Annotated in this window: 89 protein-coding genes and 1 tRNA gene (1 of these 90 running past the window's edge); 48 read left to right on the plus strand and 42 right to left on the minus strand. The window is 50.0% G+C overall.

The window, feature by feature from the left end; translation table 11 throughout:
- Positions 1-204 precede the first annotated feature (204 nt).
- The 4 genes from AB1757_03895 to trmFO form a co-directional block, all read right to left on the minus strand.
- Positions 205-280: transfer RNA gene (locus tag AB1757_03895), tRNA-Thr, on the minus strand.
- A gap of 205 nt (positions 281-485) precedes the next feature.
- A complete protein-coding gene (locus AB1757_03900) occupies positions 486-1,718 on the minus strand; it encodes a dipeptidase (GenBank protein ID MEW6126183.1) in 1,233 nt (410 codons plus the stop codon).
- Between the two features lie 187 nt (positions 1,719-1,905).
- Entirely contained in the window at positions 1,906-2,961 is a 1,056-nt protein-coding gene (locus tag AB1757_03905) for a VWA domain-containing protein (GenBank protein ID MEW6126184.1), read from the minus strand.
- Between the two features lie 65 nt (positions 2,962-3,026).
- Positions 3,027-4,370: a methylenetetrahydrofolate--tRNA-(uracil(54)-C(5))-methyltransferase (FADH(2)-oxidizing) TrmFO gene (trmFO, locus tag AB1757_03910; protein MEW6126185.1), complete on the minus strand. Its 1,344-nt coding sequence runs from the start codon at positions 4,368-4,370 to the stop codon at positions 3,027-3,029.
- A gap of 115 nt (positions 4,371-4,485) precedes the next feature.
- Here trmFO and AB1757_03915 point away from each other — a divergent pair, with 115 nt between their 5' ends.
- The 14 genes from AB1757_03915 to AB1757_03980 all read left to right on the plus strand — a co-directional run bounded on the left by AB1757_03915 (position 4,486) and on the right by AB1757_03980 (position 16,820).
- Entirely contained in the window at positions 4,486-5,247 is a 762-nt protein-coding gene (locus tag AB1757_03915) for a restriction endonuclease (protein MEW6126186.1), read from the plus strand.
- Between the two features lie 2 nt (positions 5,248-5,249).
- Complete coding sequence (locus AB1757_03920; protein MEW6126187.1) at positions 5,250-6,071, plus strand: site-specific DNA-methyltransferase; 822 nt, start codon at positions 5,250-5,252, stop codon at positions 6,069-6,071.
- The gene (locus AB1757_03925; GenBank protein MEW6126188.1) at positions 6,068-6,826 is read left to right on the plus strand and encodes an N-acetylmuramoyl-L-alanine amidase; all 759 of its coding nucleotides are present in this window, start codon (positions 6,068-6,070) and stop codon (positions 6,824-6,826) included. Before AB1757_03920 ends, AB1757_03925 begins: the two co-directional genes overlap by 4 nt.
- Positions 6,827-6,894: 68 nt before the next feature.
- Positions 6,895-8,061 carry a YARHG domain-containing protein gene (locus tag AB1757_03930; protein MEW6126189.1) on the plus strand — a complete coding sequence of 389 codons (1,167 nt, stop codon included), beginning with the start codon at positions 6,895-6,897 and terminating at the stop codon, positions 8,059-8,061.
- A 188-nt stretch (positions 8,062-8,249) separates the two neighbouring features.
- Positions 8,250-9,587: a S41 family peptidase gene (locus AB1757_03935; protein MEW6126190.1), complete on the plus strand. Its 1,338-nt coding sequence runs from the start codon at positions 8,250-8,252 to the stop codon at positions 9,585-9,587.
- An 85-nt stretch (positions 9,588-9,672) separates the two neighbouring features.
- Positions 9,673-10,401: a hypothetical protein gene (locus AB1757_03940; GenBank protein ID MEW6126191.1), complete on the plus strand. Its 729-nt coding sequence runs from the start codon at positions 9,673-9,675 to the stop codon at positions 10,399-10,401.
- 288 nt (positions 10,402-10,689) lie between these two features.
- Complete coding sequence (dndC, locus tag AB1757_03945; GenBank protein MEW6126192.1) at positions 10,690-12,060, plus strand: DNA phosphorothioation system sulfurtransferase DndC; 1,371 nt, start codon at positions 10,690-10,692, stop codon at positions 12,058-12,060.
- Positions 12,061-12,370: 310 nt separating this feature from the next.
- Complete coding sequence (locus tag AB1757_03950; GenBank protein ID MEW6126193.1) at positions 12,371-12,997, plus strand: HNH endonuclease; 627 nt, start codon at positions 12,371-12,373, stop codon at positions 12,995-12,997.
- A 73-nt stretch (positions 12,998-13,070) separates the two neighbouring features.
- Positions 13,071-13,361 carry a UPF0175 family protein gene (locus AB1757_03955; GenBank protein ID MEW6126194.1) on the plus strand — a complete coding sequence of 97 codons (291 nt, stop codon included), beginning with the start codon at positions 13,071-13,073 and terminating at the stop codon, positions 13,359-13,361.
- 54 nt (positions 13,362-13,415) lie between these two features.
- Positions 13,416-13,646, plus strand: a complete 231-nt coding sequence (locus AB1757_03960) for a hypothetical protein (protein ID MEW6126195.1) — start codon at positions 13,416-13,418, stop codon at positions 13,644-13,646.
- An 11-nt stretch (positions 13,647-13,657) separates the two neighbouring features.
- Complete coding sequence (locus tag AB1757_03965; GenBank protein MEW6126196.1) at positions 13,658-14,104, plus strand: PIN domain-containing protein; 447 nt, start codon at positions 13,658-13,660, stop codon at positions 14,102-14,104.
- 72 nt (positions 14,105-14,176) lie between these two features.
- Positions 14,177-15,742, plus strand: coding sequence for a DndE family protein (locus AB1757_03970; protein MEW6126197.1), 1,566 nt, complete (start codon positions 14,177-14,179; stop codon positions 15,740-15,742).
- Between the two features lie 82 nt (positions 15,743-15,824).
- Positions 15,825-16,166 carry an STAS domain-containing protein gene (locus AB1757_03975; protein MEW6126198.1) on the plus strand — a complete coding sequence of 114 codons (342 nt, stop codon included), beginning with the start codon at positions 15,825-15,827 and terminating at the stop codon, positions 16,164-16,166.
- 81 nt (positions 16,167-16,247) lie between these two features.
- Positions 16,248-16,820 (plus strand): metal-dependent hydrolase, encoded by a 573-nt coding sequence (locus tag AB1757_03980; protein MEW6126199.1) that lies wholly within the window; start codon positions 16,248-16,250, stop codon positions 16,818-16,820.
- A 4-nt stretch (positions 16,821-16,824) separates the two neighbouring features.
- Here AB1757_03980 and AB1757_03985 read toward each other — a convergent pair whose 3' ends face one another.
- The 7 genes from AB1757_03985 to AB1757_04015 all read right to left on the minus strand — a co-directional run bounded on the left by AB1757_03985 (position 16,825) and on the right by AB1757_04015 (position 27,081).
- On the minus strand, positions 16,825-17,919 hold the full coding sequence (locus tag AB1757_03985; protein MEW6126200.1) for a tetratricopeptide repeat protein: 1,095 nt from the start codon (positions 17,917-17,919) through the stop codon (positions 16,825-16,827).
- A 76-nt stretch (positions 17,920-17,995) separates the two neighbouring features.
- Positions 17,996-18,844, minus strand: a complete 849-nt coding sequence (locus AB1757_03990) for a prolyl oligopeptidase family serine peptidase (protein MEW6126201.1) — start codon at positions 18,842-18,844, stop codon at positions 17,996-17,998.
- A gap of 377 nt (positions 18,845-19,221) precedes the next feature.
- Positions 19,222-19,656: an Hpt domain-containing protein gene (locus AB1757_03995; protein ID MEW6126202.1), complete on the minus strand. Its 435-nt coding sequence runs from the start codon at positions 19,654-19,656 to the stop codon at positions 19,222-19,224.
- A 263-nt stretch (positions 19,657-19,919) separates the two neighbouring features.
- Positions 19,920-22,829 carry a serine hydrolase gene (locus tag AB1757_04000; protein ID MEW6126203.1) on the minus strand — a complete coding sequence of 970 codons (2,910 nt, stop codon included), beginning with the start codon at positions 22,827-22,829 and terminating at the stop codon, positions 19,920-19,922.
- 111 nt (positions 22,830-22,940) lie between these two features.
- Positions 22,941-23,369 (minus strand): hypothetical protein, encoded by a 429-nt coding sequence (locus tag AB1757_04005; GenBank protein ID MEW6126204.1) that lies wholly within the window; start codon positions 23,367-23,369, stop codon positions 22,941-22,943.
- Positions 23,370-23,397: 28 nt separating this feature from the next.
- Complete coding sequence (locus AB1757_04010) at positions 23,398-26,028, minus strand: TonB-dependent receptor (protein MEW6126205.1); 2,631 nt, start codon at positions 26,026-26,028, stop codon at positions 23,398-23,400.
- A 129-nt stretch (positions 26,029-26,157) separates the two neighbouring features.
- A complete protein-coding gene (locus AB1757_04015; GenBank protein ID MEW6126206.1) occupies positions 26,158-27,081 on the minus strand; it encodes a hypothetical protein in 924 nt (307 codons plus the stop codon).
- 605 nt (positions 27,082-27,686) lie between these two features.
- Here AB1757_04015 and AB1757_04020 point away from each other — a divergent pair.
- On the plus strand, positions 27,687-28,316 hold the full coding sequence (locus AB1757_04020) for a L,D-transpeptidase (GenBank protein MEW6126207.1): 630 nt from the start codon (positions 27,687-27,689) through the stop codon (positions 28,314-28,316).
- Positions 28,317-28,654: 338 nt separating this feature from the next.
- Here AB1757_04020 and AB1757_04025 read toward each other — a convergent pair whose 3' ends face one another.
- The 3 genes from AB1757_04025 to AB1757_04035 all read right to left on the minus strand — a co-directional run bounded on the left by AB1757_04025 (position 28,655) and on the right by AB1757_04035 (position 30,560).
- On the minus strand, positions 28,655-29,392 hold the full coding sequence (locus tag AB1757_04025) for a neutral zinc metallopeptidase (protein ID MEW6126208.1): 738 nt from the start codon (positions 29,390-29,392) through the stop codon (positions 28,655-28,657).
- A gap of 89 nt (positions 29,393-29,481) precedes the next feature.
- Entirely contained in the window at positions 29,482-29,835 is a 354-nt protein-coding gene (locus AB1757_04030) for a hypothetical protein (GenBank protein ID MEW6126209.1), read from the minus strand.
- Positions 29,836-29,993: 158 nt separating this feature from the next.
- Complete coding sequence (locus AB1757_04035) at positions 29,994-30,560, minus strand: hypothetical protein (GenBank protein MEW6126210.1); 567 nt, start codon at positions 30,558-30,560, stop codon at positions 29,994-29,996.
- Positions 30,561-30,993: 433 nt separating this feature from the next.
- Here AB1757_04035 and AB1757_04040 point away from each other — a divergent pair, with 433 nt between their 5' ends.
- Together AB1757_04040 and AB1757_04045 are read left to right on the plus strand one after the other, a co-directional pair.
- On the plus strand, positions 30,994-32,094 hold the full coding sequence (locus AB1757_04040; protein MEW6126211.1) for a hypothetical protein: 1,101 nt from the start codon (positions 30,994-30,996) through the stop codon (positions 32,092-32,094).
- 129 nt (positions 32,095-32,223) lie between these two features.
- Positions 32,224-33,234 (plus strand): zf-HC2 domain-containing protein, encoded by a 1,011-nt coding sequence (locus AB1757_04045; protein ID MEW6126212.1) that lies wholly within the window; start codon positions 32,224-32,226, stop codon positions 33,232-33,234.
- 119 nt (positions 33,235-33,353) lie between these two features.
- Here AB1757_04045 and AB1757_04050 read toward each other — a convergent pair whose 3' ends face one another.
- The 7 genes from AB1757_04050 to AB1757_04080 all read right to left on the minus strand — a co-directional run bounded on the left by AB1757_04050 (position 33,354) and on the right by AB1757_04080 (position 42,958).
- Positions 33,354-33,752: a response regulator gene (locus AB1757_04050; protein ID MEW6126213.1), complete on the minus strand. Its 399-nt coding sequence runs from the start codon at positions 33,750-33,752 to the stop codon at positions 33,354-33,356.
- Positions 33,745-36,108, minus strand: a complete 2,364-nt coding sequence (locus AB1757_04055) for a response regulator (GenBank protein MEW6126214.1) — start codon at positions 36,106-36,108, stop codon at positions 33,745-33,747. Before AB1757_04055 ends, AB1757_04050 begins: the two co-directional genes overlap by 8 nt.
- A 23-nt stretch (positions 36,109-36,131) precedes the next feature.
- A complete protein-coding gene (locus AB1757_04060; protein MEW6126215.1) occupies positions 36,132-36,731 on the minus strand; it encodes a YfiR family protein in 600 nt (199 codons plus the stop codon).
- 68 nt (positions 36,732-36,799) lie between these two features.
- The gene (locus AB1757_04065) at positions 36,800-38,770 is read right to left on the minus strand and encodes a TonB-dependent receptor (protein ID MEW6126216.1); all 1,971 of its coding nucleotides are present in this window, start codon (positions 38,768-38,770) and stop codon (positions 36,800-36,802) included.
- Between the two features lie 411 nt (positions 38,771-39,181).
- Positions 39,182-40,993 carry an amino acid transporter gene (locus tag AB1757_04070; GenBank protein MEW6126217.1) on the minus strand — a complete coding sequence of 604 codons (1,812 nt, stop codon included), beginning with the start codon at positions 40,991-40,993 and terminating at the stop codon, positions 39,182-39,184.
- Positions 40,994-41,220: 227 nt separating this feature from the next.
- A complete protein-coding gene (locus AB1757_04075; protein ID MEW6126218.1) occupies positions 41,221-41,742 on the minus strand; it encodes a class IV adenylate cyclase in 522 nt (173 codons plus the stop codon).
- Between the two features lie 112 nt (positions 41,743-41,854).
- Positions 41,855-42,958, minus strand: coding sequence for an LLM class flavin-dependent oxidoreductase (locus AB1757_04080; GenBank protein ID MEW6126219.1), 1,104 nt, complete (start codon positions 42,956-42,958; stop codon positions 41,855-41,857).
- 344 nt (positions 42,959-43,302) lie between these two features.
- Here AB1757_04080 and cobA point away from each other — a divergent pair, with 344 nt between their 5' ends.
- From cobA to AB1757_04110, 6 genes are all read left to right on the plus strand, one after another.
- Positions 43,303-44,106: a uroporphyrinogen-III C-methyltransferase gene (gene cobA, locus AB1757_04085; GenBank protein ID MEW6126220.1), complete on the plus strand. Its 804-nt coding sequence runs from the start codon at positions 43,303-43,305 to the stop codon at positions 44,104-44,106.
- Positions 44,107-44,118: 12 nt separating this feature from the next.
- On the plus strand, positions 44,119-44,847 hold the full coding sequence (locus AB1757_04090; GenBank protein MEW6126221.1) for a phosphoadenylyl-sulfate reductase: 729 nt from the start codon (positions 44,119-44,121) through the stop codon (positions 44,845-44,847).
- 40 nt (positions 44,848-44,887) lie between these two features.
- On the plus strand, positions 44,888-45,487 hold the full coding sequence (gene cysC / locus AB1757_04095) for an adenylyl-sulfate kinase (GenBank protein MEW6126222.1): 600 nt from the start codon (positions 44,888-44,890) through the stop codon (positions 45,485-45,487).
- Positions 45,488-45,606: 119 nt separating this feature from the next.
- Positions 45,607-47,220 carry a nitrite/sulfite reductase gene (locus tag AB1757_04100; protein ID MEW6126223.1) on the plus strand — a complete coding sequence of 538 codons (1,614 nt, stop codon included), beginning with the start codon at positions 45,607-45,609 and terminating at the stop codon, positions 47,218-47,220.
- A gap of 601 nt (positions 47,221-47,821) precedes the next feature.
- Positions 47,822-49,291: a M48 family metallopeptidase gene (locus tag AB1757_04105; protein MEW6126224.1), complete on the plus strand. Its 1,470-nt coding sequence runs from the start codon at positions 47,822-47,824 to the stop codon at positions 49,289-49,291.
- A 26-nt stretch (positions 49,292-49,317) separates the two neighbouring features.
- Positions 49,318-50,475 (plus strand): hypothetical protein, encoded by a 1,158-nt coding sequence (locus AB1757_04110; GenBank protein MEW6126225.1) that lies wholly within the window; start codon positions 49,318-49,320, stop codon positions 50,473-50,475.
- Between the two features lie 279 nt (positions 50,476-50,754).
- Here AB1757_04110 and mutY read toward each other — a convergent pair whose 3' ends face one another.
- Positions 50,755-51,855, minus strand: a complete 1,101-nt coding sequence (gene mutY, locus AB1757_04115) for an A/G-specific adenine glycosylase (protein MEW6126226.1) — start codon at positions 51,853-51,855, stop codon at positions 50,755-50,757.
- A 156-nt stretch (positions 51,856-52,011) separates the two neighbouring features.
- Here mutY and mutM point away from each other — a divergent pair, with 156 nt between their 5' ends.
- The 11 genes from mutM to AB1757_04170 all read left to right on the plus strand — a co-directional run bounded on the left by mutM (position 52,012) and on the right by AB1757_04170 (position 68,268).
- Entirely contained in the window at positions 52,012-52,836 is an 825-nt protein-coding gene (gene mutM / locus AB1757_04120; GenBank protein MEW6126227.1) for a bifunctional DNA-formamidopyrimidine glycosylase/DNA-(apurinic or apyrimidinic site) lyase, read from the plus strand.
- Between the two features lie 280 nt (positions 52,837-53,116).
- Positions 53,117-54,670, plus strand: coding sequence for a 2-isopropylmalate synthase (locus AB1757_04125; GenBank protein MEW6126228.1), 1,554 nt, complete (start codon positions 53,117-53,119; stop codon positions 54,668-54,670).
- 330 nt (positions 54,671-55,000) lie between these two features.
- Positions 55,001-56,689, plus strand: coding sequence for a biosynthetic-type acetolactate synthase large subunit (gene ilvB / locus AB1757_04130; protein ID MEW6126229.1), 1,689 nt, complete (start codon positions 55,001-55,003; stop codon positions 56,687-56,689).
- A 142-nt stretch (positions 56,690-56,831) separates the two neighbouring features.
- Positions 56,832-57,356: an acetolactate synthase small subunit gene (ilvN, locus tag AB1757_04135; GenBank protein ID MEW6126230.1), complete on the plus strand. Its 525-nt coding sequence runs from the start codon at positions 56,832-56,834 to the stop codon at positions 57,354-57,356.
- Between the two features lie 158 nt (positions 57,357-57,514).
- On the plus strand, positions 57,515-58,531 hold the full coding sequence (gene ilvC, locus AB1757_04140) for a ketol-acid reductoisomerase (protein MEW6126231.1): 1,017 nt from the start codon (positions 57,515-57,517) through the stop codon (positions 58,529-58,531).
- Positions 58,532-58,655: 124 nt separating this feature from the next.
- Positions 58,656-59,030 (plus strand): cupin domain-containing protein, encoded by a 375-nt coding sequence (locus AB1757_04145; protein MEW6126232.1) that lies wholly within the window; start codon positions 58,656-58,658, stop codon positions 59,028-59,030.
- Between the two features lie 171 nt (positions 59,031-59,201).
- Positions 59,202-60,869, plus strand: coding sequence for a dihydroxy-acid dehydratase (ilvD, locus tag AB1757_04150; GenBank protein MEW6126233.1), 1,668 nt, complete (start codon positions 59,202-59,204; stop codon positions 60,867-60,869).
- A 91-nt stretch (positions 60,870-60,960) separates the two neighbouring features.
- On the plus strand, positions 60,961-62,022 hold the full coding sequence (gene leuB, locus AB1757_04155) for a 3-isopropylmalate dehydrogenase (GenBank protein ID MEW6126234.1): 1,062 nt from the start codon (positions 60,961-60,963) through the stop codon (positions 62,020-62,022).
- 123 nt (positions 62,023-62,145) lie between these two features.
- A complete protein-coding gene (gene gltB / locus AB1757_04160) occupies positions 62,146-66,768 on the plus strand; it encodes a glutamate synthase large subunit (GenBank protein MEW6126235.1) in 4,623 nt (1,540 codons plus the stop codon).
- A 180-nt stretch (positions 66,769-66,948) separates the two neighbouring features.
- The gene (locus AB1757_04165; protein MEW6126236.1) at positions 66,949-67,902 is read left to right on the plus strand and encodes a LysR family transcriptional regulator; all 954 of its coding nucleotides are present in this window, start codon (positions 66,949-66,951) and stop codon (positions 67,900-67,902) included.
- A 99-nt stretch (positions 67,903-68,001) separates the two neighbouring features.
- Positions 68,002-68,268: a hypothetical protein gene (locus tag AB1757_04170; GenBank protein MEW6126237.1), complete on the plus strand. Its 267-nt coding sequence runs from the start codon at positions 68,002-68,004 to the stop codon at positions 68,266-68,268.
- 163 nt (positions 68,269-68,431) lie between these two features.
- Here the strand turns inward: AB1757_04170 and AB1757_04175 are convergent, their stop codons facing one another.
- Genes AB1757_04175 through AB1757_04185 form a run of 3 tightly spaced genes read right to left on the minus strand, consistent with a single transcriptional unit; the run spans position 68,432 to position 71,058 of the window.
- On the minus strand, positions 68,432-70,018 hold the full coding sequence (locus tag AB1757_04175; GenBank protein MEW6126238.1) for a benzoate-CoA ligase family protein: 1,587 nt from the start codon (positions 70,016-70,018) through the stop codon (positions 68,432-68,434).
- Between the two features lie 49 nt (positions 70,019-70,067).
- Complete coding sequence (locus AB1757_04180; GenBank protein MEW6126239.1) at positions 70,068-70,451, minus strand: four helix bundle protein; 384 nt, start codon at positions 70,449-70,451, stop codon at positions 70,068-70,070.
- A gap of 28 nt (positions 70,452-70,479) precedes the next feature.
- Complete coding sequence (locus AB1757_04185; GenBank protein MEW6126240.1) at positions 70,480-71,058, minus strand: hypothetical protein; 579 nt, start codon at positions 71,056-71,058, stop codon at positions 70,480-70,482.
- A 76-nt stretch (positions 71,059-71,134) separates the two neighbouring features.
- Here AB1757_04185 and AB1757_04190 point away from each other — a divergent pair, with 76 nt between their 5' ends.
- The gene (locus AB1757_04190) at positions 71,135-72,208 is read left to right on the plus strand and encodes a P1 family peptidase (GenBank protein ID MEW6126241.1); all 1,074 of its coding nucleotides are present in this window, start codon (positions 71,135-71,137) and stop codon (positions 72,206-72,208) included.
- Here the strand turns inward: AB1757_04190 and dusB are convergent.
- Positions 72,198-73,289 (minus strand): tRNA dihydrouridine synthase DusB, encoded by a 1,092-nt coding sequence (gene dusB, locus AB1757_04195; protein ID MEW6126242.1) that lies wholly within the window; start codon positions 73,287-73,289, stop codon positions 72,198-72,200. The genes AB1757_04190 and dusB overlap by 11 nt on opposite strands.
- A 364-nt stretch (positions 73,290-73,653) precedes the next feature.
- Here dusB and AB1757_04200 point away from each other — a divergent pair, with 364 nt between their 5' ends.
- From AB1757_04200 to AB1757_04210, 3 genes are all read left to right on the plus strand, one after another.
- Entirely contained in the window at positions 73,654-76,131 is a 2,478-nt protein-coding gene (locus tag AB1757_04200) for a DUF1592 domain-containing protein (GenBank protein ID MEW6126243.1), read from the plus strand.
- A 6-nt stretch (positions 76,132-76,137) separates the two neighbouring features.
- Positions 76,138-77,493 carry a DUF1552 domain-containing protein gene (locus tag AB1757_04205; GenBank protein MEW6126244.1) on the plus strand — a complete coding sequence of 452 codons (1,356 nt, stop codon included), beginning with the start codon at positions 76,138-76,140 and terminating at the stop codon, positions 77,491-77,493.
- Between the two features lie 308 nt (positions 77,494-77,801).
- On the plus strand, positions 77,802-79,571 hold the full coding sequence (locus tag AB1757_04210; protein ID MEW6126245.1) for an SMP-30/gluconolactonase/LRE family protein: 1,770 nt from the start codon (positions 77,802-77,804) through the stop codon (positions 79,569-79,571).
- 30 nt (positions 79,572-79,601) lie between these two features.
- On the opposite strand, the gene AB1757_04215 is transcribed toward AB1757_04210, so the two are convergent.
- Positions 79,602-82,022, minus strand: coding sequence for a methyl-accepting chemotaxis protein (locus tag AB1757_04215; GenBank protein MEW6126246.1), 2,421 nt, complete (start codon positions 82,020-82,022; stop codon positions 79,602-79,604).
- Positions 82,023-82,749: 727 nt separating this feature from the next.
- Here AB1757_04215 and AB1757_04220 point away from each other — a divergent pair.
- The 3 genes from AB1757_04220 (at position 82,750) to AB1757_04230 (ending at position 90,928) form a co-directional block, all read left to right on the plus strand.
- Positions 82,750-88,488, plus strand: coding sequence for an LAGLIDADG family homing endonuclease (locus AB1757_04220; protein ID MEW6126247.1), 5,739 nt, complete (start codon positions 82,750-82,752; stop codon positions 88,486-88,488).
- A gap of 58 nt (positions 88,489-88,546) precedes the next feature.
- Positions 88,547-89,251, plus strand: a complete 705-nt coding sequence (locus AB1757_04225; protein ID MEW6126248.1) for a hypothetical protein — start codon at positions 88,547-88,549, stop codon at positions 89,249-89,251.
- A gap of 171 nt (positions 89,252-89,422) precedes the next feature.
- Positions 89,423-90,928, plus strand: coding sequence for a hypothetical protein (locus AB1757_04230; protein MEW6126249.1), 1,506 nt, complete (start codon positions 89,423-89,425; stop codon positions 90,926-90,928).
- 46 nt (positions 90,929-90,974) lie between these two features.
- Here AB1757_04230 and miaA read toward each other — a convergent pair whose 3' ends face one another.
- Positions 90,975-91,913, minus strand: a complete 939-nt coding sequence (gene miaA / locus AB1757_04235; protein MEW6126250.1) for a tRNA (adenosine(37)-N6)-dimethylallyltransferase MiaA — start codon at positions 91,911-91,913, stop codon at positions 90,975-90,977.
- A gap of 222 nt (positions 91,914-92,135) precedes the next feature.
- Between miaA and AB1757_04240 the strand changes: the two genes are divergently transcribed.
- The 5 genes from AB1757_04240 (at position 92,136) to AB1757_04260 (ending at position 98,020) form a co-directional block, all read left to right on the plus strand.
- On the plus strand, positions 92,136-93,755 hold the full coding sequence (locus AB1757_04240; GenBank protein MEW6126251.1) for an efflux RND transporter periplasmic adaptor subunit: 1,620 nt from the start codon (positions 92,136-92,138) through the stop codon (positions 93,753-93,755).
- Between the two features lie 220 nt (positions 93,756-93,975).
- Positions 93,976-94,731 (plus strand): ABC transporter ATP-binding protein, encoded by a 756-nt coding sequence (locus tag AB1757_04245; GenBank protein ID MEW6126252.1) that lies wholly within the window; start codon positions 93,976-93,978, stop codon positions 94,729-94,731.
- A complete protein-coding gene (locus AB1757_04250; protein MEW6126253.1) occupies positions 94,728-95,951 on the plus strand; it encodes an ABC transporter permease in 1,224 nt (407 codons plus the stop codon). Before AB1757_04245 ends, AB1757_04250 begins: the two co-directional genes overlap by 4 nt.
- A 273-nt stretch (positions 95,952-96,224) precedes the next feature.
- Positions 96,225-96,632, plus strand: a complete 408-nt coding sequence (locus tag AB1757_04255) for an FG-GAP repeat protein (GenBank protein MEW6126254.1) — start codon at positions 96,225-96,227, stop codon at positions 96,630-96,632.
- A 296-nt stretch (positions 96,633-96,928) separates the two neighbouring features.
- Positions 96,929-98,020 (plus strand): prepilin-type N-terminal cleavage/methylation domain-containing protein, encoded by a 1,092-nt coding sequence (locus tag AB1757_04260; protein ID MEW6126255.1) that lies wholly within the window; start codon positions 96,929-96,931, stop codon positions 98,018-98,020.
- A 202-nt stretch (positions 98,021-98,222) separates the two neighbouring features.
- Here the strand turns inward: AB1757_04260 and AB1757_04265 are convergent, their stop codons facing one another.
- Positions 98,223-99,791 carry a hypothetical protein gene (locus AB1757_04265; GenBank protein MEW6126256.1) on the minus strand — a complete coding sequence of 523 codons (1,569 nt, stop codon included), beginning with the start codon at positions 99,789-99,791 and terminating at the stop codon, positions 98,223-98,225.
- A 134-nt stretch (positions 99,792-99,925) separates the two neighbouring features.
- Here AB1757_04265 and AB1757_04270 point away from each other — a divergent pair, with 134 nt between their 5' ends.
- Positions 99,926-100,486, plus strand: coding sequence for a GNAT family N-acetyltransferase (locus tag AB1757_04270; protein ID MEW6126257.1), 561 nt, complete (start codon positions 99,926-99,928; stop codon positions 100,484-100,486).
- On the opposite strand, the gene AB1757_04275 is transcribed toward AB1757_04270, so the two are convergent.
- From AB1757_04275 to AB1757_04310, 8 genes are all read right to left on the minus strand, one after another.
- Positions 100,473-100,685, minus strand: a complete 213-nt coding sequence (locus AB1757_04275; GenBank protein ID MEW6126258.1) for a hypothetical protein — start codon at positions 100,683-100,685, stop codon at positions 100,473-100,475. The genes AB1757_04270 and AB1757_04275 overlap by 14 nt on opposite strands.
- Positions 100,686-100,698: 13 nt before the next feature.
- Positions 100,699-102,564 (minus strand): lysine--tRNA ligase, encoded by a 1,866-nt coding sequence (lysS, locus tag AB1757_04280; protein ID MEW6126259.1) that lies wholly within the window; start codon positions 102,562-102,564, stop codon positions 100,699-100,701.
- A gap of 428 nt (positions 102,565-102,992) precedes the next feature.
- Positions 102,993-103,985 (minus strand): TIGR03842 family LLM class F420-dependent oxidoreductase, encoded by a 993-nt coding sequence (locus tag AB1757_04285; GenBank protein ID MEW6126260.1) that lies wholly within the window; start codon positions 103,983-103,985, stop codon positions 102,993-102,995.
- Positions 103,986-104,027: 42 nt separating this feature from the next.
- Positions 104,028-104,414: a four helix bundle protein gene (locus AB1757_04290; protein MEW6126261.1), complete on the minus strand. Its 387-nt coding sequence runs from the start codon at positions 104,412-104,414 to the stop codon at positions 104,028-104,030.
- A gap of 51 nt (positions 104,415-104,465) precedes the next feature.
- Positions 104,466-105,335 (minus strand): nitrilase-related carbon-nitrogen hydrolase, encoded by an 870-nt coding sequence (locus AB1757_04295; GenBank protein MEW6126262.1) that lies wholly within the window; start codon positions 105,333-105,335, stop codon positions 104,466-104,468.
- 63 nt (positions 105,336-105,398) lie between these two features.
- Complete coding sequence (locus AB1757_04300; GenBank protein ID MEW6126263.1) at positions 105,399-106,205, minus strand: methyltransferase domain-containing protein; 807 nt, start codon at positions 106,203-106,205, stop codon at positions 105,399-105,401.
- Positions 106,206-106,214: 9 nt separating this feature from the next.
- Complete coding sequence (locus AB1757_04305; protein MEW6126264.1) at positions 106,215-107,222, minus strand: TonB family protein; 1,008 nt, start codon at positions 107,220-107,222, stop codon at positions 106,215-106,217.
- 38 nt (positions 107,223-107,260) lie between these two features.
- Positions 107,261-108,757 (minus strand): NCS1 family nucleobase:cation symporter-1, encoded by a 1,497-nt coding sequence (locus tag AB1757_04310; protein ID MEW6126265.1) that lies wholly within the window; start codon positions 108,755-108,757, stop codon positions 107,261-107,263.
- Positions 108,758-108,945: 188 nt separating this feature from the next.
- Here AB1757_04310 and AB1757_04315 point away from each other — a divergent pair, with 188 nt between their 5' ends.
- Positions 108,946-109,662: a histidine phosphatase family protein gene (locus AB1757_04315; GenBank protein ID MEW6126266.1), complete on the plus strand. Its 717-nt coding sequence runs from the start codon at positions 108,946-108,948 to the stop codon at positions 109,660-109,662.
- A gap of 22 nt (positions 109,663-109,684) precedes the next feature.
- Here the strand turns inward: AB1757_04315 and AB1757_04320 are convergent, their stop codons facing one another.
- The 5 genes from AB1757_04320 to AB1757_04340 all read right to left on the minus strand — a co-directional run.
- Positions 109,685-109,828, minus strand: coding sequence for a hypothetical protein (locus AB1757_04320; GenBank protein MEW6126267.1), 144 nt, complete (start codon positions 109,826-109,828; stop codon positions 109,685-109,687).
- 256 nt (positions 109,829-110,084) lie between these two features.
- A complete protein-coding gene (locus AB1757_04325) occupies positions 110,085-111,101 on the minus strand; it encodes an NADP-dependent oxidoreductase (GenBank protein MEW6126268.1) in 1,017 nt (338 codons plus the stop codon).
- A 47-nt stretch (positions 111,102-111,148) separates the two neighbouring features.
- Complete coding sequence (locus tag AB1757_04330; protein ID MEW6126269.1) at positions 111,149-112,033, minus strand: SIMPL domain-containing protein; 885 nt, start codon at positions 112,031-112,033, stop codon at positions 111,149-111,151.
- A gap of 156 nt (positions 112,034-112,189) precedes the next feature.
- Positions 112,190-114,643, minus strand: a complete 2,454-nt coding sequence (locus AB1757_04335) for a VIT and VWA domain-containing protein (protein ID MEW6126270.1) — start codon at positions 114,641-114,643, stop codon at positions 112,190-112,192.
- Between the two features lie 591 nt (positions 114,644-115,234).
- Positions 115,235-115,343, minus strand: partial view of a carboxypeptidase regulatory-like domain-containing protein gene (locus AB1757_04340; protein ID MEW6126271.1) — the 3' end only. 3,140 nt of this gene lie beyond the right edge of the window; the window shows 109 of its 3,249 coding nt (coding positions 3,141-3,249); its start codon lies off the right edge, out of view; its stop codon occupies positions 115,235-115,237.

Genomic DNA, 115,343 nt, shown 5'->3' on the forward strand with positions numbered 1-115,343 from the left:
GTCCTTGAGGAGTTGGTCAATCAGGTCAATATTAATAGAAGAAGATTCTTTAGTCATAGTCCCTCCAATCGTAGAATAAAAACTCTACGGGTCTATGACCGTTTACACAAAATTTTTTACACCCTCTCTTTTGTTGTACCTGTAGATGAATCTGTAGATAATAGGATTTAAGGAGTTGGGACTACCGCTAAGTCGTTGAAAATATGGAGCCAGCGAGGGGACTTGAACCCCTGACCTCCGGTTTACGAAACCGATGCTCTACCAACTGAGCTACGCTGGCTTTTCAACTGTCAATGAAGACTTTTCAAAGTACAAGACCCTACGCCTGACTGTCAAGCATTTCGATTTCACTCGTTATGAAATTTTCAATTGCTTTTCAGCAGTGAATTGCTTATCGCCCAAAGGTAAAATTTATCTTCGGATTCGGCGGATAAAGCGCATGGGGCGGATACTTTTGAAAAATCCATGCGCTTCAAGCGAATGATTTATTTCTTGTGCGCTTCGGCTTGCAGGCTTTGTGCAATGCGCTCGACTTCGCCCATTACGCGCAATAAATTTTCGCCCAGCACTTTTTTAATATCGGCATCGGAAAACCCGCGCTTCATCAGTTCCATGGTGATATTCGGCAATTTCGATACATCTTCCATTCCTGTTGGCGAGCCATCCAGCGGAATGCCATCGAAATCCGCGCCGATGCCGACATGGTCGATGCCTGCCACTTTAATCGCGTGAACGAATTGATCCATCAACATGGCAAACGGAGTTGCGCCGATTTCATCAATCTTGTTGGCGTCGCGCCAGGCCTTCAACTCTTCGGCAACGCGCTTGGCGTCGTTTGGGTATTGTTGTTTCAACTCTTCTTCGCGCGCCCGCGATTTCATCGTCCATTCGGCTTTGCGACCATCTACGAACCCATTATAAAAATTGATCATAATCACGCCGCCGTTTTTCGCTAAAGCCTTGAGCATATCGTCGGTCATATTGCGGGTGTGATTAGCCAGCGCACGACACGATGAGTGCGAAGCGATGACCGGCGCTTTCGTGGTTTCAATCACATCGTAAAATGTCTTATCGGCAACGTGTGAAATATCGACCATCATTCCCAGACGATTCATTTCCCGAACCACTTCGCGACCGAACGTATTCAATCCGTCGTGATGTTTGACATTCGGATTATTTAAATCAGCTTCGGAATCCGCCCAGTTGTTGGTGTTGGTATGCGTGAGTGTCATATAGCGCACACCGAGTTTATGAAACATTCTAAGCGTCCCCAGGCTGTCTTCGATGGCGTGTCCGCCTTCGATGCCCATGAGTGCGGCAATCTTATTTTTCCTGGCAATGCGGCGAATGTCGCTTGCCGTGGTTGCCGGTTCCAAAACCTCCGGGTGGCGGTGAATCTGATGGTAAACCACATCAATCATATCAAGCGCGCGACGGGCTGCGCCGCCGCCCTCCGAGGGTTTTTTGTTGACGAATATTTTATCAACATAGATGGCGAAAAACTGTGCGTCGAGTCCGCCTTTTTTCATTCTCAGCAAATCGGTGTGGGTTTTAATTTTGCCGTTGGGGTCGGCACCGTTCATTCCCAAATCGAATCCGTCATCCATAATCGGCGTGGTGACATCGTTGTGGGTATCGATAACCATAGAATCGCGGTGCAAGCGTTCAGCGCGAGCGCGAAGCGCCGCGTCATCAGTTGTATTCGTTTGTTTTGACATAATTCTCTTTGTCGGGCTTTGTGCAATGATGATTGAGGGCAACGCGATTAAAGCAATAGAACAAAACGTCAGTAAAAGTTTAACCTTTGCAGTCATCGGGTGAAATCCTTTTCTGGAAACGATGAAGCCGTTCAGGACGAAGGAGGAATAGAAAAGTTTCCGTGGTTCATCGTTCCTATTTCATACTTCATCGTTCTTTTGATGTGTAATAGCCGCGTCGGGCGCGGACTTGCAAACCCGCGCGTTTGACTTCGACGCGAATCTCGCGAAAGACTTTAGCGCGGCTGTCGTTTTTTGAATAATAGGTCAGCACATATTGGGCGCGAACTTCGGCGGCAATGCGTTTGTAAATTTCCTCCAGATCGCGCACCTCTTTTTTCGGGTCATCATATATCGGCGGAAAAAATGCTTTGCCGCCGGTATCTTCGCACATGGCTTTTAATACGAATTCGCCACCCAAATCCTGTACATTCAGCGAAGGCGCAATTCCAGTCGAATGCACCGAATAAATCACAATGTCCGACATCTGCACATCTTTTAACGCCTGCGCAAGCGTTATGCCCGATGCCGTGTCCGTACCGTCCGAGAGCACGACCATCACGCGACGACCTTCCACCGAACGCAAATATTTTGCGCCTTCGCTCAGTGCATTATAAAGCGCCGTTGCGCCTTGCGGTTTCAGGTTCGCCAAGGAGTGCACCAGTTGTTCCAGGTCGCCGGTAAGCGCCAGTTCCAACCGCACATCGCTTGAGACGCTGATAATCGCTGCCGTATCGCCGGCGCGCATCACGTTGCGGAAAAATTGCGCTGCCGCCCGCTGTTCAAAATCAAAGCGCGAACGAATCGAAGTCGACGTATCGAACAGAAAAACCAGTCGCAAAGGCAACTGCCCTTCGCGATAGACGCCTTCGATGTCCTGCGGTTTATTGTCTTCGTAAACCACGAAATCCTGGCGGGTCAAATCATTGATTTGATTACCGGCATTGTCGGTAACGGAAGTTATCGCGGTGACTAAATCGGCGGATAGTTTAATCGGCGCGTCATCATCTTTCGCGGGTTCATCCGAGTTGACGCGACGCGGGCGGGTTTCGGTTTGCGCGGGCGGAGCCGATGGTTTTTGCGTTGTTGGTTTTGTAGGCTGAGTTTGCCTGCCCGATTGCGAGAACGCCAAAGTCTGCATCAATGACACCAGACAAAACGCCACCAACCAGGCGAATGGAAATCGTTTAAATATTTGCTTCACCGTTTTGCGCTACCTTACTGTCCTAAGCTGGTCGTTGGAGTTTACGTTCCCACTTCAAGCTTTGTTCATTGTGAACCGTTGGATAAATAGCCGCTACGCCACTCATCGAAATCCTTTAATCCGAGTTCAACCTGCACCTGATGACGCTCGCGTTTGCCTTTGGCTTTCTTGCGAAGTTCTGTATCGAGCGGCGGCAGCAGTCCAAACATGATATTCATCGGCTGAAAATTTTTCGCTTCGGCATTCGCGACATAATTCGTGAGGCTGCCCATTGCCGTGCGCCGCGGCGGCTTTTCAATCGCTTTCCCTTGTGCGATGCGCGCTGCATTGACGCCTGCCATAAACCCTGTCGCCATCGCTTCGATATAACCTTCGACGCCGGAAATTTGTCCCGCAAAGAGAATGCGCGGCTGCGCTTTCATTTGCAAGGTTTCATTTAACAGCGCAGGCGAACAGATAAAGGTATTGCGATGCACCTGCCCGAAGCGTATGAATTCGGCATGTTCAAGACCGGGAATCAATTGCAGCACAGCCTTTTGCGCGCCAAATTTCAGATGATTTTGAAAGCCGACGATGTTGTAACTGTCGGCAAGCAGGTTTTCCTGACGGAGTTGCACCACCGCGTAAGGAATTTTTCCGGTGCGCGGATTGACGAGACCTACGGGTTTCATCGGCCCGAAACGCAAAGTATCGATGCCGCGCCGGGCAATCTCTTCAATTGGCAAGCACGCCTCGAAAAACAAGGTCTCTTCAAACTCATGCAAGGCGACGGATTCAGCGGCAAGCAAAGCTTCGTAAAACCTTTGATACGCGGCTTCATCAAACGGGCAATTGAGATAATCGGCACCGCCTTTATCGTAACGCGCCGCCCGCCAGACGATTGTGTAGTTGATGGTTTCGGCATCAACGATGGGTGAAATCGCGTCATAGAAATAGAGATGGGTTGAACCTGTGAGCTGGCTGATTGCCGCAGAAAGCGCCGGCGAGGTGAGCGGCCCGGTGGCAATGATGACCACGCCTTCGGCAGGAATTGCGGTAATCTCTTGGCGAATGATTTCAATATTCGGATGGGCGCTGATGCGGCGCGTCACTTCTTCGGAAAATTTTTCGCGGTCAACCGCAAGGGCTGCGCCTGCCGGAACCGCTGTTTGATGAGCAACCGAAAGCAGCAACGAACCGCCGCGCCTTAACTCCTCTTTTAACATGAAAGGCGCAGTTCCCGGCTCATCCGATTTGAGTGAATTCGAGCAGACGATTTCACCGAGGTTGGCGCTCTGGTGCGCAGGTGTCGGACGCATCGGGCGCATCTCATAGAGGCGAACCTTCGCGCCGCGCTCTGCGGCTTGCCAGGCGGCTTCGCTGCCCGCAAGCCCGCCGCCAATCACTGTAACCTGATTTACACTTGTCATAGAAAATTTCATCTTAACATCAGCGATTGAAAGCTATCAAAGAGTCACATTGCTTGTTTGCGCTTCAAGCAATCGGATAAACTGGCAAGCTAATTCTTTCAGAAGACAATCAGCTATGGATGTAATTTTTAAAATTCCTCAAGAAAGCTCCGCCTATCCTGATTCATCAGCCTATGTCATCGAACAAATTTCTACTATCATCAAAGCAGCCATAGACGCAGGTAGAAACCGAATTTTCATTCATACCAATCTCAAACGTGGATTACCGCTTGAAAATATAAATAAGGTAGCAGGGCCTTTTGTTGAAGCTTGGGCGCTAGAGCAGTTTGAAACGATAGCCGAACTCTCCGGTAATGAATTTGAGTTAATCAATGTTCAGGCGGGAAAACGTTTAGACCCTTTCGACATCGTTTTGCAATTCAAACGCCAGGACAACTCCGTTGAATATCTTTCTGCCAATGTAGATGTAAAAGCGACTGCCGAAGACATCGTAACTTCGGGCAAAAGCCCAAATATCACTTCTTTTGCGCGCATTCGTTCCGAGTACCTTGATGACCCGGATTACATTTTTATCATTCTTTCTCTAAAGCACCGCGTCTATTCGGAGAAAGATATTGTGACGGCAATGACCAATGGAATTATGGAAGTAGTGTCGTTTGCCGCTTATGATTTGAAATACATTTCCACATCAGACATCAGTTACAATCCGGCTCTGGGTACTGGTCAGATACAAATACGAGATATACACTATGTCACAGTTGAACGGCGAACGACTTGGGAATTCTTGCAAATTCTGGATGGTAAATTTATTCGTTCAAGGGGAAAGGATGCTTGGTTAAAAATGGCGAAGAAGTATCAATGGGTTAAGGAGAGTTAAGGATGGAGATTCCACAACTGATTTGCGGAGATGCAATTGAAGAGATGGAGAAAATGCCCGATGACTCCGCTGACCTTATTATTGCAGACCCCCCTTATAATCTCGGCAAAAATTATGGCAACAATCTGGATTTGAAGGCTTGGCACGAATATGAAGCGTTTACACTGAAATGGCTTAATGAAGCAAAGCGTCTGTTGAAACCTTCTGGCTCAATTTATGTCTTTATGGGTGTGCGATTCATCTCCAGATTATTTCTAATGATGGAAGAATCTTTAGGGCTGGTCTTCAACGGTTGGATAACCTGGCATTACACACAAGGGATGGGTCGTAAAAACGGCTTTTCGCCAAGACACGAAGACATTTTGTATTTTACAAAATCGCAAAAATTTACTTTTAACCTCGACGATATCCGAGTTCCGCAAAAATATTATCGAGAAAGAAATAACATGGCAGGCGCAAACCCCGGCGATGTCTGGCAGTTTTCTCACGTCCATTACTGTAGCGAAGAGAGAGAAAACCACCCTACGCAAAAACCTGAGGCGTTGTTGGAGCGAATAATTCGAGCCAGCTCAAATCCAAACGATGTTGTTATCGACCCTTTCGTTGGTAGCGGCACAACCTGTAGAGTTGCACAGGTACTAAAGCGTAAATCCATAGGCATTGACATCAACCCCGAATACATCGCCCTGAGCCAAAGACGAGTGAATTCGATATTCACCAATTTTGATTCCATCGACCCAAGAGTACAACGAACCCCGAAAGATTTGCCGAAAGATGATGCTTCACAGGCTGCCTTGCTTTTTGAAATAGGAAATTCCCAATGAAAATCATTGTTCTGACATCTGTTTTATGTCTACTTCTCCAAAGCTGTTTCGCGCAAAGTTCACAATTCAAATCCAACACTGACCAATCCAATCAAGCAGACAAATTCAAAGGTGTAAATAAAGCGCCGGGTTTTTCCAAGCGCGTGGTCTGCATTGACCCCGGACATCCTTCGGAAACCAGCGCCGGAAGTGTCGTGCAAAACGGCACCACCGAAGTTCACATCGTCTGGGTCGTCGCTTTGAAATTAAAAAAACTGCTCGAAGCCGAAGGCATCAAAGTTGTCATGACCAAGCAGAAAGAGAATCAACAGGTCACCAATAAAGCGCGCGCCGAAACTGCCAATCGCGCCAAAGCCGATTTGATGATTCGCCTGCATTGCGATGCTTCGCAGGATAACGGTTATGCCATTTACAGTCCCGACCGGCAAGGCACTGTGCAAGGGGTCACAGGCCCCGCGCAAACGGTGATTGACCGCAGCCGCATCGCCGCCGATTTCGTTCATCAAGGCATGGCAGGCGTTCTTGAGGGGGTGTTGAAAGATGGCGGGGCGCGCGGCGATTCGCAAACTTTTGTCGGTTCCAAGCAGGGCGCGCTCACCGGTTCGATCTTTTCCCAAGTCCCGGCAGTGCTGGTTGAAATGGTGGTGCTCAGCAATCCATCGGATGCCGAATTCATCAAGACCGAAGATGGACAACTGAAAATGGCGCAGGCTATTGCCGCAGGGATTAAACTATACCTGCAACAAAATCCGTAAAGCATCGCGCTCGCTCAAGTCGCATCTAAGCGCGAGCCTTGAATGTTGAAATGCGAAAGGAAAAGCTTATGCCAAACAGATTGAAGCGAATTTTAAGAGCCGGGTTATTCGCCACCTGCATCATCACTTTGCTTAGCGGTTTCACCTGGCAAAAGTTTGCTAATCTCGACCGCTGGGAAAAATTCGATTTTGCCAAACAAATCATTAAACCCGAACAGATTCAACCGCTCACCTTGAAAGAACTCTCACTGCTTCGCGGAATTGTCTTTGGTAAACACGGACGCATCTTCCGCGAACCCGATATTTCCGACTACCTTTATTCGCGCCAGTGGTACGAACCGACCGATGAATTCAAAAACAGCCTGCTCAATGACACCGAGCGCAAAAATATTGATTTGATACGCGAAACGGAATCGAAAAAACATATGAAGGTTGAACCCGGCGATTTGCGTTTCTATCGCGACCGCATCATCACACGTGAAATGCTCGGCAAACATTCGCTTGCCGAACTGCATGTCATGCGCGCCGAAATCGAAGCGATTCATGGCAAACGCTTCGATGATGAACCGACCTTGCAAACCTATTTTGAGGAACGTTACTGGTACACCTCCGCAGAAAAATACGACCCGAAAACGCTTTCGGAAATCGAACGCCGGAATATGGCATTGATTGCTGCGGCAACCAAAGAGCAACGCAATTTAAAACTCTCGCCCGGCGACATGGCATATTTTCAAAATCAAGCGTTGACCGAAGATTTACTGAAAGGTTTGAGCTTGTATGAACTGAGAATTCTCAGAAATGAAATTTATGCGCGACGTGGCAGACAGTTTCGTACCTTCTGGATTGCCGATTATTTCTATTCACAGGATTGGTACAAGCCGATGGATGATTTCGGCGAGCCGGAACTGTCGGCAATCGAAAAACAGAACATCGCCACCATCGTCGCTTATGAAAATCGCATTCACCAGGAGTTGGGCAACAAAGTCATCACCAGAGATTTGCTTGAAGGCATGTTTTTGGAAGATGCCAGTAAATTGCGCAATGAAATTTATGCGCGACGCGGCAAGGTATTCAAAGACAAATGGCTGAATAAATATTACGCGAGCTTTTCGTGGTATAAAGCCAACCCGCGTTTTTCTGAAGCGATGCTCACGCCAACCGAAAAGACCAATATCGCCACCATTCGCGCATATGAAAAACAGGCGACCAGTTTGATGGATATGGTCGAGGGCTGATAAGGCAACCGCAAAGTCCCGCGTGTCGGGACCTCAACCAAATCAGTCAACAGAAAATGGATGCCGGAGCGAGCAGTTACCGCTTACCCCGGCAGCTTAAATTTTTTTCGGAAACATCAGATTTTTTCTCGTCGTTCGTCTCTCTGTCCGCCTTTTCAACTGCTACAATAGCCAAAGAGGTTTTGGGAATGAAAAAAATTTTATTAATCGCCCTGTTGATTTTGTCTCTAACAGGTTCTATTAAGGCGCAGACCCCGACTGCGCAACCGGCAACCGCCATTGCCCACACTACCGACAGCAAAAGCACAGCGGAAATTCGCAAAGAGACTTTCGAGGTCGTCTGGCGCACGGTCAAAGATAAACATTTCGACCCGACGCTGGGCGGCGTTGACTGGTTCAAAGTGCGCGATAAATACGAGCCGCGCCTGGCAAGCATCAATGATAACAATGCGCTTTATGTCCTGTTGCAAGAGATGCTCGGCGAATTGCATCAATCGCATTTCAACATCATTCCACCCGAAGCCATCGTGCCCGATGATGTCAAAGAACCGCCCAACGGCGGCATCGGCATCGATGTGCGAATGCTCGACGGTAAAGCCGTCATCACCCGCGTTGAACCTGAGTCGAAAGCCGAACAAGCCGGTATTCGCTCAGGTTTTGTGATTAAAAAAATCGAAAACACCACGGTCGAAGAGTTGTTTGAACGCGCCAAAAAACGCAAAGAGCCAATCGCCTGGACAAATTTGCGAACCATGCGCGCGGTGCTTGCGCGTCTGAACGGCAAGCCCGGTGAAAGCGTCCGTTTCACTTATCAGAACGACCGCAACAAGGAGCGCGAAATCGCTCTTGAGCGCGAACGCCTGAAAGGCGAAATGTCGAAACCGCTCGGCAATTTCCCGCCACAATACACAGAGATTGAAACCAAACGCCTGGCTGGCAACATCGGCTACATTCGCTTCAATACCTTCGCCTTGAATTTGACCGACCGCATTAAAGCGGCGGTGCGTTCGATGACCGATACCGAAGGCGTAATTTTTGATTTGCGCGGCAATCCGGGCGGCGTCGGCGGCATGGCTTCAACGATTGCCAGCGTGTTATCGAATCAATCGGGTTCGCTTGGCACCATGCGCATGCGAACCAGTGAAGTGCGGTTTGTGATCTTTCCGCAACGCGAAGTGAATCTGAAACCCGTGGTGATTTTAATTGACGGGGCGAGCGCTTCGACTTCGGAAATTTTTGCCGGCGGCATGCAGGAACTTGGACGGGCGGTAATTGTCGGCGAACGCAGCCTGGGCGCGGCATTGCCTTCTACTTTTCAAAAATTGCCGACCGGCGCGTTGTTGCAATTTGCCATTGCCGATTTCAAAACCCCGAAAGGCGTATTGCTCGAAGGTCGTGGCGTGATTCCCAACGTCGAAGTGAAATTAACCCGCGCCAGTTTATTGCAGGGACGCGATATGCAACTTGAAAAAGCTATCGAACAAATACAGAAACGGGCAAAGAGTGTCTCGGCACTCAGCCGTTAGCTTCAGTTTTTGGATAGTCAACTTGAGCGATGCCGCATCCTGCGCTCGTTCAATAATTATTCGGTTCAATTCATAGAGGAGAATTATGAAAAAAGTATTAGTGAGCCTTTTTTTAGTTTTAGCGGCAATCGCTCCGGCGTTTGGTCAGGATAAAGCGCCAACGATTGACCAGATTCTTGACAAATATGTGCAAGCCATCGGCGGCAAAGCGGCGGTGGAAAAACTGAACAGTCGTGTCGGCAAAGGCAATTTCGAGGTTCCGGCATTTGGCGCAAACGGTTCCCTGGATGCTTATGCGAAAGCGCCGAACAAAACGCTTATGATCATCAACATTGATGGTTTTGGGGTTGTCCAACAGGGCTTCACGGGAACCGCCGGTTGGTCATCCGACCCGCAAAGCGGTATGCGCGATTTAAGCGGTTCGGAGTTAGCCGCCGCCAAACTCGATGCCGAGTTTCATCGCGACATCAAACTCAAAGAGTTGTTTCCCAAGATGGAACTCAAAGGCAAAGAAAAACTCGCCACCGGCGAAGCTTATGTCATCGTTGCCACCCCTGCGAGCGGAACTGCGGAAACTTTTTATTTCGACGCTCAGTCGGGACTCTTGGTACGGCAAGACGCGACCCGCGAATCCCCACAGGGCACCATGAATGTTCAGGTTTTGTTTGAAGATTACAAAGAAATCGATGGCGTGAAAATTCCCTTTACCATCAAACAAAATTCCGATGCCATCAGCTTTGTCATCAAGTTCACGGAAATCAAACACAACGTCGCCATTGACGAAGCGAAATTCAACAAACCCGCCGGACAATAGAGGTGATGGAGCCGTCCGGTAAGTTACATCCAAACCGCCGATAGCGAATGACCATCGGCGGTTTTCGGTTTATTCACAGCGTCTTAATCCCTGCAAAAAAAGGATATATTTTCGAGCGTTGCCAATAAGTTTTGAAATGCTTATGGGGTTTGATACAATCGCCATCCACTCATAGCGCCGGCGCATTGTTTGAGCAGGAAGCTACAGCATATTGCGTCGCGCCTTGTGACCGAACACCAAATATAGTTTGCGTTCGGGTAATGGAAATCTTTTGAATGGGGCACCCTGATGGCTTCAACTACACCGGTCAATACCGATGTTTTACTTGCTGTCGAAACTGAAAGCACACTCTCACTCAAAACCATCGTTAAAGACACCACTATCGAAATCATCACGCAATACAAAGCCGATGACCGACCATGGATTGTTGGCTTCAGCGGCGGCAAAGATTCAACCACGCTTTTACAGATGGTCTTTAATGCGTTGAAATCGCTTTCCAAATCTGAATTGCGTAAAGAAATTCATGTCCTTTGCAACGATACGCTGGTTGAAAACCCTGCGGTGGTTCGCTTCATTGACGACACCCTCGATAAAATTCGCCGGGCAGGAGAGAAATTAAAATTGCCGATAACCGTCGCCAAAGTCACGCCGACTTTGGCAGACTCGTTTTGGGTCAACCTGATCGGCAAAGGCTATCCGTCGCCCAATCGCTTCTTTCGCTGGTGTACGGAACGCATGAAGATCAACCCGACCAGCGAGTACATCAAAAAGGTGACAAGCGATGGTGAGGCAATCATTCTGCTTGGCACGCGCAAAGCCGAGAGTTCCAACCGTGCGCAATCAATGAAGAGTTACGAACGCAAAGGGCATCGCCTGCGCCGCCATACGTTGCCCGGCGTCTTTGTTTATGCGCCGATTGCCAACCTTTCCGACCGGGACATCTGGAATTATCTTTTGAACGTGCCATCGCCGTGGGGCGCAAGCAACAGCAAACTCTACACGCTTTATCGCAATGCTTCGGGCGGTGAATGCCCGCTGGTGATTGACACCAGCACGCCGAGTTGCGGCAATTCGCGTTTCGGTTGCTGGGTCTGTACCGTCGTTGACGTAGACAAATCAATGGAGGGTTTGATTGACGCAGGCGAAACGTGGATGGAACCGATGCTTGATATGCGCGACTGGTTGCGCGAGATTCGCAATGATTTGACGATGCGGCAAACCTGGCGGCGTGATTTGAGTGATGGAACCGGCCCGTTTACAAAAGCAGCCCGTGAAGCGATTTTGCGAAGATTACTTACAGTTCAGCAAGAGACCGGGTTAAATTTAATTTCCGAAGAAGAGTTGTCTGCTATCCAGTGGATATGGCATCACGATTTTCACGACGCGCCGGTAGTCGCGGAAATTTATAAAGAAGTTTTCGGCAAAGAGGTATTGGTCGTGAGAGATGAAATCGTCAAACGACGCAAAGAGGAGCGTGAACTTCTGGAACAGATTTGCGCCGAAGAAGGCGTTCCCCCTGAATTGATCGAACAACTCGCGCAGATCGAAAAAGACAAAAGCGGTCTGATGCGCCGACACGGATTGTTTCAAGATATTGATAGAGCGTTGAGAATGTATTTGAAAAGAACCGAAGATGCGTCTCCTTTAACTCATGCCTGATATTTTAACCTATTACCTCAATAAAATTCAGAAGCTACGTATAGACCGCGCACATGGAAAACCTGCCTTACATAAACCGATATTGCTTTTAGCGGTTCTGGATTTGATTGAACAAGGAGCTATTACTGAAAACAAAATCAGTCCTTCACCGCAACTCGTTGACGCTTATATGAGGTATGCCTCTCGAATCGGTCTAATACCACCGAGACCGTTTCTGCCGTTTAATCATTTGAAATCATCCGGCTTTTGGCATCTTCATGCAAAGAAGGATCAAGAAACTGTTTTCGCCGCTATCAATCAATATAAAAGTATGCCGCAACTTGCTCAGGTCGTCGCTTATGCAAGTTTGGATGAAGACCTTTTCATCTTATATCTAAAGCCTGAAACGCGAGAAATCATTCGACAGACGCTCATAAAAACTTACTTCGGCAATCAAAGCGAATTGGTTCAAGCAGTAGTGAGTGAAAATCGTCAAATAAACAATTTGGAAGAAATGTTGATTAAACAGGCTGAACAAAAAATGCTCATCAGGCAAAAAGAAATTCCTGAAACGCCGCTTCGTAGTGCAGCATTTCGCAGCGTGATTATGAAACTTTATGACTATACTTGCGCTGCTTGCTGTTTGAGAATCATCACCCTCAACGGAACATCCGCAGTTGATGCCGCGCACATCATTCCCTTTTCCGAATCGCATGACGACGGCATTGGCAATGGTCTGGCTTTGTGCAAATTGCATCACTGGGCTTTTGATATTGGAATCATCGCGCTTGATGATCGCTATAAAATCATGGTTTCTTCGGCATTCGAGGAAAGTGGCTCTAAAGAAATGGTAATCAAATCGCTCCGAGGAAAAGAAATCATCTTGCCGCCTCAAAAACCGTTTTTTCCTTCACTTCATTCAATACATTGGCATCGCAGCCATAAATTTCAAAACTAATTTCCCCAAGCGTTTGAGATGTGTGCGTCATCTATGTACCGATTAAGGTATTGAGAGTAGAATCCTAATCACGATGGCAACGGTTAGAGAAATAACTTTGCAAATATCCGAAGAAGCGTTTTCAGCTTTACGACGTTCGCCCGAAGAGTTTGCCCGTGAGATGCGACTTGCGGCGGCGATTCATTGGTATGAGCGCGGCGAAATTTCTCAAGAAAAAGCTGCCGAAATTGCCGGTCTTGACCGCACAGGGTTTTTATTAGAACTGGCGCGGCAACACGAAGAGGTTTTCGTCGTAGATATGAATGATTTGAAAAGAGAATTGAAGTGGCAAAGCCGTTTTGCCCACGATACAAGCCAAAGTTGAAACGAATTTCGAGTATGCCGAAAATCGCATAGTCATTCGATTGAAGGAAAAGTCATGGCAGCAAATTTACTGGACGAGTTAATCAAACAATCCGAAAAACTTTCACCCGACGAGCAGTTGAAACTGATTGCCCATCTCGCGGACAGAGCGCGGCGCAGCTATCCATCATCTAAGCCGCGCCGTCAATGGAAAGAGATTTGTGGCGTTGCGCCCTATCCGTTGGTCGGCGAAGATGCACAAGACTGGGTATCGCGCAGCCGCCGCGAAAGCGATGAAAATCGGTAGAGACAGCTTTTATGAACATCACCGACGCTCTACAAAATACTACACAGGTATTTCTTGATACGGCACCCGTCATTTACTACGTCGAAAAAAATCCATCTTATATTGATCTGGTCAAAACTGTTTTTGACCAGATAGATTCAGGATTGCTCACCGCTGTAACTTCCCCTGTGACCTTGGCGGAATGTTTAGTTGAACCCTATCGTTCAGGGGCGATTCAATTACAAGTGGATTTCTCAGACCTCATTGTTTATGGGAACAATACGATTTTCACACCGATTGATCAGGAAAGCGCAAGGCGGGCTGCCGAATTGCGGGCGCGTTACAATTTAACGCTCACAGATGCCCTGCAAGTTTCGATTGCCTTGATTACGGGTTGCCAAGCATTGCTGACCAATGACAACACACTCAAACGGGTCTCTGAAATCAACATTCTATTATTAAACGAATTGTCGCTGTAACATGGCGCGAGGTTATGACAAATCCTCTCAAGCTAAAAAATTGTCTTTCACTTTTATTGAACAGGAAACATTATGCCGGATATACGACCCTCGCAATCATCCTGGGAAGTGGTTGATACGCTCAAGCGCGTGTGGGATGTGCGCGTCAACTATGTGCCGATTCGCATTGCTATCGGGCGTTCGCTGCTTTCAGGTGATACGCCTAATCCATCGGCAGCAAACACCGACGGGCGGGCAATTGATATGCAACAAATCCTCAGCGCCGGGGAGTCAGATTATGCGCCGCTGTTTCGCGCCCTCATCACCCAACGCCACAAACAGGTTTTAAGCGATGACGAGTTTTTACAACTCCTGAAAGCTCACATTGACCACGGCTTCGATTTGATTCGTGAAGACAGTAAAACTTTCAAAAACTCGGATGACTGGGTTGATTATCTGATTGAACTCACGCAGACCGGACTCGACCAACGTAAACAGGAAGCCTTGCCTCAGCCTGAAATCGTCGCTTCGTTTTCAGGATTGCTGACGCTAACGCTTGGCGAAGACGCCAAGACCGGCGAACCTGTCACTGTCGAATTCAATCGCCGCACCAATAATTACCTGGCGGTCGCGGGTAAACCCGGAAGCGGCAAAACCCAATTCGTTAAAGACCTGCTTGTGCAATTGCGGCGACAATCCGATTACCAAGTCAACTTTATCTTTTTCGACTACTCAAAAGGCGATGTTGCCGACGATGACAAATTCATTAAGGCGACGCGCGCTGAGGTTATCAAATTGCCTGATGCGAGTCTGCCTATCAACCCATTCAGCCGCGTCAATGTCGGCAGCGAAATGGCAATCAAAATGGCGGCTCAAGAGTTTTCCGACACCGTGCGCGACATCGAACGAAATATGGGCGCAGTGCAAGGGCAATTCCTTTATGACGCCATCCTCACGGCTTTTGACGTAGCGCGTGGCGAAACCCTGCCTTACCCGGATTTTCACGAAGTGAGAAAAGAAGTTGATTACGCTTATTTCAACAACAACCGCAAACCCGACACCCTGAGCGAAGTGATACGGCAAATCACCGATTTTCAAATCTTCGGGAAGGCAAAAAATAAAGAGTTGTGGAAAACCCTGACCGATAAAACCGTCGTGGTGGATTTGCATGGACTGACGGTTTTACGCGAACTAACGGTGTGTCTGGTGCTGGACGCGATTCATCGGGAACTGATGGCGATGCCTGATTCAGAAGTCATCAACGGCGCACGAGCAATGCGGACAATCATCGTCATTGACGAAGCCCACCATTATTTGAAGGACAAAAAACGCAATCGCATTTTGCAAAGATTGATTCGTGAAATTCGCAGCAAAGGGGCATCGGTTTTTCTGCTGTCGCAATCGCCCGACGATTACGACCAGAATGAATTCAATTTTGCCGAGATGTTGGAATTTATTTTCGTTCTGCAATCCAGCGCCAACGCCAGTAAATTTTTGCAAAGCGCGCTTGGCATCACGGCGCAACGCGCAAAGCCATTGCTTGCCGAAGTCGCCAATTTAAAATCGGGCGATGCCATTACCAAATCATTTGATGAAACCAAACGCGAAGGGTTCAGCCACTTAAAATTGCGGCAATTCTGGCGCGACTTCAAGAAATAACCACAAGGCTTGCTTATTGCTTGTCACCTTAAACGGGCTGTGATAAGTTCTGGCTTCCGAAAAACCTTGTTGGAGAGTGGTTATGAATATTTCAGAAAGAGTTGTGGAGGGCGTCAGCGTCCTTGATTTATCAGGCAAAATCGTGCTCGGCGAAGGCGACATTCAAATTAAAGACCGGATTAAAGATTTGCTTGCCGACGGGCAACGCCGCATTTTACTCAATCTCGGCGATGTCAGCTACATCGATTCGGCAGGGCTGGGCGCGTTGATTAGCTGTTATGCGACGACCAAACGCGAAGGCGGCAGTTTGAAACTCATGAACCTGACGAAACGGGTGCAGGATTTATTGACGATTACCAAACTCATCACCGTTTTCGATTGTTACGACAGCGAAAGAGAAGCGATTGACTCTTACGGTAAATAAAAATTGCCATAACGGGTTTAGACATTTCGACAGCTTATCGGGCGCGGCTTTGACCTCCGCGCCTGTTTGCGTTTATTCGCTATGAGTCCGGTTACTCACCTGCTACTCGGTTGGCTGGTCGCCAATACCACTGAACAAAACAATCGCCGCGAACGCACTCTCATTGCTATTGCAGGGGTCATTCCAGACATCGACGGACTCGGTATTATTGCAGATGTCATCACCCGCCAGACCGCAAGCCCTACCAACTGGTTTTCCGATTATCATCACATCTTTGGTCACAATCTTGGATTTGCCATCTTCGTTAGCCTGAGCGGGTTTTTACTTGCGCGACGCAAATGGCTCGTCGCATCACTGATGGTTGTGAGCTTTCATATGCATTTGCTTGGCGACCTTGCAGGGTCGCGCAGTCCCGACGGGTATCAATGGGCGATTCCATATTTATTGCCGTTTTCCAATGCCTGGCAACTCACCTGGCAGGGGCAATGGCAATTAAATGCCTGGCAAAATTTCGTCATCACCGGCGTGGCGCTGGCGCTCACGTTTACCTTTGCCATCAAGCGCGGCTATTCACCGGTTGAAATTTTTTCGCCTCGCGCTGATAAACTTTTCATCGCCACCTTGCGAAAACGTTTTCAAAAATCGCAAGGATAAAATTTTATGGTTGTTGCGCCAGGGCTTTAACGCGCTCGATGCTTTGTTTAATCGTCGGGTCGTTGGTCACGGAATAGGCTTTCTCGTAAATTCGCAAAGCCTGTTGATACTGTTTATCGCTTTCGTAGATGTAGGCGAGTTCAGACATTGCCGCCACCGAATCGGGAATTAATTGAATAGTGATTTCCAGCGCTTCCATCGCTTTGCGCGTCTTGCCGCTACGCGAAAGGGCGATGCCATAATAGAGCCATGCCTGCCCGTTATCGGTGTTTTCTTTCGCGAGTTTTTCGAGCGGGACAATCGCTTTCTCGAAATTTTTTGCGCCAAGATAGGCGCGCCCTAAAATGTTGGCGGTCTTTAGGTCATCACGCGCCGCCTGCAATTGTTCTGCGACGCTTGCCGCTTCATTCCACAAGGCATTTGCGGCACTCACGTTTGCGCCGAGCTTACGGGCTTTTCGCATTAAACTTTCGGCAAGCAATTCAAGCGCGTTGGCGTCTTCCGCATTCGCCTTTATCGCTTCACGAAAAGCCGGAATGGCGCGGTCATCATCCTCTCTCTTGAAATACATCAAGCCAAGCAAGTAGGCATTGGTTCCCGCGTCTTTGGCATTTTCATTTTTAGTTGCCGCAAGCAAAGGCAAGGCTTCGTCGTAACGTTCAAGATAATAATAAGCGCGACCGAGAGCCGCGCGCGCGCTCGGGTCAACCTCGCGTTTGGCTTTGGTATTTAAATCAATGTAGCGTTTGAGCGGCTCAAGGGCTTTATCGTATTCGGCGAGCAGATAATGCGATAGCCCTATGGTGTAGAATGCACCGGCAATATCCGGGCTTTGCGGCGATTGCACTTCGAGGAGTTCGATGGCGCGCGCAAGCGGCATGCCGACTCGTTTGTAACGTTTTAAATTGAATTCGCAAAGCCCGATGTAGTACCAGGCGCCGGCAAGGTCTGGGCGCTCTAAAACGAGGTCTTGAAATTCACTGAGCGCGGCGCGATAGTCGCCTTTTTTATAGTAGGCGACGCCTCTGTCCCAATCGGCTGCAAGCGTGGAATTGACCAGGAGTAGCGTCAGTAAAATGACCGCTGAAAAACTTTTCACGAAGGATTGCATCAGGCAAAGATTATGGCACGATGCGAATGTCGCGGCAAAGACCATTGTTCGTCATTTTCGTCGCTTAGTTGCTCAAATATTTTTTGAACCAGTTTGACACTCGTTGGTCTCTTTCAATTCGATTATTCGATAAGATGTGATTATCGCCCGCATAGATCATTAACTCATACGGCTTACCCAGTTTCTGTAATTGTTCAGCCATCAAAAGCGATTGCAGCGGACTCACCAGAGAATCCGCGCCGCCGTGCATGATTAAAACCGGAGTGTCGATTTTATCCGCCCAACGAATTGCCGAACGTTGATAAAAAATTTCCGGTTTCTTCTGCTCGAAATCCGGCCAGATTTGTTTTGCGACGGCGCTCGAATTAGGCGAGGCGGTGAGAAAGGCTTCCATATCGGTGAATGCGCCAAAGACCGCTGCCGCCTTTAGCGGAAAGCGATTGCGAAGGGCTTGATAGGTCATCATGCCGCCGCGCGATTCACCATACATAAATAGGTTCTCCGTATCGACAAAGTTGAGTTGCTTTGCCAGTTGAGCCGTATTCATCAAATCATTCATATCCGCGCCGCCCATTTCATCCTTGCCTTCGCCGCCATCACTTTGCCGGTAAAGCGGGGCGATGATGGCGAACCCTTCGCGTGCCAGCCGATGAAAAGAGACGATCAATTCGGCAGCAATATCCCGGCGAATGAAACTGCCGCGATTAAAAATGATGGTTGGCAATTTTTGCTCGGTTAGCTTTTGTGGTCGGTAGACATAGGCGGTGATTTTCAAGCGATCGCTTAGGTATTTGATTTTTTGAAACTCAAATCGCCGGTCGCGAACCGCCGTTTCATATTCACTTTTGGTGCAATATCTTGCAACATCGGAGGTTTTTTCCGCTTCCTCATAAGTCGGGAAGGTGTAATTCACACGTTCGATGATTTCTCCATCCGCTGAACGTGGTTGACGGCTCGAACTGTTTGAGAATGTCGTAGCGTCAAAAAAAATAAGTGCGATGAGGCAGAAAAATAAAAATCGCTGGTGGTGCATCTTTCCCTCACATAGCCTTTCCGGTTACTTGCTGGATGCTCAATTAAAACCGTTTATAAAATGAGGTTTTTCGATTTTGAAAAACTTGAATCAAGATATTCGGCGGGGTTAAAACCGGCATGCAGTATAAAAGATAATCCCTCGGTCGCTCAAACGAACAGGCAGATTTCTCATTCAGCTATTGCAGTGCTGTCGATTCCTTCTTGTGCAAAACTGATAACTACAAAGCGATTGATTGAAGATAAAAGAGCTGAAATTCAGCTAATGGCTGCCAAATTCATCTGCTCAAGAGTACGCTTTAACCGGTCAATCTCTATTTCCAATTGCTCAAATAATTCTGCTGCTTGTTCGCTTTCACCTCTGGCACCGATTTCTTCCAAACGTCGCGCCGCTTCATAAGCGCGTGGGGCGTAAAGCTCGGCAAGCGAACCTTTCAATTTATGCGTCTTTTCAGCGATTTTTTTACTATCGGCGGCTATTACACCGACGCGGATTTCCTGCAAAACAGGCTCATACCCTTGCAGAAATATATCAATGATTTCTCCGAGAAAATCTTCATCGCCCGCCAAGTTATCGAGCAGCGCTTCGAGATTGAATATCTGGTCGCAAGCAATCACTTCGGTTGGCTGAGAAACGCTTCCATTAACGGCAGCAGGTATGGGGCGTTCGGAATGGGAAATTACTTCATTCATGGTCTTCTCCAATCCACTGAATACAACGGCGTGCTTGACACACTAATGCCCGGTTCACTCACCGGTTTTAAATTTTGTGCGGAAGGAGAAGTTGACAGTAATTTTTCTGAGCAAGGAAGAAGTTTGTAAAACACCTCTAATCTAATTAATCAACTCTTCGGGGTCAATACTTTTACCTGACTCATTTGGTTTGTGTAGGAAGCTCATTGACAGTCCTGCCGGTTAATGAAAAACCAACGGCTACAAACCGCTTCCCGCTGCTGTTACTGCGATACCCAGCCTTCGATTTTTCTCACCACAGGCAACATCTGCGGTGGGTCATAATTGGTCATTATAATCACCGTATAACCGCTTTCAGGAAACATGCTGAGACTTGAAGCAATGCCCGGTGCGCCGCCGTTATGTCCGAAGGCGCGTTTGCCATTGACCCGCATATCGCCAAATCCATAAGCGTATCTGGCATCGCCCCCGCCCATTGCAACTTTTCCGGTTGTAAACAGCTCTGTCAGTTTCGCGCTCAACAGTTTATTGGCGGTGAGCGCACTGGCGAATTTCAACAAATCTTCCGGCGTTGAATAACCACCGCCCGCAGGTCCCCCGCGATTTGGACGCGAATCGCTATTCGCTTTGCGCATGGTCAGGCGTTCGCCTTCGTTGTCGCTCATAAGCGTGTAGCCCATCGCCATATTCGGGGTATTGGCGGTCATTGCAAAACAATCGCTACCTGTCATCCCAGCAGGTTTATAAATATGCTCACGCACATAATCGAAATAATTTTGTCCCGATACTTTTTCGATAATTGCGCCTAACACGATAAAGCCCGAATTGCTGTACGCGAAACGCGCGCCGGGTTCAAACCGCAACGGTTCATCGGCAAAGAGCGCCAGATAATCCGCTACGGTTTTAATCTGCGCGCGCCGCTCATCGAATTTTTTATTCCAGTAAGAGCCAAGCCCCGATGTATGGGTGAGCAAATGATGAATCGTCACTTTGTCGCGCACATCAGGGTTGGGATAATCGGGCAGATATTTTCCGACCTTATCATCAAGCGCGAGTTTTCCGGCTTCAACGAGTTGTCCAATGGATACAGCGGTAAACATTTTATTCATCGAACCGAGATTGAATTTGGTATCCACGCGATTGGGCGTACTGGTAGATTTCACCGCCATTCCGTAAGCTTTTTTGAAAATCGCTTTGCCGTCTTTGGCAATCAACGCGACGCCGGAAAATTTATCGGCGGCAGCCTGCGCATCGAGAAACTTTTCAATCTCTGCGAGCATTTCGGACTGAGTCAATTTTTTTGCAGGGGTCGCGGGACGATCAGGTTTACCCGTCGCCGTTTCGTTGCCGTCGCTCTCAGTTGCCGGTTGCACCTGAATCATATCAACGGCGTGCGGCGGCGTTGGTTGCACCTGTAGGGTGAGGTTGAGTAGTCGTCGGTCTTTTTGGGTTTGAATCTGTGCAGTGATTTCCAAATCCGAAGAACTCACGACGCGATGAACTTTCACGCCACCGCTCTGGTTATAAAAATCCATATCTTTTTCGGCGATTTCTATACCATCGCCGCGTTCGCGATGAAACTGTTCCATAGTTTTCAAATCGCCCGAATTGAGGGCTTTTACAAACGCCGCAAAAGTTTTTCCCGCAGGTGTATCGGGCAACTTCACTTCATCGTTTGAGGCATTCGATTGAGCCGTTGCGCCGACGTTTGCCGGAGTTGAAGCCGGGCGGGCGCGAATATCCATAATCTGATGCGGCGGGTTGGGCGCAACTTCAATGGCAAAAGTTATCCAGTTGTTATCCTTCTTTTTCTGCGCCAGCACTTCGATACCGGTCGCTGAAGAACTGACTACTTTTGCGATTTTCAAGCCGCCATTTGCGGCAAAAAAGCCCATGTCTTCCTGCGCGTTGTCCGGGTTGCCGCCATTTGCCTGATGAAATTTTTTCAACTCATCGAGGCTTCCGGTATTGAAAGCTTTTAAGAATGCGGCAAGCGTTTTTCCGGCAGGGGTGTCCGGCAATTTCACTTCATCACTTTGTGCGTTGACTTGATTGACTGGTGAAGATGTCGCAGTTTGCGGCGCATCAAGTTCGCGTTGCAATGAAGCCGCGAGTCCGTTGAGTTGCTGTTTTCTCTGGTTATCATTGGTTTTTGCCGCGATATTTTTGAGCGCCGCGACCTGCGCGACCTTCAACGCCTGCTCGGCTGGCACTTCAACATCGGGTTTAACGCCAGTGCCTTCCCAGTTGGTTTTGGTGATGGGATTGATGGCGCGGCCTGCGGGAACGCCGATGCCGAAATGTTCATTGATGCGACGAAAATCTACAGGGTGCGCGCCGCCGCCAGTGGTTTCACCGACGATGGTGGCGCGTTTCAGATTTTTCAAATTGTAGGTGAACTCTTCGGCTGCCGAAAAGGTGCGGCGACTGGTCAACACATAAACCTCGCGCTTTTCGCCATAGCGTTTGCCGCCGAGTTGTTCACGTGTCCAATGTTCAGTGGTTTTATCGGTTGGTCGCCAGTAAATATCATTGAGGTGAGTGCGTTTATCGAATAAATAGCTGCAAATCAAGGCGACCATTTGCGGCTGCCCGCCGCCGTTTTGCCGCACATCGAAAATCAATGCCTCGGTGTTGGCTAAAAAATTCATCGCCGCAGCTAAGGTTTCCGCGCCCCACTCGGCTTCAACAAACCCGCGAAAGTCGATGTAGCCGATGTTGCCTTCCAATCGTTCGACCTTTTGAAATCCGAAATTGTTAAAGGCGACCTGGGCGCGCTCCTGTTCAATGTCTGCTTTGCTCGGCTCTTTCAAATCGCGAAACGCTACTGGGCGAAAGACGACTCTCAGGTGTTTATCGTGACTGACTTCCTGCAAATGATTGGTCAGCGTCACTGCCAGCGCCGCAGGGTTGGTGATGGCATCGTATTCTTTGCGCTGCATACGTTCACGAATCGCCGCTTCCATTTTTTTTGCGACTTCGGGAAAAACATAGGCGGCGTTTAACTGCTTCAATGCGCCTTCGATAACCTGCACTCGCGCGGCGGCGTCAAGTTGCGGCGCAGTCTGCTGCGCAATCGTGTTTGTGACTAAAGCATTGAATAAAACCGCCGCGATAGTCATTGCACTGATATTGATTCGCAGAATATTTAAAAGTTGTTTCAGGGGTTTCATTATTGATTTACCTCTCAAATGGCTGATGCGCCTTCGCGAAATTCATTAGAAGGCGCGCGAGTCAAAAAATGATTGGCTGGGGGAAACTAATGTTTAATCAACTTAGCATACTTACTGAGCCGGTTGCGCCTGAATGCTCATAATACCGTGTGGCGCATTGCTGTCGACTTCGATGGCGAAATTCAACCGCCGTGCATCGCTTTTTGCTTCGACCAAAACTTCCAATGCATAGTCCGAAGATTTGTTGACTTTGATAACTTTCAACCCTCCGGTCTGTTTATACGCGCCCCAATCCTGTTCGGCATTATCGGGATTGCCTTTGCGTTCCTGATGAAATTTGCGCATCACATTGATGTCACCGGAATTGAATGCCTGCAAAAATGCCGCGAAGGTTTTACCCGCAGGCGTATCCGGCAACTTCACCTCATCGGTGGCTGGCGCAGCTGTTTTCGCATCACCTGATGAGGCTTGCGCGAAATCGGTGTTAATGAACATCACCGCGAAAATCGCCATAAGTAGCAAGGTTGAAATTATCTTCATAAAAAATGGACTCCTCAAAGGTTGAATATTAAAAACTGAATCGGATGCCGCTTTCGATTCTGCGTCCGGGCAGAGCGGCTGTTGCCTGCCCGTAAAAAGGCGATGTCTGAACGCCTGTAAAATTGATGCGATTGGGGTGATTGAAAATGTTGTAAGCCTGAACGTAGAGTTCACCGCGCCAGCGTTTGTTGATGCCGCCGGTGCCACCCATACCGCCAAGGATGTCGCTATCATTTGAGCGAATGATTTTTACCTGGGGACCGCCTGCGGCTTCTTTCGGTTTGCCGAATCCGAATCCCCAACCAAGGCGCATGCCCATATCGAAACGCGCCGCGCCACGGGCGCTGTTGCGACCGACGCTCGCAGGACGGTCGTTGCTTACGCTGTCGCCGTTATTATCAAAGCCTGTGGTGATGTTGTAAGGCGCAGCGGAACTTGCCTGCAAAATCGTGCCGATGCGAATCGCGCCGGGAAATTGATAATTGAACATCGCGAACAGATGATGCCTTGTATCATAAGCCGCCGGTCCGCGTTCGGCGCGCAAATCCGCATTGTTTGCCGGGAGGCTGAACGGGCTATCGGTTTCGTTTATCGCTTTCATATAAAAATAACCGAAAGTGGCAAACAAATATCTTTGCGGCGGGCGCGTGAAATTCATGTTGACGTTGACGCCAAATTGTTGCCGCGAAGCGTACGCCGTTGATTCGACCTGCGTGATGTTGCCAAATTGCGCGTCGGGGCGAACGCCATTCACGGGCGCATTGAGATTATGTCCGCGCAAAGTGTGAACGCCGCGTTGATAGGAATAATTGGCGTTGAGGTTGATGGTTGGCGCAAGCTGTCTTTGTAAGCCAACCGAAAACTGCTCAAGGTAAGGCAGATTCATTTCCGGGTCAGCAACAATTTTACTTGCCGGTAAAATGATTTGCGCGCCGCCGGTCAACGGATTTGGGAAGCCCGGATTTTGCACAATCAAATCGCGTTGCCGTGTACCATCGACGCGCAGAATCTGTTCGGTGATTTCCGAACCGACCCAGCCGTAAAAAATTCCCGCCCCGGCGCGAAACGTGGTCTTGCCGTCTTTGAATGGCGACCACGCGATACCGAGGCGCGGCGCGAAATTGTTTTTATCCCGGACGTTGTTCTGCCATTCGTAGCGCAAGCCCAGACTGAGTGACAGGCTTTTATGCAATTTAAAATCGTCCTGTAAATAAGCGCCAAACTGATGCTGCGAAAATTCCACACGCGGGTCGCCCGAACGCTTGGAAAAGGTCGTCGGTCGCCCGGCGCGAAAATCATCAAGGCTTGCAAAGATGAATGTGCCATTGGCATTGACGCGCTCATTGCTCTGATAATTGCCGAATTCATAGAGCACGCCGGTGCGCATGGTGTGTTTGCCGATGACGAAATCGATGTTGTCGGCGACTTCCCACTCGAAGACCTCGCGCGTCCCGGAAATCTGCGCGCCGCCGCTACCAAAGGCATTCAACACCTGAATGGTCGGCGCTTGTGAAGCCGACGATTTATCAATCGCTTGCCAGCGCGCCTGAAAGAGAATTTCATTGACCAGTTTTTTACCAACCGCGCCGGTGTCTGCAAATCTGAACAGATGTTCGACGGTGTCATTGGTGTAGGCGCGTTCCGGCAAATCGAAATCGCCGACGCCGAGGTTATCAAGTCGTGAAGCGTTGCGCTGATATTCGGTTCTCAAAGTATGGGTTTTATTGAGCGCGTGTTCGATTCTTGCGGAAAAATTCAAAGTCTTTGACGGGCGACGCGCGACATCGTTGAACGCGCCGTCGGGTAAAGCGGCAACAATGGTTTTCGATTCATAAGCGTTATTGCCATCGGCATTCAAAAACAGCGACGTGCGATTTTTCCAGAGCGGTCCGTCGAGTGAAAACCCGAAGCGGCGAAATTGTTCGGGGGCGCGAAACGGCGCAAAGGCGTTGCGCGCATTTAACGACTCATCGCGAAATCCGAAATTCATAGAGCCGTGCCAGTTGTTGACGCCGGGTTTGGTAAGGATGTCAACGGTGATGAAATCTGCTTCATGATTGTCCGCCGAATAAGGATTCATGCGAAAGCGGATTTCGCGGATTTGCGATTTGGGCGGTAATTTCCCGCCGCGAAAGCCGTTGACTTTAAAACTCGCGCCCGGTCCTGCCATATTGCGTATAGCCTGCTCGAATTCTTCGGGGTCGTCCGGCAGTTGCGAAATTTGCTCTGCGGTTAAAACATTGGTGAAAGCGTTTTTGCCATTATCGAGACCTTTTTCCTGGGCGCTCTGGGCGATGGTGACATTTTCTTTTACACCTTCGATTTCCATTTGCACTTCAATTTTATTGTTACCTGATTTCAAAGATTTATCTTTGATTTCCCGGGTGATGAAACCGGCGACCGACACGCGCAATTGAAAGCCAGCGGTGGCAAGGCGCAGGAAAGTGGCTTCGCCGCGCTCGTTGGTTTGCGCGGTGTGCTCTTTGCCATCGCTGGTTTGCAATTGCAATGTCGCGGCGACAATCGCTGCGCCTGTCGGGTCAACCACGGTGATACGCAAGCTGGCATCGTTTTTTGATTGCGCGGGCGCATTCAAAATGGCAATGGCGAATATGAGAAGCAGACTGATGATTTGCGCAAAGCGTTTTGTTTTTAGCATCGAAATACCTCTGAGCAGATAGCGAACGATGAATGATGAATTTAAGATAAAATCCAGCCGATTTTTGCTTCATCACTCATCGTTCAAACTCAAATCTCTGGACACCGGACACCGGACTCATGACTTGGGTTACTTTTTGAATTTTTCAGCTTTCAGTGGCGGATTGATTTTGAACTTGGCGATTTCAGTCTCTTCGCTGACCGCGCCATTGGTGGCGCGGGTAATTTTGTGCGGCAACCAGATGCCATCAACCGCGCGATAATCGGTGTAGAAAATCTGTATCTCGATTTCGTTGGGTTTTTCCGGGGTGGCTTTAGCGGCGTCGGCTTGTTTTTCAATCTCTTTGGCTCGTTTATGCGCTTCTTCCTGACTGCCGGCTTGGAAGGATTCGGTTCGCACCATGATTTTTGGAGCGAAACCGCGATAACTGAGCATCAACGGTTGATGGGTTTTCTGGTCTAGAAACAGTCGCGCTGCAAAGCCATCCGCGCCGCGGGCTTCGATGACATCGGCTTTGCCTTCGGGGGCTTCGGCTTCGCCCGCGTAGGTGAATTCGATTTGGTAAGCATCGGGAACCGTAAGCAACCAGGCTAAAAGATTTCGCGCATAATCATTTTTCATGACGCGCAGTCGCTGCGCTTTAGCTTTTTCATCATCACTACCAGGGCGACGCATGACGACCACGCCGCTACCCGAAGAACTCTGGTCTTCCAGCAGTTCGTTGCCATTAAATCCGCCGATGCGGGTGATGTGTGCTGCGCCGCCCATCATCGTCAGGTTTTCGGTGAGTTTGAATTTATCCGGGAACAAAAATTCCATTTCAAACTCGCCTTCCATTTCCGGGGCATTGGGCGCGAGAATGCGCCGGAATTTCCCGGTGCAGGAAAGGCTTTGGACGGCTTTCAATTTGGCTTCCCCGCCGAGCGCCTGCCGCGCCTGGGTGAGCAATTCCTGAGCGCGCGCTTTATCGCCGTCACTGGCGAGCAAAATCGGATTGGACGCGCCGGTAATCGCAAAAATAACAATAAGAATCAATTCAATCATCTTGTGCATAACTCCATTTCTCCTTCAACTGGTTTGGTCAGAACGCGCTGCCGCGACATCCCTATTAACGCACAAAATCGAAAAGAAGTGGTTAAGGATAGGCAAAGAGATTGTTAAGGATGTAAAAAGATGACCGCCTTCACTCAGCTAAGGCAAATGGGTTGATTGAAGGTGAAGCGTAGAACAAACGCCGTGAAGCATTCAGCCCGATCAGGTATGGTCTGGCTTTTTCTTTCTCACTTTGCCGACCGGTTAGCTTAGGCTGATGCTGACGCTACTTTCTGCAAACAGGTCCCTGAATTTTCGCATTCGCGTTCTGCTCCAGAGTCAGGGCATTTTTTTATCATTTTGCATCGCTTTTATTCCGCTTTGCGTCAGTGGCTATAGGCTTAAATTTCCGTGCCTGCCCCACTTATTTGAGTGGGGCTTTTTTTATTGCAAAATCTTTTGGTTCAAACTCTCAATAACGTTGACCTATTACCTCCAAGACCGGCGGTCTAAATGATGACTTAAACCAGATTTGATTGTTCAATTATTCAGTGCCATTTTGCATCGTCAGTTTCAGGTTTCCCGTCTACTAATCGCGTAAACCGATTTTGAAAGGAGCAGGCATTATGGCGAACTTTACGAAATCTGTTATCAGCGTTCCGGTGTTTGGAAAAACCACGATCACCATGCTTGGCGGCGGCCCGCCTCCGGCGAATCTGGCGCTTGATATTAGACCGGATAATCCCGGTTTGGTTTCTGCAACCCGGACAGCCACCCGATTGGGGCCCGAATATGATTGGGAGATTACCGGTAAATTTCCCGGAAAGACCCTGCTGCAAGCCCTCATTCCCGGAACCGCGAGTACCTATTCCGCTCCCCTTGAAGTAGTGGTAACCGGGCGCATCACGATTAAATTTTCAGCCAATGGCGAAGGAACCATGACCTGTGTGGGCTTAGGAAATTTCAAGGTGTTAGGTCAACCGGGAAGACAATACCCCAAAGATATAACCGTTGATCCGAATGCCGACCCCACCGTCAAAAAGACGCTTCATCATAGTAAAGAATTTAATGTCGATATGCCCTTTGCAATACGAATCTGGGGACAGATGGGAATTTTTATTCACGAATTTCCTGATAACCTGAGCGAAAATGGCGGGCCCTCTGCCGGGTGTATTCACGTTGGCAAACCCAATTCAAAGCGCGTCTTCGACTATATCGTTACCCGAACGCGCATTACCATCGAATACCCTTGGTGAATCGTAGAAGGAATGAACGGTTGTGAGACTATCCGTTGCTTGAGATAGCCAAACATCTGCCTATGTTGGCAGCACAATCGCCGGACTCAAGGAAAGCGCCGAGGGAAAAGTTCAGCCCTTGATGAAAACAAATCTGTCTTTGAGCAGCAAAACGGCAAAGGGCTGATTCCCGATAAATGAGGTTGAAAAGTTGCAATATGGGCAGCAAGCCGGGCGGCGCAATTTACGACTCAAACGCTAAAACCGAACCTCCTCCAATGGTAAATAATATTGAGGAACCGGGTAGTGATTAGGGTTCTCAATGATTATCCGTATTGCCCGGTTTTCTCTACCTCGGTCTATCTTGACGCCGCCAGTGTCGCAATGGAGTTGCAGGCGCAGGCTTCGACGCCGTAGTTAAACCCATTTCTGAAAGCCGCTGTGCGTTTTTGCGAAGTGCCGTGGGCGTTTTTTGCATAGATGCTGATGGCGGTGTGGTCACCGGCTTCGATGAGTGAACTGATGGCTTTCGGAATATCATTTGTCTCAAGACGTGGCGTGCGACTTTCGCTTCGGGCAAAGGCTCCGGCAAAACAATCGGCTTTCAACTCTTTTTCAATGTCGTAACGATTCGCAGAGATGCGCCCTTGTCTTTCAAGCAGGGTTTGCACCGCGTGTCCCCATTCGTGGGCGAGAATCGTCACTACCGCAAAATCGCCATGCTTTGCCATCTGAGCGTAAAAGAAATTGTAGTCATAATAAATCGCATGGGCTGACGGAATGTACAGGGCGTTGCGCAACGGTTGGCTGGCGCGATAGACCGTGGGCGCAGTGTAACGCAAACCGTTGGCGGCGAAAACCTCGCGCCAGTAAGCGTTGATGTAAAAGCCGGCGGTTCTCACCAGTTCATCAACTTCCCAGTTGGTCGGCGCAGCCATTTCGGTTGTGAAATTGAAATCGGCAGACGAAAAAGCGTAAACCGCAACCGGCTCAATCGGTCTGGTTGAAAATGGCGCACCGGTTGACGCAAGACTGAACAGGGCGAATAAACCAACCAACGCATAAAGCACAACATTTCGTTTCACTCGTTTAATCATTCGTTTCTCCTTTAAGCGATTTTTCTGTCAATTGGGAGCGGCGCAAAACGCCTGTCGATATTCCCTCAGAATAAAATTGTGTGAGTCGTTTAACCGACCAGCATGCGAAAGAAACCTTTCAGTAGATTAATCGCGCCGGTAATAAACAAACCGATGGTGACAATATAAATGCCGCCGTTTTTTGCCGCTGAATAAGAAGCCGCGGTAATCACCACGCCTAAAACCAACAGCGCAAGACCTGCGAAAAAGGCTTTGGCTCCGGCTTTGCGAAAAGCCGCTTTCTTGGCGCGTTGCGCTTCGCCGACGATTTGCCCGGCATCTTCCTGTGAAAACCCTTTGCCAATGAGTTCGACAATAACTTCGTGTTGTCGTTTGCCGTTGATGAGCGCCGACAGCGCTTCAATGTAGGATTGTTCAAAAATCTGGTGTAAGTTGTTGGTCATCTTCTTCTCCTTGAGTTTTCGTTTTCACCAGGCAAGGTCGCTGAAAACCGCGCGATATTGCCTGGTTGAAAAAATTTTTTACTGAGCGTAAAAAATCAGCCGCGCCTTTTGCATCAACTCAAAGGACGCGGCTGACGCGCAGCGCGGGTTAAAAAAGTTCAGGCGCGAATTTCAAAGGAATTTAAAAAGCGCGAGGCTTCGGATGGCACATTAGCGTTTTTAGGCATGACAAACATCACCTGATAGAGTCTGCGCCCGACAATCACCACTTGAGATACACCGATGAAATCATTACCTTCGATGCGCACGACGCGCCCGCTATAACCGCTGATGGAAACATTTTCCTGACGCATAATGCGTCCGCGCATGCCATCTGCCTGACCTTGACAGGCGCGATTCAACGCCTCGCCATCCAGCGCATAAGGGTAATCATTGTAGGCGACAAAATAAGCATATCTGCCGTCGGGGCTTTCAACGGAATAGACGTGTTGGGTGACCCAATGACCGGATACAGTTTTTATTGGTCTGGTGGTGTATTGCGGATTGGCGGGCATCATTACCGAAAATCCACCAAGGTTCGATGACACCGGAACCATGCTGCCGGATTGTCTGGCATATGCCGATTGCCCGGCATAGGCTGACAGCGCGCAACCGGTTATCAACATCGGCAACATCGCAACGAACAACATAAAAAACGGTTTAATCAGGTAGCTTCTCTCAAACATTTTTTTCCTCTCCTTTTCTCAATCGGTTTTCTAAATTTTCAATAGAGCCTTCAGGCTCACTTGCTGAGTTATTGACGGGCGGCGCAACATGGCAGCCGATATTTGCCGCCGCTGAATTTAAAATCGCAGCGAGCCGATGTATAAAAGCGTGCCGATACTTGCCATCAATAAACCTGCCTTGATACATCCGGCGGCAATTGCCAGAAAGATAATGCTGATTTTTTCGTTCATCGTTTCTTCCCTCCGCTCGTGGACGGCGCGAAAAATCCGGGGATATTCCTGAACTCAAAAATTTTTTCAGCAATCAAAAAGGGGTGTGGATGAAGCGCCGGTCATCCCGTATAATCTGCCTGATTTTATTGGGTATTCCGGTTAATCTGGATAGAACGAGCGCGTTTAATCGCGACTCTGAGCGGGTAGCGGAGGCTTCACCTTGGCTGAACAACGAAAATCCGTCGAAGCGCTTCTTGAAGATGCAAAAGAAACCATCGAAGGCATCATCAGAAAAAAATTCCGCGTTTCGCTTTCGCCATCGGATGGTCGTTATGAAAATCAAAATGCCCTGGAACTCTGCCAGGAAGTTTATACTCTGCTGTTTGAACGGTTGGTCGAACAGGAGCACAATCCCACCGCCGAACCGATTCGCAGCATTCGCGATTATGCAGCGGTTCTCACCTATCATCGTTGCGCCGAGTTGCGGCGCGCGCAGAATAAACAGTGGCACAGTTTAAAAAATAAAGTTCGTTATTTTCTCGGCAAACGCCCTGAATATGCGGTGTGGAGTAATGACACCGGCGAATGGTTGTGCGGTTTCGTCTCGCAAAAAAATCGTCCGCCGAGTCGCGAACTCGCTGTAAAACTTGAAGCCTTGAATCAGCATACGCCAACCATTTTGCCTGCCCATTTAATCAGCAAAGATTTGCGCAATCTCAAAGACGCCGACTGGCAGGAATTAATCGAAACCATTTTCAAACACCTCGACAGCGCCGTTGAAGTCGATGATATCGTCAGCGCCATCGCCGACATTTTCGGTGTGCAGGATGACCTGCCGCTTAGCGAAAGCGCTTTCGATAATGAAGAACCAGGGCGTCCGCCCATTGACCCGAAAGATGAAGGGTTGACGCCCGAAGAGACCCTCAGTCAACGCCAGTTTCTTGAAAAACTCTGGCAGCAGATTGTTGAACTGCGCCCCAATCAACGCATCGCTTATCTGTTGAACTTTCGCGATGCGGATGGCGATATTCAATTATTTACCTGGAACGGAATCGTCAGCCTTGAACAGATTGGCGCGCTGCTTAATTTGACCGACGAACAGTTTGAACGGGCATGGCAGGCGTTGCCGCTGGATGAAGCGACGCGGGCATTGCTTCGCACAACCACAGAGTATCACACGAAATTTGCGGCGCTTTTTGCGCATATTCCGCTCGAAGATTTATTGATTGCCAGGATGCTTGGCGGCGAACGCCAGCAGGTCATCAATTTGCGCAAGTGCGCGCGTGAACGGTTGGCGAAATATCTGCGGTCATTTCAATAATTTTTTACAGGAAAATTTATGAGCAAAAATATTTTTAGCGTTGGTAATATGCGAACCCTTTGGGCGACTTTAATAGCTGGAATAGACGGTTTTGCCGGTCACGGGCAGAGGTGAAAGGTTGGCACAATAATGTTGGAGCACCTTACAAGTGAACAGATCGAGCAGTATCGCGCGCGGCGTTTAAAGCCCGAAGAGTTTTTACAGGCAGACCGGCATCTGTTTTCCTGTGCTGTGTGTCGCGCCCAGTTGCCGCCCGGTGAACTGCAAAGCGCGTTCAGTAAACTGAAGCGCAATCTGCAAACCGCATCCGACCGGGACAGTCACCTTGATTATCAATTGCTCGAAGCTTTCGTCGATAATCGCGCCAATGAATTGGATAGAGAAATTGTCGAAAGCCACATTGAAATGTGCAGCGATTGTGCTGCCGAATTAAAAGAGCTTCAGGCATTTGCCGCCATGTTGAAAAGCTCAGCCGAGGCGGATAAACCTACGGTTGTCGCGCCTTCGCTGTGGCAAAAATTTCTCGCAGGCATTGGGCTATCAACTGCCGGCGCGTCCTTTTCCGTCTGGCGTCTTGCAGCCGTAGCCGCGATGTTGCTCTTAATTGCCGCTGTCTCGACTTTGGTGATTTTTCAACTGCGTAATTTCAAATCGCAACAAATGGCTCAAAGCGACAACCACCAAGCAACACCTGAAAACCTCAACGCCAATCAGAACAAGCCGGCAAATCCGGTCATCGCAACCGAGGGCAATCAAAATCAACAAACGAGTAATAAAAACATCGCGCCGCCCGCGCCGCCCCGACCCACTTCCGTATTCGCCTTTCTGGTGCCGCTGGAAATCGGTAAAGGAGGCGGCGATGAAAGCACATTAAAAATTGCCCCCGATGTCGGTTTTGTGGATTTAAAGGTCGCAATCAAAAACGCCGAAGGAAAAACATTCACCGCGCGATTGAAAAAACAAGGTGGCGGTGCGCGAAACTTCAAAATGATTAAAACTCAAGATGGCTTTGTCGCCCTCAGAATCCGCGCCAATGAATTGAGCGATGGCTTTTATTACCTGACGATTAGGCGCGCGCCCGCCGAAGCCGATGATTCGCCCATCGAAACTGGTTTTACGGTCGTGAAATTAAAAAATTGAAAGTCCAAAAACGACAATAATGACCGGCATTTTTAGGCTATTGAGGCAGGCTGTGCCTGTCTTTTCAATCCACCACCTAACTTCCGGTTGAAACTTTTTACCCATTGCGAGTTCGCTGCTTACATGCCTGTGGCGGGTTCACCGAACCCATTTTCTTTTGCCAGAAAGCTGTGGATTTTCAGTAACAAGCGTTGAAAATCGACAGGCTTGGTATCGTACTCATCACAGCCCGCGGCGAGCGCTTTTTCTCTGTCAGTCGAAAGCGCATGCGCGGTGAGCGCAATAATCGGTATGTGCCTGGTGGTAGCATCGGATTTCAGTCGTCGTGTGGCTTCCCAGCCGTCGATTTCGGGAAGACTCAAATCCATTAAAATCAAATCGGGAAAACCCTTATGCGCTTCGGCGATTCCCTGTAATCCGTCACTGGCAACCGTCACTTCGTAACCTTTGCGCATCAGCCTTCGCGATAGCATATCACTGTTCATTTCATTGTCATCAACCAGAAGAATTTTAGACATAAGCTTCCCTTTGAGAATTCGTTTGCGTGACCTGAACGTTAAGCGAATTTCGCACCTCGCTGATCATCTCTTCACGGTTGTACTTGCCTTTGGTTAAAACCTTTGAGACTTGTCCTTGAGCGTAAGAAAATTCTTTGACATCGACATCTTTGGCGGTAATCGCGATGATCGGTATGGATTGCCAAAGAGGATTGCGGCGCAATTCGATGACGAATTCAAAGCCATCCATTTCAGGCATCATTAAATCGAGCAAAATCACTTGCGGCGGACTGACCGCCACCTCCTGCAAGGCGACGCGACCATTTTCCGCCTGTCTGATTTGCCAGCCCTCTTTTTCCAGGGTGCGATAAATCAGCTCGCGGGTGGGCGCATCATCTTCAACAATCAGCACCTCGCCGCCGGGATTAGCGGTTTTGTATTGATTCAAGGTTTGAATCAACCGCAGGCGTTCAATCGGTTTCACCAGATAAGCCGAAGCGCCGAGCGCATACCCTAAATTTTCATCTTCAAGAAAGGTCAGTAAAATTACCGGAATGTGCGATACCGCAGGGTTGGCTTTCAAAGCCGCAAGCACTGCCCAACCATCCATACTCGGCATCAGGACATCCAGAGTAATGGCTACCAGATTGACCTCGCTGGCAAGTTTCAAGCCGGTTTCGCCATCAGCCGCACAAATGACATGAAAACCTTCTCTGGTTAAATAATGGCGCATCAATTGGTGAACCGAAGGGTCGTCATCTATCACCAGAACCGTATTGGCGGCGCGTTCAGGTTGTGAACCGGACGGTATGCGCTGAGTCGGAAAATTCGCTTCGTCGGTTTTGCGGTGCGTCAAATCACTTGCAATTTCAGCAGGCATGAACACGGTAAATGCGGAACCTTTGCCAGGTTCGCTTTGCACCGTGATCGTGCCGCCGAGTTGCTGACAGAAGTGTTTGGTAATCGCCAGACCGAGTCCTGAGCCACCGTATTTGCGTGTCGTTGACGAATCGGCTTGCGAAAATTCTTTGAACAATTTCTGCACTTGTTCGGGCGACATGCCGATGCCTGTGTCGCTCACGCAAAAACGAATCCAATCCTTATCGTTTATCATCTGGCGCGAGACCTGCAAATTGACTACGCCGTTTTGCGTGAATTTGCAGGCATTGCCTAGCAAATTAAACAACACCTGCCGCACTTTGGTTAAATCGGATTTCATGAAACCCAGTTGCTGGTCACAAAACACCTTTAGTTGATTGGCGTTTTTGTCAACCAGCGGGTGCGACGTGGTGATGACGCTTTCAACCAAACTTTGCAGGTCAAAATTTTCAATATGCAATTCCATTTTGCCCGCTTCGATTTTTGACAGATCAAGAATGTCATTGATGAGACTGAGCAGATGTTTCCCGGCGAGATTGATTTTTTGCAGGTCGGGCACAAAATCTTCATAACCGGAATCGGTGGCTTCTTCCTCGAGCATTTCGCTATAACCGATGATGGCATTTAAAGGCGTGCGCAATTCGTGGCTCATATTGGTTAAAAACTCACTCTTGGCGCGGCTCGCTTCTTCGGCTTTATCTCTGGCGGCAATCAACGCTGCATTGGTAGTGCGCAAATCGGCGGTGCGTTGCGCGACTTCCTCTTCGAGATGGTCGCCATGTTTTTTTAATGCTTCATCGCGCTTTTCGATTTGTGCGAGCATTTCATTGAAGGTATTAATCAGCAGACCGATTTCGTCACGTCCGTATTGGACGGCGCGAATAGAATAGTTCTTTTCTTCCGACACCGTATTGGCGACGTGCGCCAGGTCAAGCAGCGGTTGAGTGATAATTTTCTGTAGTTGCGAGGAAATTAAAATAGCGATGAGCAAAGCCCCTAACACCACCCCGCCAACAATCACCGCATACCGATGCCAACGCGCGTGGATTTGCTCAAGGTCGGATTCAATAAACAGCGTTCCAATGGTTTCACCGTCGAGCACTATTTCACGATATAAAATCAACCGCTCATCGGTGAATTCCGTCAGGTTCCGGTGAAGCGGCGGCGGGGTGATTTTCAATCCATTGGGATTACGAACGTAGCTTGCGAAAAGCGAATCGTCTTCAGCAAGAATAGTTGCTGAAACAATACCGGGTTCGGCTTTCAAAGCCGCAAGCACCTCTTCGGCAGTCTCTCGATCTTGAAAAGCAATGGCTGCCGTGCAGTTGGTCTTGATAATTTCTGCCTGCGCCGACAAGCGGTTTGCCATCTCGCGTTTGAAGGAGAGCAGGTCATAGGCGAGAAACGCTATGCAAGCGACCAACAGCGCGACGCTACTGGTAATCATAATGATTAAATTGAGCTTTCGTTTGATCGATAAATTTCTAAATGTGAACATGCAAACTCCCAACCGGGGACCCCTCACCTGACCACTTTGGCAAGCGACAACAGTTTTGAACTGATGCGTAAACGCGAACGCTCGGCTAAATCCGTGTTAATTACCATGCCAACTTTATTGGCTTCTCTGGTTAATTGAATGACGCCGCCAAATTGTATAAAGCTTTCCATATCGCCGACCGTGAGGACACTTGCGCCACGCACCGCGCCGTTGATTTGCGCCATCCGACCACTTTCCGAACTCGCTATAAACAGGATGTGGCAACTCTTCAAGCCAGCGCCAACCGATAATCTTTTGACCACCAGAGGTCTGCCATTTGCCGATTTCCCACTGAGCAGTCGGTCAATGGCAGAGCCAAACGGGTCATTGCCGACAATGCCGACAACCAGCGGCGCGCCCGCATCCGTGAAACTTTCTGCCGGCCAGTCAACGAATTTGGCGAAGTTGTAAAGAAAGGCGGCTTTGATTTCATACTCACCGGCGCTTTGCGCGAATTGATTGGCAGGCATCCACAGCAGAAGTGATAGGCAAAGTATAATGCGGCAAACCGAACGCCGGGTCTTCACCAACCGCGAATGTCGCGGATTGCCCTGAGCAAATTTTTTGTTCGTTGGTTTAAGCATCACCCTTCGCTAACCCGCTGCAACCTACTGTCCACTCGATTTTCAATTCGTCTCCAACCTATTGATGCTTATTTTTTCTTGCCAAATCCGTAACTGAGTTTGACGCGAAACCGGCGACCATCCTGGGTGATGGTATTTTGCCTAAGTTCTTCGCCGACCGGATCGCTGTATTTCTGGTCAAACAAATTGTAGAGGCTGAATGATAATTCCCAACCGTGCCCAAGCCTTTGTTTAAGCAGCGTCAGGTTGGTCATCCAATATCCATCAGCCGGGATGCCGAGAGCGGTTTTTCTTTCACCGGTAAAACGAACATCCAGACTGGAATATAAAGTTTCTTTCCAAAGCGGCAGGCTGAGATTGAAATAAGCCTGTTGGCGCGGCGAATTGACCAGGTCATCGCCCAACCGCTCATCCTCGGTTTTTTGATAAACGAAACTGGCTTTGCTTTCCAGACGCTTCATTTTCGCTTCAATTTCAAGTTCGATGCCGCGCGCTTTGATGTGGTCGGCATTTCTGAAAACAATCAGATTGTCCAAAGGATCGATCTGCTGAGAGATAAGGCTATGGATATGATAAAAATAGCCGGATGCCGACAGACGAACATGGTTGCCGAGATATTGTTCAAAAACCGCTTCGGTGGTTTTAATAGTTTCCGGTTTAAGGTTGAGCGCAGGTTTTTGAATTGCGCTATCGCCATAAAACAGTTCAAAGACATTGGGCGCGCGAAACGCCTGACCATAGAGCATTTTGAACCAGGTTTTCTTAAACGGATTAACTATCAAAGCGAGTCGCGGATTGACGGTCGAACCGAAGGTGCTGTAACGGTCAAAACGCAGACCGACATTGAGCAGCAGTTTTTTGGAGATGGCAAATTCATCCTGCGCATAAAGCGCGTGAATATGTGAAGCGCGTCGACCGGCAAGATAAATTTCTCCCGTATCTTCGGCAAAATTATCCTGATCTTGTTGGAAATTGTGGCGAAATTCTGTGCCGAAGGTGAGTTTGTGTTTTTGCGCCAGGTTTTTGGCAAGCGTGAATTCGCTTCCCCATTGCCTGCCGGTGGCTGCGTCTTTGGCGATGTAAGTTGTCGGCGCTTCATCCGCTGAGCGTTGGTAAACTAAATCGCCGCTGTAGATATATTGGTCATAGTAAGCGCGTCCCGTGAGATGAAAGCCGGACGACAGATTGCGCTCATAGCGCAAGTCTGCATAGCCGAAACTATCGCGTGTGTTGTTGCGCCGGTCATTGAAACGGGTTTCAAATGCGGCGGTCGGAATGCCTTTTTCTCTTGCCGAATAAACCCCTGCAACGGTGAAATTGCCGAACGACAAATTGCCGAAAAAATTATGAAACCGGTCATAGTCCGCGTCTTCGGCAATGCCATTGTTGGTTTCGGGCATGTCAAATTCTTTGTAGTAAAGACGACGATTGCCTTTGCTGTCATAAAAGGTGCCGGAAAGTAGCAATCCCAAGCCGTTGGCAAATTGGTCGCCATAACTGATGCGCCCTCTGTAGGTCTGCAAACTTCCGGCATCCGTTGAAACTTCCAATCCGTGAAACGCTTCGCCTTTTTTGGTGATGATGTTAATCACCCCGAAAAAGGCATTGGTTCCGTAAAGCGAAGAACTCGGACCCCGGATGATTTCGATTTGTTCAATGAGGTCGATGTCCACCGGGAAAGCGGTTTCATAATAGACACTGTCATAAATATTTTCATTGACGCGATGACCGTTAATCATCAATAGCAATCGGCTGTTGTAATCCTCCGGGCGACTGAATCCGCGTACCCCCACATAAGCATAATTTCGGTCATAGCTCACATAAAAGCCTTTGACGCTGGCTAATACGTCGGTCAGGGTGCGATACCCGAAACGGCGAATTTCTTCAGCCGTAATGACGGTTATCGATGCCGGCGCATCAGTCACTTTCTGGGCGAATTTTGATGCCCCGGTGACAATTTCAACCTCCATCAACTCTTCGATATCGAGTCCGGTCAAATCGGCTTTCTGCTTTTCATTCTGCGCCAAAGCGTTGGGCAAGCTGCCAGCCTGCGCCAGTGCAAGAGACAGTATCGCAATTCGTAAATGGATAAGCGTTCGCTTATAACACCACTTTGACAAGACAGTTCTGCAAAGAGCAAATATTCGATGGAATAGATGCATAATCGCCTCCTGGACATCAGCGTTTCTAAGATCAGGGATGGTACGGGGTAAGGAAGTTTTTATTTGCTGACCATAAAGCTGGCATATCGCGCGGGAGGGAAGATTGCAGGTAGTTTGGGAGCAGACGAGGCGAATTTAACAATCAACGGCGCGGAAATCAATACTTTTATCTGGCGCGCATATTGAACTTTAATCGAAAAAGCAAGTTGCCTGGCGTCGCCCGTAAACGATAAACAAAAGCGCCATAGAGGACGCCTGAGTTTGGCGTCCTCTTAAACCGCGCCGCGCTTAACCGCCAATGTGCACAGCGGGGCGACGATTGGGGTCAGGTTCGGCGAGTCTTAATACCTCGCGGGTCACAGGCGCGGTATCGCCTTCGCCGAAAAAGATGAATTGCAAAACATATTTGAGCGGATTGCCTTCGCTCCAACCGAAATAGGCATGCGGAGTTTTGCCGGTTTCATCGCGCAGGTGCAGCAAGAATGCCGCAATCGCATTGGGAATCGCAGGGCTTTTGGTTCTGAGAATTTTATAAGGTCCAAGCGCAACGCCGCGCACTTTCAAGACGCCGGAAAATTCGGAAGCATCGCCGGGTCGCACTTCAAAGAAAACCACCGGGTCATCTTCAGGGATATGATTGTCTTCGCGCGCCTCTTTCTCTTTATAAAGATATTCGCGCTCGTTGCCGCGGTCGCGTTTATTGGGAACAATGCGAATCTCATGACCTTTTGATAACTCGGCGATAAATTCCAGAGCTTTTTTGTCGAGTTCGACACGTTCGATACGCAATTCGGTTGAGCGCAAGGCGCGCGAAATCAGTGAAGTGGTCACAATTGCCAGAATAAAGAACGAAGCGATTTTCACGCCATCGGTTCGCTCAACGATATTGGTTATCGTTGTATAAGTGAAAACCAAAGTGATAGCGGCAAAGATATATTTCATATTGCCGTTTCTCCATGCCGCCATGGTCACAGCGATTGCCGCAGAGGTCATCAGTACCAAAACGCCGGTTGCATAAGCGCCGCCCTGCGCATCGACATTAGCCTGAAAAATGATGGTTACAGCAAACGCGATGCCCGTGAATACCAGCACCAGCGGGCGCGTGGCTTTCGCCCATTCGGGTGCCATGCCGTAACGCGGCAGATAACGCGGCACAATGTTGAGTAACCCAGCCATTGCCGAGGCTCCGGCAAACCATAAAATCAAAATCGTGCTGATGTCATAAGTGGTGCCAAACAGGTCGCCAAGATATTCATGCGCCAAGTAAGAGAGCGCCCGACCATTGGCTTCTCCACCTTTTTCAAATTTTTCAGCGGGAATCAAAATCGTCGTCGCCAAACTGCTGGCAATTAAAAAAATGCTCATGATGAAAGCTGCCGCGCGCAGCAATTTGCGGGTGTTGCGAATGCGCCCTTGCGGATGCGCTGCGGTGTCTGTGGCGTCGCCTTTCACCAAAGGCATGACCGCAACCCCGGTTTCAAATCCTGAAAGTCCGAGCGCCAGTTTCGGAAAGACCAGAATTGCCGCGCCAATCATCCCCGCCGGATTGCTGTGCGCCGTAAATAGTTTGCTTTTCCAATCGGGAATCAATTCGGCGTGTTGAATGAGTTCATAAACCCCGACGCCAATCACCACCGCATTGAGTCCCAGGTAAATAATCACTAAAAAAACCGCCAGTCCGATGGCTTCTTTGAAACCTTTAAGAAAAACTGCGCCGAGTGTGGCAATGAGCGCCAGGGTAAGCCAGACTTCGTGATGCAGAAAATGATAGTTGTGAACGAAAGGATTTTCGATTACATGGGCTGTGGCATCGGCTGCCGAAAGCGTAATGGTGATGATGAAATCGGTTGCCGCAAAACCAAGCAGAATGAGCACCAGGGTTTTGCTTTTCCAGCGCGATAACAACCCTTCGAGCATGGAAATCGAACCTTCACCATTGGGGCTTGCGGCAGCGACTTTGCTGTAAATCGGCAACGCGCCGAAAAGCGTCAGCAAAACCAGAATCAACGTCGCAATCGGCGACAACGCGCCCGCCGCTAAAAATGCAATGCCCGGTTGATAGCCGAGGGTTGAAAAATAATCAACCCCGGTCAAACACATGACCTTGTACCAGGGGTGCGTGTGATGGAGAGTTTCTTGATGTGGTTTTTTACTCGGAAGGTAGCCTTCGAGTAACCACTGTTTGAATGCGCCAGGGGTTTTCTTTTTCGATTTCGATGAATCTGCCATGTCGTCCTCAGCTTTTCGTCAGATAGTCATTACTACGTCGTTTGCGCCAATTCGATTAAGGAATGAAATAATTTGTTTTGTGAAAACGATGAATAGTTTTACTGCAAATTCGGCTGGCTTAAAAGGTCAATATAAGCCACCGCGATTAAATCCTCTTGGTTAATCGCGAGTTTCTCCATCAACGCTTGAGTTGTGCGTTCGCCTTCGACCATCGTTTGGTCGTCGCGCATTACAAATTCAAGCTCAACAAAATGTCCGAGATTTTCGACTTCGTCAAGGTGTATGCGGGTTTGTCCGGCAAGATAAAGCCAACGGCATTTACGCACCACGCCGCGCACAGGGAGAACCGTTGAAAGAATGGTTTTCAGCGTCTCAGGCTCACTGGTGCGAGCGATTAAATAGGTGGAGGTTTTTGCCGTTGGCGTATCGGCGCGTGAATACAAAATCAACTCGCCGCGCGTAGCGTCAAAGACGCGCAATTTCAAACGCCCCTGTGCGGTTTCAAAAAAGGTGTCTTCCTGAATGAGCAACTCGACGGGCGTATCGGAAATTTGTTCGGCTAAATTTTTGAGCGCCGCGAAATCGTTGACGCGGGCTTTGATTTCAATATTTTTCGGCATGATGTAGTCAAGAAGTGAAACAAGCTATCTTCAAAATATTTTCTGAACCGCCAAGCCGCCAACTTCGCCCAACAAATTATTAAAAAATCCCGGCGGTTTTTTGGTTTGCAATCTATTCAATCAACGCTTCAATGACCCGAATCTTTTCGGCAAGCGTGCCCGCATTTGGAATCGGCACCAGTGGCAGCGTCGCGCCGTATTGCAAAACTTCATCGAGTTGAGCGCGGCAAAATTCCATCGTTCCGCAAATCGCCACGGCATCAACCATTGCATCGCTCACCGCGTTAATCGCTTCTTTGCGCCGACCCATTTGCCAGAGGGTTTGAATTTGCCCGGCAACATCGGCAAACCCCAGACGCGCAAGCGATTCTTTATAAAAATCGCCCATTCCGCCGACATAATAGGCAAGCGGCAAGCGCGCCGCTTTTCTTGCGCTCGCCGCATCATCGGAAACCATAGTGTTAATGAAAGGCGCGATGTCGATTTGCTTGACGTCACGACCTGCTGCTTCACAACCTTTTTGAATTTCGACAATGCCTTCGTTGAACTGCGTGCGCGCCCAGTGCGTGGGCAACCAACCGTCGGCGATTTCGCCGATTTGACGAAGGCTTTTCGGCGTCAGCGCAGCAATGTATATCGGCAAATCTGCCCTTACGGGTTTAAATCCAAGCTTGAATCGTTGCAACTGAAAACACTCACCCTCGAAATCCGTCACTTCACCTGCGAGCAACAAACGAATGATTTGAATGGTTTCTTTGAGGCGCGTGAGTGGTTTTTGGAATGGCACGCCGTGAAAATCTTCGATGACGCGCGCCCCGCTGGTTCCAAGTCCCAGGCGAAATCGCCCGCCGGAAATTTCATCAAGGGTTGCGGCGCTCATCGCCAGCACCGCAGGGGTTCGCGAAAACACATTGACGATGCCTGTGCATAAATGGATTTGTTTGGTATGAACCGCGAGTTCCGTGAGTGTCGTAAAGGCATCGCGTTCCCAGGCTTCGGGAATCCAGATGCAGTCGTATCCGCAACCATCTGCGGCTTTCACACATTCAATGAGTTCGCGACGGTCGAAGCCGCTTTTATCAAAACCAGGCAAGCGTCCAAGATAGAGTCCAAGTCTTCGCGTCATCGTTTGCACATTAAACCGAAAACCCGCGATGCGGTAAAGTCGTGATGAAGGCGTGGCAGATTCGCGCCTTGTTTTAAAAATATTTTTCATTTCGTTTTGCTGATTTCATTAGCAGTTACCTGCAACCAAAGAAAAATTGAATGAAGTATAAAAATAACTTTCTTGACTCTGATAAAACCGGAATGCTATACCATAAGCGTTTGATAAACAGTCAAAGGCTTATGAAAAAAACCATGTGTTCAATGTGTTGTTGTTGTTGCATGTGTCGCGGACGAGCGCGCGAAGCCTTTGATGGAGGTGCATCATAAATTAAGTTCTACTAAATTCTGAGTAAACTCAGAAGGAATTTAAGAAAACCCACCACAGGCTTCAAAACCTGCGGTGGGTTTTTCGTTTTTGGGCAAATTATTTTAGCGGGTAACAGGCACACAACAATGAGCAACAGGCAGGCACACACCGGCAAAGTCTATTTAATCGGCGCAGGTCCGGGCGATGCGAAACTCCTGACCATCAAAGCCGCCGAGAGTATCGCCGTAAGCGAGGTTATCGTTTACGACTATCTGGTTAATCCCGAAATCCTGGCGCACTCGCGACGCGGCGCAGAATTGATTTACGTCGGCAAACGCGCCGGTGAACCTTCCATCTCGCAAACTCAAATTAATCAAATCCTCATCGCACACGCCCGCGCCGGAAAAATCGTTTCGCGTCTCAAAGGCGGCGACCCGTTCATCTTCGGACGCGGCGGCGAAGAGGCTGAAGCCCTGGTTGAAGCCGGTATCGCCTGGGAAGTTGTGCCGGGAATTTCGTCGGGCGTTGCCGCTGCGGCTTACGCAGGGATACCACTAACGCATCGCAACTATGCTTCAAGCGTTGCTTTCATCACCGGGCACGACAGCCGCAAAAATCGCCCTGCTGTCGACTGGCAAGCCGCTGCGAATTTAGCCGACACCCTGGTGATTTTTATGTGCGCCGAAACCATTAAACAGATTGCCCGCGCGCTCGTTGCCGGCGGGCGCGCGCCGTCAACGCCGATTGCCATCATTCGCTGGGGAACTTACGCGCATCAGGAAGTCTATGCGGGAAAGCTCGCAGATTTGGCGAATGATGACGGCGAATTTTTAGACATCAAGCCACCGGCGATTGCCATTGTTGGCGAGGTGGTCGCGCTCAAAGAAAAATTGAACTGGTTCCATCATCAGGTCTTTGAATTTGGACTAGCCGAGGTTGCAGGTTTTTGAAAGGAGAACGTCATGGCGCAAGCGAAAAATCAACTCATCAACTTGACTCCAAATCACACCATGCTTACGCGCATCAGAAATGCCGCGGCGCTTTTTGAAAATGCCGCGCCAACGGAAATTTTAGAATGGGCATTCAAACAATACGGCGACAAACTGACGATTGCCACAGGATTCGGTGTCGAAGGCATGGCGCTCATCGACATCGCCGTAAAAATCAATCCGCAATTAAATGTGTTTTTTCTCGACACCGATTTTCTTTTTCCCGAAACTTACGCGCTGCGCGAAATCATCGAGGAACGCTATCAAATAAAAATTCAAGCTTACAAAACTGAACTGACGCCCGAAACTCAGGAAGAAATTTATGGCGCAAAGCTCTGGGCGCGTGACCCGGATTTATGTTGCCGACTAAGAAAACTTGAACCGCTCAAACAAGCCCTGCGCGATAAACTTGCCTGGGTCACTGCCATTCGCCGCGACCAGACGGCGACGCGCGCCAGTGCCCGCGTTGTCGAATGGGACGCGCGCTGGCAGTTGGTCAAAATCAATCCGCTGGCGCGCTGGACGAAGCGCGATGTGTGGAGCTATGTCGTTAGAAACCATGTCCCCTATAACCCTCTCCATAACGAAGGCTTCACCAGCATCGGCTGTACCCATTGCACGCGCTTCGTCCGCGTCGGCGAAGAGGAACGCGCCGGTCGCTGGGCAGGACACGCGAAAACCGAATGCGGATTGCACGCCTAAAAATCAACCACAACCAAATAAAGAAGAGGAGATTAAATAAATGAGTTCACAAGGCAATGTCATCTGGCTTACCGGGCTTTCGGGCGCGGGGAAAACCACGCTCACACAGGTTCTCAGCAAACGCTTGCGCGCCGCAGGCAAACGAGTAGAAATACTCGATGGCGATGAGGTGCGCGAAAATCTCAGTCGCGGTCTCGGGTTTTCAAAAGCTGACCGCGATACCAACATTCATCGCATCGGTTTCGTTGCGCGTCTGCTGGCGCGAAACGGCGTGACGGTCATTGTCCCGGCAATCTCGCCTTACCGGGAGACGCGCAGCGATGTGCGCGAGTTGATTGAAAGTGATGATGTCCGATTCGTTGAAATTTTTGTGCGCTGTGATTTACCGACCTTGATTGAACGCGACGTCAAAGGTCTCTACAAAAAAGCGCTTGCCGGTGAGGTGAAAAATTTTACAGGCATCAGCGACCCCTATGAAGAACCGCTCACCCCGGACATTTTAGTTGATACGGCGCGGCAAACCCTTGAACAAAGTGAAGTAATTATTATTGCGAGGCTTGGTGAACTCGGTTTGTTCAACGATTATGCCGCGTCCCTGAACCAGTTTGCTTTGACTGAAACGACAGCAGTTCAAGGCTAAGGAAAAGTTCAAAGCGTTGCTTTCAGATTAAACTTTACACCACGATTCATTTTTCTCTGACGCAACGCTTTGAACCCGTTTTTCAAACGGCGCTTCACGCGCCTTATAGCAGGCAGTTTATGAGCAATATCGAAGAGATTAAAAAACGCAAAGACGGGTTAGATGTGCTCGCGGATATTTACCGTTACGCGGCGACCCAGGAGACGATTTCGCCCGATGATGAAGCGTTGTTTCGCTGGTATGGCATCTACACCCAACGACCCGCCGAAGATGGATTCTTTATGGTTCGCACACGCATACCGGGCGGCGATTTGACGCCAACGCAGTTGCGCGTATTAGCGGAACTTGCCGAACATCATGGTCGCGGGCTTGCCGATATTACGGTGCGTCAGAATATTCAATATCACTGGGTGCGGGTTGAGAGTTTGCCGATAATTCTTGATCGGTTGCGCGAAGTCGGGTTATCAACCACAGAAGCTTGCGGCGATTGTGTTCGCAATATTTTGAACTGTCCGGTGTCGGGCGTCGATAGCGAAGAACTCTATGACACCACGCCGCTCATCAAAGCGGTGAATGAATTTTTCATCGACAATAAAGATTTCTCAAACCTGCCGCGCAAATTCAAAATCGCCATCACCGGCTGCGCCTACGCTTGCGTCTATCCCGAAATCAATGACATCGGCATTTTCGCAGTTCGTGATGAACAAGGCGAAGTCGCATTTCGCGCCCGCGTTGGCGGCGGGTTGTCAACCACGCCGCGATTCTCGAAAGATTTGGGTGTGCTGGTCGCGCCCGATGAAGTGGTCGATTTATGCGCGGCGGTGGCGACGGTTTTTCGCGACGAAGGCAATCGCAAAAATCGCAAACGGGCGCGCTTGAAATTTTTAGTTGAAGAGTGGCAAATCCCGCGCTTTCGCGAAGCCGTTGAACGGGTGATGGGGCGAAAACTCCGTCGCGCCGCAACGCCTGAAGCCGAACCCATTCAAGAGCGCGACCGCTCGCATCTCGGCATCCACCGGCAACGCGAAAACGGCTTGTATTATGTGGGGATTTCGATACTCGGCGGCAGAACCAATGCTTGTGAACTCAGGCGGCTTGCCGATTTAGCTGAACAGTTTGGCAGCGGCAGAATCCGCACCACCAACACGCAAAATATTTTGCTGCTCGACATTCCCGAAAAAAATATATTGGCGCTCACACAGCAACTCGACCTCAGCGGTTTCGATTATCAACCGAACTGGGCGCGCAAAGGCATGATTGCCTGCACCGGCATTCAGTTTTGCAAACTGGCAATTGCCGAAACCAAAAATCGCGCGAAGCAATTGGATGAATACCTTTCCGAACATGTCGAACTCACGGACAGCGTGCGCATCAGCGTGACGGGTTGTCCGAACTCTTGCGGGCAACATCATATTTGCGATGTTGGACTCGAAGGCTCGCTCGTGCAAATCGGCGGCGTGAAGAAAGAAGCTTTTCAAATCTTTTTAGGCGGCGGCGTCGGCAGACATGAATCCTTCGGCAGACGCATAGGGGTTCGCGTGCTTGCCGATGATTTGGGCGAATCGCTTGGACGGCTCTTTGCGCGTTATAACGATGAGCGCGTCGGGCAAGAAACCTTTCAGGAATTCTGTCTGCGTCACAGCGATGAAAAATTGACGGAATTTCTAGCGGCTTCACCCCCAACGATTAATCCATCGTGCGCCGCGATTGAATCCCAGCCTGCACCGGTTTGAAAGTCTGAGGACAGGTATTTCTATAAAGCTGCCATCGCGGTTTACCCGCTTGGGTTTGGTAGATGGGGGCACCAGAAACTTGCCAGTCGCTGATGGTTTAATGCGGACTTTCGCACAGCCGCCTTAACTTTTTGGGTAACATTTCCCAACTGAGGATGAAATTGTGAAGCGATGACGCGGCTTACCTGGTTTCAAGAGGTTGCTGATAACCCGGCGGGCTTTTTGTAAACTGCGGGTTGATGGTGAAGCGACTGCGGACATCGGCATTCTCGATAAATTCAATGACCGGGGGATTCGATTAACCTACCGATTTTTTTTGATTTTCTCCGGCTTTCTTCATTGCAAAACCAACTTGCCCGGTTATTTGTCGCCCGCTGGCGCGCAAAAAAGACTGCGCTTATTGACCATCCGTTATCAAAATCCACGATAGTTTGCAGGGTTTTCCGGCAGGCAAATTTAAATTTTTGGCGGCATATCACTTGCTTAAATTTTTAGGCACGTTTTCAACACCTCTCAAACAATCCATCGTCTGTGAGTCAAGCGGGGCAATCACTCATGAAACGACTGTTGACCTGGCGATGAGACTAAGGAGAATCCGCAAATGCAAGCGCAACCGTCAATTCTCACTTGCCCGAATGGACATCGCAATCCACCGATTGAAGGCGGGGTGTTTTGTCCGACCTGCGGAGGTCAACTGGTAGCGGTTGCGCCGCCAGACGCTACTGCTCGACCACAGCCGCCTTTCAATACTCCCCCGCAATTTTATAACCGGACGCCGAATTTTCCGCCGCCAATGAATTATCAACCGCCGCAATGGTATGCGCCGAATATGGCGGGACAGAATTTTGCTCAAGGGTTTTGTCAGTTTTGTGGCGGCAATGGCGCAAGACTCGCTCCCCATCTGATGGTCTGTCCCGATTGTCATTGGTTGCGCCCGCTCGTTCCCGGATATGCTTTGGATTGTTCGGTATTTCAATGGGCACAGGATGGTGCGGCAATGGCGAAGCTGCGCTCACTCAGCCCGCTCAACGCCGCCGCCCGCACGGTTTCCGATAAAGTCGGGCGGCGTTGGATAGAGACAACTTTCAATGCCATTCAATTGAGCGATAAACAATTGCCGGCGGTTTATCAGCAAGCGGTGCTGGCGGCGCGGATTCTCGCACTCCCGTTTATGCCGGAAGTTTACGTTTCCGGCGACCGGATGTGGGATGCTGCAACCTATGGCAGCGACACCAGCGCCTTCGTAATCATCGGCACAGCTCTGGTCACCAATTTTCAAGGAAAAGATTTATTGTTTATGCTGGCGCGCGAAATGGGACATTGCCGCGCCGGTCACGCGCTCTGGAAAACTGTCATCCGATTTTTACTCGGTGAACAAAGTCCCAGACGCGGCATGATGGCTGGCGGCTTGCTGGCGAATTTGAATCTTTCCCATCTGGTCGAAGGAGCCGTCGAATTGCCGTTACTGGCTTGGGCGCGACAATCCGAAATTACTGCCGACCGCGCCGGATTGCTTGCAGTTATGGACGAAGAAATTGCCCGCCGCGTGCTGTTGACCTGGTATCTCAAATCGGCTCAGTTGATTCGCCAAATCAATATGGAGGCGTGGCTGGAACAGGAAGCCGATAGCGATGACCAGATGACGAAATTGTCCGAGATGACTTCATCATCTACGCCATACATTACGCGCCGCCTCAAACTGTTGACCCAATTTGCTCGCAGCCCCGAAATGGAAAACTGGCGCGCAAGAATGCGTGGCATCATTGCGCCGCCGCCTGTGCCGCGTGCACAGCGTCCGCCGTTAATTGCGCAAGGCAACCAACCTGCGCCTGCAAGTCCGGCAGTTGCGCCGCCACAAACCAAACCCGCAGATGATGCGCTTCGCATCATCTGTTCAGCCTGTCGCACACCGATGCGCATTCCGCGCAGCGCGCTTGCAGGCAAAGCCGCTTTGAATGTGCGTTGTCCGAACGCTCAATGCGCCAAAATCGTTACCTTGAAAAAGCAACCTGCGCCGCCTCAACCTGTGGCGACTCCAAATAAGGAAGCCGAATCGGAAGTTGATTCATAAGGCTTTGCAGAAAAGGAGAATTTACCATGAACTCTGATGAAACCATCGTCGTTACAGAAATCCCTGTAACGGATGCCAATCCGGCGGTCATTGAAATCATCACCGCTAAGCCCGACACTCAGGCAACAGTAACCAACGAAACTGACACACCGGCGATTGTCGAGGCGATTCAGGATGTGATTGAAGCGATTACCGGTGATGATGCCAACCCGGATATAGCCGGTTATGTCATCGTTGATGCGGAGAGCGCCGAACCGGCGATTGCCGCTTTGTCAGTCGAAGAAGCGGAAAGTGAAAATCTGACCGCCGAAGAGGCTGGCGAAGTGGCGGAAATCTCTGTTGATAGCGCCGCAGAGGTCGCGCCTGTCATTGACCAGGCGTCAACGATGGATGCCGGACTTTACGTTGCCGGTGAAGCGACCGATACCATAGAACCAATAAATACCGATGAAGTGATTGCACAACCTGAATCGGTCAACGAAAGCGCCACGGAACCGACGGAAGCAGACCTTGAAACTGCTGAAGCCCAGGCTCATGCGCAAGCGGCTGACGAAGCCCAAGCCCGCGCCGATGCAGACATCGAAGCAGGCGATTATCGCGCCGCGGCAGAAGAACGCGAGATTGCCGAAAACGAAGCGTGGGCGGCGGTCGATAGCGATATGTTGCATGGCGAAAGTTCCTATCGTCTGGAAAGCGCCGCAGACGAACAAGCCGAAGGTAAGTATTGGGAGCAGGAGGAAGCCAAACACGCTGAGGCGGGCGATTATGAAGCCGCCCGCGAGGATGCTTCACGCGCCGCAGATGCCATCGGCTGGGCGGATTATTACGCCGGCGGTGATGACCACAGTGGACAGGCGCGCGCCGAGTACGAAAAAGAAGACTGGGCAGTTTGGGAACAAAATCAGGCGGATGCTGATCGACAGGAAGCGGTCAATTACGCCGAGAGCGGCAATTTTGAAAACGCCGCGCAATATGCAGAATATGCCGCAGAGCATCAGGAACAGGCAGATACCTATGGACAAGAGGGCGAACATGACGCCGTCGGTGCAGTGTATGATCCGTCTTCGGATGTCGCAGAAGATACGCCCGTCGATGCGCCCGATACTTCTTATGACACCTATGATACGACGACCACCGATTACGCAAGCGATACGTCTTATGATGCGGGCGAATCCGATTATTGATTCAACCCGAAAAGCTGCGTAGACGAGAAAATGATTGGCAACGCGAATCGTTGACGATTGCTTTTACTCAGCGCCCGTTGAGCAAGCGGTCTTTTCAACGACGCGGTCATAGACCGCTGGTTCAACCTCAGTCAATGATTTTGGCAAGCGGCTCTAAAAAACCTTGAGTTGTTGGAAAACCTCAAGGTTTTAAAAGTGCAGACCTGATATTGAAGTGTTGAGAGGCGCGCAAACTTCTGCCATCGGGGTGCGAAGTACCTTGCAAACAGCTTTCATCGGTTAAGCATCGATGCGCCGCAAATCTTCGATGATTTTTTTATTAGCTTTGGGAAACGCATAATTTTCGAGGTCGGCGAATTTGACCCAGCGAATTTTTTGACTGGTCTTGGGACGGGCTTTGCCGCTCACATACCGACAATGAAAAGCATGCAGGGTGATGCGAAAGTGAGTGAATGAATGTTGCACCACCGAAAAGCGTTCGCCGACTTCGACGACAATGCCGGTCTCTTCCAGCATCTCGCGGGCGCAACAAGCTTCGAGCCGTTCTTCGGGTTTGAGTTTACCGCCGGGAAATTCCCAGAGATTGCCAAGCAAGCCTTCCGACGGGCGCAAAGCGATCAGGACTTTGCCATCTTTATGTACGACACCGATGACGATTTGATGATGCGGGATGGCGGCTTTCTTTGATTTGCGCGGAAATTCAGCGAGACGATTTTCATGATAGGCGCGACAATACGGACGAATCGGGCAACCTTCACACGCCGGATTTTTCGGGCGGCAAATCAATGCGCCGAGTTCCATCATCGCTTCATTAAACTTTCCGGCGCGACCCATCGGAACCAGGGAATCGGCGATGCGCTGAAATTCGCGTTTGGCGGCGGGTTTGCGAATGTCCGATTCGATGACCAGCACTCTTGAGAGCACGCGCATCACATTGCCATCAACCGCCGCATAGTCTTGGTTGAATGCGAGACTCGCGACGCTTGCGGCGGTGTACACGCCAAACCCTTTCAACTCTAAAAGCGCCTCGCGTGAAGCGGGCAACTCACTGTGATGTTTTTCGACAATCACGCGCGCCGCGTCGCGCAGGTTGCGGGCGCGCGCATAGTAACCAAGCCCTTCCCAGGCTTTCATCAACACCGTGTCTTTAGCTCGCGCCAAAGACTTAACATCAGGAAAAGTTTTTAAGAAGCGTTCGTAAAACGGGATGACGGTGGCGACTTGCGTTTGTTGCAACATCACTTCGGCAATCCATATTTGGTAGGGGTCGCGTGTCTGTCGCCACGGCAAATCGCGTTTATGTTTTTCAAACCACGCGAGCAACGCTTCGATGAATTTTTTCTTGTTGAATTTTTTCGGTGGCGGCAGCGTCGTGCTCATTTTCCTTTTCACTTCTTAGGATGTGATGAAACTGGAGTTTAGCGAACCCGCGCCGGGCAAACAAATGTGTCCGTATCGCCGGTGGCAGCAGGCAGGTTTATTGGCAAACAAACCCACCCGCTACCGCAAGCTATATGAACATTGTAGTATCTTCCTATGCCTGAACTTCCTGAAGTTGAAACCGTGCGCCGCTCTTTGGAGTTGTTGTTGCCTGCAAGAACCATTGTTGAGATTTCGGTGCGTGAGCCGCGATTGCGCGTGACGGTTGACGAAGACCGATTGAATGAATTGATTTTGCAACGCCAGGTCGAACGCCTCACGCGGCGCGCAAAATATCTCATCGTGCATTTCACCGAGGGCAGTTGTTTGATTTTGCATTTAGGGATGACCGGACAACTGCTTATCCTTTCGGCGCACGAGCCGCTCGATAAACATGACCATGTCATTTTAACTCTCGATAATGGATTGCATCTGCGCTTTCGCGACCCGCGCCGATTCGGTTGTGTCATCGCCATTGAACAGAGCCAACTTGATGAACACGCGACGCTCAGACAACTCGGCGTCGAGCCGCTTTTGGAAAATTTCACTCCTGAATATTTATTCCGCCGTTCGCGTAAATCGAAAAAGCCGGTGAAGAATTTCATTATGGATCAGCAAATCGTTGTCGGAGTGGGCAACATTTACGCCAGCGAAGCGCTGTTTCTGGCGGGCATTCATCCATTGCGCGAGGCCGGACGCATCACGCTCAAGCGTTATGAAAAACTGCACGCGGCAATTATTCAAGTTTTACAGGAAGCCATCGCGCTTGGCGGCACGACGATAGATGATTTTCGCAACAGCGACGGAACGAGCGGTTACTTTCAACAAAAACTGCGCGTTTATGGGCGCAAAGGCGAACCTTGTCCCAGTTGTCAAACCCCGATTCGCTCGCAAGTGCTTGCCGGTCGTTCGACCTTCTTTTGCCCTAAGTGTCAGCGGTGAGTATTTCTATTTTCGCACCGTTGAAATGCGAATAAGGCTGCAAAATTCTGTTTGAAACATTCAGCCACCCTTGCTTGTTTCATAATGCTTTGTGGTTGCTCGGCATTAGACCGCAGAGATAGTAATGCCAGGATAAGTTATTGAGAGAAAAACGCTTCAAGCGAATCGCTTATCACTTGATAAAAACAATCTATTTGCCCGCTCAATAAAACAGTGTTATTCATTCAACGACCAAAACTTCCGGGCAGGCTGTGTCAATCCTTTCACAAACGGTGAATGAATGGCTGAGAGAATAAAAGTATTCGATACGACGCTACGTGATGGTGAACAATCGCCGGGTTGCAGTATGAATCTCGAAGAAAAGCTGCGTCTTGCACACCAACTCGACACCCTTGGCGTGGATGTTATCGAAGCCGGATTCCCAATTGCCTCAGACGATGATTTTGCGGCAGTTCGCGAAATTGCGCGACAGGTTCGCCGTCCGATTATTGCAGCCCTGGCGCGCGCCACTCGCGAAGACATCGAACGCGCCTGGGAAGCTTTACAGGAAGCCGCCCGCCCACGCATTCACACATTCCTTGCCACTTCCGATATTCATCTGACCGCTAAATTAAAAATCACCCGCGAAGAATGTCTGGCGCGCATTGCCGAATCGGTCGCCTTAGCCAAAAGTTTTACCGATGACGTCGAATTCTCAACCGAAGATGCAACCCGCACCGACCTCGACTTTTTAGTTGAAGCCGTCAGCGCCGCCGTCAAAGCCGGTGCCACAACCGTGAATATCCCGGACACCGTTGGGTACACCATTCCACGCGAATACGCGCATATCATCAAGACGCTTCGCGAACGTGTCGAAGGCATCGAAAAAGTCACCATCTCTGTGCATTGTCATAATGATTTGGGAATGGCAGTTGCCAATTCGCTCGCGGCTATCGAAGCCGGAGCCAGACAAATCGAATGCACCATCAATGGCATAGGTGAACGCGCCGGTAACGCTTCACTGGAAGAATTAGCGATGGCGCTCAATGTTCGCAAAGATTTGCTCGCCTATGAGACCGGCATTAACACGACGGAAATTTATCGCAGCAGTCAGATGTTATCGAACATCACGGGTATTCCGGTGCAACCCAATAAAGCCATTGTCGGACGCAATGCTTTTGCGCACGAAGCCGGAATTCATCAACACGGGGTCATCGCCGATAAGTTGACTTATGAAATCATGAAGCCTGAAACCGTTGGCGTAAAACAAAGCGTCCTGGTGTTAGGCAAACATTCCGGGCGTCACGCTTTGCAAAAACGTTATGAAGAGATGGGCTATGTGTTGACCCGAATTGAACTCGATAAAGCCTACAAACTCTTCACTATGCTTGCCGACCAGAAGAAAGATATTTACGACGAAGACCTGGTCGTCATTCTGCAAGATGGTCTGCGCGAAATTCCCGAAACCTTTAAACTGCGAAATGTTGAAGCGCTCGCCGGAACCACCAAAGATTCGTGGGCAACTGTGACCCTCGAACGCGATGAACAGGCGATGTCACGCAGCGCACACGCCGGAGGTCCGGTGGCTGCGGCTTACGCGGCAATTGATTTTCTTACGGGAACAAATCCCACACTGATTGATTACGAAGTGCGCTCAGTAACCGGCGGAGCCGATGCCGTGGGCGAAGTTTTTACGCACATTGAAATTGATGAAAAAACCTTCACGGGTCGCGCTGCTTCCACAGATGTTGTTGAAGCCAGCGCCCGCGCTTATTTGCATGCCATCAACAAAGCTCTGCACGCGCGCAGTTTGAATGCGCCTAAGAAAAAGAGCTTTGCAGGAGCAGCGGATTAAAAGAAATGCAATACTCGGCAAATCGAAAACCGAATAGTTTTGCCAAAGCCGTCGTCAAAGAAACCGACGATATTCTTGCGCTTTCCGTCATTACTCTGCTTATTCCGGTAATTATTGTAGTCGTAGTACTGCTTATTAAAAGCGGATGACGGTAACTTGCAAAAGAAAGCAAAAGCAAAAGCCGTCATCAAGAAAAAAAGATGACGGCTTTTGAATTTTACGGCGCAGCATCAACGAAATTGATTGCCATATCAAAAAGGAAATCGCATGGGAGCCATAGCACGAGAACTCATTAAACGGGCAGCACAGCACGAACCCACGCCGCAAGTGATGAGCGGCGCACGCATCGTTTGTGAAGCGTTGATGCGCGAAGGCGTTGACACAATCTTCGGTTATCCGGGTGGGGTGGTGTTGCCGATTTACGATGAATTGCTTAACTACAAAGGCAAAATCCGTCACATCCTGGTGCGTCACGAACAGGGCGCAATGCACATGGCTGAAGGTTACGCGAAAGCCACAGGCAAAGTCGGATGTGTGTTGGTCACCTCAGGTCCAGGCGCAACCAATACAGTCACCGGCATTGCCAATGCTTTTTTGGATTCAACGCCGCTGGTGGTCATCACCGGTCAAGTGCCGACGAAACTCATCGGCAACGATGCCTTTCAGGAAGTCGATACCGTGGGCATCACGCGCGCCTGCACCAAGTACAACTATCTGGTAAGCGATGCGCGCGATTTGCCGCACATCATCAAAGAAGCCTTTTTCATTGCCCAAACCGGGCGTCCGGGTCCCGTGTTGATTGATATTCCCAAAGACGTTTGCACCCAAACCGCGCCCTTCGTTTATGCCGATAACATCAACGTTGCGGGCTATGCGCCCCACCTGTTTGGTGAATCGGAATCCATCAAACGCGCCGCGCAAAAAATCGCGTCTGCCGAAAGACCGATTCTCTACATCGGTGGCGGCGTCATTCACGCCAATGCCTTCGATGAAATCGTCGAACTTGCTGAGCGGCTTTCTTTGCCGGTCACGCCAACTTTGATGGGACTTGGTGGATTTCCGTCGGGGCATCCGCTCAATTTGGGAATGCTTGGCATGCATGGAATGTACTGGGCAAATATGGCGGTTTCCGAAGCCGATTTGCTGATTGCCGTCGGCGCGCGATTTGATGACCGGGTGACCGGCGCGCTCAATAAATTCGCGCCCCATGCCGAAATCATTCACGTCGATATTGACCCCGGTTCAATCAGCAAAAATGTTCGCGCCACCATAGGCATCGTCGGCGACGCGAAAACCGTGGCGCAACAATTGATTGATGCGCTCAGCGAAGCAGAATGCGCGACGAGTCGCGAACGCCTCAACAGTTGGTGGCAACAGATAAACGAATGGAAAACTTATGCGCCGCTCACTTTTGATGATACGGATGAGGTGATTATGCCGCAGCGGTTGATTCGCGAATTGCACCGTTTAACCCAGGGCGACGCGATTATCGCAACCGATGTCGGACAGCATCAGATGTGGCTTGCGCAATATTATCCGTTCAATTCGCCGCGCCAGAATTTGACGTCGGGGGGACTCGGCACAATGGGTTATGGATTCCCTGCGGCGCTCGGCGCGCAACTGGCTTTTCCGAATCGTCAGGTGATTGCTTTTGTCGGCGACGGCGGATTTCAAATGACCGCGCAGGAACTGGCGACCGCTGTGAAGTGCCGCGCCAATGTCAAAGTCATTGTCATGAACAACGCGACGTTGGGAATGGTGCGCCAACTGCAAGATTTGTTCTATGACGGTAATTGCACGAATGTTGATTTAAGCGGCAATCCCGATTTCGTCAAACTCGCGGAAGCTTACGGGGCAACCGGACTGAGAGCCACACGCCCCGAAGAGTTGAGCGAAGTGTTAGAACGCGGCTTGAATACGCCCGGCGTGGTGGTGATGGATATTGCGGTTGCCGATAACCTGAATGTCTATCCGATGGTTCCCGCAGGCGCAGGGCTGACGGAGATGATTTTGAATTGAAGAAGTCTGGAGTCTGGAGTCGAGAGTCTGGAGTCTCAAATTTGTAGGGGTGAGAGTAGCTTCAAAAATAGAGAGGCAAAATCAACGTTCAAATTTGAAACTGCGGACTCCAGACTCCAGACTCTCGACTCCAGACAGTCTTATGAAACATACAATTTCAGTAATTCTTGAAGACCGCTTCGGAGATTTGCAACGCATCGTTGGCATGTTCAGCGCCAAGTGTTTGCCGATTGAATCCCTGAGCGTTTCACCGACCATGAATGGCACGCTCTCTTCGGCAACTATCGTCACCAGTGGCGAAGCAAAAGCCATCGAACAGATTGTCAAATTGCTCAATCGTCAGGTGCGCGTATTGAGCGCGGCGGATGTGACGAATCTCGATTGTATCGAGCGCGAAATGGCATTTGTGAAAGTCAAAGCGGAAAACGGCGAAGCGCGACAAAAGGCTTTGAATCTGGTGTCGCTTTTCCATGCCAAAATCGTAGATGCGACCAACGAAGGTTTCATTGTCGAAGTCATTGGTGACAGCAATACGGTTCGCGGTCTGGTGCATTCGCTGCAACCGTTCGGCGTGCACGAGGTCGTGCGCACCGGAACCGTAGCCATCGAGCGATTGAACGAAGCGGGTGAGCAAGCGGCTGCTAATTGCCAGGTCGCGGCAGATTGATTTTTGTTGAGCAAACGGTCTTTGACCGCGATGAGTATTACTCATTGAGCAAACGGTCTTTGACCGCAAATAAGAAGATTTGATGTCCGTTGAGTGAGCGGTCTAAAGACCGCGAGCGAAATTTAAACCAGGAAGATATTTTTAATTCAGAGGATTTTATGAAAATTTTTTATGACAAAGATGCTGACCTTGACTATCTACGAGGTAAAAAAATCGCCATCATCGGGTATGGTTCACAAGGTCATGCGCATGCGAATAATTTAAAAGATTCGGGTTGCGATGTAATTGTCGGACTCAAAGCCGGGAGCCTTTCGCGCGCCAAAGCCGAAGCCGCCGGTCTCACGGTTCAAGACACTGCCGAAGCTGCCTTCAACGCCGACATCATCATGATGCTGGTGCCCGATGAAGTCGCGCCGAAAATTTATGCGCAGGATATTGCGCCAAATCTGTTGCCCGGCAACTCCCTGGTGTTCGCGCATGGCTTTTCGATTCATTTCAAAAAAATCGTGCCGCCGGAAAACGTCAATGTTTTTATGGTTGCGCCCAAAGGTCCCGGTCATCTGGTGCGCCACGAATACACCGAAGGACGCGGTGTTCCGTGTTTGCTGGCAATTCATCAGGACGCCAGCGGCAACACCCAACAAACAGGACTCGCTTATGCGTCGGCGATTGGCGGCGGTCGCGCGGCAATTTTGGAAACCACGTTTCGCGAAGAGACCGAGACCGACCTTTTCGGTGAACAAGCGGTCTTGTGCGGCGGTCTCGCCTCGCTCATTCAAGCCGGTTTCGATACCTTGGTTGAAGCGGGCTATTCACGCGAGATGGCTTATTTTGAATGCCTCCACGAAGTCAAACTCATCGTTGATTTAATTTATGAAGGCGGCATTTCCAACATGCGTTATTCGGTATCGAACACCGCCGAATATGGCGATCTATCGCGCGGCGGGCGCGTCATTAATGACGGCGTGCGGCAAGAGATGAAACAACTTTTAAAAGAAATTCAGTCGGGCGAATTCGCCGACGAATGGATGGCTGAAAATGAAGCCGGTAAACCGCGTTTCAAAGCTATGGAAGCCGCAGGACTGGCGCATCCGATTGAAGAGGTCGGCAGAGAGTTGCGCGGCATGATGCCCTGGCTTCAGCAAAATAAATTGGTCAACAAAGCGAAAAATTAGCGAGAAGTGACGGGTGATGAAAGGGGCTGTTTCAAAGTGCTGAGAAGCAAATCGCATGGAAGACTCCTTAGAAATTCGCCCGCTAGTCACTCGCCACTTGTCGCTAAATTAAAGAGAGGTAGTTATGGGTTTTTACGATTGGGACAAAATGCGAGCCGAAGATATTTCGGAACTCTATAAACGGAAAATGGCGATTGGCGAAAATCTCACGGTCGCGCGCGTCGAAGTGCAACAGGGCGCAACCACCCAGACGCATTCACACGAGAGCGAAGAAGTCATCATGGTTTTAAAAGGCGCGTGGCGATTTTATCTGCCACACGGCGAAATCACCCTGCGCGCCAATCAAATGCTGTCGATTCCACCGGGCGTCGAACATTCATCGGAAGTTCTGGAAGACACGGTTGCCATAGACATCTGCACACCGATGCGCTTTGATTGGATTACCGGCGAAGACCGTTTTTTGCATCAAGACCCGGATCAATTGCTCTGGGCAGTATAACTGGTGGTCGGTAGCCGGTCGTCGGCAGTCGGTTTTTAGCAATCAGTAGTTTGGTAAAACATTTGCTCTAGTTGTTGAGTTGAAATTCAATTACTAAACCAAATCCGTGCGAGCAACTGAATACGAAGAACCGATAACCGGCTACCGGCTACCGACTACTGACTACCAACTATGAGAAGTAATTTAATCAAACTCGGCGCAGAACGTGCACCGCATCGCAGCTTGCTCAAAGCTTGTGGTGTGACCGATGGCGATATGCCGAAACCGTTTATCGGCGTTTGCAATTCTTACATTGACATCATTCCCGGTCATCGCCATTTGCAGGAACTCGGCAAACTCGCAAAAGAAGCGGTGCGCGAAGCCGGTGGCATTCCATTTGAATTCAATACCATCGGCGTTGATGATGGCATTGCGATGGGACACATCGGCATGAAGTACAGTTTGCCGTCGCGTGAAATCATCGCCGATTCGGTTGAAACGGTCATCGAAGCGCACCGGCTCGATGGCATGGTCTGCATTCCGAATTGCGACAAAATCGTGCCGGGAATGTTGATGGCGGCGATGCGCGTCAATGTGCCGGTGATTTTTGTAAGCGGCGGCGCGATGCGCGCGGGCAAGCTCTCAACCGGAAAAAGCGTCGATTTGATGCACGTCTTTGAAGGCGTCGGCGCAGTGCAAGCGGGAAAACTTTCTGCCGCAGAGCTTCAGGAAATCGAAGATGTCGCGTGTCCGACCTGCGGTTCATGTTCGGGAATGTTCACCGCCAATTCGATGAACTGTTTGATGGAGGCGCTGGGGGTCGCGCTTCCCGGCAACGGTACGTTTTTAGCAGATTCAGTTGATCGCCGTGAACTGGTGAAACAAGCGGCAGCGCAGATTATCGAACTGGTGAAAGCCGATTTCAAACCGAGCGATTACATCACGCTCGCGTCGTTTGATAATGCCTTTGCGCTCGATGTGGCGATGGGCGGTTCAACCAACACCGTGTTGCACACGCTGGCGATTGCCCGTGAAGCGGGAATCGAATATCCGCTTGAACGTTTGAATGAAATCTCTCAGCGTGTGCCGACGATTTGCAAAGTCAGCCCGGCGCGTCCCGATGTGCACATCGAAGATGTTGAGAGAGTCGGCGGCATCAGCGCCATTTTGAAAGAACTCGCAAAACGCCAAGGGGCGCTGGAGTTAAATCAAAAGACCGTGACTATGCAAACGCTTGGCGAAAATATTCGCGAAGCCGCCGCGCCTGATGGCGATGTGATTCGCACCCTTGAAGAACCTTTTTCGGAAACCGGCGCGCTGGCAACTTTATTCGGTAACCTCGCGCCCGAAGGCGCAGTCATCAAACGCGCCGCCGCCGATCTGGATTATTTTACCGGCACGGCGATGGTTTTCGATTCGATGGAAGAAGCCTGTTCTGCTATTTTAAGTGGACTCGTAAAAAAAGGTTCCGTGGTGGTGATTCGTTACGAAGGACCACGCGGCGGTCCCGGTATGCAGGAGATGCTTGCGCCGACGGCAAACATCGTTGGCATGGGACTCGGGCGCGACGTGGCGCTGATCACCGATGGGCGGTTTTCGGGCGCGACCCGCGGCATCTGCATCGGGCATGTTTCACCGGAAGCCGCAGCCGGCGGGACGATTGCCGCGCTTAAAGACGGTGATGTGATTACCATCGATTTGAAGAACAATCGTCTGGAAGTTGATTTGGATGCAAGCGAAATCGCCGCGCGCCTTGCCGCCTTGCCGCCATTTCAAACGCGCGTCAAGAGTTCGTATTTGCGGCGCTATGCATCGCTTGTGACATCGGCGAACACCGGAGCGGTTCTCAGAAAAGTTTGAAGAGTGCAGGGGTGAAAAGGTGAAGAGGTGAATGCGAAATTTAAATCGCTTTAAGCTCTGAATCCTGAGTCCTGAATCCTGAATCCTGACTATGAAACTGGATATAGCCACATTACCGGGTGATGGAATCGGCAGAGAAGTCGTTGCCGAGGGCGTGAAGGTGGTTTGCGCCATTGCCCAGCGGTTCAATCACGAAGTCGATATTCGTGAGTATGCCATCGGTGGCTCGGCGCTTGATGAATTTGATTCACCGTTTCCCGAAGCGACTGCAAAGGGTTGTCTGGCGAGCAAAGCCGTTTTATTAGGTGCGGTCGGTGGTCCAAAGTATGATGCGAATCCGCGAGGCAAAAAACCCGAAGACGGACTTTTGGCGCTCAGAAAAACTTTGAAGGCGTATGCCAATCTGCGCCCGATTGTGGTTTACCAGGAGTTAATTGAGGCTTCGCCGCTGCGACCTGATATTGTCGAAGGTTGCGATATGTTGATCGTGCGCGAACTGCTCGGCGGATTGTATTTTGGCGAGCCGCGCGGCATCAAAGAAGACCAGGCGTTTAACACGATGGCTTATTCGATTCCTGAAATCGAACGCATCGCCCACGTGGCGTTCAAAGCCGCTGAAAAACGACGGGGCTTAGTGGCATCGGTTGATAAAGCGAATGTTTTGGAAACCTCGCAACTCTGGCGCGAAACCGTGAGCCGCGTGGCGCAAGCTTATCCAACCGTCAAACTCGAACACATCTTGGTTGATAATTGCGCCATGCAAATTGTTCGCGACCCGCGCCGCTTTGATGTGATTTTAACCGAAAATATGTTCGGGGATATTTTGTCAGATGAGGCAGCCGTGATTGCCGGTTCCATCGGTATGCTGGCATCTGCAAGCCTTGGCGGCGAGGTGGGACTGTATGAACCGGTTCATGGTTCTGCGCCTGATATTGCAGGTCAAGGCAAAGCCAACCCGCTTGGCACTATTGCATCGGTTGCGATGATGTTGCGTTATTCATTCGACCTTGAAGAAGAGGCGCGTGCCGTTGAAAGCGCCATCAAAACCGCTCTGGCAAACGGTCTGCGCACGGCAGATTTAGTCACTGGAAGCTCAGCGGTTCCGACAGCTGTAATGGGCGATGCCATAAAATCGCTGCTCCTTAGTATTTAGTCCTTGGCTCACATCCTCAGTTGAGCAAATCAATCACCTTAAACAAGCGATTGCGAGTTGTTCAAAAAAAGATACAGCTAAGGTCTAGGTTTAAAAATAACAAGAAAAACTCGGTGGAAGACTATGAAAGACGATGTCCCTTTTAGGTTGCTCTATGATTCTCAATTTGAACACGACGCTTGCGGTGTAGGGTTTGTCGCGGATATTGCAGGAAATCCGAGTCATGCGCTGTTGGAAATTGCATTGCAGGCGCTCAATCATCTCGTGCATCGCGGCGCGATTGATGCCGATGGCAAAACCGGCGATGGCGCAGGTGTGCTCACCCAACTGCCGAAAAAATTCTTTCAGAAAAAGATTGAAAAATTATGCGGCGCGCGACTTCAAGCGGAAGATATTGCCGTCGGCATGTTTTTTCTGCCGCAGGATGAAACCATTCGTGTCCGCTCGAAAAGCGCCATCAAACGCGCGCTCAAACAATACAACCTGGAATTTTTAGCCTGGCGCAATGTGCCCGTAGATAAAAACGCGCTGGGCACAAAAGCTGCTGAAACTTTGCCGCGCATCGAACAGGCTTTGATTGCGCGCGGCGACTGTCCGCTTACGGAATTTGAGTCAACCCTCTACCTGGTGCGCAAAGAGATTGAACGCCAGACCGCCAACCTCAAAGGCTTTTACACCGTTTCACTGTCAAATCAAACCATCGTCTATAAAGGTTTGTTGGTTGCCTCGCAACTCAAAGCCTTTTACAAAGATTTAAGCGACGGGGATTTCGCTTCGGCAATCGTCGTCTTTCATCAACGCTATTCAACCAACACGTTTCCCAACTGGTCGCTCGCTCAACCGTTTCGCATGATTGCTCACAACGGCGAAATCAATACCATTGCCGGAAATCGCAACTGGATGCGAGCGCGTGAAGCCACCTTGAATTCACCTTTCTGGCAAGAACGCATCGAAAAACTCAAACCGGTCATCTGGTCTGCGGGGTCGGATTCGGCAAGTTTAGATAACACCGCCGAGTTATTGATTAAGAGCGGGCGCGATGTGCTGCAGTCGATGTTGATGTTGATGCCTGAAGCCTTTGAAAACGCTCAGGGGATGAATGCCGATTTGCGCGGTTTTTATGATTATTCGGCGTGTTTGATGGAACCCTGGGACGGTCCGGCGGCGGTCGCCTTCAGCGATGGCAAAATCGTCGGCGCGCGATTAGACCGCAATGGACTGAGACCTGCGCGTTACGCCGTCACCAGTGATGGCTTGATGATTCTGACTTCCGAAGCCGGAGCTATTGAACTCGCGCCGGAAACCATCGTCGAAAAAGGCAGACTTGCGCCCGGCGAAATGATTGCCGTGGATACGACGCGCGGCGTGGTCTTGGGCGATGAAGAAATCAAACGCGGGTGCGCGGCGCGCAAGCCCTATGCCGATTGGGTCAGAGACGGCTTTGTCGCCTGTCCCAGCATTGCCGATAACAACTGCACCGATGATTTCAATGACCTCAGTTTAACCGAGCGCATGAAGGCTTATGGTTACACCCTTGAAGATGTGCAGCGCATCATCGACCCGATGTTTGAAGAAGGCAAAGAGCCTGTGGGTTCGATGGGCGACGATACGCCGCTTGCGGTTTTATCTGCGAAACCGCGAGTGCTTTATAACTATTTCAAACAGCGGTTCGCGCAGGTTACCAATCCGGCGATTGACCCGATTCGCGAACGCGGCGTGATGTCTTTGGAAACCCTGCTTGGCGCAAGAGGCAGTTTGCTTGAAGAGCGCGCGGAGTTTGCCAAACTGGTTAAATTGCATAGCCCGGTGATTACCAACAACGAGCTTGAATGGTTAAAAAACCTCGATAAACAGGGCTTTTCGGCGATAACTTTGAAAACGCTTTTTGAAGTAAAAAATGATCATGCCTGTTCAGAGATGGTTTCAGACCGCCAGGCAAGCGGTCAAAGATCGCTTCTCAACTCTAAGCCTGAGTTATCCGGTTCTTGCCTGGAAAACGCGCTTGATGAGTTATGCGCACAGGCAAGCGAAGCCGCCGACAAAGGCTACGCGATTTTAATTTTAAGCGATAAAGGCATAGATGAATCACACGCGCCGATACCGATGTTGCTTGCCGTGTCGGCTGTGCATCATCACTTGATTCGCGAAGGCAAACGCCTGCGTGTCAGTCTGATTGCCGAAACTGCGGACGCCCGCGAAGACCATCACTTCGCCTGTTTGATGGGTTACGGAGCCAGCGCGGTGAATCCTTATCTGGCATTTGAAATCGTTGCCAACGAAGTTCAGCATCGCGGCATGAGCACACCGGCGGCGCTCAAAAATTACAAGACCGCGGTTGAAAACGGCTTGTTGAAAATCTTGGCGAAAATGGGCATCGCGACGATTGCCAGTTACAGCGGCGCGCAGATTTTTGAAGCCATCGGCGTCGGCGACCGGTTGATTGAAAAATATTTTACCGGCACACCTTCACGCATCGGCGGCATCACGCTTCGCGAAATCGCCGGAGACGGGTTGCAATTTCACGCCTCGGCATTTGCCGTAAAAGATAAACAGCAACTCGATGATGCAGGCTATTATCGCTATCGCGCGGGCGGCGAATTTCACACCTTCAATCCGCAGGTCTTTCGATTGTTGCATAAATTCGCGAGAGCCGGTGATGAAGAAGCCTTCAAAAAATTCGCTGCCCAAATCGATACGCGCGCGCCGGCGGCGCTTCGCGACTTGCTGGAATTTCGCAAAGGCGAAAGCATCGCGCTCGATGAAATCGAAGCCGCAGAAAATATCGTGCGGCGGTTTTCGATTTCCGCCATGTCGCTTGGCGCATTATCGCCCGAAGCCCATGAAACTTTAGCGATTGCCATGAATCGCCTTGGCGCAAAGAGCAACAGCGGCGAAGGCGGCGAATCGCCCGCGCGTTATCGTCCGCGCGAAGATGGCGACTCGGCAAACAGCCGCATCAAGCAAGTGGCTTCGGCAAGGTTTGGCGTGACGCCCGAATATCTGGTGAGCGCCGATGAACTCGAAATTAAAATCGCGCAGGGCGCAAAACCCGGCGAAGGCGGACAATTGCCCGGTCATAAAGTGACTGCCGAAATTGCCGCCATTCGCCATTCAGTGCCGGGCGTGACTTTGATTTCGCCGCCGCCGCATCACGACATTTATTCCATCGAAGACCTCGCGCAACTGATTTACGATTTGCGTCGCATCAATCCGCGCGCCCGCATCGCTGTGAAGTTGGTTTCGGAAGCAGGCATCGGCACGATTGCCGCAGGTGTGACGAAAGCTTTTGCTGATGTCATTCACATTGCCGGGCACGATGGCGGCACGGGCGCGTCGCCTCTCAGTTCGATTAAAAACGCCGGTTCGCCCTGGGAACTCGGACTTGCGGAAACCCAGCAGACGCTGGTGCTCAATGATTTGCGTTCGCGTGTGCGCCTGAGAGTTGATGGCGGCTTCAAATCGGCGCGTGACGTAGTGATGGCGGCGATGTTTGGCGCAGAAGAATTCGGCTTTGCGACCTCGGCGCTTGTGGCGCTTGGTTGCGTGATGGCGCGGCAATGTCATTTGAATACCTGTCCGGTTGGCATCGCAACCCAGGAACAAAACTTGCGCGAACGTTACGCAGGCAAACCCGAAATGGTGATTAATTATTTCCTTTCGCTTGCCGAAGACGTGCGCGTTTTGCTTGCCGAACTCGGATTTCGTTCGCTTGATGACATCGTCGGGCGCGCCGATTTGCTGGTTGAAAAAACCGATGTCAGGCTGCCGAAAGGGGTGAAATTGGATTTGCGCGCGCTGGTTGCTAATGCCGATGAATCCAATACGCGCCCGCGCCGATTCATTGCGGCGCACAAACGTCACGAAGAGGATTCATTGGAAGAGCGCATGATGTTACAGGCATCGCGCGCCATCTTTACAGGCAAACCGATTCAACTGTCTTACAAAATTAAAAACACTGACCGCGCCGTGGGCGCGCGCCTCGCAGGAGAGATTGCCGGAATTTACGGCAATGCCGGCATGCAGGATGCGACCGTTGATATTATTTTGCGCGGCAGCGCCGGTCAGAGTTTCGGGGCGTTTTGTGCGTCGGGCATGAAACTGACAGTCATCGGCGAAGCCAATGATTATGTCGCCAAAGGTATGGGCGGCGGCGAAATCATCATTCGCCCACCGGCTGAAGCCTCTTTCGATTCATCGAAAAATGCCATCATCGGCAATACCGTGTTATATGGCGCAACCGGCGGAACCCTGTTCGTTGCGGGTCGCGCCGGTGAACGTTTCTGTGTTCGCAACAGTGGCGCAGATGCGGTGGTCGAAGGCGTTGGCGACCACGCTTGCGAATATATGACTGCCGGAACCGTCGTGGTGCTTGGCGAAGTGGGGCGCAATTTTGCAGCCGGGATGACCGGCGGCGTGGCGTATGTTCTGGACACGGATGAAACCTTTGAGCGGCGTTGCAATCAAGAGATGGTGACGCTCGAAGCGTTAAAGAGCGAAAGCGATGCGCAAGTGGTGCGCGCCCTCATTCAACGACATTTTGAACTCACCGGCAGTTTGAAATCTCGCGAAGTGTTGTGGAACTGGAAAAATTATCGCCGTCAATTTTGGAAAGTCATCACCCAGGGCGCAAAGTTAATCGAAGCGCAGAAAAAAACCGAGAGCAAAGGCGCCGCGGTTCAGGGCAGTCGCAGAGTTTTTGCTGCCGCCGAACGCTGGGTAAAAACCAGGCTTTTCCAAATTATCTGAATGCGAGAAAATAAACTGTCCGAATTCGTATTAAATTCGCGAATTGAACAGCAATGATAGAAAAGCGATTGAAGACGGTTTTCACATCATCAATCACATCATTCAGGAAAATCAGGCAATCAACGATTAATTCGGGTAAATAATCAAAATTAAGAATAATCACGAATCTAGGGGTTAGCTATGGATTTAATGCAACTTGAAATGTTTGTTGCGATGGTCGAAGAACAGAATTTTCATAAAGCCGCTGAGCGTGTCTTTCGCACCCAACCGGCGCTCAGCATGGCGCTTAGAAAACTCGAACAGGAACTCAGCGCGCCGCTGTTTGACCGCTCAGACCGCAACAACTATTCGCTTACCGATAGCGGCGAAGTGCTCTATGAATACGCCAAACGCCTGCTCAATCTGCGCGATGAAGCGATAACCACTTTGCAACGCCTGCACACCTTGCAAAGCGGACGCATTCGCATCGGCGCTAATGAAAGCACCAGTCTTTACCTGTTGCCGCAACTCATTCTGGCGTTTCGCGAACAATTTCCGAAAATCAAAATCGAAGTCTTTCGCCAACTCTCGACGAAATTGCCGACCGAACTAAGGCAGCGCAATTTGGATGTCGCTATCTTAGCCTATTTGCCGGAAGGCTCTGACCTTGAATCAACCTTGATTGTGCGCGATGAACTGGTATTGATTGCCAGTCCCGAAAACCCGCTGGCGCATGAACAGCGCGTTCATATACGCGATTTGGGCGGCGAATCGTTTATTGCCCACAATGCTCATTCACCGGCGCGGCAAAAAGTTATTGATACGTTTCGCAAATATCAAACGCCTTTAAATATCACCACCGAAATCGCCACGATGGAGACGATCAAAAAATTCGTTTCCATGAATATCGGTCTTGGGTTTGTGCCGCTCATGTGCGTAACCGAAGCGGTCGAGCGCGGCGAACTGGTTGTCGTACCGCTTGAAGGCTTTCATTATGAACGCAATTTGTGGGCGGTGCGGCGGCGAACGGAAGCCCATTCACACGCGGCGCAGGCGTTTATGAAAGTCATTCAGACGATGTTGGAAGAGAATTTGCAGAAAGCCGCTATTCCATCCATCAATCGCGATGGGGATGAAACGGCACAGATAAATTAAATTTTGCGAGCAACGCCGAGTGTTGGGCTTGCCGTCAGAATAAGCGTCTGCGTAAAATTCGCATCTGACAAATCATCATCACATTTGAGGAGAAAGAAATTGAAGAAAGCCAGATTATTCATTGTTGTACTTTTCATAGCCGGACTCGTTCCGATCTTTACCAGCAGTTCAATGGCTTATCCGCCATTTGTCGCCAAATCCAAAAAGTTCGGAGCCAAAGATTGCAAGTTCTGTCATGTGAAAGCCGAAGGCGGTCCCCCCTTCAACGCGCGTGGCAAGTGGTTAATCAGCGAAAAGACCAAGCGCAACGCCGATGCCGTTGACCCGGAATGGCTCGCGGATTACAAACCTGCGAAAAAGAAATAACCCCGCGATTAACAACATAAAAGGCTAAAGTGAGCAGTCGGCGCTTTAGCCTTTTGTATTTTGTGAAGCTGATTTTTTGCGGGATTATCATTGAAACTGATTGAACAAATCACCGAAGCCTCGATGGGGCACGATTCAATACCTTGAAACGCCGTTGGTTTTATTAATCATTCGTCTGTTTCAAAGCTTTTCGGTCAATCTTGCCGCGATCATTTTTCGGAAGGTCGGCGACAAATTCAATCCAGCGCGGGTATTTGTAAGGCGCCAGGCGACTCTTCACCATATCTTTTAAATCCGTTTCCAACTCTGCGTTTGCCGCGTGACCTTCGGCGACCACAATAAAGGCTTTCGGTTTGATTAAGCCTTGTTCATCCATCGCGCCGATAACCGCAACTTCGGCGACTGCCGGGTGTTCGAGCAGACAATTTTCAATCTCTGTGGGCGAAGCAAACATGCCGCTCACCTTCAACATTTCATCGGTGCGCCCGGCATACCAGTAATAACCCTGTTCATCGACGCGAAACTGGTCGCCGGTCGTACACCAATCGCCCGCAAAGGTCTCTTTGCTCTTGTCGTGCGCGTTCCAATAACAAAGCGCCGCCGAATCGCCTTTGATTCTCAGCGTCCCCATTTCGCCGGTCGGCACTTCGCGCCCTTCTGCGTCAACAATCTGCGCGGTGTAGCCTTCGACGATGCGACCGAGGCTGCCGAGTTTGACATCGCCCGGACGATTGGTGATGTAGATATGAAACATTTCGGCAGAACCGATGCCGTCTAAAATCTCTACGCCGAAAGTCTCAATCCAACGCAAATAGAGTTCGGGCGGCAGGGCTTCACCCGCCGATAAACAAAACCTGAGACTCGACAAATCATAACGCTTCGCGCTGTTCGCTTGATGTTGCAGCATGGCGTTAATCATGGTCGGTACGCTGGTTAAAATCGTCGGGCGATATTTTTCAATCATTGCGAACATGGCTTCGGCAGTTGAACGCTCGGCAAACAGCGCGGTTGCGCCGCCGACCGCAAATGGAAACAGTAGATTGGTTCCGGTCGCGTAACCGAAAAATAATTTCGGGACTGAAAGCGTGATGTCCGATTCGTTGATACCAAGCACCCGTTTGGCGTAGCACTCGGTGTTGTAAGGCATATCGTGTTGCAGATGAACGGCGGCTTTCGGTTGCCCGGTCGAACCTGATGTAAAAAGCCAGATAGCGAGGTCGTCGCGGGTCGTCGGCGCGGTTGCCAGTTCGCTGGAATGTTCGGCGATGGTTTGCTCAAACGGGTGAATATCACAGTAGCCGGCGATGCCTTCGATTTTACCTGTGACCTCTGTGTCAACAACGAGAATGTGTCTGAGGAAACGCGAATGCGCGACCGCAGGTGTGAAGCGTTCCATCACGTCTTTGTGAACCACGGCGACTTTGGCGCGAGTGTATTCGAGATAATATTCGTAATCGCTGGTCGGCAAAATGGTGTTGACCATGGAAATCACCGCGCCGATTTTTGCAGTGGCAAACCACGCGGCGACGAATTCGATGGAATCCGGCAGCACAAGCAACACACGGTCTTCAATTTCAACACCAAACGAACGCAAGGCATTGCCGCAAGCGTTCGCCATTTGCTGCACGTCGCTGTAGGTGTATTGTTCATCGCGATAGTAAACGGCAACCTTATCGCCGCGCCCTTCGCTGATGTTGTGATCAAGATAATAAGTTGCAATGTTGAACGGTTCTGGAAAAGATATGGTCATAGTCAATAATCCAAGTTTAGTGATGAGTAATGAGTGATGAGTTTCTCATTTAGAGTTCATCACGTCGCCTCTGAACAGATGCGCGTAATCCTCCGATTATCTGTCCTAATTCTTTTGCTTTTGTCATCAATGAATCAAAAGCTGGTTTCTCTAAATATCCCGCGTCTAATGCAACATAAAGTTGCGAACGGAATTCGGCACAGGACGCTTTGGCAATCGAAAGAAATTGATGAAACTCTGTAGCTTTTCCTCGCTCAAACCCTTCAGCGATGTTTGACATGATCGAGACTGAGGCTCTGCGAATTTGATCTTTCAAGCCATAATCCCGCGCAAATTTTCCTTCCTCAGTAACTTTATAAATGAATGAGGTCAACGCCCGAGCTTTTTGCCAGGCGATAAAATCTTCAAATTGTTCTATCCTGTTTCCACTCATTACTCATTACTCATCACTCATTACTTTCTTATTGCCAGGTCGCGTAAAACTCACAAAACGCATCGCCGCGCCCGGTGCAACGGGTGTGCAGGACGCGCGGGTTTTCGGCTCCGCAAATTTCGATGGCGCGGCGAAAATATTCGGTGCCGCTGGCGCAATAACTCACGGGCGGCGGGGTGTCGTAATTGATTTTGAGCATGCCGCTATTCGGGCTTAACTCTTCATAAGTCGCGGTGCCGAAATCTTGATAGGAACGATGAATGAGCGCCGTCTGTCTTAAAAAGGCGTGAATGTCGGCGTCGAGCAAACTGCTGTACGCGCCGGATAAATTCGAGGTCGCGGAAAATTCTCCGAGTTTTTGAAATATCGCTTCCGGGTTGCCGTCAAGCACATCGGCGATGGCATTATCTACGCGGTCAAGTAGAGCGAGGGTGTACCAATGATCGATTTCGATTTCGCTAAGCGCGGCGCGGTCGGCTTCGCTAAGTTGCTCCAGCACTGTAGTCCAAACGTCGAGTCCGTGATTCATCAAAACGTATAAAAATCGTGAGCGCAAAACTCCGCCTTTGATGTGCATATCAGCGTAAGCGGTTGATGGCGAATTCATGTTGCATCTCCAATCGTGTAAAATCAGCGGCTCAGTCGGTCGAATTATAGCCGAAACCAAAAGGTCAAGGTAGCACATGAAAAAATCAACTACGAAAAAAGTTGTGCGATTGAAAGTTAAAAAATTGCAAAATGCGATTACCGATGTCGCAGGCATCGCGGTCGGTCACGCCGCCAACGAAGAAGCGCGTACCGGCTGCACGGTGATTTTATGTAATGCTGAAGGGGCGGTCTGCGGCGTTGACGTGCGCGGCGCGGCACCCGGCACGCGCGAAACCGATCTGCTCGACCCGTCGAATTTAGTTGACCGCGTCCATGCGGTTTTGCTTTCGGGCGGCTCGGCTTTTGGACTGGATGCCGCAACTGGCGTGATGAAATTTCTGGAAGAGCGCGGCATCGGCTTCGACACAGGGGTAGCGCGCGTGCCGATTGTTCCGGCGGCGGTGATTTTCGATTTAGCAGTGGGCGCGGCAAACATTCGCCCCGATTCGGTGATGGGTTATCTCGCCTGTATGAACGCGACGAGTGAACGGGTTGCCGAAGGCGCGGTTGGCGCGGGCACAGGCGCGATGGTCGGGAAAATTTTGGGGTTGTCGAATGCGTCGCCGGGTGGTGTGGCAACGGCTTCGATGAAACTCGCATCGGGAGCGACCGTCGGTGTGCTGGTGGTGGTTAATGCTTTTGGCGATATTGTTGATCCGACGAGCGGCGAAATTTTAGCGGGCGCAAGGTTTCCCAACGGGCGTGGCTTTTTGAATACGCAGAGAGCCATTGAACAGGGCTTGCCGCAAAGAGGGGGCAGAGGTTCCGCACAAGCAAAAGCGAAGAATAGAGAGAAGGGTGAATTAAAAAATGTTTCGCGCAAGCTCTCGGCGATTTCAAAACATCCGTTTGCTTCGGGAATAGAAAACACCACGCTGGCAGTTGTGGCGACCGATGCGAAACTCACGAAAGCCGAGGCTCGCAAAGTCGCACAGATGGCGCATGACGGACTGGCGCGTGCCATCCGCCCGATTCACACCATGTTTGACGGCGACACCATTTTCGCGTTATCAACCGGCGCGATGCAAAGTGACGTGACCACCCTTGGCACTGTCGCCGCAGAGCTATTAACCAAGGCGATTGTTCAAGTGGCAAACCTTAAACTGTAACATCCGCGCTGCGCGTGAACTCGGCGGTTTTCGGGTCGCGGGCGTGCGCGTGTTTATAATCATCGGCGTTGTGATGCACATCGGGCGGACAGCCGCGCTCAATCATTGAAGCGAAATAGGCATCAATCTGGTCGAATATCTCGGTGATGGTTGGCGAATGAAAGACCCGTTCGCGAAGTCGCGCGCCGCCCGCAAGTCCGTGTGTGAAATAGCCGCACATCTGTTTCAACTTGCCACTCAATGCGCGTTCCGGCATTTCGTCTTTCAGGAGTTCGTAATAGCGATGCAGAACCTGTTGCTTTTCGCCTAACCCCGGTTGATAAATATCGCGCCCTTCCATCAAATCGACGGTCTGGCGAAATATCCACGGGTTGGCAATCGCGCCGCGCCCGATCATCACTGCGTCAACCGCTGTTTGCTTGAATCGCGCAACGGCTTGTTCGGCATTGATTACATCACCGCAACCGATGACTGGAATGTTCACTGCCTGTTTGACCGCCGCAATCACCTCCCAATTGGCGCGTCCGCTATAACCTTGCATTCTGGTGCGCCCGTGAATCGCAACCATATTGCCGCCGCTGCCTTCGACGATTTTCGCGACTTCGATGGCATTGATGCTGCTGTCGTCCCAGCCTGTGCGAAGCTTCATGGTCACAGGAATTTTCACCCGGCGACGAATCGTGAGAAGGATTTTTTCGAGTTGCGGCAAATCGCGAAGCAGCGACGAACCGCCACCGCCTTTCACCACTTTTTTAGCAGGGCAACCGCAATTGATATCAACGATGTCTGCGCCTGCTTCTTCGATGATTTCCGCAGCCATTGCCATGCGCTCTTCGTCGTAACCGAAAATCTGAATCGACAGCGGGCGCTCTTCCGGCAAAAACCGCATCATGCGGTGCGTCCGCATATTGCCGCGTGTGAGTCCTTCGACGGAAATAAACTCGGTGACGATTAACCCGACGCCGGTGAGTTCTTTAATCAGGCGACGAAAAGAGGAATCGGTGACGCCAGCCATTGGCGCTAAGACCAGCGCCGGATTGATGCGCACATTGCCGATAAACATTTCACGAACTGCATTCATAGAGCGAAAAGTTTAACATGCGAGCGGCGCGGGCGGACAGTTTTTAGAAATTTGTGGCGATACGGCATAGGGTTTTGTGAAAGTGAAAAGCGTAAACTCTGAAAGGAAGAAATTTTCCTGGATAGAGGCGGATACAACGCACCATCAGATGAATCCGCTCTATCCGAGAGTAAACCTTTCACTTTCGCAAGCGGCGCATAGCGTTTCATGGTGAGGCGTCGGATTTTGAAAAAATTCATGATTTGGAAAAGGTTCAAACGCAGCCATTAAATTTTCAGTCTTTCTATTTCAGGCAGCACCCTTGGCGCGTATAATAAAAGCCACGTTCCGACCTTGATTTCTTAAACCGGATTAAGGCGCGTTTATGAGCAGAAAGCTTCTAGCCCGATTGTTGATAGTTTTATCCCCGTTGGTGTGGCTGATGATTGCCCCGCCAACCGAGCATGCGCAAAAAACCGCAAGCGCCATTACTTTCGATAAAACCATTCAACCTTTTTTAGCCGCCAATTGTTACGCTTGCCATAATGCCAAAGTTAAATCGGGAGGCTTGAATCTCGAAGCTTATAAAACGCGCCAGTCGGTCGCGCAAAACCGCGCAAGCTGGGAACCTATCGCAGAGAAATTGCGCACCGGCGAGATGCCGCCGCAAGGCGTGCCGCGACCAAATAAAGTTGAGGTTGAAAAAGTCGTCAACTGGATTACGAGTGAACTGGCGCATGGCGCGTGGATGACCAAGCCCAATCCCGGTCGCGTCACAGCGCGCCGTCTGAATCGCGCCGAATATAACAACACCGTGCGTGATTTGCTGGGCGTGGGTCTGCGCCCCGCCGATGATTTTCCCCAGGACGATTCCGGTTATGGGTTCGATAACATCGGCGATGTGCTGTCGCTTTCACCTGTGCTGATGGAAAAATATTTCGCCGCCGCAGAACGTGTCGCTCGTACAGCAGTGTTCGGACAAGCGTTAATCAAGCCGACGCTGGTGCGCAAAGGCGCAATCGGACAACGCATCATGCCGCGCAACACGCCTTTATTCGACTATGACCTCACCGGACTCAGCCTGCCGAACGGCTTGCAGACGACTTATCGTTTTCCGGTGGATGGTGAATATAATCTGCGCAGCTTTTTGGGCGGCATTCGTCCAGCCGGGTCAGAAGCTTTGCAAATCGCTTTATGGATAGATGGTGAGCAGGTCAAAGTTGTTACCTTCGATCCTGATGGGGTCGCGTCGTTTGCCCAGGATAGGCAGGAATTCTGGGGCATGGCACAGGATTTCCGCACGCGCATCACTGCCGGTGAGCATTGGCTGGCGGTTTCAATTCTGCGCCTCTACGAAGGGTTGCCGCCCGCTTACAAGGGACCCAATCCATCAAAGAAACCAACGCCGCCACCGCCTGTATTCAAAGCGCCGCCGAATCTGCCGCCGGAACGAGTTGAAGAACTCAGAAAAGCTTTTGAAGCGCGCCGCGCCGAAGTGATACCGGCAAATGATGCGCGCATCACCGCCATTGAAATTGGCGGTCCCTACGAACAACCGCGAGGACCTTCGGCAGTGAGTCGCAAGTTAATTTACAGTTGCGGGCATGTTGACGGTCATCATCAAGCGGATTGTGAGCGGAAGATTATTGCGAATCTCGCGCGTCGCGCTTATCGTCGTCCGGTCACGCCGGAAGAAATCAATCAATTGGTAAACCTCAGTTCATTAGCCAGACAACGCGGCGATTCATTTGAAGAAGGGCTTACCCTGGCGCTTGAAGCGATGCTGGTTTCGCCGCATTTTCTCTTTCGCATCGAAAAAGACCAGGCGACAACGGCGCAAACCGCGCGTCCGTTGAATGATTATGAACTGGCTTCACGCATCAGCTATTTTCTGTGGAGCAGTATGCCCGATGATGAATTGCTGCGATTGGCTGAACAAAAGTTACTCAGAAAACCCGAAGTGCTCGCAGCGCAAATCAGACGTATGCTACAGGACGCGAAATCCTTTGCGCTGGTGGAAAATTTCGGCGGGCAGTGGCTGGAACTCCGCAAACTGGAATCGGTCAACCCAGACCGTAACCGCTTTCCCGAATTCGATGAATACCTGCGCCGCTCGATGCGTCGCGAAACCGAATTATTTTTTGATTACATCATTCGCAATGACCAGAGCATCCTCGATTTCATTGATGGCAACTACACCTTTGTGAATGAGCGACTGGCAAAATTTTATAAACTCGATGAGGTGAATGGCGCAGATTTTCGCAAAGTCGCGCTGACCGGCACAGAGCGCGGCGGCGTACTCACGCAAGCCAGTGTGCTCACGGTTTCATCCTATGCGACGCGCACTTCGCCTGTGCTTCGCGGTCGTTGGATTTTGGAAAATCTGTTGAATGCGCCGCCACCGCCACCGCCGCCCGATGTGCCAAACCTCGATGAAGCGAAAATCGGCAAATCGATTTCACTACGTGAACAATTGGAACAGCATCGCAAAAATGCGACCTGCGCCGCCTGCCATGCGCGAATGGACCCGCTGGGGTTTGGACTCGAAAATTTCAACGCCATCGGCGCGTGGCGCACCGAGGATGGTAAATTTCCGATTGACTCGACAGGCACGCTGCCTGATGGCAGGACTTTTAAAGGTGCCGGGCAACTCAAAGCGCTGTTGAAAGCTGACCGCAATGCCTTTGCCGAAGGCTTGACGGAAAAATTATTGACCTATGCGCTGGGACGCGGGCTTGAAGCCTATGATAAACCGGCAGTGAAAAAGATTGCCGCTCGCGTGACTGCCGACAATTATCGTTTTTCCAGTCTGGTGCTGGAAATTATCAAAAGCCTGCCGTTTCAAATGCGAAGAGGAGATTGAACATCAATGATCATCACCCGCAAACATCTGCCGCGACGAATATTTTTAAAAGGCGTGGGAACCGCGATTGCCTTGCCGATGCTCGATGCGATGACGCCTGCACTGGCGTTGCCCAATCAAATGAAAGCCCGGACGCCTGTTCGTTTAGCTTTTGTCTATGTGCCAAACGGCATCGTCATGAAAGACTGGACGCCGAAAACCGCTGGCAAAGATTTTGAGTTCACGCGAATTTTGAAACCACTTGAAGCCTTTCGCGAAGATTTGCTGGTGCTTTCGGGACTCGATGACCACAACGGCAATGCGCTTGGCGACGGTCCGGGCGACCACGCGCGCGCCGGTGCAGCGATTTTAACCGGTGTGCATTGCAAAAAAACTGCGGGCGCAGATATTCATAACGGCATTTCTGCCGACCAGGTCGCGGCAAAAGCCATAGGCGCAAAGACTCGTCTGGCATCAATGGAACTCGGTTGCGAAGATTCGCGCACTGTGGGCAATTGCGATTCGGGGTACAGTTGCGCTTATACCAACAGCATTTCCTGGCGCAGCGAAACCACGCCGATGCCGCCCGAAGTCAATCCGCGCAACGCATTTGAACGATTGTTCGGGACAAATGATTACAGCCTCAATGCCGAAACCCGCGCCAGACGGGCAGAATATCGTAAGAGCATCCTTGATTTGGTTCGCGAAGATTCCGAGAAACTGAGCAAGAGTCTAGGGCAGGCAGACCGTCGCAAAATTGACGAATACCTCACCGCAGTGAGAGAAGTTGAAAAGCAAATCGCTGCTGCCGAAAACGATAATGCACAGGTCAATCCGACGATTGAAAAACCCGCAGGCATTCCCGCGACGTTTCGTGAATATGCGAAAATCATGTTTGACCTGCAACTGGTGGCTTTTCAATCCGACATCACGCGCATCTCTACGTTGATGCTCGGTCGTGAAGGCAGCATGCGCGTCTATCCCGAAATTGAAGTCCCAGACCCACATCATCCGCTTACCCATCATCGCAATAATGCCGAGTGGATCGAGCGAGTCACGAAAATCAATTGTCTGCACACAGAATTATTCGCCTATTTTCTGCAACGGCTCAAATCCACAAAAGAGGGCGAAGGCACATTGCTCGACCATTCGATGATTGTTTATGTCAGTGGTCTAAGCGATGGCAATCGACACACGCACGAAGAGTTGCCGGTGATTTTGGCGGGACGCGGCGATGGCAAACTTCAACCCGGATGCCATATGGTTTACAAAAGAGGCACGCCAATTACCAATTTGTATATGAATTTGCTTGAACACTTGGGCGTTCAAGTTGAGCGCCTTGGCGACAGCACCGGTAAACTCGCGCAGCTTACGGAAGGGTAAAGATTTTTACATCGCTTTAATTTCTAAAATTTTTTCCTGCGGCTGTGCTGCTTTAAAGATTTTTACATCGCTTTAATTTCTAAAATTTTCTTCTGCGGCTGTGTTGCTTTGATGTGCGGGGATTTTCAGACTCCCCGATGCTTCGCTTATTTTTTTCGGGGCTACGCCCCAAATTGGCAGCGCAGCCGAAGAAGTATTGAATTTGTAATCAGCACGGTTAATCCACTGGCTGAATAAGGTTCCGACACATTAACGTTAAAGCCAAGCCGTCAATATTCCCTGCACAATTTTGGAGAAAACCATTGATGATGAAAACTGCAACTGTCGTGCTCCTGTTTTTATTTGTCTTTCCTTTAACCACTTTCACACAAACGCAACCACCGCAGGAAAATTATCCGTTAAGCGCGGATTCCAAACCGCAACCCGGCGTGCCGAAAGGCGAAGTGCTCAAATTCAGTTTTGCTAAATCGAAAATTTTTCCCGGCACCTATCGCGATTACTGGGTCTATGTGCCGGCTCAGTATTCGCCCGATAAACCCGCCTGTGTGTTGGTCAATCAAGATGGCTTGCAATACGATGCGCCAACGGTTTTCGATAATTTGATTCACAAAAAAGAAATGCCCATCACCATCGGCATATTCGTAATGCACGGGCGCGTGCTTGCCGCCGATAGTAACACCGCGCTTGACCGCTTCAATCGCAGCTTTGAATATGACGGACTCGGCGATAACTATGTGCGTTTTTTGCTTGAAGAATTGTTGCCTGAAGTGGAGAGCAAAAAAACTTCGGATGGACGAGCGATTCGCTTATCTAAAAGCGGCAATGACCGCGCCATCAGCGGGCAAAGCAGCGGGGCAATCTGCGCCTTTACGGTGGCGTGGGAACGACCCGATGCTTTTACTCGCGTCTTCAGTGCCATCGGTACTTATGTAGGACTGCGCGGCGGCGACCGTTACGCAACACTCGTTCGCAAATACGAACCGAAACCGATTCGCATTTTTTTACAGGATGGCGCAAACGATTTGAACATTTATGCGGGCGATTGGTGGATGGCAAATCAAACCCTGGAACGCGCGCTAGTGTTTGCCGGCTACGAAGTGCAACACCTCTGGGGCGAAGGCGCGCATAATGGCAAACACGCGACGGCAATTTTCCCTGATGCCATGCGCTGGCTTTGGAAGGATTGGCCTCAGCCTGTTAAAGCCGGACAATCGAAAAACGCCACGCTTACGGCGATTCTCGCGCCCAATGAAACCTGGCAACTGGTCAGCGAAGGTTACGGCTACAGCGAAGGCGCGGCGGTCAACTCTAAAGGCGAAGTGTTTTTCAATGATGTAGCAAAAAATAAGACCTACAAAATCGGACTGGACGGAAAAGTAGGCGAAGCGTTTGCCGATGCAAAAAAGAGCAACGGGCAGGCATTTGGTCCTGACGGCAAACTTTATGCGGTCGCGGGCATTGACCAGAAAATTTTCGCTTTTGACGCCGATGGCAAAGCCAAACTGATTGCCGATAAAATTGCCTGCAATGATATTGTGGTCGCGCACAATGGCAACATCTATGTCACCAATCCGCCGCTCGGCAACGCGAACGAATCGAGCAACGTCTGGCTCATCAAGCCGACAGGTGAAAGGCTGTTGGTGGACAGCGGGTTGAAATACGCCAATGGCATCACCTTATCGCCCGACCAGACCTTGCTTTATGTCACCGATTATCGTTCGCACTGGATTTATAGTTATTCAATAAAACCGGATGGATCGTTGCAATACAAGCAGCGATATTACTGGTTGCATGTGCCCGACACCGATGATGAAAGCGCTGCCGATGGCATTCGCGCAGACCGCGACGGCAGGCTGTATGTGGCGTCGGCTTTAGGTGTGCAGGTGTGCGACCAGGCTGGACGTGTGCAATGCATTTTGCCAACGCCCAACGGCAAAGTTTCAAATCTCTGTTTTGGTGGCGAGAATTTCGATACCTTGTTTGCCACCTGTGGCGACAAAATTTATAAACGCAAATTGAATGTCAAAGGCGCGCAAAGTTGGGCTGCGCCCATCAAACCCGCTCCACCGCGATTGTAAAAAGTAAGTATTTCAAACTCCCTACAAACATTAACCGAACATTGCCGAGGGCGGATAATTCGGGAAACGGTTGCCGCCCGGCATCATCGGCGACGAGGGTTGGCTCTTGATTTTGAATTGCGAGACCGCTTGATTCAATTGCTCCGAAAGATCCGCCATGCCTTGCAAGGTTTGCACGGTTTCGTGAACCCCTGTTGAGGTTTCCATCGTGATTCCTGAAATCGTCTGCATGGCGCTCGCCAGGTTCGTGGTGATGCGCGCCTGTTCATCCGACGATGTCGAAATCTCTTCGATTAAAACCGTAGATAACTGCACGGCTTCGGAAATTTCTTTGAGCGCGTTGGAGGCTTCTTCGGCGACCTCCGTGCCGCCTTGAACCTTTTTGCAACCCGCTTCCATCGCTGAGGCAACCCCGGCAATTTCGCTCTGTACGGTTTTAATTAAATTGGCAACATCTTTGGTGGCTTGCGAGGTTCGTTCGGCAAGTTTGCGAATTTCATCGGCGACGACGCTGAAACCGACACCGGCTTGCCCGGCGTGAGCCGCTTCGATTGCCGCATTCAATGCCAACAAATTGGTCTGCGCGGCGATGTCATCAATCATGTCAATAATTTCGGAAACCTGTGTGCTGCGGGTGCCGAGCACCTCCATCTTTTCAGCGGTTTCGAGAACCGCAGTTTCAATCTCGCGCATGGCATCGGTGGCAAATTGCACCGAGCGGTCGCCTTTTTGAGCAATCTCTAAAGCGCGTTGCGCTGCATCAACCGATTGACTGGCATTTCTTGAAACCTGGGTCATTGACGCGGCAATCTCTTCGACGGATTTCGAGGTGTGACTGATTTCGTCTGCCTGACGTTGCGAACCGACGGCAATCTGTTCGGACGCGGCAAGAATTTCAATGGCGCTTGAGGAAACCGTCAAGCTGATGTTTTGCACTTCGGTCAACATCCGGCTGAAATTATCCAACATGCGATTGACTTCGCCGATGATTCTGCCGAGGGTGTCTTCGCCGGGATTGGCGCGCATGGTTAAATCGCCCTGTGAAACTGCGGAAGCGATATTAAGAAATCCTTTGAGGTTTTCTTCCAATGCCTTTTCGGCTTCTCGCCGTTCGGTAATATCGCGCAACAAGCCGCGAAAGCCAATGGCTTGCCCTTCGAGATTTTTTACCAGCGACACGGAAGCTTCAACGGTTCTTGCCGTCCCATCTTTTTGTATAATCGGATAAGAGAAATTGCGTTTGGCGGTGTTGGTGCGAAAGACTTCATTGAAACCCTTCTTGACCTCTGCGGCGACCTCGGCATCGGTGTATGCCGCATAATGCAAGCCCAGCATTTCTTCGGCAGGGTAGCCGAAAAGTTTTAAGGTCGCTTCATTAAAAAAGATCACCCTTCCGGCAAGGTCAACTTCGTAATAGGCATCTTCGATATTGGCGAGAATGTCGCGGAATTTGGATTCCGATTCCTGTAACGACCGGTTGATTTCCGTATGCTCCTGTATGCGGTTTTCCAATTGCTCATTGGTGGCGAGGAGTTCTTCATTGGCAGCGCGCAATTTTTCCTGAGCGACCAGTAATTCGTGATTGGCGGCGCGCGAAGCTTCCTGAGCCGCATTCAATTCGTGATTGGCGGCGCGCAATTCTTCATGCGCCAGGTTGATTTCCAGATTTGAAGCCCGCAATTGTTCCTGAGCGAGGCTTAATTCTTTGATGGATTCATCGCGTTCATGTGCCTGAGTATCCAGACGTTTTTTCGCTTGCCAGCCGTAAAACGTCGCCGCGCAAATCAATACCAGTACCAGTAGCGCAATCAAATATTCGAGTTTCTGGACGCTCGCCGTATGCTGTCTGTCCTCGTCAAAAAGTTTTTGTTGAATGCCGGTGACCGTCAAGCGCAGTTGTTCGATGGCAGCGCCCAGTGCCGCATATTTCCGATCCATAGTCGCCATGCGTTGTCCGGCAAGCTGGGGTTGATTTTGCCGGAAATAAGTGAAGATGCGGCTGGCTTCGTCGGTCATCTCAGTCATTGCCAGTTGCACGGCGCTCAGATTGTCATTGATGCGCGCAACCTCTGCGCTCACTGTCGGATGGGGATTTGCCATTTGCGCTTTGGCTTCGCGTTCAAGCCTGGAAAGGTGATTGTTGAAATTATACAAAGCCTCGCGCATACGGTTTTCTTCACCTTCAACATTGAGCGAGTCGAAAACATCGTTACCGGGCGCGTTCACAGCGGTGGCGAAGGTAGCAAGTTTGAGATAATCCGAAAGCCTGGTCGCCCATTCCTGATTATTTTTAATCGAATTTTCATAGTTGCTGACAATCTGATGGTTGATCAGTAAACTGAAAACCACTGTGCAAATCGAAAACCCGACGACGAGAAAATAGACGTGATGCAAACGGGTTTTTTTGTTTGGTGAAACCACCAATCCATCATTGACTGACTCTTGCTGCATGGCGCACCCTCCTATCGGGATGATTGCTCGAAGTCGGATTACTTCGAGAAAAAGGCGAAGAGAGCAAAGGGCTGAATGACCCCAATGGGGTTTTCAACAAAGTATTGGGTATTGCTTGAAATAATCGAAAAAGAAAACCGTTATGATGATTACTGAAAAAGGTTTTCCGGTTCAGACAGCAATTTTAATGGAGGCAGACACCCCTGATTCGCAGGGCTTAAAGCTCAGACAGTCGCTTTCGTAAACTTTGCTTAATTCTCGCCGAATGACGGATAAAGTCAACGCTTTTCTTGATTCACCGGGATGCCGGTGAAATTCTACCTTAAACCGTAAGCGAAGGTTTGCAGCACGCCTGAGATCAGCTTGGGAAAAATGACCGCGAAGCAATGAATCCTCCTAAATCTGTATGGTCTGCCTGACCTGGGCGTAAACCTTCCCGTTGATTCATGAGCGCAACGGTTAATCAGTAAAACTTGAGGTGCTGACCGTTGCTGCAAGTGAGCTTGCGAATGCCCTGGGAATGCTTCAAAGCACGTTTATCGGTAAGTCGGTTAAGCTGAAATCCGGTTGACCGGATTTGCAAAAAACGGTTTTACGGGTACGCAAAAAGCCCTCTATAATTGAGGTTGATAAAGTTTGACACAAAGACCCCTCTACCCTATAGTGTGGAACTCTTTTAGCAACTGACTATTGGTTGTGGTCGTGCACAGCGATCACGGAGCAAAGCATGTTCAAATTAGAAAAACTTGAAATACACGGTTTTAAATCATTCGCAGATAAAACGACACTGATTTTCGGCGAAGGCATCACCGGCATCGTCGGTCCCAACGGCTGTGGCAAATGCGTAACCGGTGACACACTTATCACTTTAGCTGATGGACGCGATGTGCCGATTCGCCAACTGGTTGAGGATGCCATAGCAGACTCTGCCACTATTGAATTTTTCGATGATGGGTTAGTCGCACATGAAAACCCGCTTGGTATAGAGATTCTTACGCTCAATCCGGAGACCTTACGGCTTGAACCTCGCCCGGTCAAAGCCTTTGTGAAGCGAAAAACCACACCTTATCTTTTGCGGGTGCGCACACGTTCGGGACGCGAAGTCACGGCAACGCCCTATCATCCGTTGTTTACACTCGAAAATGGCGCACTGCGAACGCTGAAAGCCGAAGACTTAAAAAGCGGATTAAAAATTGCCGTTCCTCGTCGGTTGCCGGTTTCGAGCCGTCAGGTAAACATTGGTTCCCTCAATGAAGAGCGCGTAAGCAGCAATCGTAAATCAATTGAGCTACCGATGACCTTCACGCCAGAGTTGGCGCGATTTTTGGGCTTGTTGATTGCTGAAGGTCGAAATACCAGCGCCAATCAAGTGTGGTTTGTAAATTCCGATGAGGCGGTTATTAATGACTATGAGAGACTGGCAAATCAGCTTTTTGCGTTGGAAGTTCGTCGTAATCATTATAAACCTAATGCCGAAGATGCTTTGATTTACTCGCGGACATGGTGCAAAGCCCTTGAACAACTGTTTAATTTCCCGATTAATTCCGTCTCGGCGGAAAAAGAAATCCCCCAGCCCTTATTTGAATCCGATGAAGCAACCCAATGGGCATTTCTTTCAGGTCTCTTTGAAGGCGATGCTTATATCTCAGGAGTATCGCGTTACGGAAATCAACGCCCGCCCTACATAGAATTCGCGACAGCCAGTAAAAAGCTTGCCGAACAGGTGATGGCTTTGCTGCTTAGGCAAAACGTCTTTGCACTTCTCAGAAAGAAAGAAAAATACGCCAGCAACACAGTTGAAAAACGCCGGAAATTCTATTATTCGGTTTATATCTATGGAACCGAACAATTGCGCCACGTTGCTAACCACCTCTCATTTGTCGGCGAGAAAAAACAGGCGTTGCAAACCTTGCGTGAGTTACCCTCTGCCGCCAATCCCAATCAAGATGTAATTCCCGGTATCACCCACTTAGTTAAAGAAGCTGTCAAACTCGCTGGCGTGAAAATGAAACCTCATCGCCGCAATCATCCGAAACTTGCGGCTTATGTGGAAAATCGTTGTGATGCCAGCCGTGGCGGATTGCTTGAAGTTGTTGAACAAATTCAAAGACTAGGCGTGTCAACCCACCTTGCCCAAGCGCACCTCAATGCCATCAATAAATTGGCAACCTCTGATGTTTACTGGGACGAAATTGTCAGCATTGACCGGGTCGAACCGATTGACAAGTTTGTATATGACTTGAGCATTGATGAGACTCATAATTTTGTAGCAGGAAATATTATTGTTCATAACAGCAACGTTTCAGAATCCATCTCCTGGGTTTTAGGTGAACAATCGGCAAAGACCTTGCGTGGCGGCAAAATGGAAGATGTCATTTTTAACGGTACGCGCGACCGCAAACCGCAGGGCATGGCAGAAGTCGTCTTGACGCTCATCGCCACCCAGGATGTCGTGTCACGCGATGCGGATGAAGAACCGCAAAGCGACGAAGCCGAATATCAAGAGGCGTTAGAGAATGCCGAACGCGCCGCGGCTGTGGCAAAAACTCTGGTCGCTGAGTATGCCCCGAAAACTGAAGAAGCGCAGGCGGAACCCGCTTTGCAAACCGCCGAGGCAACTCAACCGGAAGCCACCGGAGCAACCGGCGATGCCAATGCTTTAGCAACTGAATCAACGGTTGAGAACCAAGTCAGCGCGTCGGTAAGTGAATCCCATCAAACCTCGCCTCTGGCTCTGGAAAATCAGCAATCGACAAATGACGCCGCAACCGCATCAACCGCCGTCGAATCGGCAACCGACACCAAAAGCGAATTGACCACAGCCCAATCCGCAATCGTAGAAGAAGCGAACGCCGACAAAAAAGCCAAAGTCAAACCGCGTAAACGTAAAGCGGTTTCCGTAATGGCAGGCGAACGCATCACCATCGGGCGCAGGCTCTATCGCACGGGCGACAGCGATTACCTGATGAACGGGCGACTCTGTTTGCTGCGCGACATTCAAGACCTGTTTGCCGGCACAGGGCTTGGCGGCGCGCATTATGCCATCATCGAACAGGGACGCATCGGGCAGATTCTGTCATCAAAACCTCTAGACCGCCGCGCGCTCATCGAAGAAGCCGCAGGCATCACCAAATTCAAATCGCGCAAACGCACGACCGAACTCCGTTTGGAATCTGCCAAACAGAATCTCACGCGACTCAATGACATCATCAGCGAAGTCGAACGACAGGTGAATAGCCTGAAACGACAGGCGCAAAAAGCGCGGCGCTACAAACGATTGCGTGAAGAGATGCGGGCGTTGCAATTTTCGGTTTACACGGCGGACTATTACCGTTTGAACGAAGCCGCTGAACGCCTGCTTGATGAACTCAACGCGGCTGAACAAAATCAACAACAACTCGACGCCTCGCTTGCCGAACTGGAAACCGAATATCGCGTCGTCGCGAGTGAATCGCGCACCGCCGAAGACAAGCTCACTGAACTCAAAGAAGAAGCCGCGACCATCGAACTCGAAGCCGACCGCATTCGCAACCGCCGCGCTTTTGAATCCAAACAGATTGACGAACTCACGGAGCGCATCGAAAAACTCAAAAGCGAACAACAGGAATTGGAAAATCGCCTGACGCAGATTGAATCCGAAAGCGAGCAGCGGTTGGCAAATTTACAGGCGCTCGAACAAGAACACGCCGCCACACAAGCGGAACTTCGCAACCATGAGAGCGATTATCAAACGGAAGTCGCGAAATTGCGCGAGGCGGAAAACGGCATAGAAGTTTTACGCCAGCAGTTGCTCAAAGAAATCGGTTCCACCGAACGGCTCAAAAATTTGCACACCAATCTCGAAGATGGCATCCGTCGGACGGATTTGCGTCTTGTCAATTTGGGCAATGAATTGGAAAAAGCCACCAGGCGACGCGACGAAGTTTCCGCTGAATATGTGCGTGTCGGTGATGAGGTTGAAGGCGGACGGCTGCATCTTGCAGAACTCACAACCAAAATCAATGAACGAACCCAGGCGTTTAACGAACTCCGCGAGCAAGCCAATACCAATAACAACGAATTGAATGTTCTGCGTTCGGAAATCGCCGCCGCCGAACACCGTTTGAAATCTCTGGAGGATTTGGATTCGCATCACGCCTATTATTCGGACGCCGTGCAACAGATACTTTCGCCCGAACAGCGCGCTCGCATGAATGCGCTCGGCACGCTTGCCGATTTCGTTGAAGTCGAACCGCAATATGAAATGTTAGTCGAAAGTTTGTTCAGCCGTGAATTGCAATGCGTTCTGGTGCCCACTATTGATGATGCGCTTGCCGGCGTTGAATTCATCAAATCGGAAGATTTGAGTCGCGGCGCTTTTCTGGTTGTCGGCTTGCACGGCGGCGAAGACGATTCATCGGAAAGTCGAGAGTCCGGAATCTGGAGTCTGGAGTCGCACGACGACAACGACGATGACAACGACAACAATAATGGCTTTAAGAGTCAGGATGCCGAATCAAAAGATGATGACCATAAATCTGATGAGCAACGACGCCAGACGCCAGACTCTCGACTCCAGACTTCTTATTTTGAACTCGAAGTTTTGAGCGCAATTGACCTGTTGGGACTTAGACCCGAAATCAAAGCGGTTGTTGAGCGCGCCTTCCCCGAACGTTGCGCAGCGTCCGTAGTGCCCGATATGGAAGCCGCTTTGCAGCTTTCGATTGAAAATCCGTCACGGGTTTATGTGACGCTCGAAGGCGAACAGGTCGTCAACGGTCGGTTGATTGTTACGGGTGGACAGGCTGGACAAAAAGGCACATCGCTGCTGGCGCTCAAACGCGAAATCAAACAACTGCGCGTGCAGACGCAAATTCTGCTCGAAGAAGAATCGCGCGCGGTTGCCGATTTGAGTGAAACCCAAAAACAACTTGAAATTATCGAAAATCAGAAACTATCGCTGGATAGCGAACTGCGCGAAAAAGAGAAAGAGGCTGCCGCCCGCGATTCGCATTTTGCGGCTTTAGCCAAAGAACTCGAACGCGCCGAACAGTACGTTCGGGTAGTCGAAGCGGAAATCGAACAGGCGCGTCTTGAACATCGGGATTTGCAATCGCGCATCGAACAGTTAGCCATTGAACTGACCGCCGCCGAAGCCTCGCGCAACAACGCTGAACAGGCAGTCACGGCGGCACAAGCGGCTTTTGTAGCGTTGCGCGCGGAAGTTGAACAATTTGCCGAACGCCTGTCGGCAATGCGCGCCGAAGTTGCCGCGCGCGCCGAACGCTTGCAGGGGGCGCGCACCGAAATGCGCCGCACCGAAACCGAAGCGCAGGAGTTGCAAGCTCGCATTAATCGCAATCGCACGGAAATTTATGAAAGCCACACGCGCATTGATGAACTTTCAACCTCGCACTTAGAAGGTGAAGACGCGGCTATCCGGTTCGATGAGGAACGCGCTACGCTGGTGGAAGCGATTCAAGCGGCGAGCGCACAGCTAATGACGGCGCGCGCCCGCACCGATGAACTCGAAAAGACCTTGAGCCAACTCCGCCAAGATGCGAACGTCGCGCGTGACCGCCGCAGCGCAACGGAAATCGAACTCACGCGGGTGAAATCCGACGCCGAGCATCTGTCACGCACCTGTTTTTCGGAACTGGCGATGACGCTTGAAGAAGTCGTCGCGAAACAGGCGTCAGGCGTCAGGCGTCAGGAGTCAGGCGTCGAAGCACAAGATTCATACGAAAACGGTGAATCCGTTGCACAACCGATTGCCGATGAAGCAACCGGCAACGCCGCGACCGGCGACCAGCCACCGGCTACCGATGACCAACCTTTCGACCTGGAAACCGCCAAGAGCCGTTTGGATGAATTGCGCGTCAAACTCGATGACATCGGCCCGGTGAATATGATGGCGCTTGAAGAACTGGAAGAAGCCGACGAACGTTTCAAGTTTTTATCCGAACAGCGCCGCGATATTCTCGAATCCATCAGCCTCACGGAAGAGACGCTTGCGGAAATCAAGCGCCGTTCGCGCGAACGTTTCCGTCACGCCTTCGCCCACATCAATGAAAATTTCCAACGGATGTTCGTTGAACTGTTTGGCGGCGGACGCGGCGAGATGATTTTGATTGATGAGGATGACGTTTTGGAATCGGGTATTGATATAATTGCTCAGCCGCCCGGCAAGCGTTTGCAAAATGTGATGCTGCTTTCAGGCGGTGAAAAAGCCATGTCGGCGATATCGCTCGTGCTCGCGATATTCCAGTATAAACCGTCGCCGTTTTGTATTCTCGACGAAGTCGATGCGCCGCTTGATGAAATGAACGTCGGACGTTTTGCCCAAAAGGTTGCAGAGATGAGCAACGAAACCCAATTCCTGGTCATCACCCACAACAAAACGACGATGGAAGCGGCGCAGGCGCTTTACGGCGTGACGATGGAAGAACCCGGCATATCCAAATTAGTATCGGTGAAATTTGAGTAGTATGAAAAAGGATTCAGGATTCAGGATTCAGGATTCAATTGAACGAAAGGTTCATTTTTTGAAAATTGCAAAAGCGCTGGTTGCTGTTTGCTGGTTGCTGTTTGTCGCGGGTCTTTCGCCCGCATTCGCTCAAGAAAAAAGCGAATCCGATGATTCGGCAACTTTGCAATTCAGCTACAAATTCGAGCAGCCGCGTTTCTGGATTTCGATTATTGACATTCAACTTGACGCAAACGGGGAAGGCGAACTCCGATTCAAACGCGGCGAAGAAGATGAATTGATTGATTTAAAAATGAAGGTGTTGCCCGCAACCCTCAGTCGCCTTCGCCAGCTTTACGAAAAAACCAATTTTCTCAACTCGGAAGAAAATTATCAGGATAAAAAAGACCACTCGAATTTGGGCACCGTCACCCTGCTGTTGTCATCCGGCAATCGTCAGCGACAGGCAAAGTTCAATTATACGCCGAATCTCGATATAAAAGAGATTGCCGAAATTTTTCGCGGACTTGCCACCCAGCGGATTCACCAACTCGATATAGAAAATGCCCAGCAATATCAACCGCTCGATATTCCCAAACGGCTCGAAGAGGTTGAAAACGATCTGCGGCTTGAGCGTATCACCGAACCGCCGCAACTCATACCCGTGCTTCGCGAAATTTCCAACAGTAATTTTGCTCCAATCATTGCCCGCAATCAGGCAAAACGCATCGTCGAAAGCATCGAAAAACAGAAGTATAAAACTCCAATCAGAGGAGAAAAATAATCGCCGGAGTCAGATGAAGCGCGGGCGTTTCTTATTGAATCGATAAATTAAACCGAGCATTTTTCTCGATTCGATTTTTCGCCTTACTAGAAAAACTTTGGCGGTTTGTTATAAAATTCGCCCGCACCCCGAGGCAGGATAAATTAATTTCATTCCTCACCGGACAGGTCTATGTTTATTCCCAAAGGCAAAGCGGTTTATGAGAACCTTGCAACCAGTTATGTGCTGGTTGACGCGCTGGTGGTTGATTTATGCGAAGGCGGATTTTCAGGGGTTATCGAAATCACTTTGCGCAACAGCGACAGCCGCATTCTGGTTGAAAGAGGCAATGTCTCTGCGATTATTGAAAAACCTGTCGGAGCCGAATTTAGCAAAACGACCATCATGAGTCTTGCAAAACGCGCGCGCGCGGAACGCGGACGGGTTTCGGTTTATGCTTATCCACCGGGGATTGCCGATTCCATTGCCGGTCGAATGATTGCCGAAGCGCTTTACACCAACCTCAGCACCGAATTTGCCGATATTGAAAAGTTGATTTTGAAACTCTGTCGCGAAGGTGATCGCGAATGGTTTGTCGAAGTCATAACCGGCGGCAAAGAAACCCTCATTCATATTGCCGATGAGCGTTATCGGATTATTTCTGAAAGCCAATTGGCAGAAGATCGCGTATCGCAGGCATTCGATAAAAACGATACTTCGCCGCTCGGTCAACTGGTTCAGGAATGTCATCGCGCAGGCGGTACATTTGATGTTTATTTCAAGTCGTTAAAATTCGATGAACCGGCAATTGAAAACCCGGCAACCGAAGAATCGTTGACAGCGCCGGGAGAACCGCCACTCCTGAATTCACAAGCCTCGTCAACCACTACCGATTCATCCGACATCGGTTCTGAAACGCCGAATGTGTCAGCACCGGTAATCGCTGAAAAAGATCAGACACCACTGGCAGTCGACGCGCAGAAGCTGAGCAGCAATCCGCCAAGCAATGAAATCATCACGCCTGCGGTTGAAAAAATCGAAGACCGTCAGTTTGCGCAAGCTCAGCAAAACCTTAATGAAACGCTGATAAACGAACCGGTTGTGGACATGGCATTAGCGGTTGAGTCGAAGGGCGCAAATCCAGCAATCAATAGCCAACCGTTAAATAAAATTTCCTCGCCACAGGCGGTTGCCTCATTGGGTGAAATCGAGAAAGCGACCCCGGTGCCGAGGGTTTTGCCGACACGTGAGTTGATGGCTTTGCCGGGCAACCTTGAAGAATTGGAAACCGCTATGAAAATGGCAGACCTTCGCCGATTGATGGGCAAAATCATCAAGACCATCGAAGAGGTCAATCGCGGCGTCGAACACCGGGACAATTTTCAAATGCACCTGCGCGCGGGACAGTTAAAGGTTGCCGAACAATTTCCTTTCCTTGATCCCTTCGGTTCGGAATTTGAATACTTGGACGGAGAAATCGTTTCGGTCGGCAAAATCGAACCGGAAGAATTCATCACCGGTCTTGAAGATGCCCTGATATTTGCGGTAACCGAAGCGACGCAAGCCAGCCCGCAACCCCTCAGATTGCGCTCCTTTATTGCCGAAGAGTTGAAAAATTTATTGGAGCGCAACCGCGAAGAATTTACCCACTATGAACTGGATGTTTCCATCAAACGCATCATTGGCCCACAGATGTGACAGCAAAATTCCAAAGAGAATCTGCAACTCGGTGTTAGTTTCCTGATTAACAATCAAGCCGTTGACATTCTTCGGTCAGGTAATCCCGCGCTTCCGCAAAAGCATACGCCTCATCACCGAACCGATGAATCCATTTCACATTGGGTTGCGCGCGCCACCAACTCAGTTGACGCTTGGCATAATGGCGGGTATCGAGTTTCATCTGATTGAGCGCGTCTTCAGGTGTGCGTTTGCCTTGCAGGTATTCGACGACACGGCGATAGCCATGCGCCTGAAAAGCTTTGGCATTTGGTGGGATGCCCGAACCTAAAAGCGCCTCGACCTCTTCGACCAAACCTCGTTCAAACATAATTTCAGCGCGGCGGTTGATTTTTTCATAGAGCCGGTCTCGCGGCGGATTGAGGGCAATGATACGAATGCGGCGCGCCAGCGCAGGCGGCGGCAGCAAATTTTTTTGCGCTACCGATATGCGTGTGCCGGTTTGCAGATAAAATTCGATGGCGCGCATCGCGCGCGACCAATCACGCGGGCTGATGGCGGCGGCGGCTTGCGGGTCTAGGCGTTTGAGAATGTCATGCAAATGTTCCGCGCCTTTTTTATCGCGCAGTTTTTCCAGGCGTTCACGCAAGGCTAAATCGGTTGGCGGCGCTTCAAAAATCGGATTCATGATGGCGCGCAGGTAAAACCCTGTGCCGCCGACCAGTAGCGCCATTCGCCCGCGCGCTTCAATCGCCGCGATGGTTTCCAGGGCAAGACGCGCAAAATCCCCGGCGGTAAAATTTTCGGTGGGTTCGACAATATCAATCAAATGATGCGGAATGCCGCACTGTTCTTCGGGTGGAACTTTAGCCGTAGCGACCTCGATGCCGCGATAGACCTGCACCGAATCGAGATTGATAATCTCGCCATCGAAATGTAGAGCGAGTTTGATACCTAAATCACTTTTGCCGGAAGCCGTCGGCCCGACAATTGCTGGAATAATCATATGAGTTCTTAAATTACCAGGACGTTTTGAATTTACCAGAAACCGATTAAAACCCAAATGGCTTCTGCCGGAGTGTAAATGACCAATACAAATCAAAATATTTGTTCGAGTGAAAAACCGGGTTTGGTGTAACCGTCTGCGTCAGGAAAGCGTCTAACTGACAGGAGAGATTTTCAAAAGCTGTTTTTTAGTAGAACAGAGTAGATTTAGCGCGAGGATAAAATGGCAGAGAGATTTAAAAAATTAATGGAATTTATTAAACGTCGCAACGCAGCAATCGCGGCAATCATATTGTTGGCTGCGGCTGGTGTAGCCGCTTTTTTCTTTTGGAATAACAAAGCCAGTGCCAGCGATTACATTACGGCAAAGGTTGAGCGTGGGAATGTTGAAGTGACCGTGTCGGCAACCGGCACGGTGCAGGCGGTGACCACCGTGCAGGTTGGTTCGCAGGTTTCCGGCACGGTGCAATGGCTTGGCGCGGATTTTAATACCGATGTTAAACGCGGGCAGGTGATTGCCAGGCTTGACCCGTCCATCATCCAGGCGCAGGTTGATAATGCGCGCGCCAATGTTGCCAACGCCGAAGCGGCAATTCAGGCAGCAGAAACCGAAATTACCAATCAACAGGCAAATCTGGCGGCTTCGCAGGCAAACCTGGAAGTCACCCGTGTACAACGCGACGATGCGGTTGCCGTGGTTAAACGTTATCAGGAAATTAAAGAGGTCATCGCCGGTCGCGATATTGAACTCGCGCAAGCCAACGCCAATGCTGCCGCGGCGCGTTATCAACAAGCCGCCGCACAGGTCAAACAGGTGCAGGCTGCGAATGCCTCTGCAAAAGCTAAACTTGCTCAATCGAAAGCTTCACTTGCACAAGCCAAAGCCCAGCTTGAACAATCCGCGGCTAACCTTGATCATACCATCATTACCTCACCGATTGATGGCGTCGTGATTTCGCGAAACGTCGATGTCGGACAAACGGTTGCCGCAAGTTTGCAAGCGCCCACGCTGTTTACGATTGCCAACGACCTGACCAAAATGCAGGTACTGGCTTCGATTGACGAAGCCGATGTCGGACAAATCAAACAGGGCATCAAAGCCAATTTCACGGTCGATGCGTTTCCCAATGAAACCTTCACCGGTGAAATCACCCAGTTGCGGTTGAATGCCCAGACACTGCAAAACGTCGTCACTTACAGTGCGGTGATCGAGGTCGCAAATCCCGATTTGAAATTGCGTCCGGGAATGACCACGAATATCACTATTCCGGTGGCGCGACGCGAGAATGTGTTGACGGTTCCGAATGCGGCGCTGAGATTCAAACCAACGCTTTCGGAAAAAGAGGAACAGGATTTACGCGCAAAGATGGAAGAGCGTCGCAAACAACGCGAAGCTGAACGCGGCGGTCAGGAAGGTCAGGCGCAGCCTACAGGCGAACAGGCAACGCCAGCAACCGCACAGGAAGGAGCGCAAAGCGGAGAACGTCGCGGCAACCGCAATGGTCAACCATCGCCCGCGCCTCAAGCAGGGCAGGCAAACCAACAAGGACAGCAAAGCCAATCTCCGCAAAGCGGCGCAGGTGAACAACAGACCGGACAGCAAAGCGGGCAACGCCGACAAGGTGGACAAATGGTTTGGGTGCTGACGGGTACGAAAACCATTGAACCGCGATTTGTGCGCACGGGACTCACAAACGGGCGAATGACGGAAATCATCGCCGGGGATTTACATGAAGGCGATACCATCGTCACAGGTCAAAACGATACGGGCAACAGCAATCGCCCGCAACAAACAACTTCGCCGTTCAATCAAAGAGGTCCAACGCCGGGACGCGGAAGATAGGAAGTTAGGATTCAGGAAGAAGAAAGTATGAAGTAGGAACGATGAACGATGAACAAAAAGAATTTCACCTTGTTCATCCTTCAGCCTTCCGTCTTCATCGCTATCCTAAACTCTAAATCCTAAACCCTGAATCTTGTATCCTGACAAAGAGGTTCAGAACAAAGTGGAAACGCAAGTATCAATACAAAGAGAGCAGGTCGAGGCAGAGGTTGCGCCCGCCATTATCACGCTCGACCATGTTCATAAAATTTATAAAATGGGCGATGTTGAAATTCATGCCTTGCGCGGCATTTCGCTGAGAATCAAAGCCGGTGAATTCATCGCCATTATGGGCACCAGCGGTTCCGGGAAATCAACAACCATGAATATCATCGGTTGCCTCGATAAACCGACGCGCGGTCATTATTACCTGGATGGCGAAGATGTCTCGAAACTCTCGCGCGATGAACTGGCAGACATTCGCAATCGCAAAATCGGTTTCGTTTTTCAAGGCTTTAATCTTTTGTCGAGAACCTCGGCGCTTGAAAATGTCGAATTGCCGATGTTGTATCTGGGCATTAAACCCAAAGAGCGCATCGAACGCGCCAAAGAAGCTTTGGAAATCGTCGGACTCAGTGAGCGCATGCACAATATGCCGAATCAATTGTCAGGCGGGCAGCAACAGCGCGTTGCCATCGCGCGCGCCCTGGTCAACCGTCCATCCATCATTCTAGCTGACGAACCGACCGGAAATTTGGATAGCCGCACGTCGATTGAAGTGATGGATATTTTTCAACGGCTCAATGAAGAACATGGGATTACCATCGCCCTGGTTACTCACGAACATGACATTGCCGAATACACTCGCCGTGCGGTGATTTTCAAAGATGGTCGGATTAGAAGGGATGAGTATTTGATGGCGCGACGCGCGGCGCGTGAAGAGTTGGAAAATTTACCGCCTCTCGAAGCGGACGATGAGGAGGATGAAGAAGAATGAATCTTTGGGCTACATTTAAAATCGCGCTTCGCGCTCTGTCGCGAAATAAATTGCGTTCGTCGCTGACTATGCTTGGCATTATTATCGGTGTCGGCGCAGTCATTGCGATGGTCGGCATCGGGCAGGGGGCTTCGGCTTCGATTCAAGCGCAAATCGCCAACCTCGGCAATAATATGCTCAACATCTTTTCGGGTTCGGCAAATACCGGCGGAATGCGCGGCGGCTTCGGTTCATCAAACACCTTGACCCCCGAAGACATCATTGCCGTCGAACAGGAATGTCCAGCCGTTAAAGCCGCTTCGCCCACTGTGAGAGCCAATGGGCAACTGGTATTCGGCAATCAGAACTGGGCAGCCTCAAGCGGCATTCAAGGGACGAATGAAAAATTTCCGGAAATCCGCGCCTGGCCCGTGGCATCCGGCGAATTTTTTACCGAAGGTGATGTGCGTAATGCGGCGCGGGTCTGTGTAATCGGCAAAACCGTCGCCGATAACCTGTTTGCCGGAAACGACCCGGTCGGACAAACCTTGCGGGTTCGCAATCTGCCGTTTCGCGTGGTCGGGGTACTGTCTTCTAAAGGACCCAATCAATTCGGACAAGACCAGGACGACACGGTCATCGTTCCCTACACCACGGCACAGAAAAAGATGTTGACCATCACTCACGTTCATGGGGCGATTATATCGGCTATCAGCGCTTCGGCAACCTTTACTGCGGAAAAACAGATTACCGATTTATTGCGTCAGCGTCATAAGCTCACGGCAAATCAGGAGAATGATTTCACGGTTCGCAACCTCACAGATGTTGCCGAAGCTGCAAACCAAACCTCAAGCATTATGACCAACCTGCTGGCGTCAATTGCCGGAGTATCGCTCCTGGTTGGCGGCATCGGCATTATGAACATCATGCTGGTTTCAGTAACCGAACGCACACGCGAAATCGGCATCCGCATGGCGATTGGCGCGCGTAGCGGCGCGATTCGCCGTCAATTTTTAATCGAATCGATTACTTTATCGGTGGTCGGCGGTGTGCTTGGTATCCTCTTCGGAGTGGGCGCGTCGATAATCATCTCTAAGACCTTGAACTGGCCCACACTCATTGAACCGATTTCCATTTTTGCTTCGGTGATTTTCTCTGTGCTGGTCGGCGTGGGTTTCGGTTATTACCCGGCGCGCAAAGCCGCATCCTTAGACCCGATAGATGCGCTGAGATACGAATAAATTTCAAATAACCTTCCGATAATAAAGCGGCGCTGTTGAAGTGCCGCTCTTATTTTTTTGAGGAAGCAATCATCCGGTTTAAAACCCGTTCATTGGTCACTATCGCTTTCACTCGATTTTCTTCAAATATTTTTTCAAACAAAATTAAAACTTTTTTAAACCACCTTCTGTCTTATGCCCTGTTAAGGTTAGCGGGCAACGTCAGCAAGCGTGACCCGCGATGATTGAATTGAAGATTGAATATAAAAATGTCTATTAGAAGCGAGGTATAACATGAACGTATTGAAACAACATTCAACAATAACCCTTCAGGCGGTTTTCATTGCACTGGCGCTAGTGATGATAAGCGCAATGGAAGTGAAGGCTCACAAATTTGACCGGGGATTTTTGCCGCCGTCTGCCAAAGCGCGACGCGCTGCTCCCTTGCATGTCGGAACTCAGAGCGGCGTTTATCGAACCGGTGCAGTCAGGGTCGCAACCGGAGATGTAAATGGCGATGGCAGAGCAGACATACAGGGCAGACGAAACCGAATGCGCGGCGTCAGTCAAAACCAATCTGCCAGCAGCGAAGTGTGGAATCAACCCGTTGTTGGTTACAGACAAAACCGACGCGGTGGAACTCAACAAACCAACCTCTTACCCTACATCGAACAAGACAACCTCTACTACCGCAGAAGGTAACTCGACAATTGCGGAAACGATTTCCGCTTCCCTTAACCATTGACAGGCGCTGTACACAGTCCGTTGCAGTCAAGGTGTATTTAAAATCGGTTGCTCTTGACCCGGTGGCGCACACCTTTGCGACTACCTGCTATGCAACACCGAACCGGTATGACCCTATGCCGCAACCGGTTTGCAGCGTCGCTTAACAGAACCGGATTGACTCAAAAAAGCTGGGAAAGCGATAACCGCTTTCTTACAGGAGAACTATATTCAAAATGCCGCACAGACGGCGCATAAACGAAGGAGAGATAAAAATGAAACGCTTGAAAAACTCAACATCAAATCATTTCACATTAACAACAACCGCGAACGATAAAACGCGAGGTTTTACCTTGATTGAATTGCTCTTCGTTTTGGGAATTATTGCCATTCTCATCGGCCTGTTGCTCCCGGCAATTCAGGAGCGGCGCGAAGCCTTTGCTCATAACGAAGCGAATGCCACAGTCAATCAATTACTCATCGCGTCGAATGAATACCGGCGTCAGGTTGGCACTTACCCGGATTCGCTTGATGATTTAATCGGATGGAACGCCACGAATCCGGGCAGCGCTTCACTTGACTCGCAACTGGCAACCGGCAGAAAAAACGGCTATCTCTACGCTATAGTTGAAAACGACGCAAACCATGTGGTCATCGAAGCCGAGCCGGAATTTCCCGGCATTACGGGATCAAATACTTATACGGGAACTGTCCAATTTCTGTTAGGCGATGGCAGTGTCAGATTCAGCGAGACGCCGGGCGCAGACCAGGCGCGTGAACGCATGTTCAATAACCTTCGCGCCAAAGCTGCCGAAACCGTCGTCAATTTGCTCAATCTCGATAGCTCTGCCATCACACAAGTACGGGACTATACGGAATCGCCTGCCAATGTTGCCGCTATCGTGGATTATATTGATAGCGATGATGACGGCAGGGTGAGCCTTGCTGAAATTCAATCGATGAATACCAATTTTGGCAATCCTTCAGTGACCGACCTGGTGATGGATTTTCTGACTTATGTCGCTCAGGAGATGAAATGGAATAGTTTGAGCGATGAAGCGAGGATGCTTATCAGAGTGGACACATCGAATCCAAGTGATTCTTTGACGAGCGACCAACCGCCGCTCTTTTCTTACGACGGGCTTTCTGTCCTGACCGAAACAATGATTTCCGATGGCACCAGCAATACCATTCTTGTCGCTCTGCTGGAAAAGTTGGAAGAAGCCGAAACTGCCGAAGCGAACGGCAATGAGCAGGGCAAAATGAAAGCGATTAAAAATTATCAAAAGCAGGTCAAGGCGCTGATTGGACAGAACATCACCCGCAACTCTTCCAAAATCCTGATTACCCTCTCTAAAACTTTGTGAAGCGGACATTGCCCAAAGCAGGTTCTTAAAAACAAGCGCGATTGGCAAATCTCCAGGCGCTTTGGGACAGCCATACTGCTTTTTGGAGATTGCCAGATCGAAAGCGCGCAAATTGAAGTGGCGGATACGCCTGTCGAAGCGGAAAGATTGCGTCCGCTTCGACAGGCGTATCCGCCAGCTTCAGATTCACGGTTGGTAACGATTAGCGATTGTTAAATTCATCTGAAGGGTTTTTCGCTGACCCGTCGTTTTCAGGAGGCTTTTCGGCTTTCGGTTTTTGCAATTCGTATTGGTTATCAATCGAATATTTTTTGTAGTCGCTATATCTGGTCACGACGTTCTTTTTAAATTTCGCGAGCAGAAAAACCCGCGCCGAGATATTGACTTCGGCAAGCGAAGGCAACCAGACTTCATCGCCGACCTTTTGTTGTTCCATTACAACTGCGGTCGAAGGCGAAACTGATGCCAGCAAGCCACCGGCGAATTTGAACCCCTCAACGAATCGCGCTTCCAGACGAACAATCTGTTTTGCCTCTTCATCAATCCACATCGTACCCGCGAGTTTGTTGACGACGGATTCAATGCGATTTTTCGGTTTGATGCCTTTTTTCGGCTCGAAATCAAACGCTATCACTTCATGCCCGCGAAACTGTTCGCGCCGCACCGAAGTTACTTCGCTCAGTCGCAGAATGCCGAGGATGGTAAAGTTGCTGCGCTCTTCATAGGTATCTTCGGCTTTGACGCGGTCGCGACCTTCGCCGAGTCGTTTGCGTTCACGTTTCTCTTTTTCTTCAAGAATCTCCTGAATCTCTTTTTGCACGCGCCGGTCTTCATCAGCCTGCTCTTTTTCGGAAAGCGGTTTGCCGTTTTTACTCACCAATCGTTCAACAAATCGCCCGGCAACCGGGGTGATTTCCGAAACCCGTTCTTCGCTTTTTTTGACCTGCCCTTTGTCGTTGTATTCGTACTCGGTTTCAATCTGTTTGAAGGTATATTTTTCGCGCAGTTCTTCAATCTTTTCCTGATTCGCCACCACCGCTTTCATCACCGCTTCAACGTCGGGCAGCGGTCTTTCACTATCAAGTTTCGGGTAGAGGAAAGCCGATTCGTCAGTTAAGCGGTTGTGTTCGACTTTATCAATGGTGATCGTGAGTTCATTTGCGGCGGTTTTAATTTTGATGGCAAATGGTTCCATCACTCTATCGACAGCGCGATAATCGCTAAAGAAAGTCTCTTCAATTCCAGCTAAGGTTTCGCGCTCCCGTTTAATGACGAGATAGGTTTTGGCGTCGAAATAGAGTTTGATTTTTGCATTTTCTCTGAGAAATTCGATAGCCAAGGCTTCCCGATTATCAACAGAAGTTTTTACCGGCGTTTGTGGATAGATGCGGCTTTTCGATAAGTCGCGAAATCTGCCTGTGGTCAGCAATGCATTCAAGCGCACCTGTTTGGCTTCGTTGCCCAAGAGGGTTCTTAGTCCCGCCGCATCCAATCGCCAGGCAGACTTGCCGTTGTAACATTCGCTGGCTTTCAACTGTCCGATTTCGATATCTGTGCGTAAGCGGTCGGGCGCAGATGCTTGTTGCGTGAACCGACCGGTTTGGTCGTCTGTGGTCTTGATTATTCCGGTGATGGTTGTGCTTTTGATTTTTTTTACGACATCGCCGCCTACCGCTTTTTTGTAACGGTCAATGATTTTATCAGCCGATTGTGCAGATGCCGTTAGCGCAAAAATAATTAATAAGCTGAGCGCAAAAATGATTTTCTTCATTACCTCTCCAGGTGTTCTGATTGATGGGCACGGATTGCTGGTAAAAAATAAGCTAACTTTGTAACATCGCTTCGGTAAATTTAAAGCAGCGCGACGATGTTTGATTGTACGTCAATTATTTCGAGATGGTTCAGATGAATATGAATGGTAAAGAGATAGAAGTAACGCGAACTTATTTGCAGATTAACGACCCCGGTGAATTCACGCCGACGTATGTTGAAGATGCTCGCCTTCGCATCGAAGAAGTGAAAAATTGCCCTGCGTCGTTTCATCGTTTCCTGTATCGCGAAGTCGGCAGGTTTTATCACTGGACGGACAGGCTGGCGTGGACGGATGAAGAGACTCGCGCTTATCTTGCGCAAGCGAGTTTGAGTTTATATGTGATGTATTACGCAGGCGCGCCCGCCGGTTATTTTGAATTGAATAAAGAAACGGATGGCGCAACTGAAATTGCTTATTTCGGATTGTTGCCCGAATTCATCGGGAAAGGGTTGGGCAAACATCTATTGAGTGTAGCGATTCAAAAGGCGTGGATGCAGGGAGCCTCGCGCGTGTGGTTGCACACCTGCACATTGGATGATGCAGCGGCGTTACCGAATTATTTGAAACGCGGTTTTAAAGCGTTCAAAGAAGAGAAATATTGCACTACCATCGCGCCTGATGAAGAGTTACGCGCGAAGATTACCGGCAGTTGATTGCAAGATTAAAATCAGTTGTTGGCTGGAAGTCCCCGACAGGTTTGATGTCAATTTGAATTCCCAACGGATGCGGCGGATGTTGCGGATAAAGACGGAAAATCCGCCGCATCCTCTGGGAATGAACCTTGCGGATGAGTTCAAGCAATTTTGTAAGCCCTGCGATACGCTGATGGAAATGATTGAACGTTGCCGCCAATATCAAGCACTTCCTACTCATCTTCGAGAAATTTAAATTTACAATCGCTGAATCTTTCTTTCACCTTGACGATGAAATTTTTAATCGCGAATTGTTTGAGTGCCTGATATGCCTCAACTTTGTTGGGCTGCTCGGTTGATTCACTGTTGTAGCCGGTGATTTTCAATCGCTTGTTTTTCAAAAAGCCATTGGCTTCGACATAACCAGTTGCCTTCCAGTTGCCTTCCGCCGTTGGATGTTCCCAGATGCGAAAATGCAGCCGCAAATTAATCTGCGAACTTTGCGGCACGAGGACACCTTCGGCAAGTAACGTTTCAAATTCTTCCTGCGATAATAAAACGTCTTCTTTGAAACCGAACTTAGGCAGTTCATCAATGCCGAAAATCGCCGCGTTGGCTTGCGACAAAACGGGCTTCATCATCGGGAAAAAGATGATGTTGTAAATGTCATCTTCGCCCGTGAAAATCATCGCCATGCGTTCAATGCCGGGACCGATACCCGTGGTTGGCGGCATGCCGTGTTCGAGCATTTCAATGAAATCGTAATCCAGCGGATGAAATTTCTCTTCATCCAAATCTTCAACCGTGATTGCCGTTTGCCAGCGGTCAAGCAGTGCTACGGGGTCGTTTTGTTCAGACCAGTTGTCGCCGCATTCCATCCCGGCAATGAAAATTTCAAAACGCTCGACGAAATTGGGGTTTTCATCCATCGGTTTGGCGAGCGGCGAAATATCAATCGGATGCCCGTAAATAAACGTCGGATGAATGAGCGTCTCTTCGACCTTCATCTCAAAGGCTTTGGCGATGACCAGACCTATCGTCGGTTGCGGTTCATTGATGCCTAAGCCGACAAGCTTTTCATTGGCTTCTTCAACCGATGCGCACTCGCGAAAATCAACGCCGGTGATTTCTTTTACGGCATCCGCCATTGAAATGCGTTTCCACTTTTTGCCGAAATCGATTTTATGACCGCGCACCTCGAATTCGGTTTTGTTGAACACGGTTTCGGCAATATGGCGAAACATATCTTCGATTAAATCCATGTTGTATTCGTAATTTTCATAAGCGGTCATGGTTTCAATCATCGAAAATTCGGGATGATGCGAGCGGTCAATGCCTTCGTTACGAAAATACCTGCCGATGGTGAATACCTTGTCATAACCTGCGGCAATCAAACGCTTCAAATACAACTCGTGCGAAATCGCCAGAAACATATCGGTATCGAGCGCGTTGACGTGCGTCAAAAAAGGTTTAGCGGTGCCGCCGCCGTATTGCGGTTGAATGATCGGCGTTTGAAATTCGATGAAGCCGCGCCCATATAAAAACTGGCGAACGGCAAACAGCATCTGCCCGACTTTTTCAAATACCGCTTTGTGTTCAGGCGACATGGTGGTGTCGAGATAACGGCGGCGCAAAATGGCTTCACGGTCTTTGAGTCCAGCCCATTTGTCAGGCAGCGGACGCAAGGATTTTGTGAGAATGCGCAAAGTAGTCGGTGAAACGGAAATCTCGCCGCGTTTGGTTTTGGTTACGGTGCCGGTCGCTTCAACGAAATCGCCGAGGTCGAGCAGGTGCAAATCTTCAAATGCGAGTGTGCCTGTCGATTCGGTGAGGGTGTCCTGGCGAATGTAGAGTTGAATGCGTCCGGTCTGGTCTTGAATATGACCGAAACTGAGTGCGCCTTGCGGACGAAAAGACATCAACCGCCCGGCAACCGTCACGGTTTGCCCCTCGCGCGCTTCATAATTGTCGAGAATGTCTTTGGCGAAGTGAGTGCGGTGTGAACGCGAAGGATACGGGTTGATGCCTTTGGCGCGAAGCTGTGCTACTTTGCTCAACCGGGCATTGCGAAGTTCGATGATAGGTGGAACGCTGGACAATTTCTTTTCTCCATCTAGTGTAATGAATTTTATTGATTGTGTAAGTTTTTGAGTTTCGCATTAAACCGCGATGAGTGACAAGTGCGAGACGATTGGTATTTGAATGGTTTTACTAAGCAAGACTGCTGATTCGATGAAAGTAGAAATTTATCTTCGGCGGATGAAACAGGTTGCGCGGATAGGTTGTGGGATTTATCCGCCCTCATCCGCGCGATCCGCCGCATCCGCTGGGAAATCCAACTTGTGAATCAAGCGCGGTGGTTTTCCGTAAGAATATTAAATTCAAAAAATAAGGACGAATCTAATCCAAATCCTAAATCTATTGCTGCAACCAGAAAGTAAGCAGAATACAGACTCTCATTTGTTGACAAAGTTTCTCTTAAATCAACTTTCTCAAGTCTTCCGAATCCAATCATAGATTTTTTTAATCAATTAAAATGCGGGACGATTTCTTTGGCATAAATATCAAGCTGTTCTTCTTCGTCGCCGCTCATCAGGTAAATGTTAAATTGCGTGACGCCAATCTCTTTTAACTCCTGCAAGCGGCGTTTATGTTCTTCAACGGTTCCGACGATGGCAAAGCGGTCAACGATTTCATCGGTCACAAATTCGGCATTGGAACTGCCGACCTCCGCGTGATGCAGATAGTTATACCCTTGACGATTTTGCACATATGAAGTCAAAGCTTCGGGCAACGCATCCATGCCGTATTTCGCAATCAAATCGACGACGTGATTGGAAACGAGCGCCGGAAACCAACGCACCTGTTCGCGGGCTTTGGCTAAATCATCTGACACCCAGGCGGGCGCGGCGCTCATCACGCGATATTTGGAAAAATCCTTGCCCGCTTCTTCGCAACCTTCTTTGACATACCCCAGACACCAGCGAATCAAATCCGGGTCGGCGAATTGCAAAATTACACCATCGCCCGCGCGACCCGCGCAACGCAAAGCTTTCGGCCCGTAGCCGGCAACCCAGACCGGCGGCACATCTCCGGTCGTCCAGTTGAATTGCAAATCGCGCCCTTCGTAATTGACGGTATCGCCCGCGCATAAATGTCTAACGACATTCACGGTTTCTTCCAAACGCTCAAGCGTCAAAGGTTTTTTGCCCATCACGCGGCGCGAACTGTCGCCACGCCCTATCCCCAAATCCATGCGCCCGCCAGTGATGCGATTTATAGTCGCAAGCAAACTCGCGGTCACCGTCGCATCGCGCACGCCGGGATTGGTTACACAAGTGCCAAAACGCATTCGCTCGGTATTTGCGCCCATCAAAGTGAGCAACGGATAAGGCTCTTGCCAGAGGACGTGCGAATCGAACATCCAGCCGTAAGCGAACCCTCCGGCTTCGGCTTGTTTGGTGAGCGCAATGATTCTTTCAACAGGCATATCGGGTTTGAAGGTGATTGCGAATTCCATAAGCTCCTTTTAGTGCTGAGGACTGAGGACTGAGGACTGAGTTCAAGCAGTTCTTTGCTCATTTCGCTGTTTTTCAACGGATGAACGCAATCCACCGATTATTCGTCCAACTTCTTCAGCTTGTACTAATAATTGGTTAAATTCATCTTGATTAAGGTAGCCGACATCAAAGGCTATATAAAGTTGAGAGCGAACTTCAGCGCAAGAGGCTTTTGCTGTTGATAGAAATTGATGAAATTCCGTTCTACGCCCTCTTTTAAACCCTTCAGCGATGTTCGACATTATTGAAACTGAAGCGCGTTGAATCTGAGACGAGAGTCCAAAGTCTTTAGCCCAACTCCCACGTCGTGTGGATTTATAAATTCGACAAGTCAATAAGCGAGCTTTCTGCCAAGCTATCAAATCTTCAAAACGTTCTACTCTACCCATTGCTTGCCTCCTTGTTTGACAACTCAGTCCTCAGTCCTCAGCACTCAGTCCTTATTCTTCAACTAACTCAAGGTAGGTTTCCGGTCTTCTATCGCGGAAAAATTGCCAGGTATTGCGCACTTCGCGAATTTCATCCAGATTCAAATCGGCGACCACGAGTTCATCTTTATCGCGTGAAGCCTGGGCGATGATTTTGCCGCGCGGGTTGCAGAAATAGCTCTTGCCGTAAAATTCGCCGATGTCCCAGGGCTGTTCGTGCCCGACGCGATTGATAGCGCCGATGAAATAACCGTTGGCAACCGCGTGCGCCGGTTGTTCGAGTTCCCATAAATATTCCGAAAGTCCCGCAACCGTTGCCGAAGGATTGAAGACAATCTCTGCGCCGTTCAAACCTAAAGCGCGCGCGCCTTCGGGAAAGTGCCGGTCATAGCAAATGTAGACGCCAACCTGCGCAAAGGCTGTGCGAAACGTCGGGTAGCCGAGATTGCCCGGTTTGAAGTAGAACTTTTCCCAAAAACCCGGCGCAACGTGCGGAATATGATTTTTGCGATATTTGCCGAGATAAGTGCCGTCTGCATCAATTACCGCGGCGGTGTTGTAATAAACGCCGGTAATCTCTTCTTCGTAAATCGGCACGATGATGACCATGCCATGTTTTTTGGCGACCTCCTGCATGAGCTTAACCGTAGGTCCATCGGGAATGCGTTCAACCGCGTCATACCAGCGCGTGGTTTGCTCGGCGCAAAAATACGGGGTGGTGAACACTTCCTGCATACAGATTATCTGCACGCCCTGACGGGCAGCCGCTTCAATGAAGCCCAAATTCTTTTCGATATTTGCCTGTTTGATTTTTTCAAGCGGCTCCTCAGTCGAACAAGCGTTGGTCGCTTGAATGAGTCCGCACTTAACAATCTTTGCCATGACAATTGCTCCTCTCAATGGTTTGAAGAAATCTCAAGACCGGTTATTCATACCCAATCAGATTCATTTTTTCACTTTGAAAACCAACGCCTGCAATTTAGTTTTCAAAGGCTTATCGCCTAATTGTTTTGCAAGCTTTTCGGCGACTGCTTCGATAACTTTTTCTTTATCTACACCGCGCTCATTGATGGCATTGATGATCGGATTTCCTTCAACCGTCCCACGCGCGGCGTCCTGCGCTGTTGGACTTTCGCCGGTCATCGTGACGATGTCCATTTGTATATCAATGAAACCGGCCTCTTTTAAAAACGCTTGAACCCCTTCGGGATTGTCGAGACTAAAAGGAATTTCATAAAAAGCGGGTGGGTCATTATCAAAAAAACTTTGAATCGTTTCATGGGCAATCTGTGCCATTTCATTTTTTTCAATCGCATCCCAGACGCTGAATAAAAAAATACCTCCGGGTTTCAACACGCGCTTCACTTCACATAAAGCGGTAACTTTATCGGGAACAAACATCAAGCCGAATTGACAGATGGCGGCGTCAAACGTTTCATCCGCAAAAGGCAGGTTCATCGCATCGGCTTGTTGCCATTCAATAATTTCATCAGCAGTGAATTTGCGTTTTGCGACCTCCATCATCTCCGGGTTGAGGTCGGTCGCCACCAGTCGCGCGGTTGCAGGCAGCGTGTCTTTCAGTTTGCGCGTCACCATTCCCGTCCCGCAGGCGATTTCAAGGACGGCAGCATTTTCTTGAACGGTTATGCGCCGAACCAGGTCTCGCGCATAAGGCGCGAAGAAAACCGGGACAAGAAAACGGTCGTAGTTTTCAGGAATCGAACCGGCGAATGCCACGTTTGCGTCAGCCATAAAAACCTCTCAAAATTTTATATCGATGAAAATCCAGCCGGTTTGCGGCATTCCTGAAATCAACGAAGGTTCAAATTTGTATTGCATCACGGATTGCAAAGCCCGTTGGTCTAAGCCATTGCCGGCGCGTTTCAATACATAAGCGCGGGCGGCACGACCATCGGCGGCAACCAAAATCTTCAACTTTACGGTGCCGCTCAATTTGCCTGTGCGGGCGCGTTCCGATGGCAATAATTTAACCGATTGACGAATGCCTATGGGATTCGATTCGTTACCATAACGGTTCGGATAGATTGCGCCTTCGGTGGTTTTACGCGGGCGGGTCGCCACGCCGGTTTCCTGGGCGCGAATGCGTTCGATGGCGTTTTGTACGGCAAGACGAAACTCTTCGCGCAAGGTATTGTCCGGCGTCACCGCATCGATGCCGACCATTGCGACCTGTAATTGGTCAATGGCATCTTCCGCGCCGATTTGCCCCAAAGCCCACACCGCATCATAACGCACATCGAATGACACATCGTTTAGCGCATCGAGCAATTCATCAACTGCGGCGTCATCCTGCATCAAGCCAAGCGCCGTGACGGCTGCCGACCGCACGATTGCCGAACCATCATCAAGCATATTGGAAATGGCGACGGCGCTTTTGCGTTCGCCAATCATGCCAAGCGCAAAGACGGCGGCGGCGCGCACTTCGGAATCTTTATCGGCAAGAGCTTTGGTGAGCGCCGGAACCGCGCGCGGGTCGGTGATTTGCCCAAGCGCAAAAGCCACGGCTTCACGCACGGTTTCGTCTTTATCAAACAAAGCGGCATTGAGTTGAGGCACTGCTTCTCTGGCACGCAACGCGCCCAGGTCGTTGGCAGCTTCGCGACGTTTAAACGGGTCAGAGCTTTTTAAATCGGCAAGCAATCGCGAAGGCGCGGGGGATGCAGAAACAGATTTTTGCGCCAGGGTTTGAGTTGAAAAATTGATCAGGCAAAGCGCAAGCGCGATGATGACGGTGATTGATTTGCTCATCACAGATATTTTATTTGTTGCATTGAGAATCATAAATTTTATTCGCTGGTTTGAGTTTTGATTTCACTTTGCATCAAGGCAAAGTAGACCACGAAGCTGATAGCAAAGGTTACAAACCAGGCATAAGTATAGATGCTATCAAAAAAAATCGGATTCGCCACCAGACCGTTCGGCGTTGTCGCGGCTCGGATGAAGCCCGGAAAGACCGGGATAATCGCGACACCCATAGCAATCACGGCTCGCCAGTTGATGCCATTCGCGTAACTGTAAATGCCGTTTTCCAAAAATAAATCCGGTAGCGAAAGTTTCTGTTTGCGCAGAATCCAGTAATCGCAAATCATCACTCCACCGATTGCCCCCATCAGCCCCGAATAACCAATCAGCCAGGTGAAAATATATGCCGCCGCATCTCTGTATAATTTCCACGGCATCATCAACACGCCGATGATTGCCGTAATTAACCCGCCCGTCACATAAGAGATTTTTTGCGGATTGAGATTGGAAAAATCATTTGAAGGCGACACTACATTGGCTGCCATATTGGTCGTCAGTTGCGCAGCAAAAATTACGATGGTGGCAAACAGCACAATCACCACACTATTAAACTGCCCGACAAGTTCAACCGGATTGGCAATCGGGCGACCGAAAATCAACACGGTTGCCGAGGTGGTCGCAACCCCGATAAAGGCGAATGCCGTCATCGTCGTCGGCAGCCCCAAGGCCTGTCCGAGCATTTGTGAACGCTGGCTTCTGGCATAGCGCGTAAAATCGGGAATGTTCAAACTGAGCGTCGCCCAGTAACCGACGCTTGCGGTAAGCGCAGGTGGAAACATTTGCCAGAATGACGGGCGCGGGTTGGTCGGGTCTGTGTGTTGTAAAAGCGAAACGGAATCGAGCACGCGACCCATGCCACCGGCTTCATTCGTCGCCCAAAAAAGTAAAATCGCGCCGCCCGCAAGCAGCAAGGGCGCTGACCAGCTTTCGAGATATTTGATGCCTTCGATGCCGCGCACAATGATAAAGACCTGAATCAACCAGAAAACGAAAAACATAATAAAGGTGTGACCGGGCACTGATGCCCAACCGCTCCACATGACCCGCATGAGTCCATCGAAAGCTTCGCCGCCAATCCAGGTTTGAATGCCGAACCATCCGCAAGCAACCAACGCCCGCGCCATCGCCGCGAGGTTTGCTCCTTTCGTGCCAAACGAGGCGCGACACAAAACCGGAAACGACACGCCGTATTTGGTTCCGGCATGGGCGTTCAAAATCATGGGGATTAACACAATGGTATTGCCAAGCAAAATCGTAATCATCGCTTGCCACCAGTTCATCCCCTGTTCGATGAAACCTCCGGCAAGCGTATAGGTAGTAATCACCACGCTCATGCCGATCCACAAGGCGGCGATGTTATACGTTGACCAGGTGCGTTCTTTGATGGTCGTTGGTGCAAGGTCAGGGTTCCAGAGCGACGAATGCGAAACCTCCTGGGTGAGTTCAACGAAATCATGCTCACCTTCTGTTTGAACAGCCATGTCTTACCTCAAATGGGGTTGGGATATGGGGCGTTGTTTCGCTGCCTAGGCATCATACTTGAATTAACGCGAATATAAAACCTCGGAGGCTTACAAAAACTCTTCGCAATCTCAACGGCAATGCTACAATGTCGAACTGAAAATCCGGCTTTGCAGTTAATTTTTAAAGGAATAATTTTTCAACTTAGATGAGCACACTCACGCTGATAAGACATGGGCAGGCAACCCCGTTTGAAAAAATTACCGACCGGCTTTCCGAAATTGGCGAAGCGCAATCCCGCAAACTCGCCGATTACTGGCTGCGTTACGGTGTGCAATTTGACGAAGTGTATGTGGGTACGCTCACCCGCCATCACCGCACGGCGGAAATCGTTTATGAGGGCTACAGTCAAGCGGGACTTCCGCTGCCTGAGCCGGTGGTGATGAGTGAGTTCAATGAATATGATGCCGATGGCATTTTGCATCGCCTGCGTCCCGCGCTCGCCGAAAAAAATCCCGAATTTCGCAGGCTTTGTGTAGAGTTTGACGCCAACAAAGACACCCCCAACCGCAATCGCTATTTCCAAAAAATGTTTGAAGCATTGATGACCATCTGGCTTGAAGGTCACATTCATCTGTCGGATGTCGAATCGTGGCTGTCGTTCAGCGCGCGGGTTGAACGGGGGTTGAAAAAAATCATTCAAGGCGGCAGCCGTCGTCGCATCGCGGTGTTTACTTCGGGCGGACCCATCGGCGTGATGGTGCAAATCGCCGTTAATGCGACGGAACAAAGCGCCCTTGACCTCAACTGGCGCATCCGCAATTGTTCAATCACCGAACTGCTTTTCAATCGCAATAAATTATCGCTTGATTGGTTCAACGCGACTCCGCATCTTGACGAACCGCATTTGCGCACCTATCGATGACGTAAGCGAGTAGCGACAATAATTATTCGCTGGCGTCGCTTTCGCTTTCTTCCGTGACAACTGTGTAGCCGGTTACAATATGCCAGAAGGTGTCGCCGTCGTTTAAAAACCTATCGCCAATATTGATGGCAAGCAACAGGCAACAGATGAATACCGCTTCGCTCAAAGAAGGCGCAAAGCTGCGCTTCGTTTTAGCGGCGCTCTGAGGCAGGGCGTCGGCAGTCACCGACTGAGCAAATGATAAAGGCGAATCGAAAGCGGATTTGAGGTTTTTCAGGTTATTGGAAATCGACGGATAAGGCTGATGGCAAATGTCAGGAGGGCTGTTGATGCAATTCTAAAGCGACCGCGAGTTTGAACACGGTCGCTTTAGAATTAGCTTTTTTCGGCGATGAACACAAGACTTTAATTCTGCACGAGGGTTAATCGGCAGCGGTTTTAACCAGTTGTTTGCCGGTGTTTTTACCCTGTAGCATTGAGAGAAAGGCTTTCGGCATGTTTTCAAAGCCAGGTTCGATGGTCTCTTCGTATTTCAACTTGCCTTGGTTGAGCCACGTCGCCATTTGCGCGATGCCTTCCGGGAAGCGGTCAGCGAAACGCGAAACGATGAAGCCTTCGGCGCGCGCCTGTTTGACAAGCAGGGTTCCCAAAATCAATCGCGGACCCATTTCAGGTTTTTCAAGATTGTATTGCGAAATCTGCCCGCAGATTGAAACCCGCGCAAACGGATTGAGATTGATGAAGACCGCGTCACTAATTGCCCCGCCGACATTATCGAAATAACCATCAATGCCATTCGGGCAAAGTTCCCTGAGTTTGGCGACGTAGTTTTCTGTGGTTTTATAATTGAACGCCGCGTCGAATCCGAGTTGGTTGGTAAGCCACGCGACTTTATCATCGGTTCCGGCAATGCCGACCGCGCGACAGCCTTTAATTTTGGCGATTTGTCCGACGAATGAACCGACGGCTCCGGCTGCGCCTGAAACGACGACGGTGTCGCCCGCCTTCGGTTGGCAAAGTTCCAGAAAGCCGAAATAGGCAGTCATTCCCGGCATGCCTAAAATGCCAAGCGCAGTTGAGATGGGCGCTAGATTGGGGTCAAGTTTTCTCACGCCTTCGCCACTGGTGACGGCATATTCCTGCCAGCCGAAATAGCCTTCGACATAATCGCCGGAGTGGTACTGCGCATTTTTCGATTCGATGACTTTGCCGACCACGCCGCCGACCATCACGCCGCCGATTTTTACGGGTTCGGCGTAAGATTTGGCATCGTTCATACGCCCGCGCATATACGGGTCAACCGAAAGGTAAATGGACTGAACCAAAAACTCGCCGTCTTTAAGTTCAGGAATCGGCGTCTCAACTAAATTAAAATCGGATTCTTTGGGAAACCCGACCGGACGCGCCGCAAGCGTAAATTGTCTATTAATTTGTGGCATAGATTTCTCCCTTAAATAGTTTTGACGGCATTATAGCGTAAACAAAATTATTGGCTCAGGCTGTATTTGATTTTCAGATACAGCGTGCATTGCACAATCGGTTCGATGCCGATGGGGTTCATCACCGCGTCGAAATTACTGATGTCGAGCGCATTGTAAAAAAAGGTTTTGGTCTTGCGTTGTTCAAGGATGCGCATATCGTAGCGATTACCCACATTGCCGGTTTCATAAGCGGTATAGACGTTATACAAATCCGACGGGTAAAAGGTGTTGTATTTTTCCTGAAAGACGAGGCTGGGGCGCAACTTGATATTCAACAACCGCGCATAATTTTCCTCTTTTTTCTTAATGATTTTCGCGGCTTCTTCCAGCAATTGCTGACGCGCGGCGGTCATATCGCTGATGACATACTCGACTTTGATTAAATCGAAAATCGCGGCTTTGGCGGCGGCGGTCAATAGCTTATCCAACACCGCGCGGTCTTTATAACGAACGGCAATATTTTTTTTGGTTTCAAACCCGGATAATTCTTCTTTCGCCAGAGTTCCGGCAACCGTGTAATCATAGACGCGATTCTGAGTGATGAAATCAACGAAGACATCGCTCGGTTTTATGCCGAGAGCTTCTATTGCCGTTTGAAAGGTTTTAATCTGGGCGTTGATTTTTGTCGCGCTGTCGGCAAGCGTGGTGCCCTCCTGGGCGATGCCGAACACCGCGATAAATTCATCGGGTTTGAGATTGAGCAACACATAAGCCTCGATGAAGGGCGAACCGGCAGCATCTTTGGCTTCGGTGCTGTAAAGATTTCCGAGTTGCGGCACGGTTTCACGTTGCCTTTGATTGTTGCCATAAACCCGATTGCCGCTTTCTTGCGCGAGGCTTGCGAAGTTGAAAACCAAAAGCATTGAAAAAGCCAAGAGGAATTTTTTCATAACAAGCACCTTCGATTCAAAATGGTTTGAAAAATAAAAAGGCGGATGAGGCAAGCGAAAGATTAACATGAACCACAGGGTTCGTGTACTCTCTCGCGCTTGCTTCATCCGTTGACAGAGATTGGCGTTTAACCAACTCTAAGGAAGAGATGTTCGCTAATTGCTGTTTAACGGCGCGATGTAAATCACCGTGTTGAGTTTCGCCAAAGCATCAAGTTTTTCAATGCTGAGGCGACCGGTGATGACATTCGAGCCATTTACCTGGGTAAGCATTTCAAATCCGAGTTGCCTGAGTTGCGCAAGCGTTCCCTTGGAAAGGTTCGCGAGGTGAACGCGCAACTCGGCTTTACCGGCTTTGACGAATTTCGTTTCCTCGGCTGATGCCGGTAAACGCTTCTTCAAACGGTCAATGATAGCCGCAACCGATGGATGCAATTTGGAACCGGCAGGCGTTTTTATCTTCGTTGCATCATCTTTTTCTTTCGCCGGTTCGGCTGTGGGAAGAGGCGATGAGACAGTTGGCGCAGAAGCGCGGCCTACACCGCCGCCACCGCCGCCGCCAATACCATAGCTTCTCGCAGACATCTTGCCCACCGCAGCCTGTCCGTTTAGCGATGGGCTTCTTTCTTCTTTATCTTCACCAAAGATGCCTTTGTGGCTCACGCCTTCGGGCATCTCAACCGGCACTTGAACGGTACGAGGCACGCCGCCTTCGGTGATGATTTTTTCCTCAACCGCAACGAATGAAGTGAACTGCGTCATCAAGCGATACTCCAAACCCACCTGCGTGACGGTTTCGCGCAACTCGGCATTCATTGAACCGTTTTGTGCACCGGCATAATCCTGCGACATTAAATCTTCGATGCGGGTTCGCGCCCATAACTTCGCTAAAACATCGCGACTCGGTTCCTCGCCGGGCAACTCAACGGCTATCTCTTTGACCACATCGCGCCCAGCCATTTTGCCTTTGAGATAAATCACCCCTTTGCCGCTTGTCGTATAACGACCGGTGACGACCACAGGTTTGGCGCTGAACAAATCGGGAATGCGTTTTGGATAAACGTCTGCGACTGCCAATCCATTCCAATCGATTGAAATGTCTGTGAGCAGAGGACTGTGCATGCGTTCGTGCAGACGTTTTGCGGCAGCCGAACCCTCATCCTGCAACGTGACATATTCGACTTCGCCGCGTCCGTGTTCCGCCATTTTGTCAAGCAGGAAACGGTTTACCGATGAACCAATTCCGAAAGAAAAGACGCGGGCGTTCGGATGTTTCTGCACTTCGGAAATAATTTCCATATCGTTGCCGACATAACCATCGGTCATAAAACAGACGATGCGGATGTGGTCTTGTTTATCGGATGGGTCAAGCGCGGCGCGAATCGCTTTCATCATTTCAGTGCCGCCGCTGCCTGAACGCGATTGCAGGAAAGCCTGCGCGCGAGCTAAATTCTGGCGCGTTGCCGGGACGGGCGCATTAAATAAAATATGAGTATCGCCTGCGAAGGTGATGAGGTTGAAGGTGTCTTGCGGATAGAGATTATCGAGCGCGAGTTTCATGCACTCTTTGGCTTTTTCAATCGGATAGCCCATCATCGACCCCGAAGTGTCGAGAACGAAAACAATCTCTTTCGGAGTGACATCTTCGGCAGTGACGCGCTCCGGCGGTTGCATAATAAAAGTGAAAAAGCCGCCTTGCGCGCCGCGATGAGTCATCAACGCGTCTTCGATTTTTCGCCCTGCGACATCGTATTTCAAAATAAAATCCTTATTGGGAATTTCATTTTTGCTGCGTAGCGTAATGCTTGCCGTGTGGGCGTCACGTTTATCAATATCAACGTCGTGAAGCGTCGATTTGATATTGTCAATCGGCACCCCGGCGTCGAGTTTCACTTCGATGGAAATATCGTGACCGGCGCGTGTGTTGGGGGCAGCAACCGGCGGCGTGATGCGCGACGCATCCGGCACGCGGTCAGTATCGGGCGCGAAACCGCCACCCTGTTTTCCGGTTGGCGTGCCGGGAATGTAACGCGGGCCGACGACCATTGGGAAAACGAACTCATAAGACCCGGCTTCATATTTCAAGGTTTCAACATAGCTGATGGTGATGTTGATTTTTTCGCCCGGCATGATGTTGGCGACCGATTGGGTGAAAATATTCGGACGTTCCTGGTCTAATAAACTGGCGACCTGACCGGCGTTGCGTGCCGCTTCATAGATTTTACGGGCTTCTTCGCGGCGTTTGATTTGCCCGCGAATGATGCGTTCGCCGATGTGCATGGTCATTTCATCAATCGCGGCGTTTTGCGGAAGTGGGAAAGTGTAGATGGCTTCGATTTTATCTTTAAACGGATTTTCAAATTCCTGGGTGACAAAAACGCGCGACAGAAAGCCGTTGATTTCGGCTTTAACTTCGGTATGTTTCAGTGGACAGTCGCCAATGGTGTTGCCTTCGGCGCTGACGGCGTGAAGCGAACCCTGGGTAACTTTGGTTGAAGCTGAAGAGGTAAATCCCAATCCATTATTTTCTTCGATGTTGGCAATGCTGATGTAAGCGCCAAGGCAAGCGACTGTTAGACATATAAAAAACAGGTAAACTTTGCGGTGCATAAATCTCCTTCTTCGCCGGTTAGCGATGCAGTTTGAATTTTTAGATTGTCGTTAAATGAGATAGTTGTAATTGAAAACTAAAAACTAAAAACTGAAAACTGAAAACTAAATTGGCGAACCCATTCTGATTCTGGCAGCACGGTGCGAATTTTTTGTTGTTTGATTGACGGGCTTCTATGTTTGGGGCGCTCAAGGTTTCGGCACAGAAGCCCACGGTTTATTTGGTTGAAAGCTTTCACATACAGAATGCGAGAGCGGCAGCGGCTTGCAGATTTGCGGTAAAAATTTTTGTGGACGAGCAAGGCAGGTAGAATGATTTCAAGAAAATATTTTTAAGCAGCTATTTAGAGCGATTTGCAATTGAGTTTACTCAGCATCTGTTGAGAGAGCGGTCTTTGACCGCGACTGCTTAACGACGCGGTCAAAGACCGCTTGTTCAACCTCAGTAAATCGTTTTGCAAACCGCTATAGAGCGATTTGCAATTGATTTCACTTTGAAGCGGTTGGCAACCCGTTATCGTTTTGAAAAATAAAAAAGCGGTGATGAGTTTAAACTCATCACCGCTTGGTTGTTGAAGGGCGCGAAAAAACCTAGAAAGTGAAACGCGCGCCGAGTTGCATTTGGAATGGCGCACCCGGATTATTCGTCAACAATAAACTTCCACGTCGCGATGAAGCAGGATTCAAATCATAGAGCGAC

This window comes from Acidobacteriota bacterium (assembly GCA_040754075.1).
Taxonomy (GTDB): domain Bacteria; phylum Acidobacteriota; class Blastocatellia; order UBA7656; family UBA7656; genus JBFMDH01.

Bases quoted from the DNA above. Each gene is read 5' to 3' on its own strand.
- AB1757_03900 (MEW6126183.1), bottom strand. From the start codon at position 1,718: ATGTCAAAACAAACGAATACAACTGATGACGCGGCGCTTCGCGCTCGC.
- trmFO (MEW6126185.1), bottom strand. From the start codon at position 4,370: ATGACAAGTGTAAATCAGGTTACAGTGATTGGCGGCGGGCTTGCGGGC.
- AB1757_03915 (MEW6126186.1), top strand. From the start codon at position 4,486: ATGGATGTAATTTTTAAAATTCCTCAAGAAAGCTCCGCCTATCCTGAT.
- AB1757_03920 (MEW6126187.1), top strand. From the start codon at position 5,250: ATGGAGATTCCACAACTGATTTGCGGAGATGCAATTGAAGAGATGGAG.
- AB1757_03925 (MEW6126188.1), top strand. From the start codon at position 6,068: ATGAAAATCATTGTTCTGACATCTGTTTTATGTCTACTTCTCCAAAGC.
- AB1757_03930 (MEW6126189.1), top strand. From the start codon at position 6,895: ATGCCAAACAGATTGAAGCGAATTTTAAGAGCCGGGTTATTCGCCACC.
- AB1757_03935 (MEW6126190.1), top strand. From the start codon at position 8,250: ATGAAAAAAATTTTATTAATCGCCCTGTTGATTTTGTCTCTAACAGGT.
- AB1757_03940 (MEW6126191.1), top strand. From the start codon at position 9,673: ATGAAAAAAGTATTAGTGAGCCTTTTTTTAGTTTTAGCGGCAATCGCT.
- dndC (MEW6126192.1), top strand. From the start codon at position 10,690: ATGGCTTCAACTACACCGGTCAATACCGATGTTTTACTTGCTGTCGAA.
- AB1757_03950 (MEW6126193.1), top strand. From the start codon at position 12,371: ATGCCGCAACTTGCTCAGGTCGTCGCTTATGCAAGTTTGGATGAAGAC.
- AB1757_03955 (MEW6126194.1), top strand. From the start codon at position 13,071: ATGGCAACGGTTAGAGAAATAACTTTGCAAATATCCGAAGAAGCGTTT.
- AB1757_03960 (MEW6126195.1), top strand. From the start codon at position 13,416: ATGGCAGCAAATTTACTGGACGAGTTAATCAAACAATCCGAAAAACTT.
- AB1757_03965 (MEW6126196.1), top strand. From the start codon at position 13,658: ATGAACATCACCGACGCTCTACAAAATACTACACAGGTATTTCTTGAT.
- AB1757_03970 (MEW6126197.1), top strand. From the start codon at position 14,177: ATGCCGGATATACGACCCTCGCAATCATCCTGGGAAGTGGTTGATACG.
- AB1757_03975 (MEW6126198.1), top strand. From the start codon at position 15,825: ATGAATATTTCAGAAAGAGTTGTGGAGGGCGTCAGCGTCCTTGATTTA.
- AB1757_03980 (MEW6126199.1), top strand. From the start codon at position 16,248: ATGAGTCCGGTTACTCACCTGCTACTCGGTTGGCTGGTCGCCAATACC.
- AB1757_03995 (MEW6126202.1), bottom strand. From the start codon at position 19,656: ATGAATGAAGTAATTTCCCATTCCGAACGCCCCATACCTGCTGCCGTT.
- AB1757_04000 (MEW6126203.1), bottom strand. From the start codon at position 22,829: ATGAAACCCCTGAAACAACTTTTAAATATTCTGCGAATCAATATCAGT.
- AB1757_04005 (MEW6126204.1), bottom strand. From the start codon at position 23,369: ATGAAGATAATTTCAACCTTGCTACTTATGGCGATTTTCGCGGTGATG.
- AB1757_04010 (MEW6126205.1), bottom strand. From the start codon at position 26,028: ATGCTAAAAACAAAACGCTTTGCGCAAATCATCAGTCTGCTTCTCATA.
- AB1757_04015 (MEW6126206.1), bottom strand. From the start codon at position 27,081: ATGCACAAGATGATTGAATTGATTCTTATTGTTATTTTTGCGATTACC.
- AB1757_04020 (MEW6126207.1), top strand. From the start codon at position 27,687: ATGGCGAACTTTACGAAATCTGTTATCAGCGTTCCGGTGTTTGGAAAA.
- AB1757_04025 (MEW6126208.1), bottom strand. From the start codon at position 29,392: ATGATTAAACGAGTGAAACGAAATGTTGTGCTTTATGCGTTGGTTGGT.
- AB1757_04030 (MEW6126209.1), bottom strand. From the start codon at position 29,835: ATGACCAACAACTTACACCAGATTTTTGAACAATCCTACATTGAAGCG.
- AB1757_04035 (MEW6126210.1), bottom strand. From the start codon at position 30,560: ATGTTTGAGAGAAGCTACCTGATTAAACCGTTTTTTATGTTGTTCGTT.
- AB1757_04045 (MEW6126212.1), top strand. From the start codon at position 32,224: ATGTTGGAGCACCTTACAAGTGAACAGATCGAGCAGTATCGCGCGCGG.
- AB1757_04050 (MEW6126213.1), bottom strand. From the start codon at position 33,752: ATGTCTAAAATTCTTCTGGTTGATGACAATGAAATGAACAGTGATATG.
- AB1757_04055 (MEW6126214.1), bottom strand. From the start codon at position 36,108: ATGTTCACATTTAGAAATTTATCGATCAAACGAAAGCTCAATTTAATC.
- AB1757_04060 (MEW6126215.1), bottom strand. From the start codon at position 36,731: ATGCTTAAACCAACGAACAAAAAATTTGCTCAGGGCAATCCGCGACAT.
- AB1757_04070 (MEW6126217.1), bottom strand. From the start codon at position 40,993: ATGTGTTTGACCGGGGTTGATTATTTTTCAACCCTCGGCTATCAACCG.
- AB1757_04075 (MEW6126218.1), bottom strand. From the start codon at position 41,742: ATGCCGAAAAATATTGAAATCAAAGCCCGCGTCAACGATTTCGCGGCG.
- AB1757_04080 (MEW6126219.1), bottom strand. From the start codon at position 42,958: ATGAAAAATATTTTTAAAACAAGGCGCGAATCTGCCACGCCTTCATCA.
- cobA (MEW6126220.1), top strand. From the start codon at position 43,303: ATGAGCAACAGGCAGGCACACACCGGCAAAGTCTATTTAATCGGCGCA.
- AB1757_04090 (MEW6126221.1), top strand. From the start codon at position 44,119: ATGGCGCAAGCGAAAAATCAACTCATCAACTTGACTCCAAATCACACC.
- cysC (MEW6126222.1), top strand. From the start codon at position 44,888: ATGAGTTCACAAGGCAATGTCATCTGGCTTACCGGGCTTTCGGGCGCG.
- AB1757_04100 (MEW6126223.1), top strand. From the start codon at position 45,607: ATGAGCAATATCGAAGAGATTAAAAAACGCAAAGACGGGTTAGATGTG.
- AB1757_04105 (MEW6126224.1), top strand. From the start codon at position 47,822: ATGCAAGCGCAACCGTCAATTCTCACTTGCCCGAATGGACATCGCAAT.
- AB1757_04110 (MEW6126225.1), top strand. From the start codon at position 49,318: ATGAACTCTGATGAAACCATCGTCGTTACAGAAATCCCTGTAACGGAT.
- mutY (MEW6126226.1), bottom strand. From the start codon at position 51,855: ATGAGCACGACGCTGCCGCCACCGAAAAAATTCAACAAGAAAAAATTC.
- mutM (MEW6126227.1), top strand. From the start codon at position 52,012: ATGCCTGAACTTCCTGAAGTTGAAACCGTGCGCCGCTCTTTGGAGTTG.
- AB1757_04125 (MEW6126228.1), top strand. From the start codon at position 53,117: ATGGCTGAGAGAATAAAAGTATTCGATACGACGCTACGTGATGGTGAA.
- ilvB (MEW6126229.1), top strand. From the start codon at position 55,001: ATGAGCGGCGCACGCATCGTTTGTGAAGCGTTGATGCGCGAAGGCGTT.
- ilvN (MEW6126230.1), top strand. From the start codon at position 56,832: ATGAAACATACAATTTCAGTAATTCTTGAAGACCGCTTCGGAGATTTG.
- ilvC (MEW6126231.1), top strand. From the start codon at position 57,515: ATGAAAATTTTTTATGACAAAGATGCTGACCTTGACTATCTACGAGGT.
- AB1757_04145 (MEW6126232.1), top strand. From the start codon at position 58,656: ATGGGTTTTTACGATTGGGACAAAATGCGAGCCGAAGATATTTCGGAA.
- ilvD (MEW6126233.1), top strand. From the start codon at position 59,202: ATGAGAAGTAATTTAATCAAACTCGGCGCAGAACGTGCACCGCATCGC.
- leuB (MEW6126234.1), top strand. From the start codon at position 60,961: ATGAAACTGGATATAGCCACATTACCGGGTGATGGAATCGGCAGAGAA.
- gltB (MEW6126235.1), top strand. From the start codon at position 62,146: ATGAAAGACGATGTCCCTTTTAGGTTGCTCTATGATTCTCAATTTGAA.
- AB1757_04165 (MEW6126236.1), top strand. From the start codon at position 66,949: ATGGATTTAATGCAACTTGAAATGTTTGTTGCGATGGTCGAAGAACAG.
- AB1757_04175 (MEW6126238.1), bottom strand. From the start codon at position 70,018: ATGACCATATCTTTTCCAGAACCGTTCAACATTGCAACTTATTATCTT.
- AB1757_04180 (MEW6126239.1), bottom strand. From the start codon at position 70,451: ATGAGTGGAAACAGGATAGAACAATTTGAAGATTTTATCGCCTGGCAA.
- AB1757_04185 (MEW6126240.1), bottom strand. From the start codon at position 71,058: ATGAATTCGCCATCAACCGCTTACGCTGATATGCACATCAAAGGCGGA.
- AB1757_04190 (MEW6126241.1), top strand. From the start codon at position 71,135: ATGAAAAAATCAACTACGAAAAAAGTTGTGCGATTGAAAGTTAAAAAA.
- dusB (MEW6126242.1), bottom strand. From the start codon at position 73,289: ATGAATGCAGTTCGTGAAATGTTTATCGGCAATGTGCGCATCAATCCG.
- AB1757_04200 (MEW6126243.1), top strand. From the start codon at position 73,654: ATGAGCAGAAAGCTTCTAGCCCGATTGTTGATAGTTTTATCCCCGTTG.
- AB1757_04205 (MEW6126244.1), top strand. From the start codon at position 76,138: ATGATCATCACCCGCAAACATCTGCCGCGACGAATATTTTTAAAAGGC.
- AB1757_04210 (MEW6126245.1), top strand. From the start codon at position 77,802: ATGAAAACTGCAACTGTCGTGCTCCTGTTTTTATTTGTCTTTCCTTTA.
- AB1757_04215 (MEW6126246.1), bottom strand. From the start codon at position 82,022: ATGCAGCAAGAGTCAGTCAATGATGGATTGGTGGTTTCACCAAACAAA.
- AB1757_04220 (MEW6126247.1), top strand. From the start codon at position 82,750: ATGTTCAAATTAGAAAAACTTGAAATACACGGTTTTAAATCATTCGCA.
- AB1757_04230 (MEW6126249.1), top strand. From the start codon at position 89,423: ATGTTTATTCCCAAAGGCAAAGCGGTTTATGAGAACCTTGCAACCAGT.
- miaA (MEW6126250.1), bottom strand. From the start codon at position 91,913: ATGATTATTCCAGCAATTGTCGGGCCGACGGCTTCCGGCAAAAGTGAT.
- AB1757_04240 (MEW6126251.1), top strand. From the start codon at position 92,136: ATGGCAGAGAGATTTAAAAAATTAATGGAATTTATTAAACGTCGCAAC.
- AB1757_04250 (MEW6126253.1), top strand. From the start codon at position 94,728: ATGAATCTTTGGGCTACATTTAAAATCGCGCTTCGCGCTCTGTCGCGA.
- AB1757_04255 (MEW6126254.1), top strand. From the start codon at position 96,225: ATGAACGTATTGAAACAACATTCAACAATAACCCTTCAGGCGGTTTTC.
- AB1757_04260 (MEW6126255.1), top strand. From the start codon at position 96,929: ATGAAACGCTTGAAAAACTCAACATCAAATCATTTCACATTAACAACA.
- AB1757_04265 (MEW6126256.1), bottom strand. From the start codon at position 99,791: ATGAAGAAAATCATTTTTGCGCTCAGCTTATTAATTATTTTTGCGCTA.
- AB1757_04270 (MEW6126257.1), top strand. From the start codon at position 99,926: ATGAATATGAATGGTAAAGAGATAGAAGTAACGCGAACTTATTTGCAG.
- AB1757_04285 (MEW6126260.1), bottom strand. From the start codon at position 103,985: ATGGAATTCGCAATCACCTTCAAACCCGATATGCCTGTTGAAAGAATC.
- AB1757_04290 (MEW6126261.1), bottom strand. From the start codon at position 104,414: ATGGGTAGAGTAGAACGTTTTGAAGATTTGATAGCTTGGCAGAAAGCT.
- AB1757_04295 (MEW6126262.1), bottom strand. From the start codon at position 105,335: ATGGCAAAGATTGTTAAGTGCGGACTCATTCAAGCGACCAACGCTTGT.
- AB1757_04300 (MEW6126263.1), bottom strand. From the start codon at position 106,205: ATGGCTGACGCAAACGTGGCATTCGCCGGTTCGATTCCTGAAAACTAC.
- AB1757_04305 (MEW6126264.1), bottom strand. From the start codon at position 107,222: ATGAGCAAATCAATCACCGTCATCATCGCGCTTGCGCTTTGCCTGATC.
- AB1757_04310 (MEW6126265.1), bottom strand. From the start codon at position 108,757: ATGGCTGTTCAAACAGAAGGTGAGCATGATTTCGTTGAACTCACCCAG.
- AB1757_04315 (MEW6126266.1), top strand. From the start codon at position 108,946: ATGAGCACACTCACGCTGATAAGACATGGGCAGGCAACCCCGTTTGAA.
- AB1757_04325 (MEW6126268.1), bottom strand. From the start codon at position 111,101: ATGCCACAAATTAATAGACAATTTACGCTTGCGGCGCGTCCGGTCGGG.
- AB1757_04330 (MEW6126269.1), bottom strand. From the start codon at position 112,033: ATGAAAAAATTCCTCTTGGCTTTTTCAATGCTTTTGGTTTTCAACTTC.
- AB1757_04335 (MEW6126270.1), bottom strand. From the start codon at position 114,643: ATGCACCGCAAAGTTTACCTGTTTTTTATATGTCTAACAGTCGCTTGC.